The 115,343-nt window shown below is 29.2% G+C and carries 96 protein-coding genes, 1 pseudogene and 1 other annotated feature (1 of these 98 only partly in view); of the genes and pseudogenes, 86 read left to right on the top strand and 11 right to left on the bottom strand.

The window, feature by feature from the left end; all coding sequences use genetic code 11:
* The 10 genes and pseudogenes from KEC93_RS20890 to KEC93_RS20850 form a co-directional block, all read left to right on the top strand.
* Window positions 1–477, top strand: partial view of an amino acid ABC transporter permease gene (locus KEC93_RS20890; RefSeq protein ID WP_012060328.1) — the 3' portion only. It extends 252 nt beyond the left edge of the window; only the last 477 of its 729 coding nucleotides appear in the window; its start codon lies off the left edge, out of view; its stop codon occupies window positions 475–477.
* Window positions 478–479: 2 nt separating this feature from the next.
* On the top strand, window positions 480–1,112 hold the full coding sequence (locus tag KEC93_RS20885; protein ID WP_077869492.1) for an amino acid ABC transporter permease: 633 nt from the start codon (window positions 480–482) through the stop codon (window positions 1,110–1,112).
* Between the two features lie 367 nt (window positions 1,113–1,479).
* Window positions 1,480–2,151, top strand: coding sequence for a response regulator transcription factor (locus KEC93_RS20880; RefSeq protein WP_023973148.1), 672 nt, complete (start codon window positions 1,480–1,482; stop codon window positions 2,149–2,151).
* Window positions 2,148–3,161 (top strand): sensor histidine kinase, encoded by a 1,014-nt coding sequence (locus KEC93_RS20875; protein WP_077869493.1) that lies wholly within the window; start codon window positions 2,148–2,150, stop codon window positions 3,159–3,161. Before KEC93_RS20880 ends, KEC93_RS20875 begins: the two co-directional genes overlap by 4 nt.
* Before the next feature lie 342 nt (window positions 3,162–3,503).
* The gene (locus KEC93_RS20870) at window positions 3,504–4,271 is read left to right on the top strand and encodes an ABC transporter ATP-binding protein (protein ID WP_077869494.1); all 768 of its coding nucleotides are present in this window, start codon (window positions 3,504–3,506) and stop codon (window positions 4,269–4,271) included.
* On the top strand, window positions 4,261–6,288 hold the full coding sequence (locus tag KEC93_RS20865; RefSeq protein ID WP_077869495.1) for an FtsX-like permease family protein: 2,028 nt from the start codon (window positions 4,261–4,263) through the stop codon (window positions 6,286–6,288). The genes KEC93_RS20870 and KEC93_RS20865 overlap by 11 nt, the downstream gene beginning before the upstream one ends.
* A 149-nt stretch (window positions 6,289–6,437) precedes the next feature.
* Window positions 6,438–6,845, top strand: a complete 408-nt coding sequence (locus KEC93_RS26630; RefSeq protein WP_238892973.1) for a PAS domain-containing protein — start codon at window positions 6,438–6,440, stop codon at window positions 6,843–6,845.
* A 4-nt stretch (window positions 6,846–6,849) separates the two neighbouring features.
* Window positions 6,850–8,220, top strand: a complete 1,371-nt coding sequence (locus KEC93_RS20860) for a sensor domain-containing diguanylate cyclase/phosphohydrolase (RefSeq protein WP_238892972.1) — start codon at window positions 6,850–6,852, stop codon at window positions 8,218–8,220.
* Between the two features lie 507 nt (window positions 8,221–8,727).
* On the top strand, window positions 8,728–9,111 hold the full coding sequence (locus tag KEC93_RS20855) for a GerW family sporulation protein (RefSeq protein WP_077869968.1): 384 nt from the start codon (window positions 8,728–8,730) through the stop codon (window positions 9,109–9,111).
* A gap of 86 nt (window positions 9,112–9,197) precedes the next feature.
* Window positions 9,198–9,878: pseudogene (locus KEC93_RS20850) on the top strand (HD-GYP domain-containing protein); the annotation flags it as partial.
* 154 nt (window positions 9,879–10,032) lie between these two features.
* Here the strand turns inward: KEC93_RS20850 and KEC93_RS20845 are convergent.
* Entirely contained in the window at window positions 10,033–10,797 is a 765-nt protein-coding gene (locus KEC93_RS20845) for a MerR family transcriptional regulator (protein WP_077869970.1), read from the bottom strand.
* 216 nt (window positions 10,798–11,013) lie between these two features.
* On the opposite strand from KEC93_RS20845, the gene KEC93_RS20840 reads away from it, so the two are divergent.
* The 27 genes from KEC93_RS20840 (at window position 11,014) to KEC93_RS20710 (ending at window position 42,895) form a co-directional block, all read left to right on the top strand.
* Window positions 11,014–12,726 (top strand): methyl-accepting chemotaxis protein, encoded by a 1,713-nt coding sequence (locus KEC93_RS20840; RefSeq protein WP_077869971.1) that lies wholly within the window; start codon window positions 11,014–11,016, stop codon window positions 12,724–12,726.
* Between the two features lie 213 nt (window positions 12,727–12,939).
* Window positions 12,940–14,874 carry a molecular chaperone HtpG gene (gene htpG / locus KEC93_RS20835; RefSeq protein ID WP_041899293.1) on the top strand — a complete coding sequence of 645 codons (1,935 nt, stop codon included), beginning with the start codon at window positions 12,940–12,942 and terminating at the stop codon, window positions 14,872–14,874.
* Window positions 14,875–15,123: 249 nt separating this feature from the next.
* Window positions 15,124–17,118 carry a winged helix-turn-helix domain-containing protein gene (locus tag KEC93_RS20830; protein WP_173696072.1) on the top strand — a complete coding sequence of 665 codons (1,995 nt, stop codon included), beginning with the start codon at window positions 15,124–15,126 and terminating at the stop codon, window positions 17,116–17,118.
* An 86-nt stretch (window positions 17,119–17,204) separates the two neighbouring features.
* Window positions 17,205–18,599: an IS5 family transposase gene (locus KEC93_RS20825; RefSeq protein WP_111944659.1), complete on the top strand. Its 1,395-nt coding sequence runs from the start codon at window positions 17,205–17,207 to the stop codon at window positions 18,597–18,599.
* A 55-nt stretch (window positions 18,600–18,654) separates the two neighbouring features.
* Window positions 18,655–19,140, top strand: a complete 486-nt coding sequence (locus tag KEC93_RS20820; protein ID WP_238893174.1) for a response regulator transcription factor — start codon at window positions 18,655–18,657, stop codon at window positions 19,138–19,140.
* A gap of 199 nt (window positions 19,141–19,339) precedes the next feature.
* The gene (locus tag KEC93_RS20815) at window positions 19,340–19,603 is read left to right on the top strand and encodes a PTS sugar transporter subunit IIB (RefSeq protein ID WP_012060315.1); all 264 of its coding nucleotides are present in this window, start codon (window positions 19,340–19,342) and stop codon (window positions 19,601–19,603) included.
* Between the two features lie 209 nt (window positions 19,604–19,812).
* Window positions 19,813–19,950 carry a six-cysteine ranthipeptide SCIFF gene (scfA, locus tag KEC93_RS20810; protein ID WP_003371542.1) on the top strand — a complete coding sequence of 46 codons (138 nt, stop codon included), beginning with the start codon at window positions 19,813–19,815 and terminating at the stop codon, window positions 19,948–19,950.
* A 61-nt stretch (window positions 19,951–20,011) separates the two neighbouring features.
* Window positions 20,012–21,373 carry a thioether cross-link-forming SCIFF peptide maturase gene (gene scfB / locus KEC93_RS20805; RefSeq protein ID WP_039768325.1) on the top strand — a complete coding sequence of 454 codons (1,362 nt, stop codon included), beginning with the start codon at window positions 20,012–20,014 and terminating at the stop codon, window positions 21,371–21,373.
* A gap of 380 nt (window positions 21,374–21,753) precedes the next feature.
* Window positions 21,754–22,998: a M16 family metallopeptidase gene (locus tag KEC93_RS20800; RefSeq protein WP_077869554.1), complete on the top strand. Its 1,245-nt coding sequence runs from the start codon at window positions 21,754–21,756 to the stop codon at window positions 22,996–22,998.
* 14 nt (window positions 22,999–23,012) lie between these two features.
* Window positions 23,013–24,032, top strand: a complete 1,020-nt coding sequence (locus KEC93_RS20795) for a threonine aldolase family protein (protein WP_077869555.1) — start codon at window positions 23,013–23,015, stop codon at window positions 24,030–24,032.
* Window positions 24,033–24,232: 200 nt separating this feature from the next.
* Window positions 24,233–25,660 (top strand): aminotransferase class I/II-fold pyridoxal phosphate-dependent enzyme, encoded by a 1,428-nt coding sequence (locus tag KEC93_RS20790; RefSeq protein ID WP_077869556.1) that lies wholly within the window; start codon window positions 24,233–24,235, stop codon window positions 25,658–25,660.
* A 124-nt stretch (window positions 25,661–25,784) separates the two neighbouring features.
* A complete protein-coding gene (locus tag KEC93_RS20785; protein WP_039768318.1) occupies window positions 25,785–26,084 on the top strand; it encodes an ATP-dependent Clp protease adaptor ClpS in 300 nt (99 codons plus the stop codon).
* A 3-nt stretch (window positions 26,085–26,087) separates the two neighbouring features.
* Window positions 26,088–28,364: an ATP-dependent Clp protease ATP-binding subunit ClpA gene (clpA, locus tag KEC93_RS20780; RefSeq protein WP_023973135.1), complete on the top strand. Its 2,277-nt coding sequence runs from the start codon at window positions 26,088–26,090 to the stop codon at window positions 28,362–28,364.
* Window positions 28,365–28,606: 242 nt separating this feature from the next.
* Window positions 28,607–28,762, top strand: coding sequence for a zinc-ribbon domain-containing protein (locus KEC93_RS20775; RefSeq protein ID WP_012060308.1), 156 nt, complete (start codon window positions 28,607–28,609; stop codon window positions 28,760–28,762).
* A 288-nt stretch (window positions 28,763–29,050) separates the two neighbouring features.
* Window positions 29,051–29,316 (top strand) — a binding site (T-box leader).
* 56 nt (window positions 29,317–29,372) lie between these two features.
* On the top strand, window positions 29,373–29,852 hold the full coding sequence (locus KEC93_RS20770; RefSeq protein WP_026888442.1) for an Lrp/AsnC family transcriptional regulator: 480 nt from the start codon (window positions 29,373–29,375) through the stop codon (window positions 29,850–29,852).
* The gene (locus KEC93_RS20765; protein ID WP_077869557.1) at window positions 29,849–31,021 is read left to right on the top strand and encodes an aminotransferase class I/II-fold pyridoxal phosphate-dependent enzyme; all 1,173 of its coding nucleotides are present in this window, start codon (window positions 29,849–29,851) and stop codon (window positions 31,019–31,021) included. Before KEC93_RS20770 ends, KEC93_RS20765 begins: the two co-directional genes overlap by 4 nt.
* 420 nt (window positions 31,022–31,441) lie before the next feature.
* Window positions 31,442–32,458, top strand: coding sequence for a LacI family DNA-binding transcriptional regulator (locus KEC93_RS20760; protein ID WP_077869558.1), 1,017 nt, complete (start codon window positions 31,442–31,444; stop codon window positions 32,456–32,458).
* 251 nt (window positions 32,459–32,709) lie between these two features.
* Window positions 32,710–33,768: a BMP family lipoprotein gene (locus KEC93_RS20755; RefSeq protein ID WP_077869559.1), complete on the top strand. Its 1,059-nt coding sequence runs from the start codon at window positions 32,710–32,712 to the stop codon at window positions 33,766–33,768.
* Between the two features lie 196 nt (window positions 33,769–33,964).
* On the top strand, window positions 33,965–35,515 hold the full coding sequence (locus KEC93_RS20750; RefSeq protein WP_077869560.1) for an ABC transporter ATP-binding protein: 1,551 nt from the start codon (window positions 33,965–33,967) through the stop codon (window positions 35,513–35,515).
* Window positions 35,490–36,617 carry an ABC transporter permease gene (locus KEC93_RS20745; protein WP_077869561.1) on the top strand — a complete coding sequence of 376 codons (1,128 nt, stop codon included), beginning with the start codon at window positions 35,490–35,492 and terminating at the stop codon, window positions 36,615–36,617. Before KEC93_RS20750 ends, KEC93_RS20745 begins: the two co-directional genes overlap by 26 nt.
* The gene (locus KEC93_RS20740) at window positions 36,607–37,491 is read left to right on the top strand and encodes an ABC transporter permease (protein WP_077869562.1); all 885 of its coding nucleotides are present in this window, start codon (window positions 36,607–36,609) and stop codon (window positions 37,489–37,491) included. Before KEC93_RS20745 ends, KEC93_RS20740 begins: the two co-directional genes overlap by 11 nt.
* A gap of 210 nt (window positions 37,492–37,701) precedes the next feature.
* Window positions 37,702–38,352, top strand: a complete 651-nt coding sequence (gene deoC / locus KEC93_RS20735) for a deoxyribose-phosphate aldolase (RefSeq protein WP_077869563.1) — start codon at window positions 37,702–37,704, stop codon at window positions 38,350–38,352.
* A gap of 74 nt (window positions 38,353–38,426) precedes the next feature.
* Complete coding sequence (gene deoD, locus KEC93_RS20730) at window positions 38,427–39,140, top strand: purine-nucleoside phosphorylase (RefSeq protein ID WP_012060299.1); 714 nt, start codon at window positions 38,427–38,429, stop codon at window positions 39,138–39,140.
* A 396-nt stretch (window positions 39,141–39,536) separates the two neighbouring features.
* A complete protein-coding gene (locus KEC93_RS20725) occupies window positions 39,537–39,884 on the top strand; it encodes an arsenate reductase family protein (RefSeq protein ID WP_017209118.1) in 348 nt (115 codons plus the stop codon).
* 117 nt (window positions 39,885–40,001) lie between these two features.
* Window positions 40,002–40,160 carry a hypothetical protein gene (locus KEC93_RS20720; RefSeq protein ID WP_171787104.1) on the top strand — a complete coding sequence of 53 codons (159 nt, stop codon included), beginning with the start codon at window positions 40,002–40,004 and terminating at the stop codon, window positions 40,158–40,160.
* A 339-nt stretch (window positions 40,161–40,499) separates the two neighbouring features.
* Complete coding sequence (locus KEC93_RS20715) at window positions 40,500–41,567, top strand: HD-GYP domain-containing protein (protein ID WP_077869564.1); 1,068 nt, start codon at window positions 40,500–40,502, stop codon at window positions 41,565–41,567.
* Window positions 41,568–41,866: 299 nt separating this feature from the next.
* Window positions 41,867–42,895 (top strand): alpha/beta fold hydrolase, encoded by a 1,029-nt coding sequence (locus KEC93_RS20710; protein WP_077869832.1) that lies wholly within the window; start codon window positions 41,867–41,869, stop codon window positions 42,893–42,895.
* A gap of 70 nt (window positions 42,896–42,965) precedes the next feature.
* On the opposite strand, the gene KEC93_RS20705 is transcribed toward KEC93_RS20710, so the two are convergent.
* Window positions 42,966–43,439, bottom strand: a complete 474-nt coding sequence (locus tag KEC93_RS20705) for a hypothetical protein (protein ID WP_017209115.1) — start codon at window positions 43,437–43,439, stop codon at window positions 42,966–42,968.
* A gap of 259 nt (window positions 43,440–43,698) precedes the next feature.
* On the opposite strand from KEC93_RS20705, the gene KEC93_RS20700 reads away from it, so the two are divergent.
* The 5 genes from KEC93_RS20700 (at window position 43,699) to KEC93_RS20680 (ending at window position 51,443) form a co-directional block, all read left to right on the top strand.
* Window positions 43,699–45,042 (top strand): alpha-amylase family glycosyl hydrolase, encoded by a 1,344-nt coding sequence (locus KEC93_RS20700; RefSeq protein WP_077869831.1) that lies wholly within the window; start codon window positions 43,699–43,701, stop codon window positions 45,040–45,042.
* 99 nt (window positions 45,043–45,141) lie between these two features.
* Entirely contained in the window at window positions 45,142–47,115 is a 1,974-nt protein-coding gene (pulA, locus tag KEC93_RS20695) for a type I pullulanase (RefSeq protein WP_077869830.1), read from the top strand.
* 28 nt (window positions 47,116–47,143) lie between these two features.
* Complete coding sequence (locus KEC93_RS20690) at window positions 47,144–47,914, top strand: DUF4931 domain-containing protein (protein WP_017209112.1); 771 nt, start codon at window positions 47,144–47,146, stop codon at window positions 47,912–47,914.
* A 233-nt stretch (window positions 47,915–48,147) separates the two neighbouring features.
* Entirely contained in the window at window positions 48,148–49,863 is a 1,716-nt protein-coding gene (locus KEC93_RS20685) for a ribonuclease J (protein ID WP_077308963.1), read from the top strand.
* Window positions 49,864–50,267: 404 nt separating this feature from the next.
* Complete coding sequence (locus KEC93_RS20680) at window positions 50,268–51,443, top strand: DegT/DnrJ/EryC1/StrS family aminotransferase (protein WP_031275518.1); 1,176 nt, start codon at window positions 50,268–50,270, stop codon at window positions 51,441–51,443.
* A gap of 94 nt (window positions 51,444–51,537) precedes the next feature.
* Here the strand turns inward: KEC93_RS20680 and KEC93_RS20675 are convergent, their stop codons facing one another.
* Window positions 51,538–52,359, bottom strand: coding sequence for a FlxA-like family protein (locus KEC93_RS20675; protein ID WP_077869829.1), 822 nt, complete (start codon window positions 52,357–52,359; stop codon window positions 51,538–51,540).
* Window positions 52,360–52,548: 189 nt separating this feature from the next.
* Here KEC93_RS20675 and KEC93_RS20670 point away from each other — a divergent pair, with 189 nt between their 5' ends.
* The 14 genes from KEC93_RS20670 (at window position 52,549) to KEC93_RS20610 (ending at window position 70,803) form a co-directional block, all read left to right on the top strand.
* Window positions 52,549–53,709 (top strand): MerR family transcriptional regulator, encoded by a 1,161-nt coding sequence (locus KEC93_RS20670; RefSeq protein WP_172462688.1) that lies wholly within the window; start codon window positions 52,549–52,551, stop codon window positions 53,707–53,709.
* 382 nt (window positions 53,710–54,091) lie between these two features.
* Window positions 54,092–54,328 carry a hypothetical protein gene (locus tag KEC93_RS26625; RefSeq protein WP_238893173.1) on the top strand — a complete coding sequence of 79 codons (237 nt, stop codon included), beginning with the start codon at window positions 54,092–54,094 and terminating at the stop codon, window positions 54,326–54,328.
* Between the two features lie 11 nt (window positions 54,329–54,339).
* Window positions 54,340–55,773, top strand: coding sequence for a methyl-accepting chemotaxis protein (locus KEC93_RS20665; RefSeq protein WP_238893172.1), 1,434 nt, complete (start codon window positions 54,340–54,342; stop codon window positions 55,771–55,773).
* Between the two features lie 97 nt (window positions 55,774–55,870).
* A complete protein-coding gene (locus KEC93_RS20660) occupies window positions 55,871–56,764 on the top strand; it encodes an IS982 family transposase (RefSeq protein ID WP_023977109.1) in 894 nt (297 codons plus the stop codon).
* A gap of 329 nt (window positions 56,765–57,093) precedes the next feature.
* A complete protein-coding gene (locus KEC93_RS20655) occupies window positions 57,094–57,543 on the top strand; it encodes an Hsp20/alpha crystallin family protein (RefSeq protein WP_012060280.1) in 450 nt (149 codons plus the stop codon).
* 342 nt (window positions 57,544–57,885) lie between these two features.
* Window positions 57,886–59,073 (top strand): class I SAM-dependent rRNA methyltransferase, encoded by a 1,188-nt coding sequence (locus KEC93_RS20650; RefSeq protein ID WP_012060279.1) that lies wholly within the window; start codon window positions 57,886–57,888, stop codon window positions 59,071–59,073.
* A 228-nt stretch (window positions 59,074–59,301) separates the two neighbouring features.
* Window positions 59,302–60,483, top strand: coding sequence for an SAM-dependent methyltransferase (locus KEC93_RS20645; RefSeq protein WP_023973110.1), 1,182 nt, complete (start codon window positions 59,302–59,304; stop codon window positions 60,481–60,483).
* A gap of 312 nt (window positions 60,484–60,795) precedes the next feature.
* On the top strand, window positions 60,796–61,386 hold the full coding sequence (locus KEC93_RS20640; RefSeq protein ID WP_012060277.1) for an anthranilate synthase component II: 591 nt from the start codon (window positions 60,796–60,798) through the stop codon (window positions 61,384–61,386).
* Window positions 61,373–62,728 carry an aminodeoxychorismate synthase component I gene (pabB, locus tag KEC93_RS20635; protein WP_039771574.1) on the top strand — a complete coding sequence of 452 codons (1,356 nt, stop codon included), beginning with the start codon at window positions 61,373–61,375 and terminating at the stop codon, window positions 62,726–62,728. Before KEC93_RS20640 ends, pabB begins: the two co-directional genes overlap by 14 nt.
* Window positions 62,728–63,459, top strand: coding sequence for an aminotransferase class IV (locus tag KEC93_RS20630; protein WP_012060275.1), 732 nt, complete (start codon window positions 62,728–62,730; stop codon window positions 63,457–63,459). Before pabB ends, KEC93_RS20630 begins: the two co-directional genes overlap by 1 nt.
* Before the next feature lie 542 nt (window positions 63,460–64,001).
* A complete protein-coding gene (locus KEC93_RS20625; protein ID WP_012060274.1) occupies window positions 64,002–66,515 on the top strand; it encodes a dynamin family protein in 2,514 nt (837 codons plus the stop codon).
* Window positions 66,512–67,213, top strand: a complete 702-nt coding sequence (locus KEC93_RS20620; protein WP_236892061.1) for a PDDEXK family nuclease — start codon at window positions 66,512–66,514, stop codon at window positions 67,211–67,213. The genes KEC93_RS20625 and KEC93_RS20620 overlap by 4 nt, the downstream gene beginning before the upstream one ends.
* A gap of 6 nt (window positions 67,214–67,219) precedes the next feature.
* On the top strand, window positions 67,220–68,992 hold the full coding sequence (locus KEC93_RS20615) for a dynamin family protein (protein WP_012060272.1): 1,773 nt from the start codon (window positions 67,220–67,222) through the stop codon (window positions 68,990–68,992).
* 5 nt (window positions 68,993–68,997) lie between these two features.
* Window positions 68,998–70,803, top strand: coding sequence for a dynamin family protein (locus tag KEC93_RS20610; RefSeq protein ID WP_012060271.1), 1,806 nt, complete (start codon window positions 68,998–69,000; stop codon window positions 70,801–70,803).
* Window positions 70,804–71,243: 440 nt separating this feature from the next.
* Here the strand turns inward: KEC93_RS20610 and alr are convergent, their stop codons facing one another.
* The 4 genes from alr to tnpA form a co-directional block, all read right to left on the bottom strand.
* Window positions 71,244–72,407 carry an alanine racemase gene (alr, locus tag KEC93_RS20605; RefSeq protein ID WP_077869948.1) on the bottom strand — a complete coding sequence of 388 codons (1,164 nt, stop codon included), beginning with the start codon at window positions 72,405–72,407 and terminating at the stop codon, window positions 71,244–71,246.
* A 297-nt stretch (window positions 72,408–72,704) separates the two neighbouring features.
* Window positions 72,705–74,315, bottom strand: a complete 1,611-nt coding sequence (tnpC, locus tag KEC93_RS20600; protein WP_111944661.1) for an IS66 family transposase — start codon at window positions 74,313–74,315, stop codon at window positions 72,705–72,707.
* Window positions 74,316–74,414: 99 nt separating this feature from the next.
* Window positions 74,415–74,765: an IS66 family insertion sequence element accessory protein TnpB gene (gene tnpB, locus KEC93_RS20595; RefSeq protein ID WP_008419068.1), complete on the bottom strand. Its 351-nt coding sequence runs from the start codon at window positions 74,763–74,765 to the stop codon at window positions 74,415–74,417.
* The gene (gene tnpA / locus KEC93_RS20590) at window positions 74,752–75,081 is read right to left on the bottom strand and encodes an IS66 family insertion sequence element accessory protein TnpA (RefSeq protein WP_077870059.1); all 330 of its coding nucleotides are present in this window, start codon (window positions 75,079–75,081) and stop codon (window positions 74,752–74,754) included. The genes tnpB and tnpA overlap by 14 nt, the downstream gene beginning before the upstream one ends.
* Before the next feature lie 320 nt (window positions 75,082–75,401).
* Between tnpA and KEC93_RS20585 the strand changes: the two genes are divergently transcribed.
* The 3 genes from KEC93_RS20585 to KEC93_RS20575 all read left to right on the top strand — a co-directional run bounded on the left by KEC93_RS20585 (window position 75,402) and on the right by KEC93_RS20575 (window position 79,543).
* The gene (locus KEC93_RS20585) at window positions 75,402–75,890 is read left to right on the top strand and encodes an NADH-quinone oxidoreductase subunit NuoE family protein (RefSeq protein WP_023973104.1); all 489 of its coding nucleotides are present in this window, start codon (window positions 75,402–75,404) and stop codon (window positions 75,888–75,890) included.
* Complete coding sequence (nuoF, locus tag KEC93_RS20580) at window positions 75,880–77,760, top strand: NADH-quinone oxidoreductase subunit NuoF (protein ID WP_012060268.1); 1,881 nt, start codon at window positions 75,880–75,882, stop codon at window positions 77,758–77,760. The genes KEC93_RS20585 and nuoF overlap by 11 nt, the downstream gene beginning before the upstream one ends.
* A gap of 79 nt (window positions 77,761–77,839) precedes the next feature.
* On the top strand, window positions 77,840–79,543 hold the full coding sequence (locus tag KEC93_RS20575) for a [FeFe] hydrogenase, group A (protein WP_012060267.1): 1,704 nt from the start codon (window positions 77,840–77,842) through the stop codon (window positions 79,541–79,543).
* Between the two features lie 100 nt (window positions 79,544–79,643).
* Here the strand turns inward: KEC93_RS20575 and KEC93_RS20570 are convergent, their stop codons facing one another.
* Window positions 79,644–79,952 carry a pyridoxamine 5'-phosphate oxidase family protein gene (locus KEC93_RS20570; protein WP_077868915.1) on the bottom strand — a complete coding sequence of 103 codons (309 nt, stop codon included), beginning with the start codon at window positions 79,950–79,952 and terminating at the stop codon, window positions 79,644–79,646.
* Between the two features lie 181 nt (window positions 79,953–80,133).
* On the opposite strand from KEC93_RS20570, the gene KEC93_RS20565 reads away from it, so the two are divergent.
* The 19 genes from KEC93_RS20565 to KEC93_RS20475 all read left to right on the top strand — a co-directional run bounded on the left by KEC93_RS20565 (window position 80,134) and on the right by KEC93_RS20475 (window position 100,648).
* Window positions 80,134–80,430, top strand: coding sequence for a winged helix-turn-helix transcriptional regulator (locus KEC93_RS20565; protein WP_238892700.1), 297 nt, complete (start codon window positions 80,134–80,136; stop codon window positions 80,428–80,430).
* A gap of 345 nt (window positions 80,431–80,775) precedes the next feature.
* Window positions 80,776–81,249: a metal-dependent transcriptional regulator gene (locus KEC93_RS20560; RefSeq protein WP_039771583.1), complete on the top strand. Its 474-nt coding sequence runs from the start codon at window positions 80,776–80,778 to the stop codon at window positions 81,247–81,249.
* A gap of 200 nt (window positions 81,250–81,449) precedes the next feature.
* Window positions 81,450–82,835 carry a L,D-transpeptidase family protein gene (locus KEC93_RS20555; RefSeq protein ID WP_077868916.1) on the top strand — a complete coding sequence of 462 codons (1,386 nt, stop codon included), beginning with the start codon at window positions 81,450–81,452 and terminating at the stop codon, window positions 82,833–82,835.
* A 132-nt stretch (window positions 82,836–82,967) separates the two neighbouring features.
* Complete coding sequence (locus KEC93_RS20550) at window positions 82,968–84,701, top strand: flavin monoamine oxidase family protein (protein ID WP_077868917.1); 1,734 nt, start codon at window positions 82,968–82,970, stop codon at window positions 84,699–84,701.
* Between the two features lie 118 nt (window positions 84,702–84,819).
* A complete protein-coding gene (locus KEC93_RS20545) occupies window positions 84,820–86,211 on the top strand; it encodes a L,D-transpeptidase family protein (protein WP_077868918.1) in 1,392 nt (463 codons plus the stop codon).
* Window positions 86,212–86,358: 147 nt separating this feature from the next.
* The gene (locus KEC93_RS20540; RefSeq protein ID WP_077868919.1) at window positions 86,359–87,045 is read left to right on the top strand and encodes a response regulator transcription factor; all 687 of its coding nucleotides are present in this window, start codon (window positions 86,359–86,361) and stop codon (window positions 87,043–87,045) included.
* The gene (locus KEC93_RS20535; protein ID WP_077868920.1) at window positions 87,032–88,438 is read left to right on the top strand and encodes a sensor histidine kinase; all 1,407 of its coding nucleotides are present in this window, start codon (window positions 87,032–87,034) and stop codon (window positions 88,436–88,438) included. The genes KEC93_RS20540 and KEC93_RS20535 overlap by 14 nt, the downstream gene beginning before the upstream one ends.
* Before the next feature lie 267 nt (window positions 88,439–88,705).
* Entirely contained in the window at window positions 88,706–89,689 is a 984-nt protein-coding gene (locus tag KEC93_RS20530; RefSeq protein ID WP_012060258.1) for an efflux RND transporter periplasmic adaptor subunit, read from the top strand.
* A 19-nt stretch (window positions 89,690–89,708) separates the two neighbouring features.
* Window positions 89,709–90,362: an HlyD family secretion protein gene (locus KEC93_RS20525; RefSeq protein WP_017209079.1), complete on the top strand. Its 654-nt coding sequence runs from the start codon at window positions 89,709–89,711 to the stop codon at window positions 90,360–90,362.
* 12 nt (window positions 90,363–90,374) lie between these two features.
* Window positions 90,375–91,967, top strand: a complete 1,593-nt coding sequence (locus tag KEC93_RS20520; RefSeq protein WP_077868921.1) for a DHA2 family efflux MFS transporter permease subunit — start codon at window positions 90,375–90,377, stop codon at window positions 91,965–91,967.
* Window positions 91,933–92,412 (top strand): MarR family winged helix-turn-helix transcriptional regulator, encoded by a 480-nt coding sequence (locus KEC93_RS20515; RefSeq protein ID WP_023973093.1) that lies wholly within the window; start codon window positions 91,933–91,935, stop codon window positions 92,410–92,412. The genes KEC93_RS20520 and KEC93_RS20515 overlap by 35 nt, the downstream gene beginning before the upstream one ends.
* Before the next feature lie 413 nt (window positions 92,413–92,825).
* On the top strand, window positions 92,826–94,229 hold the full coding sequence (locus KEC93_RS20510) for an APC family permease (protein ID WP_012060254.1): 1,404 nt from the start codon (window positions 92,826–92,828) through the stop codon (window positions 94,227–94,229).
* 555 nt (window positions 94,230–94,784) lie between these two features.
* The gene (locus KEC93_RS20505) at window positions 94,785–95,513 is read left to right on the top strand and encodes a FadR/GntR family transcriptional regulator (RefSeq protein WP_023973091.1); all 729 of its coding nucleotides are present in this window, start codon (window positions 94,785–94,787) and stop codon (window positions 95,511–95,513) included.
* A gap of 230 nt (window positions 95,514–95,743) precedes the next feature.
* Window positions 95,744–97,459 (top strand): dihydroxy-acid dehydratase, encoded by a 1,716-nt coding sequence (gene ilvD, locus KEC93_RS20500; RefSeq protein ID WP_023973090.1) that lies wholly within the window; start codon window positions 95,744–95,746, stop codon window positions 97,457–97,459.
* 406 nt (window positions 97,460–97,865) lie between these two features.
* The gene (locus KEC93_RS20495) at window positions 97,866–98,057 is read left to right on the top strand and encodes a PspC domain-containing protein (RefSeq protein ID WP_017209073.1); all 192 of its coding nucleotides are present in this window, start codon (window positions 97,866–97,868) and stop codon (window positions 98,055–98,057) included.
* 83 nt (window positions 98,058–98,140) lie between these two features.
* Window positions 98,141–98,452 (top strand): hypothetical protein, encoded by a 312-nt coding sequence (locus KEC93_RS20490; protein WP_077868922.1) that lies wholly within the window; start codon window positions 98,141–98,143, stop codon window positions 98,450–98,452.
* A gap of 95 nt (window positions 98,453–98,547) precedes the next feature.
* Window positions 98,548–99,609, top strand: coding sequence for an iron-containing alcohol dehydrogenase family protein (locus KEC93_RS20485; protein WP_077868923.1), 1,062 nt, complete (start codon window positions 98,548–98,550; stop codon window positions 99,607–99,609).
* A 152-nt stretch (window positions 99,610–99,761) separates the two neighbouring features.
* On the top strand, window positions 99,762–99,917 hold the full coding sequence (locus KEC93_RS20480; protein ID WP_167595053.1) for a hypothetical protein: 156 nt from the start codon (window positions 99,762–99,764) through the stop codon (window positions 99,915–99,917).
* Between the two features lie 287 nt (window positions 99,918–100,204).
* Entirely contained in the window at window positions 100,205–100,648 is a 444-nt protein-coding gene (locus KEC93_RS20475) for a GNAT family N-acetyltransferase (protein WP_077868924.1), read from the top strand.
* Between the two features lie 137 nt (window positions 100,649–100,785).
* On the opposite strand, the gene KEC93_RS20470 is transcribed toward KEC93_RS20475, so the two are convergent.
* On the bottom strand, window positions 100,786–101,082 hold the full coding sequence (locus KEC93_RS20470) for an HNH endonuclease (protein ID WP_012060246.1): 297 nt from the start codon (window positions 101,080–101,082) through the stop codon (window positions 100,786–100,788).
* A gap of 570 nt (window positions 101,083–101,652) precedes the next feature.
* Between KEC93_RS20470 and KEC93_RS20465 the strand changes: the two genes are divergently transcribed.
* On the top strand, window positions 101,653–103,515 hold the full coding sequence (locus KEC93_RS20465; RefSeq protein ID WP_077868925.1) for an APC family permease: 1,863 nt from the start codon (window positions 101,653–101,655) through the stop codon (window positions 103,513–103,515).
* Window positions 103,516–103,587: 72 nt separating this feature from the next.
* Here the strand turns inward: KEC93_RS20465 and KEC93_RS20460 are convergent, their stop codons facing one another.
* Together KEC93_RS20460 and KEC93_RS20455 are read right to left on the bottom strand one after the other, a co-directional pair.
* Window positions 103,588–104,763, bottom strand: coding sequence for an extracellular solute-binding protein (locus KEC93_RS20460; protein WP_077868926.1), 1,176 nt, complete (start codon window positions 104,761–104,763; stop codon window positions 103,588–103,590).
* 81 nt (window positions 104,764–104,844) lie between these two features.
* Window positions 104,845–106,524 (bottom strand): methyl-accepting chemotaxis protein, encoded by a 1,680-nt coding sequence (locus tag KEC93_RS20455; RefSeq protein ID WP_077868927.1) that lies wholly within the window; start codon window positions 106,522–106,524, stop codon window positions 104,845–104,847.
* A 240-nt stretch (window positions 106,525–106,764) separates the two neighbouring features.
* Here KEC93_RS20455 and KEC93_RS26780 point away from each other — a divergent pair, with 240 nt between their 5' ends.
* From KEC93_RS26780 to KEC93_RS20425, 7 genes are all read left to right on the top strand, one after another.
* On the top strand, window positions 106,765–106,890 hold the full coding sequence (locus tag KEC93_RS26780; protein ID WP_257792338.1) for a hypothetical protein: 126 nt from the start codon (window positions 106,765–106,767) through the stop codon (window positions 106,888–106,890).
* On the top strand, window positions 106,871–107,542 hold the full coding sequence (locus tag KEC93_RS20450; RefSeq protein WP_012060242.1) for a GntR family transcriptional regulator: 672 nt from the start codon (window positions 106,871–106,873) through the stop codon (window positions 107,540–107,542). The genes KEC93_RS26780 and KEC93_RS20450 overlap by 20 nt, the downstream gene beginning before the upstream one ends.
* A gap of 190 nt (window positions 107,543–107,732) precedes the next feature.
* Entirely contained in the window at window positions 107,733–108,794 is a 1,062-nt protein-coding gene (uxuA, locus tag KEC93_RS20445; RefSeq protein WP_023973084.1) for a mannonate dehydratase, read from the top strand.
* Window positions 108,795–108,907: 113 nt separating this feature from the next.
* Window positions 108,908–110,521 carry a mannitol dehydrogenase family protein gene (locus tag KEC93_RS20440; RefSeq protein WP_039771604.1) on the top strand — a complete coding sequence of 538 codons (1,614 nt, stop codon included), beginning with the start codon at window positions 108,908–108,910 and terminating at the stop codon, window positions 110,519–110,521.
* Window positions 110,522–110,965: 444 nt separating this feature from the next.
* Window positions 110,966–112,378: a glucuronate isomerase gene (gene uxaC, locus KEC93_RS20435; RefSeq protein ID WP_077868928.1), complete on the top strand. Its 1,413-nt coding sequence runs from the start codon at window positions 110,966–110,968 to the stop codon at window positions 112,376–112,378.
* Between the two features lie 38 nt (window positions 112,379–112,416).
* Entirely contained in the window at window positions 112,417–113,922 is a 1,506-nt protein-coding gene (locus KEC93_RS20430) for an MFS transporter (protein WP_017209061.1), read from the top strand.
* A 283-nt stretch (window positions 113,923–114,205) separates the two neighbouring features.
* Window positions 114,206–114,628, top strand: a complete 423-nt coding sequence (locus tag KEC93_RS20425) for an HIT family protein (RefSeq protein ID WP_077868929.1) — start codon at window positions 114,206–114,208, stop codon at window positions 114,626–114,628.
* Window positions 114,629–115,343: the final 715 nt, after the last annotated feature.

Below are 115,343 nucleotides of genomic sequence, written 5' to 3'. Positions count from 1 at the left end.
TATATAAAGGTGGTATTACCGGTGTTTTTAATTGGAATACTTGGAGTAGGTGTATACCATGGAGCATATATATCAGAAGTTGTGAGAACTGGTATAACATCAATACCAAAAGGACAATTTGAGGCTGCAAAATCTCAAGGATTTTCTCATACTCAAACTATGAGGTATATAATATTACCTCAAACTGTAAAGATTATAATACCACCACTTGCGAATCAACTGGTAAATCTAATAAAGAATACTTCAGTATTAGCTATGATTGCAGGTGGAGATCTAATGTATACAGCTGATTCTTGGTCAAGTGCCAATATGTACTATGGCCCAGCATATGTTATAACTGGAGCATTATATTTTATAATGTGTTATCCATTAGCAATGATTTCAAGAAAGCTTGAACTTAGAGAGAAAAAGAAAGCATTAGTTGATATTGAAGATTCTATAACAGAACAATCCGTTGCAACAGAGGGAGGGCTATAATAATGTCAAGTGTATTTAATCAAGCAAATATGATGTTTCTTTTACAAGGAATGAAATTAACCCTAATTATAGCCATTATATCAATTGTATTGAGTATGTTTTTTGGAATAATTCTTGCCATATCAAGAAATTTCTCTAAGGGAATTGTGGGGAGAATTGCAACAATATATATAGAGACATTTAGAAATACACCTAATTTACTATGGATATTATCTATTAGATTTTTGGTTCCAATAAAACCGATGTATTCAGGAATCTTATCTTTTACTTTATTTACTTCGGCGGTTACGGCAGAAATATTTAGAGGAGGAATGAATTCTGTAAGTATAGGTCAATATGAGGCAGCATATTCTCAAGGTTTTACTAAGTTTCAAACATTACGATATATAATACTACCTCAAAGCTTTAGGCGCTGCATTCCAACAGTTCTATCACAATCAATTACTGTAATAAAAGATACATCTTTTCTATGGGCTGTTGGTATAGAAGAATTTACAGGCAAAGGTATGATTCTTATGGGAAGTTTTGTTTCATCATCTCAGATATTTTTATTGTTTGGAGCTATAGCTGCAACATATTTCATAATAAATTTTACAATATCGTGTTGCGTTAGAACAATTAAAACAGAGTACTAGATATAACCTAATTAATAGATTTGCAAATGTCTAACTTTAAATCTAGATTTATGATTTATAGTGAAGATATGAACTTAAAACTTTAGAAAATTTGTAAGTATTTTTTTGATGAGTCAAAACCTTAAAATGAATAGAGATATAATTTTAGAGAATAATTTAAATTAGTCATTTAAATTATTCTCTTCTATTATTTGTATGCAAATAATGAAAACTATGCTAAATAAATTAGTGCTTAGTATACATTTTTGTTATTAGGAATTTTATGCTAGAATTAGAAATAACTAAAATAAGATCTGATAATAAATTAAAGGTATTTTACAGATTATATTTAATTGACGATGAAGCAATAATTTTAAGGAGGATGTATATGCCTAAAATCATGATAATAGAAGATAATGAGAATATAAAAAAAGAGCTTGTAGAGTTTTTAAAAAGATATGGTTATGAAGCTTATGCACCAGCTAATTTTGAAAATATAGTAAAAGTAGCACTAAAGGATGAACCGGATTTAATTCTGTTAGATATAAATCTTCCATATTATGATGGCTATTATATCTGTAAGGAAATAAGGAAAGAAAAGAATATACCTATAATAATAGTAACTAGCAGAGATAGTGAGATGGATGAGATTATGAGTATGAATCTTGGAGCGGATGATTTTATAACAAAGCCATATAATACGCAAATACTTCTTGCAAGAATAACGGCTGTATTAAGAAGAACTCTAGGGAACAATTCGATTTCTGAGATAGTTGAACACAATGGTTTAAAGCTAAATGTTTCTAATGGAAGCGTGATATTTGGAGATGAAAAGATTGATCTTACTAAAAATGAATTTAGGATACTGCTTTGTCTTATGAAAAATAAAGAGTGTATAGTTAGCAGAGAAGATTTAATGGATTATTTATGGAATTCAGACCTTTATATTGACGATAATACTTTGTCAGTGAATGTTACTAGGTTAAGAAAAAAACTTCAGGAAATTGGATTTAAAGATGGAATAGAGACTAAGAGAGGAATTGGTTATATATTACTATGAATATAAAGGAATATTCTATTTCAAAGTTGCCATACATAATAATTAATCTAATAATATACTCTTTATTTGCGGCTATAATGAGCATAGCTAAAGCACCAGTTGTAATACTATTTGTAGTTTTTATTATTTGGTTTTTACCACTATCAATCTATATAATCATTGAGTTTATAATGAAAAAAAAATTCTATGATGATATTGTGGGAGTTAGTGGCAAATTAGATAAAAAGTATTTATTACCTGAGGTAATAAAAAGTCCAAATTATTATGAAGGAAAAGTTATTTATGAAGTGTTAAGCGATAGTAATAGGGATATGCATGAGCATGTTAACTTCTATAAAAATCTTCAAAAGGAGTATAGAGAGTACATAGAAACTTGGGTTCATGAGGTAAAAACACCAATATCATCTGCAAAATTAATTGTAGAAAACAGCAATATTAATGAAAAGAAATCATTGGAATATGAACTTAAGAAAATTGAAGAATATATAAATCAGGCTCTTTATTACTCGAGAAGTACAGATGTTAAGAATGATTATATTGTTAAAGAATTTGAAATAAAGAACATAATTCAGGAGGTTATTAGAAATAACAGGCGTGATTTTATTAGCAAAAAAATTTCAGTAAGTATTGATAATATTTATGGGACAGTGGTTACGGATCCAAAGTGGGTAAAGTTTATTATAAATCAGATTATTATTAATTCAATAAAATATAGTAAAGATAAAAATGGAGAAGTGAAAATTTACACAAGTAAAGGTAAAGAGAATATAATATTAAATATTGAAGATAATGGTATAGGTATTTCGAAAAATGATTTAAATAGAGTCTTTGATAAAGGTTTTACAGGGGAAAATGGAAGAGTATATGGGAAGTCCACAGGAATAGGATTGTATTTATGTAGAAAGCTATGTGAAAAGCTTGGACTTGGGATAACTCTAGATTCAATAGCTGGCAAAGGAACTAAAGTTAACATAATATTCCCTATTGGAGGATTCATGAGTTTTAAGTAAGGCGGATGGAATTATTATTTTTTGATTATGCCTAATATAGGCTTAGCAGAATTTTATGTATTTCTAAATTGTATAAGACAGAAAGTCTAGGAGATTGGTTCCTAGGCTATTTTTTAATATTGGAAATAAAAATGTTTTATAAATGATATTCATTATTTGCAGTTTTTAATTAAATTCAATTAATATTTCAAATTGTTATTTACATCTTACGAAAATGTAAGCTGACTGAAAGATATTTCAATATGAGAAAAATATCAAAAGATTTAAAATGTAGTCATGAGGTTAAATAAATTTGAAATGAATAGCGATTATAAAAGTTGCTATAAAAATAGGAGGAAGATTATGGAGAACATTTTAAACATTCAAAATGTAGAAAAATATTATGGAAATAAAGATAATGTCACAAAGGCACTTGATAATATAAGTTTCAGAGTAGAAAAAGGTGAATTTGTTGGTATAATGGGGCCTTCAGGTAGTGGGAAGACTACGCTTTTGAATTGTATATCTACAATAGATAAAGTGACTACCGGATCAATTATGATTGATGGAGAAGATATTACAAGGCTTAAAAGTAAGAAACTTGAAAGATTCAGAAGAGATAAATTAGGATTTATTTTTCAGGATTTTAATTTACTAGATACATTAACAGCCTATGAAAATATTGCATTAGCATTGACTATTGCAGGAAAGAAAGGTAGGGAAGTCGATGAATTAGTAAGGAATTCAGCTAAAAGCTTGGGAATACTCGAAGTATTAGATAAATATCCTTATCAAATGTCTGGAGGCCAAAAGCAGAGAGTAGCATCAGCAAGGGCAATAGTTAATAATCCAAAACTTATTTTGGCAGATGAACCTACAGGGGCTTTGGATTCTAAGTCAGCTAAATTACTTTTAAATTCTATTGAAACATTAAATAAAGAATTAGAAGCAACAATTTTGATGGTTACACATGATGCGTTTACGGCAAGTTATGCACATAGGATATTATTCATAAAGGATGGAAATATATTTAATGAATTGGTAAGAGGCGAGGATTCAAGAAAAGATTTCTTTAACAAGATAATAGATATTGTTACACTACTTGGAGGTGATTCAAAAGATGTATTCTAGAATTGCTTTTAATAACGTAAAAAAGAGCTTTAAAGATTATACTATTTATTTTTTAACTTTAACTTTTGCAGTATGCATATTCTATAGTTTTAATTCAATCGATTCTCAGTCAGTAATGGCAGATATGAATTCTGGACAAACGGAATATGTTAAGATAATGGCGCAGCTTATTTCTTATATATCCATTGGAGTTTCTGTTATATTAGGTGGTTTAATAATATATGCCACAAAATTTTTGATTAGTAAAAGAAAAAAAGAATTTGGGGTATACATGATTTTAGGAATGGGAAAAAGAAAAATGTCACGGATATTGCTTTTTGAGACTTTATATATAGGCATAATATCTTTGGCAGCAGGACTTTTACTTGGAATGTTGTTTGCACAAGTTCTTTCTATATTTACAGCTAAGCTTTTTGCGGTACAAATGACCCAATATAGTTTTTCAATTTCAATAAGTGCCATACTTAAGACTATATTATATTTTGGGTTAATATACTTATTAGTTATGATATTTAATGTGATTATAGTTTCAAAATATAAATTAATTGATTTGTTACATGGAGATAGAAAAAATGAAAAGATCAATATTAAAAATCCATATATAGCTCTATTTATATTAATAGCTGCACTTACTATTTTAGGTTATGCTTATTATCTTGTTAATTTAGCAGGATTGAATTTTGATGATAGCAGATTTAAATTATCAATAGCATTAGGAATTGTTGGAACAGCATTTTTCTTTTATGGGATCGCATCGGTTACATTCTCTGCACTTAGGAAAAATAAGAATTTATATCTAAATGGTCTAAATGTTTTTAGTGTAAAACAAATTTCGAGCAAATTTAATACTAATTTTATCTCTATGACAATAATTTGTTTAATGTTATTTGTTACTATTGGAACTTTGTCAACTGGACTAGGTGTAAAAAATGCTTCAGAAAGCTCATTAAAAAACCAAACTCCGTTTGATGCATCAGTACATGTATTTGATAAGAATAATGGTAGCAAGATTTCGGTTTTAGATGCATTAGGACAGCTAAATTATAATGTTGATGATAATGCTGACTATGTTGTACTTAGGCAATATAAGCATAATATGAGTTCTAGAGATGTATTGGGTAAATATGCACTATCTAGCGAACAAAAGGAAATGTTAAATTTTAAAGTATTCGATACCACAGATATGATTAAAATTTCAGAATACAATAAATTAAGAAAATTGAAGGGTGAATCTAGTATAGATTTAAAAGATAACGAGATATTAGTGTGTTCTAATTATGAGCCCTTAAAAGGATTACTAGAAAGCTTTATTAAAAATGAGAATTCACTACAGATAGATAATAAGGAATTTAAAATAAAAGATAAAAAAATTGAAACTGGAGCGATATTAACATCACCTTCAAGTGATACTATGTTTACCTTGGTAGTACCAGATGATTTAGTAAATGGAATAGATAAATATGATGAGGTCTTAAATCTAAATTTTATAGGTGATAATAAGGAAAATGCCAAGAAAGAATTAACTGCTATATTTAATAATTTTAAGTTTAATGAAAATGAATATAAAAATTTAAACTTTAGTCTCTATGGTGGGACAAGAGAAATGGCATATGACGATAGTAGAGGATTATCTGCAATAATATTATTTGTAGCAGTATATATGGGCATTGTATTTCTATTGTCAAGTGCAGCGGTACTTGCGCTTCAACAATTATCTCAGTGCAATGACTCTATAGGAAGGTATAGATCTTTAAGAAAGATTGGAGCAACAAAGAGCATGATTAATAAAAGTATATTCAAACAAGTTGCTGTATTTTTTATATTACCTCTAGCTCTTTCAATAGTTCATTCATATGTTGGAATTACTGTAGTAAATAAATACTTGATGGTATTGGGCTCTAGCAATAAAATACAACCGATTTTAATGACAGCATTAATGATGCTTATTGTTTATGGTGGATATCTGTATGCAACATATGTGGCTTATAAAAACATAGTTGGAAATGAATATAGATAGAAATAAATGCAGTAATATGTATTGGTGAAACTAGCAAATAATAAGTGTGATATTAATATTTGAAAATAATTGCTTCGGTAGACAATTATGTTAAGAGATAGTAAAATCAAATTATAATAAACTTAGCATAAAAGGGGAATACCGAAGCGATGGAAGAAAAGTATCTAGGGGAAATATATAAATCATTTTTAAGTAATATACCTTGGCCGGTTTGGATTGAAGGAATTGATACGACAATAATATTCTTTAATAGGTATTATGAAGATATGTATAATATAAAACTGGAAGATGTTAAAGGCAAGACAAATAAAGAGGCTTTTCCTTTAGAGAAAGCAAAAATATATGATGAGCAAATAAATGAGTGCCTAAGGAAAAGGAAGACTTATGTTGTAGAAGGTATAGTAAATGACAACTGTGTTGAGTGTTTTATATTTCCCATACTAGATAATGATGGAGAGCCTAAAGCCGTAGCTGGTATTATAATTGATATAAATGATAGAAAATTAAGAGAAGCAGAAATAGAAAAAACAAAAAAACATATTAAGAACAATAATTGATGCAGTGCCAGAATCTATTTTTTATAAAGATAAGGAAAGCAGATTTCTTGGATTTAATAAGAAGTTTGAAGATTTTTATAAAAAGAGAGGCGTAAAAGAAATAATAGGCAAAACTGATTTGGAGATATACGGTAACTACAATGAAGCGAAAAAATTCATTGATCAGGATAATAAAATCATGGTAACAAAAAAGGCTACTTATTTTGAGCATAGGATACAAAATGAGAATGGTAGAGAAATAATTGAAGAGAATGTTAAAATACCTGTTGTAGATAAAGATGGACAAGTATGGGGATTGGTAGGGTTATCTAGAGATATAACGGAAAGAAAGATCTTAGAGGAAAGATTACGATATTTAAGTGAAATAGATATTCTCACAGGCTTATATAATAGATATAGTTTTGAAGAAAAGATTAAAGAATTAAACCATGAGCAATATTTGCCATTAGGAATAATAATGGGAGATGTAAACGGGCTTAAAATAGTAAATGATACTTTAGGACATCTAGAAGGAGATAATTTACTTAGAAGTATAGCTGGAGTTCTTAAAGAGATATGTCATCCTAATGGATATGTATTTAGATGGGGCGGAGATGAATTCATAATTCTTATACCTAATTGTGATGAATCAAAATGTGAAAAAGTTATTAGAAAAATCACAAAAAAATGCGAACAATCAGATTATAAATTTATGCAATTAAGCATTGCATTAGGTGAGGGAATAAAATATTCATTACAGGAAGATATATACGATTGCATAAACAAGGTAGAAGAAAAAGTATATCGACAAAAATTATTAGAAAAGAAAAGTATTAGAAGCTCAATTATGGATTCGTTGAAAAAAAGTCTAGAAGAGAAAAATATGGAAACAAATGAACATACTGAAAGAGTAACAAAATATGCTTTAGAAATAGGAAAAAAATTGAGGTTAAAAATTTCAGAACTAGATGAGTTAGCATTAGTTGCAAGTTTACATGATATAGGTAAAATAGGTGTTAATGAAGATATATTATTAAAGCCAGGAAAGTTGACAAAAGAAGAATTTGAAATAATGAAAACTCATACAGAAAAAGGATACAGAATTATAAATGCATCGAGCGAGCTTGGAAATGTTGCTAAATGTGTATTAACACATCATGAGAAATGGGATGGAAATGGGTATCCTTTAGGATTAGTTGGAGAAGAAATTCCTTTAATGGCGAGAATAATTAATGTAGCGGATTCTTATGATGTTATGACTAATGACAGAGTGTATAAGAAGGCTATAGGCAAAGAAGAAGCTATAAAAGAGTTAAAAAGGTGCTCTGGGACTCAATTTGATCCACAAATAGTAAAATGTTTTACTGATTATTTAAAAAATAAGATTCCATATTAATTATAATTACCTATGATTGGATAATGTTAATTTTACTGAAAATAATAAATTAGATTTAATTAAGTAAAAAGCTTTTAGAATATAAGAATGAAATATGATTTAGAGGATATTTAGAGAAAATATATCCTCTAAGTCATATTTTTTTATTTTTTGAGAATCAAAACTTTATAAAAATACAAGTGTGATGTAGGTTAGGAATAATGATATTTTAATATTTATTAATAAGAGAAAAGATTTAAATTTTGAGTTATTGGGAAATAATTACTAATATATTTATTTAAGTGTATAATGCTTATCTTTAAGCCGATTATACCAAATATTAAAATGCTGATATATATTACAAAAATAATTCTTCATGATAATTCTAAGAATATTACGAGAATTTTAGACGTAATGGTGAATTATGAAATGTATACTATGAATTGAAATATATATAGTTTTATAGAAGTATTTAAAATAGAGGTATTAAATGTTACTAAGCTTATATTAAATCTAGGAGGGAACAATATGTATAATAGAGCTAAAAAAGAAGATATAGATGACTTATTTATTAAATCAGGAAAACATTTCATAAAAGAAAGAGTTATAGGAAAACCGGTTATTTTAGAAGAAGTAATTCTTATACCTATTATAAGTGTTATGGTTAGTTGCGGAATAGTGGGAGAAAAATGTGATGGTTTCAAAGGAATGAAAGGTGTAGACATTGGCGAATGTATAGGGGTAAGTGTATCTCTAGATGCAATTTTAATAATTAGAGATGGTGAAACTACTATAATGAAACTAAGGGGACTAAATGATCTAGATGATATACTTAGCTGTATTCCTGACAGAGTTGGGAAATTTAATATTAATAAGGAAAATATAAAGGAAGAGATAAATCTTAGTTCATAAATAGGTATCGTATAGAACTAATTGATGAAATGCTATAAAGTATATTACATAAATATTTATTTAACCTAAAGGTTGGGAGGAAATAAAAGGGTTTGGATATATCTATTTCATTCGGTTATGAAACTAAATGTCATGAAGATGAAATGATTCAAGAAATATTCATAAAAGCAGAGGATTATATGTATAAGAGAAAGCTTTTTGAAAGTTCAAATATGAGAGGTAAAACTATTGATACAATAATAAACACTCTTAATGAGAAAAATAAAAGGGAAGAGCAACATTCTGTGAGAGTTGCTAATCTGTGTGAACTTATGGGAAAGAATATTGGAGTACCTAAAAGGAAAATCCAAGAATTAAAAAATGCCGGATTGCTACATGATATAGGTAAAATAGCAATAGAGGAAAATATTCTTGATAAGCCAGAGAGACTTACAGAGGATGAGTATAATGAAATCAAACGTCATCCAGAAATAGGGTATAGGATATTAAGTACAGTAAATGAAATGTCAGAAATTGCAAAGTATGTACTTTCTCATCATGAAATGTGGAATGGAGAAGGATATCCAAAAGGCATTAAGGATATAGATATACCTTTTGAATCTAGAATTATATCTATAGTAGATGCATATGATGCTATGACTAGTGAGCGTCCTTATAGAAAAGCATTAACAGAAGAATTTGCTATAGAGGAATTAAAAAGAAATTCGGGAATTCAATTTGATCCTGAATTAGTAAATTTATTTATTGAACAAATAACAAAAAAATAAGCCCTGTAAGAAATATGTAAACCGAATTCAATAAATTAAGATAATAATAATCAAATTATAATATATAGTATAATCATTTAATAGGCTGTCGATAAAATCGACAGCCTATTAATTTTGGAATAGTATTTTCACTGATATATTTAAATTTATAAAATTATTTTTTTATTCCAGTGTATATAAAAATAGCATCTCTTAAAAAAGCGGCCAGGCCAGATTGATCCTTATCATAATAGGCAGTAAATCGTTCATCATCAACATACATTTTGGCAAGACCTGCATGGGCTTCCTTTGAGTACTCGCTCCAAGAATAAGCTAGCCATTGGCGGTGTAAATCAGCAGCTTTTTGTGCAGGCTCGCTTGAAGGATCATTAGTTTTAAAAGCATCCTTTAGTGTATCCATAAGTTTAATAACTAACTTTTCGAATTCTTCATATTGTTCTTTACTCATACTTTGAAATTTTTTATTTGATTTATTTATAATATCATTACCATATTTGGAACGTATTTCATTACCATATTTATTTTCATTTTCATCTATCATCTTTTGTTTAAAACCTTCAAATTTTTCTTTATCACTCATTATAATTCTCCCTTCTGATGAAGCTAGCGTTTTATCAACATTAGCTATTAATATATCTAGTTGTTTGCGTTTTGTAAGAAGCTTTTCGCGATGCTCTTTGAGTGCACTGGTATTATTGAAATCTGGTGATAACAACATACTTTTTATACTTTCAAGATCTACTCCTAATTCCTTGTAAAATAATATTTGCTGTAACCTGTCTATTTCTTTTTGGCTATAAATCCGATATCCAGATGAATTAATTCTTGCCGGCTTAAGAATCCCTATCTCATCGTAATATCTAAGCGTTCTTGTGCTGATACCAGCCAGTTTGCTTAGTTTTTGCACTGTATATTCCATGTGATTGCCTCCTTACAAGATTAATTTACACCTTTACGTAGCGTTAATGTCAATAGTATTATTTGTAATTGTTTTAATAAAAAATAATATTGTACAAATTAATTTTTGGAATTTAGTGAAAAATACAAAAAATAAGTGCAAAAATGGGTAAATTATGTTAAAATTTTAATAAGAATTATTAGTTGATTACAAATATCAACAAAGGGGGAAAGCGGTGTGAGATGGTTTAATAATTTAAAAATAAAATATAAATTACAGATCAGTTTCTTTATAATATCTATATTTATTGCAGTAGTTGGAGTTATAGGAATACTTAGTGTAAGTAAAATAAATTCTAATTCTAATGCGTTATATGAAAAAGATTTCCAAGTGCTAAAAAATCTACAAGATTTTAACTCAAATACATTACATTCTAGATTAGAAATTTTGAATTTATTAAACAGTAAGGATTTTAGTAAAGTTAGCCAGACAATAAGTAATATAGATGGTTATAGAGATAAAAACAATGAGATCCTTAAAATATATGAACAATCAGATATGAATGAAGACGAAAATAAAATATATAAAGAAATAAAAAGTGATTTAACAGATTATAGGAATTCATCTGATAAAATAATAAGTCTAGCAAGTGATGGAAAGTACGACGAAGCTATGAGTGTTAGCAAAGAAAGCGCAAACATAAGAGAGAAGTTAACTAATAATATTGATAAATTAGTTAAAATTACTGAACAAAAAGCATCAGATAAAAGCTTATCTAATAATAAGGTCAATAATAAATCTTTTTATATAATGGTAACAACAATTATTTTAGGTTTTATTACTGCAGTTTTATTAGGTGTTATAATTGCTACACTCATATCAAATAATTTAAAAAAAGTATTATTATATGCACAGCACTTAGAAGAAGGAGATTTAACTCAGGAAATAGAGATAAGCTCTAAGGATGAAATTGGCAGTATGGCAAGAGCCTTAAATAAAGCTAATGAAAACATAAGAAGATTAATAAGCGTAATAATAGATGGATCCAATGATATAAGTTCATCAGGAGAAGAACTATCGGCTACAACACATGATGTTTCTTCTAAGATGAATGATATAAATGAATCAATTGAACAAATATCTAAAGGAGCCCAAGATCTGAGTGCTATAACAGAAGAAGTAAGTGCATCAGCAGAAGAAATTGGAGCGACAACAAATGAACTCGCTAATAGAGCAAATGATGCGGCTGTTTCAGTAGGGGAAATAAAGAATCGCTCTCTTGAAATAAAGAGAAAAGCTTCAGAAAATATAGAACAAGGAAACAGTATTTATGAGGAAAAGAAAGCAAATATTATAAAAGCCATAGAAGATGGTAAAGTAGTGAATGAGGTAAAATTGATGGCTAATGCTATAGGGGATATAGCATCACAAACTAATTTACTTGCACTTAATGCGGCAATTGAAGCAGCAAGAGCTGGTGAAAACGGAAAAGGATTTGCTGTGGTTGCAGACGAGGTAAGAAAACTTGCAGAACAATCATCAGAGGCAGTTTCAAGTATACAAGGTATGGTTTTACAGGTGCAGGCTGCATTCGAAAATTTATCTCAAAGTGGAGAAGATATACTTAACTATATAGCTCAAAATGTAAAGCCAAGCTATGAATTACTTATGAATACTGGCATTCAATATGAAAAAGACGCTGAATTTGTTAATGAAATGACTGAAGAATTTGCATCTTCATCTAATCAGATAAATGAAGTTATAGAACAAATAAATCAAGCTATGCAAACTGTATCTGCGACAGCAGAAGAGTCGGGTGCAGGTTCAGAAGAAGTACTGAATAGTATTAATGAAATAACATTAGCTGTTAGTGATATTGCCAAATCTTCGCAAAGTCAAGCCGAACTATCTCAAAAGCTTAATGATATTGTTTTAAAATTTAAGATATAATAAGATTTTGATTCTAATATATAATTTAGAATATATGTTGTACTATATCAAAATGATAGTTTTAGGCTATTATGTGAGAAAGACATTTTACAACATATATTCTTTCTTTATTAAATTAATGTATAAGTTTAAAATAAAGTTATAAGAAGAATTTGACAATAAATATTCTTTGCATTAAAATATTTTCTAGAAAAAATAACAGGAGGTAATATCATGATAAAAGAAAATGGTAACATATCAATTGACACAGAAAACATATTTCCTATTATTAAAAAATGGCTATACTCTGATAAGGATATATTTATCAGAGAAGTTATAAGTAATGCATGCGATGCAATTAGTAAATTTCAAAGATTAGTTTCCCTAGGAGAAGCAACAACAAACGGAGACGAGCAATACAAAGTTGTTGTATCAATAAATAAGGAAAAGAAGACTCTTAAATTCATAGACAATGGTATTGGTATGACAGAGGAAGAGGTTAAAAAATATATAAATCAGGTTGCGTTTTCTGGAGCAACGGATTTTATGGAAAAATATAAAGATAAAATGGATGAAGGTAAGGATATAATTGGTCACTTCGGGCTTGGATTTTATTCAACTTTCATGGTATCTACTAAGGTAGAAATAGATACACTATCATTTAGAGAAGGCGCTGAAGCCGTTAAGTGGGAATGTACAGGTGGAACAGAATATGAAATTGGATCTTCTAGCGAAAGAACAACAAGGGGTACAACAGTAACACTATATATAGATGATGAAAGCTCAGAATTCTTGGAAGAATATAAGGTAAGAGAAATAATCAAGAAATACTGTTCTTTCTTACCTACAGAAATATATTTAGAAGATGAAAATAAGCCAAAAGAAGAACCTAAATATGAAACGAAGAAGAAAGAAGATGGAACTGAATATCAAGAATTAGTGGAACCAGAAGCACCAAAGCCATTAAACGATACAAATCCATTATGGGTTAAAGCGCCTAAGGATTGTACAGATGAGGAATATAAGGATTTCTATAGAAAAGTATTTATGGATTTCAATGAGCCATTGTTCTGGATTCATTTAAATGTAGATTATCCGTTTAATTTAAAAGGAATATTATATTTCCCTAAATTAACTCATGAATTTGAAGCAACAGAAGGTCAAGTTAAGTTATATAATAACCAAGTCTTCGTTGCAGATAACATTAAAGAAGTAATACCTGAATTCTTATTACTTTTAAAAGGTACTATTGATTGCCCAGACCTACCTTTAAATGTATCAAGAAGTTTCCTTCAAAATGATAAGGAAGTTTCAAAAATATCTAATCATATAGTTAAAAAGGTAGCAGATAAATTAGTTGACCTGTTTAAAAATAGCAGAGAAGAATTTAATAAATTCTGGCCAGATATACAAATATTCATTAAATACGGCTGCCTAAGAGATCAAAAATTCTATGATAAGATAAAGGAAATAATAATCTTTAAGAATTTAAAGGGTGAATTCGTAACATTAAAGGATTATCTTGAAGCCAATAAAGAAAAGCATGAAAACAAAGTATTTTATGCTAATGATGAAAAACAACAATCTCAATATATAAAGATGTTTAAAGAGAATGATTTAGATGCTGTTATATTAGATTGCTCACTAGATGATCACTTTATTTCGTTCTTGGAAATGCATGAATCAGGAATTAAATTCAAGAGAATTGATTCTGATATTTCAGATACATTAGGAAGTAAAGAAGATGAAAATGATGAGACTATAAAAGCTTTAAATAAGGAAATAGAGGATCTATTTAAGACTGCACTAGGAGACAAAATCAAGAATTTATCTATTGAAGGATTGAAGAATGAAGAAATTCCGGCACTTATTTTAGTTTCAGAAGAGTCAAGAAGAATGGCTCAAATGAGTAAGATGTATGCAAAATCAGGAATGAGCTTCCCAGGTATGTTCGATGAAGAAAAAACTTTAGTTATAAACAATAAGAGTGCAATAATTAAGAAGCTTCTAGAAGTTTCTAAGAATGAAAGCAAAAAGGAAGATGTTAAATTTATCTGTGAGCATATTTTAGATTTAGCTAAAATTGCAAATAAGGAATTAGATGCAGCTGAAATGGATGAATTTATAAAGAGAAATAATATGCTTTTAAATAAAGTAGTTGCTCTTTAAGATATCGTTAATAAAGTTTCAAGTTTAAGTGCTTGGAACTTTATTTTTCTTTGGGAAATTATTAATTAAGTTAAATCTGCTGATAACTTTTGAAAGTATTGGAAATACACAGTCTACGAAACAGATTTTTATGTGAAGTTTAGTATAATTTTAACAGTAAAGGTTAAATTTGAAATGAAATTTTAAGTATGATAAAATATTCTAATGTAGTTTTCACATACATTTGCTTAAATGAAGGGATATTTATATATGAAAAATGAAATTTTTAGACCTAAACTATTATATAGAAAGCGCATTAATAAGCTATTGCAAGAAATTTTTCGAATACCTATATATTTTATATCAGCATCTATGGGCTACGGAAAATCCATTGCAGTTAGAAATTTTATAGAGAAGAATAAACGAGTGCAAACAATTTGGCTTGATATAACAAACGATGAAATTGATGATATGTGGATATGGAAAAAATTTTGTGATTTAATTAAAAATATCAATTTTAAGTTAGGTGAAATGTTATATGCCTACGGGGTTCCTAATAATAATAAAGATGTTTATAAGATAATAGATATAATTAGAAATGAGATAAGGCAAGAAACCATCATTATTATTGATGACTGGGATGATGAAAAAATAGTTTATATTAATCATTTAATAAAAGCTATAATATTGGAAGATATAAGTAATTTACACATAGTTATAATAAGTAGAAAAAAGCCGGCAAATGAGTATATAGAACTTGAGCTAAAGCAAAAATGTATGATAATGCGTCAGGAGGATATTGCATTCACCTTTGATGAAACGATAAATTTCTTTAAGATTAATGGAATAATATTGACAGAAGTAGAAGAAAAAGAACTATACGAATATACTGGTGGATGGACTTCAGCTATGTATCTTGCGTTAATTCAATATTACAGTCAAAATACATTTGATAATATACCAAAAGCAACAGAGTTAATTAAAATAGCTGTATATGATAAATTTGATGAAGTTACCAAGCAGATTTTATTAAAACTCGCATTGGTTGAGAATTTCACGATCGAACAAGCCATGTATATTACTGAAGATGAAAGATCCAAGGAGGTAATTAGAAGAGTATGTTCCAATAATTGCTTTATAAGATACGATAAGAAGGAAAAAATATATAGACTACATTCAATCCTTAAAAATGCATTAGAAGAAGAATTAGCATTATCAAATGTAGATTTAATGAAAGTAAATAACATTTGTGGTGATTGGTATGCTAAAAATTTTAATGACATATATGCAATGGAATACTATTATAAGGCTAAGAATTACGAACGTATACTAGATTTAATAGAGAGAAATTATACAATAGATCTTACTAATTTATATAAAGAAATTATAAAACCAGTTTTTAATGAGCTTACTATCAGTGAGAAGATAAAAAGGCCTATAGCTTATTTAACTTATTTATTTTTTTATATTCTTTACGGAAATAGAATAGCTGGTGCTAAGTTATTGTATGAGGCTAAAGCTATCTATATAGAAGATAAAAATCTTAAAGATAAAAATCAAATACTAGGTGAAATCGCATTTTTGGAGAGCATATTAGTCTTTTATAATGTTAGGAGAATGATAGAGTACCATAAAAAGGCCTACGAGCTCTTTAAAGGAGGGGGGTCGAGAATAGCAAATAATAAAATGCCGGCAACTTTTGGATCACCTCATTTTTTATACTTATTTCACAGAAAAGTAGGAAATTTGAAAGAGTTAGTGGAATTTTTTCAACAAGGAATAAATTATTTTATTCATATATCAAATGGTGGAGCAGCAGGTGCAAATTACCTTATGATGGCTGAATATTTTTATGAAACAGGAGATTCTAAAAATGGAGAATTGTTTGCATATAAGGCATTTCATAAAGCTAAAACAAAAAAACAGACAAGCATAATAATTTGTTCATTATTTCTGTTAACAAGGATTTGTGTGAATAAAAATTATAAAAATGAGGTTAAAAATAATTTTTATAATCTGATTAAAGAGTATGAAAATCTTAATATTCCAATCTTTCTTAACGGTTCACAGATAGCTATAGGATATATTGATGGAATCACTGGTAATTTAGAAAATTTAAATAAGTGGATTAAAAATATAGAAAGTCATGAATCAAAAAATATTATGCCTGTTATAGGAATGAACCATGTTATCACAGGTTTAGCGATGATACTTAAGGGGAGTTACATAGGGGCTGCTCCAAATTGGCTTAAGTGTTTGGAATAGTATTATGTATGATATTTTATGGAATACTAAGTGCATAGATATTTTAAATATAGGGTAAAAACCCTTGCACTTAGGAGTGAATTTATATGTATTCAATTGATAACCAATTAAAAATAGAAGATTTTATATTTCCATACGGAGAATTAGATAAAAATAATAGGTGGGTTAAATTAGCGTCAATAATACCATGGCATGAATTTGAAGAAACATATGCTAAACAATTCATTAATAATGGTCGTCCATCAAAACCATTTCGAATTGTATTAGGAAGCTTAATAATAAAGCAAAAACTTAATTGTTCCGATCGTGAAACGGTATCTGCTATCGCCGAAAATCCTTACCTTCAATATTTTATTGGTTTGAAAGAATTCCAAAATTCCGCACCATTTGGAGCGTCTTCAATGGTTGAATTTCGAAAAAGAATTGATGATGATATGATTATTGAAATGAATAATACTATTCTTAAAGATACTACTAAAAATAATGATGATAAAGATAAGCATGACGATAATGATGATGGAAATGATTCAGATCAATCTAATCAAGGCACTATCATTATTGATGCAACATGTACTCCAGCCGATATAACTTATCCACAAGATTTAAATCTTTTAAATTCTGCAAGAGAAAAACTTGAAGGATATATTGATCAATTGCATAATCCTTCTGAATCTAAAAAGCCTAGAACTTATAGGAAAATTGCGCGTAAGGATTTTCTAAATGTTTCAAAGGCCAGAAAGAAAAATTCTAAAAAGATGCGCAAAGCTATAAGGAAACAATTAAATTATATTGCTAGAGATATTGGATATGTAGTAAATTTTATTGCGAATGGAAAAAAGCTTAATAGTCGACAATCAGAAGAATATGAAGTGATTTTACAGTTATATCATCAACAAAAATATATGTTTGATAATAGAAAACATACAGTAGAAAATAGGATTGTTAGTATCAGTCAACCACATGTTAGACCAATTGTTAGAGGAAAAACTAAAGCTCCTACGGAATTCGGGGCAAAAGTTGAAATAAGTGTTGCTAATGGTTATGTTAGAATGGAAAAGTTGAGTTGGGATGCTTACAACGAATGCGAAAGCTTAATACCTATAACAGAGAGTTATAAAGCAAGAAATGGCTTTTATCCTGAAAGAATATTGGCTGATAAAATTTATAGAAATAGAAAAAACTTAAACTATTGCAAAGAAAATGGAATTAGCATTACCGGCCCTGCTTTAGGCAGACCTAAAAAGAATAAAACTAAAGCTGAAAAAAATCAAGAGTATGTTGATACATGCGAAAGAAATGAAGTTGAGGGAAAGTTTGGTACTGGTAAAACTAGATATGGTTTAGCCAGAATATTTGCAGATTTAAAAGAAACTGCTGAGTGCGTTATTAATATGGCATTTTTTGTAATGAACCTTGATAAAAAATTGAGGGTCATTCTACGCCATTTTACAAATTACTATATTTTGGAATACTACATATAAATATAGGGGGTTTTAAAGCACCCCCTACATAGAGTTAGAAATCCAAGTAGAAATTATGTTGGAAGTTTATACGGGTAAAAAAAGTATATTTGGAATAATATATGCATACATATTTGATTCAATCGCAAAGTCCAAGCTATATGGAAGAGAAATTGCAAAAAAGTCCCTGCTAAAAGCCATTGAACTAGCAGAAAAAGACCACATTGTAATGTGTTTTGTTGAATTAGCCCCACATATATTACCATTACTCGAATCTATTAAAAATGAAAGTGCGTATGTAAAATGTTTAATCCCAAAGTGCAAAGAATATAATCAGATATATCTAAAAAGATATTGTAATTTAGAAAAAATAGAGTTGACTCCAAGGGAGATTGAGATAATGAAATTGGTATATCATGGATATAAGCAATCTGAGATTTCAGATAAACTAAATATTGCTTTAGTTACTGTGAAAAAACATATTGCATCTGTTTATTGCAAGTTAAATGTGAGAAACAAAACAATAGCAATTAATCAATTGAAAGAAAAAGGTATAATATAAAATGATACAAATTAAATCAAAATTATACTTTAGTATAATACACAAATCATTTATATGTATGTATAATCATCTCATGAGATATTAATAATACTTTAAAACTGAATAGAGTTATAAAAGCCAGCAATTTTTAATATTTTATTTATTGAGTGTTGGCTATTTTTATTATAGATTGCTAATTGAAGGATGGGGGAAAAGAGAGATGATCACAGATTTTGGTAAGATAGCAAGGGAACTTTTTAATTTGGTTGGATCAGAAGAAAATATTTTGTGTGTAGAAAATTGCATGACTAGATTAAGATTGAGATTAAAGGACACTAAAAAAGTGGATGTTGGAATTTTAAAAAAGATAGAAAGTGTACGTGGCATTGTAGAGACAAGGGAACAATTTCAAATTATTATTGATGGTACTGCTGCAAGAATATTAATTAGTGAGTTTATTAATATATATAAGACAAGAAAGTAATATTGTGGTAGCAGTTTGAAGATATAGTGATTTAAATAAAAAAATATGGAACAACCTCTAGCTAAGAACCTTTGACAGTTTATTTAGTATTTCTATTTATAATTTCATATAAACAGAAATATAAATAAAAAGAGGGCCAGCAAATCTTTTATACTTTAGTATATTATGATATAATAGCTAAGGATATATTTAAAATGGAGGATTTTGTAATGAAACATATAAAAACTATAAACAAAACAAACATTAAAAATAGTTTATGTAAGCCAGGATGCAAAGAATGTGCAAACTCATGTCAATCAGCTTGTAAGACATCTTGCACAGTTGCAAACTTAGAATGTGAAAACTAATAATCTTCAAGCAGTAACTATATAGTTACTGCTTACTTTATATGTTTAGGAGGAAAAAGAATTGTCTTTAATACATAAATTTAAACAAGGCGAAAATTATTTTGTTTTAGATGTGAATACAGGAGCTGTTCATGTTGTAGATGAACTAGTTTATGATATATTAGATGATAGCCAATTAAGAAATAAGAAAGAAATATTACAGGAACTTAAGGGAAAATATAATGAAGAAGAGATTTCAGAGGCTTATGATGAAATTCAAGAGTTAGCTGAAGAAGGAATTTTATATTCAGAAGATCAATATGAAGAAATAGCTCATAGCTCTATGGATGATAGAGATTACATAAAGGCTATTTGTTTAAATGTAATTCATGGATGTAACCTTAGATGTAAGTACTGTTTTGCTGACGAGGGTGAATATCATGGACATGGCGGAGTCATGAGTGCAGACACAGCAAAAAAAGCAATTGATTATGTGATTAAGAGAAGTGGACCAAGAAAAAATATAGAAATAGATTTATTTGGTGGAGAGCCAACTTTAATTATGGACACAATAAAAGAAATAATTAAGTATGCTAGGGATAACGAAGAAAAATGGGGAAAGAGAGTAAGATTTACAATGACCACTAATGCTACTCTATTAACTCCAGATATGATGGATTATATGGATAAAGAAATGGGAAATATAATTCTTTCTTTAGATGGCAGAAAAGAAGTTAATGATAATGTTAGAATTAAGCCAGATAAAAGCGGTTCTTTTGATGATATAGTTCCAAATATAAAAGAAATGATTAAGAGAAGAACTAAAGGAAAAACTTATTATGTAAGAGGAACGTTCACAAGAGAAAATACAGATTTTTATGAAGATGTAATGGCAATGGTTAATGAAGGGTTTAGGGAGTTATCTATAGAACCAGTTGTTTTAGAAAATGGACATCCACTTTCATTAAGAGAAGAAGATATAGATACAATCTTTGAAAACTATGACAAGCTATATGAAGAAATGGCAAGAAGAAAACGAGAAGGAAATGATGAATTTAAATTCTATCATTTTAATATAGACCTTCAAGGTGGACCATGTGTTTACAAGAGAATTTCTGGATGCGGTGCAGGATTTGAATATGTAGCTATAACTCCTCAAGGAGAAGTGTATCCATGCCATCAATTTGTTGGAAAAGAAGAATTTAAGTTAGGAAGTATACACGAAGATACTTATAATGGAGAATTAGCTCAAAAATTTAAGAAAGCACATATATATAATAAGCCTAAATGTAGGGAGTGCTGGGCAAAATTCTACTGTAGTGGTGGATGCCAAGCTAACAATTTTAATTTTAATGGGGACATGAACATTCCTTATGAAATTGGATGCAAGATGCAAAAGAAGAGAATTGAATGTGCAATTGCGCTAAAAGCTGAAGAAAATTAATGTTTATATAATAATATACTAAAAAGAAGGGGAACTCCATTGCCTTTGCTACTGAGAGAATCTTATTTGGGACATATTGATAAAAGCTTTAACAATCTATACTTGTTTCTTAAATTAATTAAAATAAGTATAGATGAAATAGCTTCCACTTAGTAATTTCCATAGATGATTTTTTTATCGAGCACTTCGCAAGAGGAGGTCTCTTTTTATATAATAAAATTGATATAATAACATTTTAAATGCACATTTTGGAATTAAATATAGTATATATTGCAATTGAAGCTCACAGCGTTTCGGTTCTAACTGAGAAATTTTTATAAATAAGATTTTTAATGTAAATCTACTATTGCAATGTATAAGAATGTAAGGAGAATAGATACTTGGAAGAATACATTTTGGAAAATGATTTGAGATTAATTTATAAACATACAGATTCAGAACTATCATCAATTTGTATTTCTTTAAATGCAGGAGCTGGAGTTGAGAATGAAAAGTTTGGAGTAGCTCATGCAACTGAGCATATGGTTTATAAAGGAACAAAAAATAGAACTGAGAGAGAAATAAATGAAGAGCTAAGTAACATTTTTGGATTTAATAATGCTATGACAAACTATCCATATGTAATCTATTATGGGACTCTGCTCGGAGAAGATTTACAAAAAGGTGTGGAAATTTTAAGTGATATAATAATTAACCCGGAATTTGGAGAAAATGGATTCAAAGAAGAAATGGATGTCATAAAAGAAGAATTGAAAGAATGGGACGAGGATGTAGACCAGTATTGCGAGGATAATTTGTTTTTTAACTGCTTCAATAATAGAAGAATAAAGTATCCTATAATAGGAACATTTGATGATCTTGAGAATATAACTTTAGATAATATTAAAGAATTTTATGATAAATATTATTTTCCGGGAAATACTTCAATTGTTATAATTTCATCAGTAAAGTTTGATATAGTTAAGGAAATTATATATAAGTATTTTTTAGTATGGAAGAAAAAGAATATTATTCAAGAAGGTATTAGTGGACCTGGTAATAAAAAATTAATAGAATATGAAAATCCTCAAAAGGGAACTTATAGCAATGTAAGAGATGGAATAAGGGCCTGTAAAGTTGAAATGATATTTCCAATTGATGATTTGAGTGAAAAAGAAATTAAGGCACTTAGAATTTTCAATCAATATTTTGGAGATGGGGTTAATTCAATTCTCTATGATGTTTTAAGAACTCAAAATGGTTTAGTATATGATGTACTTACTAAAATTTCAAATGAGAATTATATAAAACTATATAAAATCACATTTAGTACATCAGAAGAAAATGTAAATAAAGCTATATCTTTAATAGAAGGATGCATAGCAAAGTTAGATTTATTGCAAAAGAAACTTGATAATGATCAGATAGAACGTTTAATTAAGAGTTTTAAATTAAAAAGATTATTTAGAGAAGAGCAGAGTATAATACTGGCCAAAGAGCTTGCTACATATGACTGCATGTTTGGAGATTATAAAATCTATATTAATGAGATTAAAGGAATGGAGTTACTAACAAAAGAAATGATTTTTCAAGTAGGTAGGAAAGTACTGAAGAATTTTACAACACAGATAATTGAGAGAGCATAAAAGGAGGCAGAATTATGTACAGTTTTAAAAATGATTATAGTGAAGGCGCACACTCAAGAATATTAAATGCATTAGTTGAAACAAATTTGGAACAAACCGATGGTTACGGTACTGATCAGTACACAGAAAGATCAGTTAATCTGCTGAAGAAGAAAATTGATAGAGAAGAGGTAGATATACATTTACTAGTTGGTGGCACACAGGTTAACCTTACAGCTATATCAGCTTTTTTAAGACCGCATCAGGCAGCAATAGGAGCAGATACAAGTCATATAAATTGTCATGAAACCGGGGCAATTGAAGCAACTGGTCATAAAGTAATTACAATGAGAACTAAAGATGGAAAACTTACTCCAAATTTAATTCAAAATGTTGTTGATTCTCATAGCGATGAGCATATGGTTCAACCTAAATTAGTATATATATCAAATTCTACAGAACTTGGAACTCTATATACGAAAGCAGAGTTAATTGATTTACATGATTGCTGTAAGAGGAATAAACTGCTATTATATTTGGATGGTGCTAGACTTGGAGCTGCACTTGTAGCGGAAGAAAATGATTTGACTTTAGCTGATATAGCAAAATTAGTTGATGCATTTTACATTGGAGGAACTAAAAATGGAGCGCTTTTTGGAGAAGCACTTGTAATATGCAATGATGAATTAAAAGAAGATTTTAGATATTTTATTAAGCAAAAAGGTGGATTATTAGCAAAAGGAAGGTTGCTTGGAATTCAATTTGAAGAATTATTCAAAGATGATCTGTATTTTGAACTTGCAAAACATGCAAATAAAATGGCACTTATGTTAAAAGGCGCAATAGTAAATGAAGGATATAAGTTTTTGACTGAATCTTTTACAAATCAACAGTTCCCTATATTCCCTAATAATTTAATTGAAAAGTTAAGTGAGAAATATTCTTTTAATATTGAAAGAGTAATTGATTCTAATTATACTGCAATTAGATTAGTGACATCATGGGCAACTAAAGAAGAAATTGTATTAGAATTTATCGAAGATCTACATCTATAAAAAAGGCATGAAGTATTAACTAGAATCTTTTAAGAACAATTAAGTATTTTTTAAAAGATTAAGAAAAAAGGCACAAGTGTAGTATATAGTATTTAATTTATGAAATAGAAAGTATGTTTTAAGCTTCATATCGTTTGATAGTCGATATGAAGCTTTTATCCATGGTTAGCTATATTTGAAATTAGATTGGAGCGGTATTTTTGAAGTTACCATTATTAGAAGGATTACTTAAATACAATGATGAAGAAAATCTACTTCTTTCCATGCCAGGAAACAAGGGGGGGATTGGATTTACTAGAGATGAAATTGGGCTGGAGTTTGTTAATAGAATGGGATTTTTAGATATAACAGAGGTCGACCCATTAGATAATTTACATTATCCAGAAGGGATAATAAAGGAAGCCCAGGAGCTATTAGCTAAAACGTATAAGGCTAAGAAAGCCTATTTTTTAGTAAATGGAAGCTCATCAGGAAACTTAGCAGCCATGTTTTCAGCATTTGATGAGGGCGATGAAGTTTTAGTTGAAAGAAACTGCCATAAGTCAATTTATAATGGATTGATTATGAGAAAGTTAAAAGTTAAATATATAGAACCTATTATTGATGATGAATTAGGACTATTTTTACCACCTAATAAAGAGAATATATATAAAGCGTTAGAGAATTGCTCAAAACCAAAGGGGATTATAATAACATATCCAAATTATTTCGGAATTACATATGATATAGAAGAGATTATATGTAATTTGAAGGGAATAGGATTAAAAGTTATAATCGACTGTGCTCATGGAGCTCATTTTGGAATAAATAAAAGATTGCCAAAGTCTCTTGCGAGTTTAGGAGATTATGTGGTTTTAAGTGCACATAAAACTTTACCAGCTCTAACTCAAGGAGCATATCTCTTAGTAAATGAAGAGAATGACATAATAGATTTTTACATAAAGTCATTTACTACAACTTCCCCATCTTATCTGATAATGGCATCTTTAGATTATGCAAGATATTATTTAGATACATACGGGAAAGATGATTATGATAAATTAATAAATGAATCTGAAAAGTGGAAGAAAAAAATTAATAAACTAGGAAAAGTTTATATATTAAGTGAAAGTGACTTAGATAAGCATAATGATAGAATAGAAGGATACAAAATTGATCCTAGTAGATATATAGTTATTCTTCCTAAAGGATATAATGGGCATAAATTTCTAGATTATCTAAGAGATAATAAGATACAGGCTGAGATGAGTTTTTCAAGAGGAGTTGTTTTAATCCTGTCACCATTTAATACAGAAGAAGATTTTAAAATTATATACGAAACTATTTTAAATTTAGATATGAGAAATATGTCTAGAGAAATAGAGATAAAATATTCTAGAAATATACCTATTAAAAAATTTGAGCCTTATGAAACTTTTAAATTAAAAAGCAGATGGTGTGAAATAGAAAAGTGTGAAGGTTTAGTAGCTAAAGAATCAATAATACCATATCCTCCAGGAATACCTTTGGTTTGCCCAGGAGAAATAATATCAAAAGATGTTATAGCAATAGTAAGGGACTATATTATAAATAAAAAAAGTATAATTGGAGTAAATAATAACAAAATTCTGATTTTAGATATAAATTAATATAAATGATGAATCTATAATTTACTATAATCCTATTGGTATAAGCTTAAATATTGTGTTAAAATATATCTATTTAGAATAATATATATGATGATAATATGCGGGGAGGGATAGACAATTATATATGGAAACAAATATTGTAACCAAACCAAAGAATAAAGTTAATGTGAAAAAGCCTAAGAATTATAAAGTTGTTATGTATAATGATGATTATACAACAATGGAATTCGTTATTAATATACTGGTAGTTGTATTTAATAAAAAGTTAATAGATGCTGAGAAGATAATGTTAGATGTGCATGAAAGGGGTAAGGGAATAGCAGGAATATATAGTTATGATATAGCAGCTACTAAAGTTTCAACTGCAATGTCAATGGCTAAAGAAAAAGGCTTTCCGTTTAAGCTTACTGTAGAGGAGGCGTAAAATATGAAAATTACGAATGAAGTTAATTTGATATTACTTAAAGCATACCAAGAAGCAAAAGAGAAAAGCAGCGAATATATTACACCAGAGCATTTACTGTATGCTGCAACTTTTGATAAGAATGTAGAGTATGCTATTAAAGAATGTGGTGGAAGTTTAGAAAATTTAAGATATAATTTGGCAACTTACGTGAAAACATATATAAATAAAATTGGTCAAGGAGAACCACAAGAGAGCATAGAGTTTCAAAGAGTCATTTTAACAGCAAATGAACAAATTAAGTATAGCGGGAAAGATGCAATTGACGTAGATCATATACTCTCTGCAATTTTTAATCTAGAAGATAGTTATGCACGATATTATCTAGAGCAAGAAGGCGTTACAAGAAGAGATTTGCTATATTCTTTGTGTCATAGTATAGATGAAGATACTCGAAATTCTTATGATGATGAAATGCAAGAAAATTTTAAAGAAGATGAGAATGAATTTACTGAGAATGAAAGTAAAGAAAAAGTGGAGAAGAAAAAAGAAGATGCATTTCTTAATAAGTTTACAATAGACCTTATTAAGAAAGCTACAGAAGAAGAAAATGATCCATTGATAGGACGAAAAGATATTTTAGAAAGAAGTATACAGATACTCTGTAGAAGGATAAAAAATAATCCTATACATGTAGGTGAGTCTGGAGTTGGTAAAACTGCTATAACTTTAGGACTTGCAAAGTTAATAAGTGAAGACAAGGTGCCAGAAAAATTAAAAGGAAGTTCTATGTTTTCTTTAGATATTGGATCTGTTATAGCAGGAACTAAGTATAGAGGAGATTTTGAAGAAAGAATAAAAAGAGTCTTAGATTTGATTAGCAAACAAGATAAGCCAATTGTATATATAGATGAAATTCATAATATTGTAGGTGCTGGAGCGTTAAATGGTGGCGCATTAGATGCGTCCAATTTGTTAAAGCCTTATCTTACAGAAGGAAAAATTAGATTTATTGGAGCTACTACTTTTGATGAATATAAAAAGTTTTTTGAAAAAGATAAAGCATTAAGTAGAAGATTCCAAAGAATAGATGTTAAAGAACCATCTATAAAAGAAGCTATACAAATATTAGATGGACTTAAAAAGAATTATGAAGAATATCATAATGTAAGTTATACAGATGAAGCAATTGGAGATGCAGTAACTCTAAGCGATAAGTATATTAATGACAGATATCTGCCAGATAAGGCTGTAGATATTATAGATGAAGCTGGAGCTTATGTTCGTATGCATAATGAAGATATGAATGAGCAGATTATAGTTGACAGAAAAACTATTGAGGAAATAATATCAAAGATTTGTAATATTCCAAAGCAAACTGTGGAAAGTAGCGAGATAAGTTCTTTAAAGCACTTAGAAAAGGACTTAAAGGAAAATATATTTTCACAGGATAAAGCCATTGAAGAAGTTGTAAGATGTATAAAGATGTCTAGATCTGGATTAAACGATGAAGATAAGCCAGTAGCATCGATGCTTTTTGTTGGGCCTACTGGAGTTGGAAAAACAGAGATTGCTAGATGCTTATCTAAAACTCTAGGAATAGATTTGATTAGATTTGACATGAGTGAATATACTGAAAAACATTCAGCTGCAAAACTCATAGGATCACCTCCAGGATATGTAGGTTATGAAGAAGGCGGACTTTTAACTGATTCAATAAGAAAAACGCCACATTGCGTATTATTACTGGATGAAATAGAAAAGGCACACCCGGATATTTTGGGTGTATTGCTTCAGGTTATGGATTATGCCACACTTACTGATAATAAAGGCAGGAAAGCTGATTTTAGAAACTCAATAATAATAATGACCTCTAATGCTGGAGCGAGAAATATAGGTAAAAAGCTTATTGGTTTCGGAGATAGAGAAGTCAAAGGTGAAGCTATAATGGAAGAAGTTAAAAAGTTCTTCACACCTGAATTTAGAAATAGACTGGATAAAATAATAGTATTTAATGGAATGACTGATATTATGGCAGCAAATGTTGCTAAAAAGCAATTAAATAACTTTAAAGATAAATTGAATTCTAAAAATGTTGAAATAGAATTTAGTGAAGAATGTGTAAATCACATTGCTAAAATAGGAACATCAGAGGAATTTGGGGCAAGAGAAATAGCAAGAGTTATAGCTTCGAATATAAAACCATTACTTGTTGATGAAATTTTATTTGGAAAGCTAAGCGAAGGTGGAAAGTGTGTAATTGATTTTGTAAATGAAAAATTTGAGTTGAAGATCAATTAAATCTACTTAAAGTAATGTGATTCATTATTATATATGAAAAAATAAATGTAAAAGAGTCCTAGTCCTATGTAATATCATCTGGAGAGATTACATGATAATTAAATATAAACTATATAATAACATGTTTTTGAATAAAAATTATGAAGACAGACATAATATTAAATGACAAAAAGAAATTTTTAAGCAAAAAGAGGAGGTGAACTATTGCAAAGTTATTTTAACTTGAGCAATGGAACATTAGAATGGAAGATAAGACATTAATATGCAAAGATTGTGGAAGAGAGTTCGTTTTTACTGTAGGAGAACAAGAATTTTATAAGGAAAAAGGTTTTGAAAATGAACCAGTAAGATGTCCTGACTGCAGGAGAGCTAGAAAGCAACAAAACAATAGAAGATAGAAAGTAATAAAGTTTCTATTGATTGAGTAAGAAGCATAAGAATGATTAAATCTTATGCTCCTTTTTATTTTTATATGATATAAATATATTTTTTAGGGTCAATTTTGATTAATTCAATAGAATAATCTGTATTTAAATAAAAAAATATAAAAAATATATTGAATTTTTTGTACTTTTGCTAGTATAATATAAAGAAAGATTTAGATAAAGAACAGTGGAAAATTTATTCATATGATTTTTTTATTTAAAATTTTATATTAGAATTGAGACTAAATTAAAAATAATATTTTAAAGATAGTGATAAGGAATAGTATATAGATGGTAAACTTTTAAGAGAGCTAGAGTTTGGTGGAATCTGGTAAGTATAATTTATAGAAGCAGCCTTTGAATTTTATAACTGAGAAATAAAAATTCTGAGAAGATAAGAATTTTTAATTAGGTTATAACGTGTTCCTCACGTTATAGAGGTGGAGTATTTATGTACTCTAACTGAGTGAACAATTTTTTAGTTGTTTATTAGGGTGGTACCGCGAAGTAGTTCTTTCGTCCCTTGTGTGGGATGGAAGACTTTTTTTATTTAAATATATTAAAAACAAGGGGGTTATTTTCAATGGAGGAAATACTTGAAATATTAGAAAAGAATAGTAGATACAGTGATGAACAAATAGCAATTATGACAGGAAAAACTGTTGAGGAAGTTAGAGAAGCGATTAGAGACTATGAGGAGAAAAGTATTATAGCAGGTTATACAACACTTATAAATTGGGAAAATACAGGTAGTGAAACAGTGACAGCATTAATAGAAGTTAAAATAACACCTCAAAGAGGCGTTGGTTTTGATAAAGTTGCAGAAAGAATATATAAATTTTTAGAAGTAAAAGCATGCTACTTAATGTCTGGAGGCTTTGATTTAACGGTTATTGTTGAAGGAAAAACCATGAAGGAAGTTGCTCTTTTTGTATCAGAAAAACTAGCAGTTCAAGAATATGTATTAAGCACAGGTACTCATTTTGTATTAAAGAAATATAAGGACCATGGAAAGATCTTTAAAGAAAAGAAATTAGAAGATAGGGAGGCAATATTTATATGAAATTAGAAGACATGATTTTAGACAACGTAAAAAATATGCCTCCGTCAGGAATAAGAAAATATTTCGATATAATAAATGAAATGGAGGATGTTATTTCTCTAGGTGTAGGAGAACCGGATTTTGTAACTCCATGGAATGTGAGAGAAGCCGGGATATATTCTTTGGAGCAAGGTCATACTCATTATTCATCTAATGCAGGATTTATTGAACTTCGTAGTGAGATATCAAAGTACCTTCATAGAAGATTTAACCTTAACTATAATCCAGAGGATGAAATAATAGTTACTGTTGGAGGAAGTGAAGGAATTGATATAGCACTTAGGGCGTTAGTTGGGCCTGGGGACGAGGTTATAGTTCCGGAGCCAAGCTTTGTTGCATACAAAGGATGTACTGCATTTACTGGAGCAATAGCTAAGGTTTTGAATCTTAAAGCAGAAGATGAATTTAAACTTACGCCTGAGGCTTTGGAAAAAGCAATTACACCTAGAACAAAGGTAGTTATAATACCGTTCCCTAACAACCCAACAGGTGCAATAATGACTAGAGATGAACTAGCAGGAATAGTAGAAGTTCTTAAAGATAAAAATATTATTGCAATTTCAGATGAAATATACTCAGAACTCTGCTATGGAGAGAAGCATGTTTCAATAGCATCTTTTCCAGAAATGAGAGATAAGACTTTAGTTATAAATGGATTTTCTAAATCATATGCTATGACAGGATGGAGACTTGGATATATCTGTGGACATCCGATTCTAATAGAAGCAATGAAGAAAATTCATCAATATGCTCTTATGTGTTCACCAACAACTGCTCAGTATGCAGCGATTGAAGCTTTAAAAAGTGGTGATAAAAGTGTAGAAGAAATGTGTAAGGAATATAATAGAAGAAGAAGAGTTCTATTGGATGGATTTAGAAAGATGGGGTTAGAGTGTTTTGAGCCTCTTGGAGCATTTTATTTATTTCCAAGTATTAAATCTACAGGTATAACATCAGATGAATTCTGTGAACAACTGCTTATAAATAAAAAAGTATTAGTTATTCCAGGAAATGCTTTTGGTGATTGTGGAGAGGGATTTATAAGAGTTTGTTATGCGTCATCAATGGAGGATATTATGGAAGCACTGAAGAGAACAAAGAGATTTCTTGATAAATTAAAAGAGAAATAATAAAAAAAGGAGTGGTTTAAGTATGAAAATACGTTAGATTACTCCTTTAATATAGACTTAGAAAAGAGTGAAATAAAATTATATTAATAAAAAAAGTTTGTAAATATATATAGCATAATTTATACTAGTATGGGCATAGAATGGCTTAAACTGAAGATAAATGGCATGTAGTATTGATAAATATTATAGTGAAATCAATAAACCTATGAATATTGACATCATATTCCTAATATATTATTATAAGTGTGGAAGCGATACCATAAATAGTTCGACTTAAAAATAACTTGGCTTAAAGCCTTAGAAATTAAGAATTCAAGTTATAAATTAATCTAGGATATAATAATAGTATTTCACGATTTAGTTTTAATAATGTAATAAATTTGGATGAATTATGAAAAAAATTTGACGAGGTGGGGTGTTATGTCAGTTACTATAAATGATATTGCGAAAAGGGCTAAAGTATCCTCGGCAACAGTTTCAAGAGTTCTCAATAATTCAGGTTATGTAAAAGAAGAAACTAGGCAAAGAATAGTAGTCGCAATAAAAGAAATGAATTATACACCGAGTGCAATTGCAAGAAGTTTGTCGAAATGCGAGACTAATACTATAGGAGTTATCGTTCCAGATATAACTAATGCATATTTTGGAGAAATTATAAAAGGAGTAAGTGAGAGGGCAGAAAGAAATAATCTGAATATAATTTTATTTAATACAGATAATTATTTAGAGAAGGAAGTGCGTGCTCTTAAATTGCTTAAAGAACAAAGAATTAAAGGAATTATAATGACCCCAGGATTTGGTGAAGAAAAATTCAATGAAAATTATATTAAAACAATAAATACTTTAAATATTCCTATAATATTAGTTTCGGCTGATGTTAAATTTACAAAGTTAAATGGAGTTTTTGTAGATAATATAAAAGGTGGATTTGAGGCAACAAACCTGCTAATTAAAGAAGGTCATACTAAGATTGGAATAATGACAGGATTATTGAGTTCAGAACCAGTAATGGATAGATTAGAGGGCTATAAAAAAGCATTAAAAGAAAATGATATTGATTTTTGCAATAAGTATGTTTTATATGGAGATTTTAAGATAGATAAAGCATATGAGTTGACTAAGAAATTATTTGAAGAAAAAGACCGTCCTACAGCATTGGTTGTTTGCAGTAACATGATGACAATGGGTGTTATAAAAGCGTTAAAAGAAGATAATAAGGATATTCCTAGAGACTTGGCTATAGTGGGCTTTGATAAGATTGACTTTTTAGACATCGTAGGATTAAATATTACATATATGGAAGATTGTCCGATTGAGTTGGGCAGAGCGTCTATGGATATGCTGGTTGATATTATCAGTAGTACTGAGGATGATTGTGTGAGAAGAATGATTATTGCACCACAAATTGTAGTTAAAGGTTCAGAGAAAAAGATATAAATTTATATATACGCTGCAAAAATAATTCTTCATCATAATTTTAAAAAAGATTGCAAGAATTTTAGTGGTAATTGTGAATTACAACATATATACATAGGCACAAGTTGAATACATATTCGTAATATTAAAGTCAACATATTATAAATATAATTAATTAGAAGAATATTTATAATAATTGTTTTATTAAATTTAAATCGTGGATATTATCCATGAGTTTAAATATTAATTCTTATATTTTAGGAGGAAGGTTAATGAAAAAGAGATTATTATCATTATTAGCAGTTTCAGCAATAACAGTAACGTTATTTGCTGGATGCGGATCAAGTGGAAGCGGTACTAGTACTGCCGACAAAGGAAGCAGCAATGCAAAAGAATATCAAGTTGCTATGGTAACTGATACAGGTGGGGTAAATGACCAATCATTTAATCAATCTTCATGGGAAGGTCTACAAAATTTCGAAAAAAACAATAAAGGTGCAAAAGTTAGTTACTTAGAATCTAAGCAAGAATCTGATTACGCTACTAATCTAGATAAAGTTGTTGATAGTGGCAATAAATTAGTTTGGGGTATTGGATTTGCAATGTCAGATGCAATATTAAAAGCAGCAAAATCAAATCCAGATGTCAATTATGCTATAGTTGATAATTCATATGGGGATGATACTCCAGCCAATGTAACAGGAGTTATGTTTAATGCACAAGAACCTTCATTTATAGTTGGATATGTAGCAGCTAAAACAACAAAAACAGGTAAAGTTGGATTTGTTGGAGGTATAAAAAGTGGAATTATAGATCAATTCCAATTTGGATATCAAGCAGGTGTACAATATGCAGCAAAAGAATTAGGTAAAGATATTACTGTAGATGTTCAATATGCTGAAAGTTTCTCTGATGCATCAAAAGGAAAAGCAATTGCAAATAAGATGTTCTCTTCTGGATGCGATATCGTATTCCATGCAGCAGGTGGAGTTGGTGTAGGTGTAATTGAAGCAGCTAAAGAAGCAAACAAGTTTGCAATAGGTGTTGACCGTGACCAAGCATATTTAGCTCCTGATAATGTATTAACATCAGCATTAAAACTTGCAAATGTTGCAGTTGAAAATCTTTCAAAAGAAGCTATGAATGGAACTAAAATTGGTGGTAAAACTTATACTTATGGATTAAAAGAAAATGCAGTAGGAATTCCGACTGAAAACAAGAATATGGATCCAGCAGTATATAAAGCAGCTATGGCAGTTCAAGACAAAATTAAAGATGGTTCAATAGTTCCACCTTATAATGAAGAAACATTTAAGAGCTTTGGTAAATAAGAATAATTAAATAATGTATATGTGTGGCAATGATGAATTTACATTTAAGGTTCTAGAAAGCTATGTGCAATGGCTTAAGTCTAAAATGTAGAAAATAAATTGTAATATATATATGGCAAATATGAAATTGGGATGGCTTTGCTAGCTAGTGATTCACTGTTAGCAAAGCATATTATTAATTAAGGGAGGACTTGGTATGGAAATTAGCAAACAATATGCAGTGCAAATGCGTGGAATTACAAAAATGTTTGGTTCATTCTGTGCCTTAGATGATATCAATATTGATATTAAAAGAGGTACAATTCATGCACTATTAGGAGAAAATGGAGCAGGTAAGAGTACACTGATGAATATACTTTACGGATTATATCAAGCTGACCGAGGAGAAATATATCTTAATGGTGAAAAGATAAATATTAAAAACCCTAATATAGCCATCGAAAATGGAATAGGAATGGTTCACCAACATTTTATGTTAGTTGAAAATTTTACAGTAACACAAAACATAGTATTAGGTAGTGAAATCACAAGTAAATTTGGAATATTGGACATGAAAAAAGCTCGCGAAGAAATATTAAACATTGTTAAAAAGTATGGATTAGAAGTAGATCCAGATGCAAAAATTGAAGATATTTCAGTAGGTATGCAGCAGCGTATTGAAATATTAAAAGCTTTATATCGTGGAGCTGATTTGTTAATATTAGATGAGCCGACAGCGGTGCTTACGCCTCAAGAAATTCAAGATTTAATAAAGATTATGAATAATCTTGTAGCAGATGGAAAAACAATAATTATAATTACGCATAAATTAAAAGAAATAAAAGAATCTTCTGATGTCTGCACAATAATACGTAGAGGAAAATATATAGATACGGTTAATGTTAAAGAGATAACAGGATCAGAACTTGCTACTATGATGGTAGGTCATGCAGTTAAGTTAGTTGTTGATAAAGAGCCTGCAAAACCAGATGAAGTTGTCTTTGAAATAGAGAATTTAACTGTAAAAGATGAAAGAAAGCTAGATGCAGTTAAAGATTTATCACTTAAAGTACATAAAGGTGAAATTGTTGGTATTGCTGGAATTGATGGCAATGGACAAAAAGAATTAATTGAAGCAATTACATGCCTAACAAAATGTGAAAGCGGTACCATTAAAATAAATGGAGTAGAGATACAAAATACTACAACAGAAAATGTTATTAAGAATAAGGTCTCAACAATACATGAAGATAGACAAAGACGAGGACTTGTATTAGATTTTAGTGTTGCTGATAATGTAGTTATAGAAAAATATAAAAGCGAACCATATTGTAAAAATGGCTTTTTAAATAAAAATGAAATCATATCTCATACTAAAGATATGATAAAACAATATGATATAAGACCTGATAATTGTGAATTACTTCCCGTTAGAGGATTATCAGGAGGGAATCAGCAAAAAGTTATAATTGCAAGAGAAGTGGCTAATGATCCAGATTTATTAATTGCAGTGCAGCCAACTCGTGGACTTGATGTAGGAGCAATTGAATATGTTCATAAAACATTAATAAGGGAAAGAGATAAAGGCAAAGCTGTTCTGTTGGTTTCATTTGAACTTGATGAAGTTATGAATGTTTCTGATACTATAGCTGTAATTTATGCAGGGACTATTGTAGATACATTTAAGCAGGGAGAAGTTGATGAAAATACAATAGGTTTATTAATGGCAGGAGGTAAAAGAAATGAAAACAGTGGCAAAGATTCTTAAAAAACCAGTTACTTCAACATTCATTGCAATATTTTTTGGTTTTGTAGTTTCTGCAATAGTTCTTGGTATTGCAGGGTATAACTCAATAGATGCTTTTAGCGCACTTTTTAATGGTATTTTTTCAAAACCTAAATATATATCTAATACAATTATCAAGGCCACTCCTATTATTTTAACTGGTTTAAGTGTTGCATTTGCCTTTAAAACAGGTTTGTTCAATATTGGAGCAGAAGGCCAATATATAATAGGTACAATTGCATCAACTATAGTTGGAATTAAATTAAATTTGCCAGCAATATTAGAAATTCCTTTAGTAATTTTAGCTGGTGTAGCTGCTGGAGCAGTATTTGGTGGAATTGTGGGAATTCTTAAGGCGAAATTCGGAATACATGAAGTTATAACCAGTATAATGCTGAATTGGATTGCATTATATTTATCTAATTTCGTTGTATCAACAGATGTATTTCACCAACCGGATTCAACAAGCACTTATATGATTAATGAATCTGGATTTACTACTATACTTGGTAATTGGAAGACATCTGATGCTGGAATAGAATTTCTTTCTCACAACAAATGGTTATCAGAAGTCTTGTTAAAAACAGATGTTAATATTGGAATTATTGTTGCTATTATAATGGCTGTAGTTATATCAGTTTTATTATATAAATCAGCAAAGGGATACGAATTACGTGCAGTGGGATTAAATAAAGATGCAGCAGAATTTGCCGGAATAAATGTTAATCGTAATATAATTCAATCAATGGTAATTGCAGGTGCATTATCAGGTCTTGCTGGAGCACTAGCTATTACAGGCACAGCACCTCATAAGTTATCTACTATGGCTGCTTTTGAAAATAATGGATTTAACGGATTATCAGTTGCATTAATTGCAGGAAGTTCACCTATTGGTTGTATCTTTGGAGGATTGTTATATGGTGGATTACTATATGGAGGCCAATCTGTACAATCTGCAATAGGTGCACCATCGGAAATAATAAATATAATGATAGGTACTATTGTATTTTTCGTAGCATTAACTAAGATTGTACCTGCTTTAGCTGACAGACTTTTAAAGAGAGGTGAAAAGAATGTTAAATAGTATTGCACTATTAATAGGTATTACACTAATGTACTCAGCACCGTTAATATTTGGAGCATTAGGAGGAGTTGTTTCTGAACGTTCTGGAGTTGTAAATATCGGAATTGAAGGTATGATGACTATAGGTGCATTTACTGGTGCGGCAGTAGGATATTATTCTGGAAATGCATGGCTTGGATTTTTAGCTGCAGGAATTGCAGGTGGAATAATGGCTTTATTACATGCAGTTGCATCTATAACATTCAATGCGGATCAGACAATATCAGGTATTGCTATAAATTTATTGGGTGCAGGTTTCTCTTTATTTACATGCAGGTTATTATTTGAAGGAGCTACTATGACTAAACCAGTAGTTACTAAATTACCTAAAGTATTTGGAGTAGATATTACAGTTTTTATAGCACTTTTAATTACAGTAGTTATTTGGTTCATTTTATATAAAACTAAATGGGGACTACGTATTCGTGCTGTAGGAGAGCATCCAGCAGCTGCAGATACTCTTGGAATAAGTGTAACTGCAACTCGTTATGTGTGTGTTATGATTTCTGGAATACTTGCAGGATTTGGCGGAGCATCTATGACTCTTGCAATAATAGCGCAATTCACCCCAACAGCAATTAGTGGTCAAGGCTTTATTGCATTAGCAGCAGTTATTTTTGGTAAATGGACTCCACATGGCGCATACGGAGCTTGCTTATTATTTGGATTTGCTCAAGCATTAACAGTTGTATTAGGTGGTGGAAACTTTGCTATTCCTTCGCAAATACTTGCAATGTTACCATATATTCTAACAATTGTAGTATTGATTCTTTTTGTTGGAAAATCAGTTGCACCAAAAGCTGATGGAGTTCCATACGAAAAAGGTACTCGTTAATAGAAAGAAAAAACATTGTTATTTCACAGGACTGCGAAAATTTCGATGAAAGTGCTGAGTGTTAATTCGAATTATAGTTATATATATGTCGCAGAATAATTCTACATCATAATTCTAGAAACATTGAAAGAATTTTAGCCGTAATTGTGAAATGTGCATTGTGAATTGTAACATATATAGTTATAAAATAAATTTAAGGAGTAATGAAATATGAATATAGCTAAATATATAGATCATACAATATTAAAACCAGAAGCAACAGTAGAGGATGTAAAAAAATTATGTAAGGAAGCTAAAGAATACAATTTTGCTTCAGTTTGCGTAAATGGATGTTATGCAAAATTAGTAAGTAGTGAACTTATGGGAACTGATGTGAAGACATGTGTAGTTGTTGGATTTCCATTAGGTGCAATGACAAAGGAAGCTAAAGCTTTTGAAACAAATCAAGCCATTGAAAATGGAGCTACTGAAATAGATATGGTTATAAATGTTGGGGCATTAAAAGATAAAAATTATAGTTTACTTAAAGAAGATATAGAAGCAGTTGTAAATGCAGCCAAGGGAAAAGCATTAGTTAAAGTTATTATTGAAACATGTTTATTAACTGATGAGGAGAAAGTTAAAGCTTGCGAAATAGCTAAAGAAGTTAAAGCTGATTTTGTTAAAACATCAACAGGATTTTCTACTGGTGGAGCAACTAAGGAAGATATTGCTTTAATGAGAAAAACTGTTGGACCAGATTTAGGCGTAAAGGCATCAGGTGGAGTTAGAGACTTCAAAGCTGCTATGGATATGATAAATGCAGGAGCAAGTAGAATTGGTGCTAGTGCTAGTATATCTATAGTTAGTGAAAGCAAATAAATTATTATTATAAAATAGTTTAAATATATTGATCATTAATTGAGATGATGTGGTTAAAATTATGGAGGTAAAAAATGAGTGTTCATATTAATGCACCTGAAGGTGCTATTGCAGAAAGCGTATTATTACCAGGAGACCCTTTAAGAGCAAAGTTTATAGCAGAAAACTTTTTGGAAGATGTAGTTTGCTATAATGAAGTTAGAGGTATGTATGGGTTTACAGGAACATATAAAGGTAAGAAAATTTCAGTTCAGGGAACAGGAATGGGAATACCTTCAATTTCAATATATGCAAATGAATTGATACAAAGTTATGGGGTTAAAAATCTTATAAGAGTTGGAACATGCGGTGGATATAGCGAAAAAGTTAAGGTTAGAGATCTTATAATAGCTATGTCTGCATCAACAGATTCAAATCTTAATTTAGTAAGATTTCAAGGTAGAACATTTGCACCAACAGCAAGTTTTGAATTATTGAAACCAGCATACGATATAGCGGTTGAAAAAGGCTTTGATCCTAAAGTTGGTAGCATATATAGCTCTGATGTATTTTATGGCGATGATGATGAAGATTGGAAGAAGTGGGCTAAGTTTGGTTGCTTAGGAGTAGAGATGGAAGCAGCAGCGTTATATACAATTGCAGCTAAATTTGGAGTTAATGCATTAGCTTTACTTACAGTAAGCGATCACTTTGTAACTGGAGAAGTTACAAGCGCAGAAGAAAGACAATTGACATTTACAAATATGATGGAAGTTGCTTTAGATACTATAGCAAAAATAGAGAATTAGTATAAAAGAGTTAAAATAGCAATTTGAAAGAGAAGATTCTTACTTGAGGTTAGAGATAATCATATGCTAGTAATTAGTATATAATTAAAAGTAAGGATTTTCTTTTGTTATAATGCAAATTTTAAATTGTTAATACACAATATAAGGTCAAAATATATTTGTTTTTTGTCCATAATCAAACTATGATTTAGCCATCAATATATTGTAAAAATAATGCTTCATAATAATTCTAAAGATAGTGCATGAATTTTAACCATTATTGTGAATTATGAAATGTGCATTGTGAATTGCAACACATATATTTAAATATATATATAATTTAAAATAATACATAGATTGGAATATTGTGTGAGGAGACCTAAAGAAAATTAAAATGAAAGTAAGTGAAATGAATTTATGAATATACAAATATTTGGAACTAAGAAATGCTTTGATACTAAAAAGGCAGAAAGATTTTTTAAAGAAAGAAATATAAAATTTCAGTTTATCGATTTAAATGAAAAGCCTATGAGCAAAGGCGAATTTAATAACATAATTAAAGCGGTGAGTATTAATGAATTAATAAATACGAAGGCAAAGGAATATGTAAAATTAAACTTTAATAATATACGAAGTGCAGAAATTAAAGCAGAATTATTATTAAAAAATCAAAAAGTTATAAATACGCCTATAGTAAGAAATGGTAAAGAAGCAACAGTTGGATATAAAGCAGAAGAATGGAATAGATGGATAGAAAACAACTAAAATAATTTTTGAAGATGATGCTACTATACCAACAGTTTCTATTTAATCTCATGTATACTATAGAATTTTTTTAGAATACTAAAATTGAGATTATTTTAGAAAGGATATGAAGTAGTTATGGCAAAAGCAGGAATGAGAAGACCAGACCCAAGTGAACCACATGGAACAGAAAGTAATCATAAAACACATTATAAAAAAAATGATGTAAAAGATGTTCCAATGGAGATACAAGGAAAAGCTAAGACTGGAAATAAGAAAGCGTCTCCCATAGAATAATGTGTGTATAAATAGAGTCATAGTAGAAGTGATGTAGTGTAAGGATGGAAGTTAAATTTCATCCTTATATTATATACATATATTTTCTCAATATTATGGAAGAACTACAATTCAAAATAAATTAAAACTTATTTTGACAAAATATAAAAGATATAGAATAATATAAATAATAAATAAATTTTTACTCGAATATTGTTTTATAAGTTTAATATAATCTTATTTATTATTGTTCTTATATATTTAATTAGGGGATTTTTTAATTTTTAGGTCATAGAGATAGATATATATTCTGTCTATACTTAGAGACATAAAATTTGTTATATGATGGGTGTGAGTATTATGGAGAAGAGTACAAAAGTAATAAGCTTTAACCAGTTAAAAGAAGGAATGGTAATAGCTAAAAATGTAGAGCAAAATGGGAGTGTATTACTTAAAAAGGATATTTCGGTAACTGAACAAATTATAGAAAAAATAAAAAAGTTATATGTTATCGGAAATGTAGAGATATATTGTGAAAATACAGCTGCAAAAAGTAGTGAAGTGGAATTAAAGAAAGAGACACAATGTAAAAAGATTGAAGATGAATTCAATGAAATTTCTTTAGCATTAAGAAAAACTTTTAGACAACTTGTCAATAACAATGAAGAAGCTCTAAACGAAGTGAGGGAATTTTCTAGAAAAATTCAAAATGAGATACAGCCAGGTAGCTTGGTTATAAAGAATATAGTTCTTTATGGAAGTGGAACAGATTCAATATATAGACATGGAGTAAATGTAGCAGCACTAAGTGCACTCATAGGAAAATGGACAGGATTAGAAAAGGCGAAGTTAAATTTATTAGTATATTCAGCAATTCTTCATGATTTTGGAAAGACAAAAATAGCAAGAGAATTATTAATGAAAGAAGTAGGATTAACACAAAATGAATTTAATACAATAAAAACCCATGCTCAGAAAGGATATATGGTAATAAAAGAACTTTCATTTTTGGACAAGGCTGTGAGCTATGGGGTACTGATGCACCATGAAAGATTAGATGGGTCTGGTTACCCGCTTGGGCTAAAGGGGGAAGCTATACATCCTTTTGCAAAAATCATCGCTATAGCTGATGTATTTGATGCAATTAATTCTAATAGAGGATATAAGAAAAAAAGGCTTCCATTTGAAGCATTGCAAATAGTTAAAAACGAAAGTTTAGGAAAACTAGATTACGAATATGTAAAGATATTTTTAGAGCATGTTATAGATTATTATACAGGTGAAGAGGTATTATTAAATACTAATGAAAAATGCAAGATAATACAGATGAATGTAAATAATTTAGAAAAGCCTCTGATTTTGAAGGGCGAAGAGTTTATAGATTTGGAAAAAGAAAAGAAATTATATATTAAAGAGATATTATTATAAAATAGAAAGTTTATGTAGTTTATAACTATTACGAAAATATAATTAGAGATTAATATAATTTAACTAGAAATAAATAAATTTAAAATAAAAATGTGATAAATAGTATATAATAAGGTAGTTGTTTTAAAAAATTTCTAATAAGTAAATTTTATTTAAAATATTTACCTTATTTTTGTATGTAAATTTATAAATCAATCTATATTTTAACTTGAAATTATAATGGATTTAAAATAAGTAATTTATATTAATAGTTAAGATAAATTTTGATTCCAAAATTTATAGGTAGGGAGGGGAAGATTATGAATGAAGATAACTTAGCATTAACGGCATCTTCATACTCAAATTTTAAGGATAAGTATCTTGAAATATATATTTCACAAGATAATTATAAGGAAAAAATGATAAATATAGTTGAACCTTATCTAAAGAAGAATCTAGAAAGTGGCTATATTCTAGGAGCAAATGACTTAAAACTTTATTACGAAAAATTCATTGTAAAGAAGCCAAAAGCTAATATAGTCATTTGTCATGGATTTGGAGAATTTACTGAAAAATACAATGAACTAATTTATTATTTTATAAAGGAAAACTACTCTGTTTTTATTCTTGAACATAGAGGGCATGGTAGATCACAAAGACTTGGGATGGATAATTATCAGATTAATGTTGAAAACTTTGATTACTATGTAGAAGATTTCAAAAAGTTTATAGATGAAATTGTTATTCCAGATAGTAGGAATAAGAAGTTGTTATTATTTGCACATTCTATGGGAGGATGTATAGGTACTGTTTTTTTAGAGAAATATAATAGTTATTTTAATGCTGCAGTGTTAAGTTCACCAATGCATGAAATTAATACTGGGAAAGCACCTAAGATTTTAGCAAATATTATTTCTAAAGCAATGAGGGTTTGCGGAAAAGGAAATTCATATCTTCCAGGCCAGAAGCCATATGCTGAAAAGAAGGATTTTTACAGTAGATCGACTAGTTGTAAGGAGCGATATCAATATCTTTTGGAAAAGATTAAAAAGAATGATAATTATCATAGTGGTGGATCATCGGCTTTATGGTATATCGAAAGTTTAAAAGCAACTAAAGAACTAATTAGAAGAAAGAATATATCAAAAATAATGGTACCAATACTATTATTTCAAGCTGAATATGATACACATGTTATCCCAAAAGCACAGAATAGGTTTGCGCATCATGCTAAAGATTGTAAGGTGGTTTATATGAAAGGCTCTAAACATGAATCGTATTTTGAAAGAGATGAAATAGCTTTTTCTTTCTTTAATAGGGTGTTGTCATTCTACGAAAATAGCATTTAATAATAATATAACGTTAAAAGAACAAATCCTATCGATTAGAGTTTGTTCTTTTATAAGCATGAGATACAATTTATCTTAGAAATTGACTAAGTATATCTTTCGTTGAAAGTTTGTTACCATTAATAATATCCGTATAATCCTTTAATCGTTCATTTTCTTCATCTGTTAAATTCTCATTAGAACGTTTTTTTTCAACTAAACTTTTAAAATCTACATAGTCCTTATCTCCGAGTTTTCCTTTGATGATGGAATCTATAAGTGAATGTAGAGTTTTCTGTTGCTCTTCTGAAAGATCCTGACCTTTATTTTTACATTTTTTTAATTCAAGCAATTCCTTTTTTTGTTCGGCAGAAAGATATTTATAATTTTCCTCTCCAAACACATTAAAACCATTAGATTTATCTTTATGAGCATAGTAAGTTGAAATCTTTAAGCCGCCAAGTGAGTAAGAAGCTGCACTTGCAACTGTTGGTTTAGGAAGAAATGTTAGGCAATTTATTGCCAATAAGAAAGTTGTTATGTATTTTATAGCTTTTGTATTCATTTTTATACCTCCGTAGATATTTAATTTCAATATCTAGTATGTGACAAAAATGATAATAATATTTATATAAATTTTCTTATTATAGAAATAAAATATATAAACTTCCAATATGTATTTCTAATTATGGAGAGTTTTTATATAATTAGGAAGGTGATAAATATAAGGGCGTCTAAAAATCAGGTTTATTATTTATAAACTAGTGGTGTAAAAAAATGGCGTCAAAGTGGTATAATGTATATAAACCAAAGGGGATGAGATTATGAATTTATGGATTAGGGAAAGTATATTTTATCAATTCTATACACTTGGATTTTGTGGTGTTTTAGAACCAGGTAAAGTATATGATAAAAAAAATAGGTTAAACAAAATTGAAAAATGGATACCTCATTTAAAAGAAATGAGAATTAATGCTGTTTATTTTTCACCAATTTTTCAGTCGAGTTATCATGGTTATGATACCAAGGATTACTACAAAGTTGATGAAAGACTTGGAACTAATGCGGATTTTAAAGAAGTATGTGAGCAGTTACACAAGAATGATATAAGAATAATCTTAGATGGGGTATTTAATCATGTAGGAAGAGAATTTTGGGCATTTAAAGATGTTCAGATAAACGGAGTAAATTCTAAGTATTGTAGCTGGTTTGCAGATTTAAATTTCAATAGCAAAAGTCCAATGGGGGATGAATTTAATTATCAAAGCTGGAATGGCTGTTATGATTTAGTCAAACTTAATTTGAAAAATGAAGAAGTTATAAATCATTTGCTACAGGCTGTAAGTACATGGATAGATGAATTTAATATAGATGGGTTAAGATTAGATGCAGCTGATAGCATTGATTTTGAGTTTTTTAAAGTTTTAAAGAGATTTGTAGAAGGAAAGAAGAAGGATTTTTGGTTAATGGGCGAAGTTATTCATGGAGATTATAACAGATGGGCAAATACTGAAAGTCTAGATTCTGTGACAAATTATGAATGCTATAAGGGAATTTATTCAAGTCATAATGATAAGAACTACTTTGAAATTGCATATTCATTAAATAGATTATTTGGCACAGGTGGAATTTATAAAAATTTATGTCTATATAACTTCGTTGATAATCATGATGTTAACAGACTAGCAAGTACACTAAAAAAACCAGAATATATATATAATTCATATATATTGCTTTATACAATGCCTGGTGTGCCAAGTGTATATTATGGGAGTGAATATGGTCTTAAGGGAGTTAAAGGAAATGGTACAGACTTACCTTTAAGACCAGAATTAGAATTTGGAAAAATAGATGAACAAGATGATAAGTTATTTGAATTAATTAAAAAGTTAGGTAATATTAGAATTAATAGTGAAGCTTTAAAATATGGGGATTATGAACAAGTGGTTGTTAAGAATGAACAATTCATATTTTCTAGAAATACTGATAATGATAGAGTTTTTGTAATATTAAATTTATCTGATAAAGAAAGTGTTTTAGAATTTAAATTACCCTTCGAAAAAGGTATTGATTTATTAGATGAAAATGAAATAGTGATTAATGCTAATGAAACAAGCATAGTGGTCCCAGCATTTTCGGGTAAAATAATAACAGAATTAAGAAAGTAACATGGAGATAATCTGCTAGAATTTAAGAATATATGGATAGGGTAAATATTATTTACATGAAAAACATTTAATAAAACTAGTAAAAGGGGTAATAATATAATGAATTTATTAGATAATGAGTACAATAACTATGATGGGAATCTTGGTGCAGAATATTGTAAAGATGGTACAAAATTTATAGTTTGGGCACCAAATGCAAATAATGTTCGACTGGCGCTGTTTGGAAAGGATGAAAAGAATTATACAAATGCACCAGAAGAAATATTAGACATGAATCGAGGAGTACAAGGAACTTGGAACATAGAGGTGAAAAGAGATCTTGAAGGTGAATTTTATAATTACTTAATAATTAATAGTGGAAATGAAAGAGAAGTTGTAGATCCATATGCAAAAGCCCTTGGGGTTAATGGAAACAGAGGAATGGTAATAGATCTTAAAAAAACAGATCCAATAAATTTTGAGGAAGATAGAAAACCAGAGCTAAGCTCCGCAACGGCAGCTGTAATATACGAGGTTCATGTAAGAGATTTTTCAATAAATGAGAATTCAGGAATAAGCTCAAATAAAAAAGGAAAGTATACCGGGTTTTGTGAGCATGGGACTACAATTCCAGGAAAATATACAAAGACAGGAATAGATTATTTAATGGAATTGGGAATAACTCATGTTCATTTACTTCCGGCATTTGATTATGAAACTGTTGACGAAAGTAAACCAGATATGCCACAATATAATTGGGGATATGATCCAAAGAATTATTTTGCGCCAGAGGGATCGTATTCAACAAATCCTTTTAATGGAGAAAAGAGAATTAGAGAATTTAAGGAAATGGTTAAAAGTATACATGAAGCTGGACTTAGAGTTGTTATGGATATGGTTTATAATCACACCTATAAAAGTCATGAATCTAATCTTAATCTGGCAGTACCAGGATATTATTATAGACAGGATCAAAATGGAAATTTTTCAAATGGATCTGGTTGTGGCAATGAATTAGCTTCAGAACGATATATGGTAAGAAAACTTATTGTTGATTCAGTAATTTATTGGGCTAAGGAATATCATATAGATGGATTTAGATTTGATTTAATGGGTTTACATGATATTGAGACTATGAAGCAAATTAGAGCTGAGTTAGATAAGATTGATACATCTATACTTATGTATGGTGAAGGTTGGACTGGAGGCTGGACTCCATTAAGTGGTGAAGAGTCATCAGTAAAGCAAAATATAGTGAAATTTGATAAAATGCAAATTGCAGCATTTAGTGATGATACTAGAGATTCAGTTAAAGGACATGTGTTTAATATAAATGAAAAAGGATATGTAAATGGTAGAACAGGGCTTGAAGAAAGTATTAAATTCTGCATTGTAGGAGCTACTGGTAAACAAGGCATTAACTATGATAAAGTCATATACTCACGCTTTGCATGGGCAAATGAGCCTTATCAATGTATAAATTACATTTCGGCTCATGATAATTATACATTATGGGATAAACTATATTTAACTAACAATGAGTCTTCTCAAGAAAAACGTAAGAATATGAACAAGTTAGCAGCGGCTATAGTTTTAACATCTCAAGGGATACCTTTCTTTCAAGCGGGAGAAGAATTTTTAAGGACTAAGAAAAATGATGATGGAAGCTTTAGTCATGATAGTTATAATGCTCCTGATAGCGTAAATAATTTAGAGTGGGATAGAGTTTTTGAATATAAAGAAATTGTAAATTACTATAAAGGTCTAATTAAATTAAGAAAGAAATATAAAGCGTTCAGAATGAATTCAAGCGAAGAAATTAGAAAGAATTTAACATTTTTAGAGTATGGAGAGGATTTTTACAAAGAAAATGTTGTAGCATATAAGATAGAAGATAACAGTGAGAAAAACTTGTGTAATACTATAGTTGTAATATTTAACCCAAATGATGAGGAAGCATTTATAGATTTAAAAGAATGTGGATGGAGTGTCCTTGTTAATAAGGAAAGAGCTGGAGTAGATGAAATTTACGCGATAGAAGGTAATAGTATAACTGTTCCTTCAAAGTGTGCACATGTATTAATTAAAAAATGATTTTGATGGAAGGTTTTTGGTGATATAAATGGGAAACGATAAGTATTTAGTATTTTTAAATGAAATTAATAAGGATAAGCCAAATGAATTTAAAAAAATAAATATAAAGGAATGTCCGTTTTGCAATAGAGAGACACTTACAGATGTTATTGATGAAGACGGGCCATTTGTATTACTAAAAAATAAGTATCCAACTATAAAAGATACTTATCAATTAGTTATTATAGAAACGTATAATTGTAATACTGATATGGGACAGTATTCTGCAGAGTATATGGAGGATTTAATAAGATTTAGTGTTAAACATTGGCTAAGAATAGAGGCAAGCGGAGAATATAAATCAGTAATATTTTATAAAAATCATGGTCCAAATTCTGGCGGAAGCTTAAAACATCCTCATATGCAGATAGTAGGTCTTGATGATATTGATTATAAATTAAATATAAAAGATGATTATTTTGAAGGAATAGAAATTCATAAAAGTGATAATTGTTTAGTTAATCTATCACATAAACCATTTAATGGATTTACTGAATTTAATATAATTATAAATGATGATTTATATGCATTAAATGAGTTGGCATATAATCTTAGAAAGGTAGTTCATTACCTTTTAAATAATTATTTTGTGAAGTGTGATAGCTTTAATATATTTTTTTATCATATAAAAAATAAAATTTTATGTAAGGTCATGCCAAGATTCAGTAGTTCACCATTGCTTCTTGGATATGGAATTAGACAAATATCAAGTTGTGAAAATGAAATAGCTGATAAATTAAAAGCAATGTATTTTCAGTAAAAATATTAAGATATTATTCCATGCATATTCTATATATTAATATAATTTATGGGATTAATATCGAAATGATCTAATGATATTTAAAGACGAATATAACTATAGAAAGTAGCATTATAATTTTGAAATTATAATGCTACTTTTTAGGTTAAAATAAATTTTAAAGTGTACTTATATATTTAAAGTTAATTGCAAATAATTAAAGTATAGAATAAAAACTTTTGAGGTGTGATGATATGGAGAATAATGAAATTGGAATTAGTGAAAATAAAATCAATAAAAAAACAAAATCTAAACAAATTCCACTTAAGATAATTCCATTAGGTGGACTTGGTGAAATAGGAAAAAATATGACTGCTTTTGAATACGATAATGAGATAATAGTTATAGATTGTGGATTAGCATTCCCAGATGAAGACCTATATGGAATTGATATAGTAATTCCAGATGTAACATATCTGATTAAAAATAAGAATAAAGTTAAGGGGATCTTTATCACCCATGGACATGAAGATCACATTGGAGGACTACCATATGTATTAAAGCAAATTAATGTTCCTATATATGGAACTAGATTAACACTTGGATTAATAGAAGGTAAATTAAAAGAGCATACTATGCTTAGTGACTGTACATTAAATGTTGTTGAACCGGGAGAACTAATAAAATTAGAGCAAATAAAAATTGAATATATAAGAAATAACCACAGTATACCTGATAGCTGTTCTATTGCATTGCATACCCCAATAGGAGTTATTGTTCATAGCGGTGATTTTAAAGTGGATTTCACACCAATAGATGGGAAGGTTATGGATCTGCAAAGATATGCTCAGTTGGGGAAGAAAGGTGTACTTCTCTTAATGGCAGATAGCACTAATGCTCTTCATAAAGGCTACACAATGTCAGAAAAAACAGTTGGAGAAACACTAGAGAATCTTTTCAGTAGGGCTACTGGTAGGATTATAGTATCTACATTTGCATCAAATGTTCATAGATTACAACAAATTAGTGATTGTTCAATAAAATATAACAGAAAAATAGCTTTTAGCGGTAGAAGCATGGAAAATATATCTGAAGTTGCTATGGAACTCGGATATTTACTTATTCCAGAAGATATGATAATAAGTCTAGATGAAATAAAGAATTATCCAGATGATAAGTTAACTATTGTTACAACTGGAAGTCAGGGAGAATCTATGGCAGGATTATCAAGAATAGCTGCATCAACACATAGGCATATACAAATAATAGAAGGAGATATGGTTATTATCTCGGCAAGTCCTATACCTGGCAATGAGAAGGCAGTATCTAACTTAATAAATGATTTAATAAAGAAAGGCGCCAATGTAATCTATAAATCAATAGAGGATATACATGTTTCTGGGCATGCCTGTGAACAAGAATTAAGGCTAATTCAAGCTTTATTAAAACCAAAATTTTTTATACCAGTTCATGGTGAGTATAAGCATTTAATTACTCATGCTAAAATAGCAGAAAGTATGGGAGTAGATAAATCTAAGACATTTATTTTAGAAAATGGTGATGTTTTTGAATTAACTAGAGCTACTGGAAAAGTATCAGGAAAAGTGCCATTTGGAAGAGTTCTTGTAGATGGTATGGGGGTTGGAGATATAGGAAGTATGGTTCTTAGGGATAGAAAGAATCTAGCAGAGAATGGTATAATCACAGTGGTTATAGCTATAGACATAAGAAATAAAATTATAATATCCGGTCCAGACATAGTGTCAAGAGGTTTCGTATATGTAAGAAACTCTGAAGAATTAATAGACGAAGTTAGAAATATAGTTACTAACGTTGTAGAAAAATGCTTAGATAGAAACATAACTCAATGGGCGGAAATAAAGAATGGAATAAGAAGAGAAGTTGACAATTATGTTTATACAAAAATGAAGAGAAAGCCAATGATATTACCAGTAATTGTTGAATTATAATTAGGTAGTTCCATGAAAAACAGAGATAATAAATAGTTAAAAGTTATTATTGCATGTAGAAATGGCTTTTTAATTAAACAACCACCTATTTTTAGAAAAAACTAGTTTATAAATAGACTAGCTGAAAATGGTGGTTTATTTATTATTCTAAGATAAATATTTTTAACTTGACTCTTACCTAAGGGTGGAGTTTATAATAATATAAAAGAGAGTCTAATATAAAAGTTATTTCCTATAAATTACTTTTATAGATTCTATTATATATATGTTACAAAAATAATTATTCCTCATAATTCTAAAAATACTGAAAGAATTTTAGCCGTAATTGTGAATTGTGAAATGTGCATTATGGATTGCAACATATATATTAAAATTTTGTGCTTAAATTAGAGAGGATGAATTGTATGAAAAAGATACCATTTTCACCACCAGATATAACAGAAGAAGAAATAGAAGCAGTAGGTAATGTATTAAGATCAGGTTGGATTACTTCTGGACCCAAACTTGCAGAGTTTGAGGAAGGAATACAAAATTATCTAAATGTTAATAAAGCATTAGCATTAAATAGTGCGACTGCTGCAATGGAACTAGTGCTTAAAGTATTTGATATAAAAGAGGGGGATGAAATTATTTCTACTCCATATACATATACTGCTACTTCAAGCGTTGGTATTCATAGAGGGATTAAACCTATATATGTTGATGTTAAAAAAGATACTTTCGAAATGGATATAGATAAAATTGCTGATAAGATTACAGATAAAACAAAGGTAATTATGCCAGTGGATATTGCAGGAGTACCGTTTGATTATGATGCTTTAAAGAAAGTTTTGAAGGATAAAAATAGAGAAGATATTATAATACTTTGCGATTCAGCGCACTCTTTTGGTGCTAAATATAAGGGAGAACCAGTTGGATCTCAATGTGATTTTCACTCATTTTCGTTTCATGCAGTTAAAAATCTAACTACAGGAGAAGGTGGAGCCGTTACATTTAATGACAACCACTTTGGTGATCATGAGGATTTACTTAAATATATGAGATTTACTGCTATGCATGGACAATCAAAGGATGCTCTAAGTAAGTTAAAAGCAGGTGCATGGGAATATGACATTATAAATGATGGACTTAAGTGTAATTTGACAGATATAGGGGCAGCCATAGGTTTAGTTCAATTAAAAAGATATGAGAAAATGTTGGAAAAGAGAAGACAAATATTTAAGATATATAGTGATATTTTATCAAAAGAAGAATTTTCAATAATTCCATTTACAAAAGATGAGAATGGAACTGAGACATCATATCATTTATACCTTTATAGAGTTAAAGGATTTGATGAGAAAAAGAGAAACGAAGCTATTCAAAAGTTAGCAGATAGAGGAATAGCAACAAACGTTCATTACAAACCGCTTCCTATGCTAACTCTATATAAAAACCTTGGATATGATATTAAAGATTATCCTAATGCCTATGCACAATATGAAAATGAGATCACACTTCCAGTATATACTACATTATCTTTAGAAGATGCTGAATATATAGCAAAAGAAGTTATAAAAGTAGTTAAAGAATTATTATAATTATTCTTACAAATATAAAACAGCCCATACAATGAGGCGGGCTGTCTTATATTTTTTTGAATCTGATAGAATATTTTAATATGTTTTTTAGAAGCTAAACTATAGTTTCGGTAGTTTTATTATATGAATTATTATTAGGTTCCGTATCTAATTTACTATTGGCTTTATCTTTTGAACTTTTATCTAATTTATTAGTATTATTATCTATGTCCTTTGTTTCTTCATTTAACTTATTGTCATCTTTATCTTTGATTTGTTTAAGCGCTAATTCTGTTTTAGCTTGAATGCGTTCAGCACTTTTATTTATGTCTCCAATCTTTTTATAAATGGTCATGTTTATATTGGCTATGCTTGCGCCTATTTGCGATAAACGATTATTATCGTAGCTGTTTTCGATATTATTTGGTTTGATATATTCAGCTTCTACTTTTTGCCTGTTTTTACTATCCTTTAGTAAATGTATAGTTTTTTGTGAGCCGCTAATCTTAATAAGTTCACCTAAGCTAGCAGAAATTATTACATCGTCTTTTGTTTTATTATCGTCTTTGTTAGGTGTTTCCTCTTTAGCTTTTTTCTTTGAAATTTCATCTTGTTTCTTTTGAAGTTCTTCTTGTTTTTCTTGAATCTTTAGCTGTTGAATCTGAGAATCAACATCCTTTATTTTTTGATTTAGTTCATCCATTTTAGCTTTTTTCTCTTTTGCGTCCATTTCTTTAGCTATCAATGCTTGTTTTTCTTCTTTAAGTTCTTGTTTTTGCTTTAGAAGATTTTGCATTAAACCGCTTTCTTTTTTATCTTGTTTATTAGTAATACTAGAATTACCATTAACAACATTTTTGTTTTTGTCATCAGTTGAATTGATATTAATATTTTTGAATAAATTGATTCGATTTGAATTTATAGTTATACTACTCATTGTTAATTATTCCTCCTTCAATTATTTTATCGGAATTATATGGGAAAAAATAAGAGTATAACGTATAAAATGGTTAATAATATTAATTAAAATTTATTGGAAAGGTCATGAAAGATAGTGTCTCTTTAAAATTAGAGTTGACTATACCCTAAGGTAATGGATTAGAATAATGTTATGGAGGGAAATGAATTGAAAATTGGTGAATTTGCTAAAAAATCAGGAGTGACAGTGAAAACATTACTTCATTATGACAAAATTGGATTACTTAAGCCTAGTGAAAAAACTGATTCTGGATATAGAATTTACTGTGAAGAAGACCTATTAAAGCTTCAGCAGATTACAACCTTAAAATTCATTGGGTTGTCGCTAAATGAAATAAGTCATATATTACATGAAAGTGGAGAAAACCTAGAGAATATGATAAGTATTCAAAAGAAAGCCTTGGAAGAAAAGAAGAAACATATTGAGGCTGTAATTGATGTTTTTAATAAAGCACAAAATACAGCAAAGAAAAATGGTTTTCTAGATGCAAGTAATTTGATTGATATCATAAAAGTAACTAATATGGAAAGTAGGGTTAGGGAACAATATAAAACAGATAAGAACTTAAATATTAGAAGTAATCTTCATAGCTATAATGTAAATAAAATAGATTTTGATAAATGGTGTTTTAATCAGATGAATTTTTCATTAAACGCAAATGTACTGGAACTTGGATGTGGAACAGGAAAGCTTTGGTTTAAGAATAAAGATTATATAGAGAATACTTTAAATATTACAATATCTGATTTTTCTAGAAGTATGATTAGAATCGCAAGAAATAGATTGAAAGATGTATATCATGATTTTCATTATGAAGAAATTAATGCTGAAGAAATACCTTATAATGATGAAACTTTTGATATAATCATCGCTCAACATATGATTTATTTTGTTCCAGATATAGAAAAGGCTTTAGCTGAGATACAAAGAGTACTAAAGCCTAATGGTGTATTTTATGTGACAGCTAATTCTTGTAATTCTATGAAAGAATTAAATAGACTTTCAGAAAATTTTGCACCTAATTCTGGGTTAGATAACAATGGGTATTCAGAAAGATTTGACCTAGAGCACGGAAGAGGAATGCTTGAAAAATATTTTCATAAAGTAGATGTTGAAATTTTAGATGGTAAAATAATAGTAGATAAGGCTGAACCAGTAGTTTCATATAAAGCTTCAACTATTCAAGGAAGTTCAATACTTATTGGTGAAAAGAAAAAAGAATTTACGAAATATTTAGAAGAATATATTAAGAAAAATGGAGACATATCAATAACAACTAAAACATGTATGTTTAAAGCAATGAAATAAGAATATTTAGATTTCAAAGTAGAGAATATATTAGAAAAGAATTAATGGATAATATATTAATTTTATTCAATTATACGATTGACAGAAAGAGTAGCACAACATATAACCTCGCTATAGATATTAAATTTATAGCGAGGTTTTTTGTGTTATAAAAAATTATAGAATTACTTATATTTCATATTTTTTCATATATGTCTTGAATTTGGTACATAAATTGATATAATAGTAAATGAAATTCATTATCAATTAAATGGCGAAAAGAAAAATTAATGCAATTAAAACTCATACCATCATTAATTTCGGTGATTAATTAGCAAGAAAGATAAATTAATCATGATTATAAAAAGGAAAAATGTATTTTATTATTCGGGGGGAAACAGTTATGTACCAAAGATTACATGAACTTATATCAGGAGATCCAATAAATAAGAAAATAAAAAAATCATTCTTAATAATCAATATGTTTACAATAATAAGCATGATTATAATAGTAAGTATTTTATATATGTTTTCTTATAAAACCAATTTGTCATATAGGAAATCATATGCACTTTCAGATAATATATCAAATATGAGAATTAGTTTACAAAAAATAGAGAAAAATCTTATAAAGCAATAGCTGAGGAAGATATGGAGAAAGAACAAAAATATTTAGAATTAGTAAATGAAGAAGTAAAAGAATTCGATAGTAATTCTAAAATTTTAAAAGAAACACTACCTGATTATGAGCTAATTGATGAGATTAATTCATCTGTAGAATTAGCCGCAAAAAGTAGAAGTGATATAGTGGAATTGATAAATAAGAAAGAGAAGATATCAGCCTTATCAGTAATGGAAAATACATATTCTTATCAAATAGATGGAATAGCAGATAAAGTTATAGAAGTATATAAACAGTCTCAAAAACAAACATCTAATTTTTTACATAAGGTAGATATAATTAACAATATAATATTAGGATTTATAATAATCATAATGATCAGTACACTAATAATAACGTCAACAATAAGCGGCGTGTTGACAGATATATTTATTAAAGGAATTAATAATATAAAAGAAATATCTGAAGAATTATTATATGGAAATCTCAAAGTTGAAAGTAGCTATGAATCTACAGATGAAATGGGTGAGATGGCAAGTAATTTGATTAGCGCTATTGAGATGATAGACTCATATGTAGATGATATTACAACAATTTTAGAAAAAATATCAGTTGGAAATTTGGATATAGAGTTAGAGAAAAATGTGCAATATAAATGCGATTTTATTCCTATACAAGAGTCGCTTGAGAGTATTATAAACACATTGAATAGTGATTTCTATGGTATATCAAGGACAGTAGAGTTAACATCAAATAGATCAGAACAAATATCACTAATTACAAAAGAACTATCAGATGGAGCAACAAATCAAGCAAGTATAATAGAAAAACTTTTAGACAATTTTAATAAAATATTAACTAAAGTTACTATAAACGCCCAAAATGCAGAGGAAGCTAATAAAGTATCGGAAAGTACCAAGGATATTGTATCTGAAGGAAATCACAAAATGGAAGAGTTAATGAAATCTATAGAGGAGATTGCTCAATCTTCCAATCAGATTTCAAAGATTACAAGCTCTATAGAAAATATAGCATCACAAACAAACCTTTTGGCGCTTAATGCTGCTATTGAGGCTGCGAGAGCTGGAGAAACTGGAAAAGGATTTGCGGTGGTAGCTAATGAAGTTAAGAGCTTAGCCGAACAATGCTCAAATGCAGTTAAAAATACTAATATGTTAATAGGAAATTCTTTATTTGCAGTTAAAAAAGGTGAAAGTTTAGCAAAAGAGGCTTCGAATTCATTACAAAATATAGTGGTTAATGTAGATAATAGTGCTAAATTGGTCAATGAAATATCACTAGCATCGCAAGATCAAACGAATGAGATAATGAAAATGACAACGAGAGTTAACGAAATCTCTGAAGTTATACAGATTAACACAGCTAAGGCACAAGAAACTGCGGCATCAACTGAAGAATTATCACTTCAAGCCCAAAATATAGCCGAAAAGATGTCTAAATAACGTGAGTTCGATGGAAAAATTTAAGGGATAAAAAATCCCATCAAAATGTTTTATTATATAAGTGCGACCAAATAAATAAAACAAAGGATGGGATTTTATGCAAAACTTATTAGTAGAAATATTTTATGATGTAGACAATTTTTGTATTGGATTTGAAAATTACTGTAAAAGTCATTTCCTAACGGAAAATAGCGACCGCAAATTTGCAATGATTAAAAGTAAAACTTTATCATTAAGCGAAGTTATGACAATAACTATCTACTTTCATTTGTCAAATTACAGAACTTTTAAATCATACTATATTGAGCATGTGTCTACTGTTCTCAAACCGTATTTTCCTAAGCTTGTGAGCTACAATAGGTTTGTTGAATTAATGCAACAATCATTAGTTGCATTACTATTATACATGATGAAATTTAGAACTGGCAAGTGCACAGGAATTTCTTTTATCGATTCTACAACTTTGAATGTATGCCATAATAGAAGAATACACTCTCATAAGGTTTTTAAAGGAATTGCAGAACGTGGTAAAAGTTCAACAGGCTGGTTTTATGGTTTTAAGCTTCATCTTGTTGTTAACGATAAAGGGGATATTCTCTCTTTTTATCTAACTCCGGGAAATGTAGATGATAGAGAAATTAAGACTATAGAAATATTAGCAAAAGATTTATTTGGAAAACTTTTTGGTGACAAAGGTTATTTATCTAAAAAGATCTCCGATATTTTGTATTCCAAAGGTATTCAACTTATAACAAAGATAAAGAAAAACATGAAAAATAAATTAATGTTAATGGAGGATAAAATTCTTCTTAGGAAAAGAGCTATCATTGAAACAATAAATGACCAACTAAAAAATATATGTCAGATAGAGCATAATCGACATAGAAGTTTTACTAATTTTGCGGTTAATATAGTTTCAGGATTGATTTCGTATAGTTTTCTTCCTAAGAAACCTTCTCTTAAGTTGGACAAATATCTAACTATGGAATAATTGGAATATCGAGCCACAAGATTACAAGGATACTTTTTTGCTTTTTTTCATAACCATATTTACCCATAAAATATTCTAGCTTTTCGAACTCACGTTAAATATGATTTGAAATCAAAGTGAAAGAATAGAGATCATGAAAAATATATAAGCAATAAAAAATTAGAGAAAATAAAAGCAAATACTATGTAAGTAAAAGATAATTTAATATTATAGAAATATATAGTAAGAGAAAAAAAATAAAGGACAAAAACTGATTTTGACCTTCTTTGACCTTTTAGCTATAATTTACTTGTAAAAACAAATAATAAATATCTTAAGGAGGTCTTAGTATGTTTGGATTGATACCTTTTAGAACTAACGGATTAGACAAGAAGGGAGGCTCAATTGAAGATTTTTTCAATGGATTTTTCAATGATGATTTCTTTTCACCAATGAGTTTGGGTTTTGGAAATAACCAAAAATTTAATGCTGATATAAGAGAAACTCAAAATGAATATTTAGTTAGTGCAGAATTACCAGGTGTTAAGAAAGAAGATATAAACCTTGAATACAGAGACAATACTTTAATTATTTCTGCTCTTAGAAATGAAGAAATAAATGAAGAAAAAGATAATTATATTAGAAGAGAAAGAGCTTATGGAAAAATATCAAGGACTTTTCATGTTGAGAACGTTGATAAATCAAGAATTTCTGCAAAATTCCAAAATGGAGAATTGCAAATTATATTACCTAAATTAAACGAAACTATAAGAGACTATAGTAGAATTTTAATTCAATAGTTTATAGATTAAACAAGTATATTATATGTAATTTGATGTATAAAATATTAGACAAAAATGAAATGAATAGAGAAGTTATTTAAGAGATAGTTGGATCGTACAATTATTGCGGGTTCACGACTATCTCTTTAATTATTTCTATTGTATATAGCATTTAATCTATAGCATATTTAAAATTATATATGGTATAAATTAATCAGTATCTAATCTGGAGCAAAGAAACAATAATATATAGTGTACACGATAAAATATGCAATTTTAAATTAGTAATTAACTAGTTTAGATTTATGGTATAATTATTTAGAATTTAATACAATAGTTTTCGGGAAGGTAAATACATATATGAAAGAAGCAATACTTACAGTAAAAAAAGAATTTGTTAAGAAATATAAAAATGGATATCCTTTAATTCTTGAAGAAGCTTTTGATAATATAAAAGATTTAAAAGAGGAAGGACAAATCATAACCCTTATAGATGAAAAAAAGACTTTCTTAGGAAAGGGGTATTATGGGAAACAAAATAAAGGCTGTGGATGGATTTTAAGTAACAGTAAAAATAGCAATTTGGATTATAAATTTTTCTATGATAAGATTAGGAATGCATTTTCCAAAAGAATGAAATTTTATCATTCAAAAGACACGTCTGCATTTAGAGTATTTAATGGTGAAGGCGATGGAATAGGTGGGCTTACGATTGACTATTTCGATGAATATTATCTCATCACTTGGTATAGCAGAGGTATATATACATTTAAAGACAATATAATTAAAGCTATAAAAAGTTTAGTTTCTTTTGATGGTATATATGAAAAAAAGAGATTTGAAGAAAATGGTATGGTTGTAGATGAAGATAGCTATGTTTGTGGAAGAAAAGCACCTGAACCTCTTATAGTTAAAGAAAATAAAGTTAATTTCTCAATTTATTTAAATGATGGGGCTATGGTTGGAGTATTTTTAGACCAAAAGGAAGTAAGAAAGTCTATCAAAGATAAATACTCCAATAATAAAAAAGTTTTAAATACTTTTTCATATACAGGAGCATTTTCAATGGCAGCTGCAAAAGGTGGTGCTATTACTACAAGTGTTGATTTAGCAAGCCGAAGTCTAGAAAAAACAACTGAGAACTTTACTATAAATAATATTGATTTCACAAAACATGAAATAATTGTTGAAGACATTTTCCTATATTTTAAACGTGCAAAAAAGGAAGAATTAAAATTTGATGTGGTTATTCTTGATCCGCCAAGCTTTGCAACATCAAAAGATAATAGATTCAGTGCAGCAAAAGACTATAAAGGATTGGTTAAATCAGCTATAGATATAACAGAGGATGAAGGAGTAATTGTAGCTTCAACAAACTGTGCTACTTTTAATATGGGCAAATTTAAGAAATTTATAGATGAAGCTTTTAAAGAATCACATAGAAATTATGAAATTCTAGAAGAACATACTCTTTCAGAAGATTTTGCAGTTACAGATAAATTTCCTGAGGGAAATTATTTAAAAGTTGTGATTGTAAAAATGCACTAAAGAAAGTAACAAAAAAATTAGCAAATAAAATGAGGAAAAAGATAATTATACAAAATGAAATGACTTGAGAAGTTAGTTAAGAGATAGTTAGAGAAGCGTAAAATTATTGTGCGTTCTCGACTGTCTCTTTAATTATTTATATTGAATATAGAATTTAATGTATAGCATATTTGAAATTATATAATAGTATAAATTAATCAGTATTTAAATTATAGAAAGGAATTCTATATGAATCTAATAAATAGTCTTTATGTTAAATATTTGTCAAAATTTGATGATATACCATATAGGATTAAGTTTCAAAATAATAAAGAATTTATTATAGGGAAGGGTACGCCTCAATTCGAAATAAATATTAAGGGAGAAATAAGTAAAACAGACTTAATTAGAAGTACGTTCCTTGCTATTGGTGAAGCTTACATGAAAGGGAATATAGAGATAAAAGGAGATTTATTTGAAGTTATAAATATATTTATTAGTCAGATTGATAAAATCTCATCAGGTAGTAAGCCAGTAAAAAATACGATTTTTCAATCCAATTCTTCAAAAAAACAAAAAGGTGAGATTCAAGAGCACTATGATATAGGGAATAATTTCTATAGTTTATGGCTCGATGATACTATGACATATTCATGTGGATATTTTAAATCAAATAATGATAGTTTGCATGACGCACAAATTAATAAAATTAATCATATACTAGCAAAGTTAGACATAAAAGAAGGCATGAGCGTCTTGGATGTAGGATGTGGGTGGGGATTTTTACTTATTGAAGCAGCAGAAAAATATAGTATTCATGGTATTGGAATTACATTAAGCAAAGAGCAATATAAAAAATTTAATGAAAGAATAAAAGAAAGAAAGCTTGAAAAATTACTAGAAGTTAGACTTATGGATTACCGAAATTTAGCTGAAAGTGGATTATCATTTGATAGAATTGTAAGTGTTGGCATGGTTGAGCATATAGGAAGAGAGAATTATGAACTATTTATAAAAAATATTGATTCTGTCTTAAAACCAAAAGGGTTATGTTTATTGGATTATATCAATTCATTAAAAGAATATTCTGTAGATCCATGGATTAAAAAGTATATTCTTAAAGAAGCGGTTATTCCAAGTTTTAGAGAAATTATAGACATTTGTAGTAATTATAATTTCCATACTATCGATGTTGAAAATCTTAGAAGGCATTATGTTAAGACTTTACTATATTGGAGAGAGAATTTTAATAACAATCTAAGTGAAGTTTCTAAAATGTTTGATGAAGAATTTATAAGAATGTGGGAACTTTATCTTTGTTCATGTGCGGCAATATTTAATAATGGAGTGATAGATATTCATCAATTACTAATTTCTAAAGGAATAAATGATGATATTCCTATGACAAGAGAATATATGTACAATAAATAAAATTTATATATTATTTATTATACATATAAGTAATTCTTATGTAGCAATACAAGATACTTAATGTAATTTATTGTGAAGAGTAAGACTGACTAGATATTATTTTAAATTACGAACGAGAAAATACAACCAATGGAACAGAGTTTTATTTAATGCTAAAATAAATATGTGACTAATAGTATATATGTTGAGATAATAAATTTATATTTAAAATTATAGTAGCTCAAGAACAAGAGTTCAATTAAGATAGAAATGCAGAAACTTAATAATAACATATACAGTTATAATAATTAAAGTTAAAAAGGAATGATTAAAGTGTTACTAATGATAGATAATTATGATTCGTTTGTATATAATCTGGTCAGATATTTTGAAGAGATTGGAGAAATTGTGGATGTAGTTAGAAATGATAAAATTAATATTGAGAGCATCAGAAACAATAAATATTATGGTATAGTTATTTCACCAGGACCTAAAAATCCCAAGCAAGCAGGCTTGTGCCTAGATATTATTGATAAATTTAAAAATGAAACTCCTATATTGGGCATATGTCTTGGACATCAGTGTATAGGACATTATTTTGGCGGAGAAATAATTAAAGGCGACAGGCCTATGCATGGTAAAATAAGTGAAGTAACACATAATAATAGCGGAATATTCCATAATGTTAAAAATCCATTAAAGGTAACAAGATATCATTCTCTAATTATTGATAAGAAGAAACTCCCAAAAGAATTATTGGTTACGGCAGAAACGTCAGATGGGGTAATCATGGGAATTAGACATAATGAATTACCTATATATGGAGTTCAATTCCATCCAGAAGCAGAACTTACGGAAGAAGGGCATAAAATCTTAGAAAATTTTATTTTAGAGTGCAAGAGGTTTAGAAATGGTAGATTTTAAGATTAAAGAGTTAAATACATATTATAATCCTTTTTATACATATGATCTTTTTAAAGATAGTGAAGATTCTATATTTTTAGATAGTTCGAAAGAAGACAAATTGTTATCCAAGTATTCTTTTATTGGATTGAATCCATATAAAAAATTTATCTCTAAGGGGAGAAAAGTAACTATTGATAATGAAGAATATAATGATGTAGATCCATTTGAAAAATTGGATAAAATTATTGAGAATTATAAAATTAGTATTAATAGCAAACTTCCTTTTGTTAGTGGTGCTATTGGTTACTTTTCTTATGATATAGGAAGAGTGTTAGAGGATCTTCCAGATGAATCAAAGGAAGATTTTAGTATACCAGATAGCATTTTTATTTTCTTTGACAATCTAATAATATTTGATTTACAAAATAAAAAAACTTATATAACTTCAGTTGGACAACTTGAAGAAGCTAAAAATAGTATACTTAATATAGAAAAGTGTCTAGAGAATTATATTGAGGGGCTTCCAGTAAATTTAGAAAAAACAAATAATGAATTCTTTTCAAATTTCGATAAGGAAGAGTATAAAAAAGCTATAGCATCTCTTAAAGAATATATAAGAAGTGGAGATGTATATATAGCTAATATGACTAGAAGGATATGGTGTAATAATAATGAAAAGCCATATGAAATATATAGAAAATTGAGAAATACAAATAAAGCACCATTTTCAGCATATATGAATTTTAAGGATTTTCAAATAATAAGTTCTTCACCTGAAAGATTTTTATCAATTTTAGATGGTAAGGTTCAAACAAGGCCGATTAAAGGAACTAGACCTAGAGGAAAAGATTATGAGGAAGATGAGAGAAATAGAAATGAGTTAATGGCTTCGGAAAAAGATAAATCCGAGCTTTTAATGATTGTTGATTTAGAAAGAAATGATCTGAGTAAAGTTTGTAAACCTAAATCAGTAAAAGTTACAGAACTTTTTAAGTTAGAGGAGTATGAGACTGTATTTCATCTTGTGGCAACAATAGAAGGAAGATTAAGAGAAAATGTGTCTTCAGTAAAGTGCATAAGGGAGTGTTTTCCGGGTGGATCAATTACAGGAGCGCCTAAAATACGCGCAATGGAAATAATAGAGGAGCTTGAGAAGCTAAAAAGAAATATATATACAGGGTCTATAGGATACTTCGATTTAAGAGGAAATAGTGATTTTAATATAGTTATTAGAACTATTATAAGAAAAGGTAATAAAGCGTATTTAGGAGTTGGTGGAGGAATAACATGGGAATCTATTGAAGAAGAGGAGTGGTTAGAGACAATAGACAAAGCTAAAGCGTTGATGGAGGTATTATAGTGAGAAGGATAGTTCATAATTATGATAAAGTAATGCTTGACGATGGATTATTTTTTGGAAGAGGAATATTTGAAACAATTCTTTGTAAGGAAAAACCAATATATTTAGAAGAGCATTTACAGAGATTAAAAAAAGATATGATGGAATTAAATTTACAGCCATTAGTGGAAGAAAAATTTTTAAGAGATCATTTAAATAAGTTGGAGATAAAAGACAAAGTATTAAAAATAACTGTTACACCTTTAAACATTATAATAACCGAAAGAGAAATTGCATATAAAAATGACGATTATAAAAAAGGAATGTCGTTAACAATTTCAAAGGTAAGACGTAACAGTACTTCAAGATTGGCCTCTATCAAATCTACATGCTATATAGAAAACATAATTGAAAAAGAGAATGCTAAGAAATTAGGCTACGATGATGTGATATTTTTAAATGAAAAAGGTAATGTTACAGAAACGAGCTGTGCAAATATATTTATGATAAAAAATAATGAAATTTTTACTCCAAATAGTGAAGATGGATTATTAAAAGGTATAATAAGAGATAAGATTATGAAAAAATTTAAGGTGACTGAAAAAAGCATTACTATAGATGATTTAACACATTCAGAAGAGGTAATTATAACAAATAGTATAATGGGGGCAATGTCTATAAAACAGATTAATGAAATTAAATATAATAGTGAAAAGTTTAGACATATATTTAATGAAAATTTGAGAAATTAGAATAATACTTATAATTAAAACAAAGAACAAATTTCTGGTTTATGAAGATTTTGATATATATATTGAAATTCACAATCGCGACTAAAATCCTTACAATATTTTTAGAATTATTATGAAAAATTATTTTTGCAATATATACATTTATAAAAAACTTGAAAGAATACTTAGATATTTCTTTCAAGTTTTTATATTTGGCAAATTAATATAAGTGATTCTTAATTAATAATAAATCTGACAAGTTAAAATATATAATAGGGGTTTTTTAGCAACAACACATATTATTGTGTAGAATTTGGAAATAAAATTGTGAAATTTTTATTATTCAGTAAGTATTTGCTTAGATAAGTATGCTTAATTATGATAAGATATATTTAGGCATAATTAAAAAAACAATAAGTTCATCTGTCGAGTCCATTTTTTGCCTAATGAAAAATAATCATGGCATTTTGAATTTGTTATTTTATTTCATATGCCTTATCAGAACTATGAAAATATATAAGGAAGATATAGTATGAATTAGTATAGTTGTTATGGAGAGTTTTATGAGAAAAGATAATTACATATTGAATATAATTGATGAGATAAGAGGAGTTTTAAGTAAAAATAATTATAGAGAGAATAGATACAATAAGGATATAGCATGGTTTGAAGAACGAAAAAGTATTTATGATGATAATATAATACGAATTGCTATTATGGGGATAACTAGTAGTGGAAAATCTACTTTAGTAAATGCACTTCTTGGTGAAAAGATTTTACCAATGGCTATAAGGCCTAGTTCAAGTATTATAATTACGGCATCAAAAGGACTAAAGAGACAAGCCGTTATTTATTTTAAGGATAGTGGACCTAAAATATTAGAGACGGAAAATCTAAATGAAGATGCTATAGCAGAATATGCGGATGAGAGCAGGAATCCTGGAAATACGCTTAATGTTACTCAGATTGATATAAAAACACCTTATTTTATGTTAGATGAGAAAATACATATAATCGATAGTCCAGGATTAGATGCATGGAACTTAGAAAATCATGAAAAATTGACATTGGAGATATTACTTCCAACTATAGATATATGCATATTTGTGACTACGGTTAAGGCTAATAGTGATGCAACGAATGCTGAAAAAATTAAGATAGTAAGTGAGAAAGACAAGCAGATAATCCTAGTACAAAACATGATAGATTCAATTGAAGAAAAGATTGGCAGGAATGGAATAGTTGAAGAAGATAAAGTTACTATATTAAAAAAGTATAAAAAGAGAGCAGAGAGGCTCTTAATGGAAATTACAGATGATAAAGAAATATCGGAAGTTATTCAAATATCAGCACTTAATGGACTTTTGGGAATTGTAGATAAAGATAAGGAAAGATATGATAATTCTAATTTTGAAATCTTTATTAATGCTATAGAAAATTGTGCGGAAAATACTATTCCAAAGCTTAATGGACGGAGAGCTGAAAGTCTAATAGAAAAAATTAATAGCATAATTTCAACTGATCAAGAAATTATAAAGGGAAATAATTTAGGTGAAATAGAAGATTTAATAAAAGTAAGTAATAAAGAGCTTGATAATCTTGCAAATAAATTTGAGACTGCTCAGAATGAAATAGCTGAAAAGATTAAAGAAATTGAAAACATTACTTCAAATATAATAAAGGAAATATCATCTGTATCATCTGAAAATATTGAAGATTATTTAGACATAGTAGATAGAATTAACAATAAAAATTTATATATTGAAAGTGATATTTTAAGCACTGTTAAGAGGTGTGAAAAAGATAAAAGAAGAATATATGATAGTCTTAATTTAGATATAAGATCCTCTTATGTTTTGCCGAGTATCGAAAGTAAAAATATTGAGATTAAGCATAAATATGAAGAAAGAACTGTGTTATTTAAGAAAGAAGGGGTTCTAAATAAGGGGAAAAGATTATTGTCTAATATATTTGACAAGGACTGGGGATATAAAGAAGTAGGATATGACGAGAGAATAATTGATAAAGATGAGACTATTAAGAGGGCCCAAAAAATATGTAGTGAAAATAAGAATAAATATATAAGTATATTAAAAGAATGGAGTAATCAATATACAAAAGCAATAGATACTTTCTATGAGGAAGTATCAAGAAGAACAGAAGAATTTGAAGAAAAAAAAGAGCAAAATATAGAGCTTTATGATATAGGAGAAGTAACTAAGGATCTAATAGGTATTAAAGACAAGCTTTCTAATTTAAGAGTTGATGTGAAAAATGAGGTAGCAATAATAAGTGATAATTATGAAAAAAATATTTCATACAGTATTTCAAGGTTACATTATAACTTTTATATGCTGAGTAATAAAATTTTAGAAAAGAACTACCTATTAGTTGGAAAATATATAAATAAAAAGTGTGAAGAAAAGTCTAACAGTATGGGCCTAAAGCTTTTTTGGACATGGGATATAGATTCTTGCAGAGATTTCATTTCTAGAATGTATGGAATTGATCTAGATCTTGAAGAATGTGAATTAATAAAGAGAGAAGGTTTATATAGTTTTGAAGATATAGCTATTATCTATGAATCTGGAAAAGGTACGCTTAAATTTTATGAAAAACTTAAACAGATAAAAGATATGACTTATAGTATGTTTATTATTTTTAATGGAATACAAATTGGAAATTCTAAGAAGCAGATTTTAGAAAGCAGAAATTTAAACTATTTCTTTAAGGAAAATAGTAATTTATCAGTGAATTTAGTAATAGATTCATGCAGAGAATTTATAAATGCAAATAATATAGAGGAGCTTCTGATAGAAGTTAAAAACCTAAAAGATAAAGTTATTAGCAGGTTTAGTAGTATAAGGCCTGAATATATATTAATTAATTCCAAAAATCCAATATATAATATGGCATTAATAGAATCACAGGAAATTCATGAATTTTTGATAAGTGATTATAAAGTTATAAAAGAAAAACTGATTGAAAATCCTTTGTCAAGAGGAGTAGAAGAACAAGAAACTATTGAAAAGATTTTAAGCTATTTTTTGAATACCTCTAAAGAGGAAGGAGTATGAATGAATATATGGAAGAAAGATCAATTTTAATTCAAAGCGATGAAGTTACAAAAAATATAATGGGCGAAATACAGGATGATATGTTAAGTTTACTTACAAGAGCATCTAGAAATATGACAGAAGAGCTAACTGAAAAATTAAAGCCAGTTGAGAGAAAAATAAATGACTTGCGAGAAAATTTTCAAGAGTTTCATGAAGAAGAATTCGAAGAAAAACTTGAAGATTTAAATAAAAGCATATTAAAGATAAGAGAAATGACAGAAACGAAATTGGAAGCAGTAATACAAAAGAGTGTGGAAGAGCAAAGTAAGGTATTATTTGAATCTATAGAAGAAAGATTGGCAATATTAGGATTAAAAGTAGTAAAAGATGCGGCAAGTAATAAAGAAGCGATTTTAGATAAATTAGATAATATTAACTTAGATAAGATAGAAGAAAAAGTAGACTTGGTTGAAAAATCTATTGAAAATAAAGTTGAATCTTTAGACAAATCTATAGAATATAATCTAATTAATAATAAAAATTCAATTTTAGGAAAAATTAAGGATATTGACAGTAAAATTGAAGATAAAGATAGTATAATAGAATTAATAAGTAAATTAGAAGATGAGCTTAATAATAAGATTGATTATATACAAGAAGAGGTAGAGTGGGGAAATAAATCATTCTTTTCTAAGCTTTTTGGAAGAAGGAGATAATAGGAAATGACATATATAAATTTAATAGAAGATGAAAGGTTTTCTAACTTATTAGAAAAATATCTTAATAATGATAAGCAAGGTATAGATTATAACAGATACTTTGAACATTTTATTGAGAATTTGAATAAGAAAGAAATAATGGTTCCTGTTTTAGGGATTCAAGGTGCAGGAAAGAGTAGTTTTTTAAATGCCATACTAATGGAGGAAAATGTATTACCCACAGATGTTGATGAAACAACTTGCGTACCAGTTGAGGTTAGATATGGAGAAAATACTGATGAAGCTGTAGTATATTATCTAAACGGAAGAAAAGAGCATATACGCATAAAAGAATTGGAAAAATATGTACATAATGATTATAATGAAGCCAATAATCTTAAAGTATCGAAAATAGTATTATATAACAAGAGCGATGTTTTAAAAGATGATATAGTACTTGTAGATTTGCCTGGTGTTGGAAGTTTGACCCCACAAAATCAGAAGACTACTTTAGAATATGTAGACAAGCTAACAGCAGGAATATTTTTAATTAGGACAAATCCACCAATTACAAGATCGGAGAAAAGCTTTATAAATGCTTTGTGGCCTAAATTAGCTAATACTATTTTTGTTCAAAATAAATGGAATGATGAAAGTGTTGAAGATGCAAATGAGGCAAGAGAACATAACTCTGGCGTATTAAGTAGTATAAGTTATTCTCATAATGAAGAAAGAGATATAAAAGTTGATATAGTAAATGTTTATGAGGCTGTAAAAGGGAAATTCACTGGAGATGAAGCAGCTTATAATAATTCAGGAATAGTTAATGTAATAGAAGAAATTAAAAATATTTCAAAGGAATATAATAAAGATTTAATGAAGGTCTTAAGCCAAAGAGTTAATGAAGTTTTAGAAAACATTAATGATAGGATAAATACTTATAAAACTTTAGCATTAAATAAGGACAATCAAAATACTTTAGAAAAGGAAGAAAGAATCAAAGAGATAAAAACAATGTTATCGGAGAATAAAAGAAAATTAAGAGATTTTCGAACTTATGCAGAAGATGAAATGAATAATATTATAGATAATTCATCTAAAGTAATAAAAGAGAACATTGAAAATTTACGAGTAGAATTAAGAAGAATTATAAATAAAGGAATAGTTGATGGCAATAGACTTAGCTTAATATATAAAGAGACGTCCGATAAAGCGATAAATGATATAATGGATGAGATTTTGAACAGTATTGGTGAATTTATAAAAAATATAAATAGCAGATTTGAAAATATAAGAATAAAAGGTTTTAATGGAACCTATGAGAATATATCATTCTTTAATAAAAAGAGTTCAATAAAATATGAAAAGTCAATTCCAGCATTACTTGGGGTATCAACCGGAGTAATTGGGACAGTTGGAGCAGTAGGAATGCTTGGTGGTCCTGTAGGAATTTTGGTTGGGATGGGAATAAGTTTAGCCTTTTCTTTGATTGGAGATCATATGAGGAAAAAAATAGTTGAAAGTAGAGCTAATTATACTTTAAAAGATTTGGAGCCAATGATAGAAGATTTAGAAATATATTTAAAAGAAGAAATAACTGGAGATTTAATGGCAAAACAAAAGGAAATAGACGAATCTATAAAGGCAATGAAATCTAATTTAGAAAATGTCTTTAAACAAGATGTGGAAGACTTGGAAAAACAGTATGAAACTACTTATAACGAAGAAAGTATTTTAGAATTTGAAAAAGATTTAAAAATATTAAGGGAATTAATCGAGGAATATAAGGAGAAATAAATATTATGAATATTTTTAAAAACTGCGTTGATAGACAAAACAGGATTGATAAGGTAGTTAATATTCTTGATAATGATGAAATTACATCGAAGAATTTATTAATAAAGGATAGAATAATTAATCCAGCTCACTATATTGTCATGCTAGGGGAAACTAGCTCAGGAAAAAGTGCGTTAATAAACAGTATTTTTCAAAGGAAAATACTAGTGGAGAGTGTTAAACCAACAACTGGAATTGTCACAGAAGTTATAATAGACGAGAGTTCTGAAGAAACCTTATTTGCTATAAATAATGATTTAAGCATAGATGTTTTGGATGATGATAGTTTTTCGAATTTTACAGTAAAACCCGATGGTAATATAAATAGATTAAGATATATTGGACCATGTAAAGATTCGAGATATTCTGGAATGAGGATTTTCGATACTCCTGGATATGGATCACTTGTTGAAAGGCACGAAGAAGTTTTAAAGAATTTTATACCAGAAAGTGATTTTATAATATATGTTGTGTCGTATAAAACTGGAGTTGGAGAAGACGATTTTCAGTTTTTAAAGTATGTTAGCGAAATTATAAACAATAATGTGGAAGTTGTACTCGCAGTAAATATGTGCCCACAAAATATAGATATGGATAATAAAAGAATCAATGAAATTAGAAACAGCGTTTGTGAATGTATCCATAAAGATATAGAAACATTTCTTATTGAAAGTAGTATTGAAAAGAATCCTGACACAGATAAGCTCTGGAACTATATATACAAAAAAGTTAATGACCCAGATAAAGAAGGAGAGCTTTCAGAAACTCTAAAGAATTATCAGGATTACTTATTGCGTGAATGCGATATAAAAATCAGTTCTAGAATTGCGGAAATAGAATGTAAAAAAGAAGAGGTAGTAGAAAAAGCTAATGTAATTAAGGAATTCTTAGATAAAAAAGATGAGATACTAGATGTTATAGAAAACGGATTTGTAAAAATAAAATTAAAAGCAGTAAGGCTTATAGGAAAATCCGATATGAAAATCAAAGAGAATATTACGAACTATATATACGATGAAAGCAAATGGTCAATGAAGGAAGAAACCTTCACCTTAATGCAGCACTACTATGTTCCAAAGTTAACAAGCGAGGAAACTGAAAACTTAAATACCTATATTGAAGATGAAGTTATTAATTTAGATAGAGAAGTTGAGAACATTCTAAACGCAGAAATTATTAAGCTAAAGGAGAATGTTAAAAGAAGTACACCTTCATATAACAAGGTTGTAGAAGATATCATAGAAAAGCATAGAGGGGATTCTATTGAAAGAGCTACAGGAGAAATGTTTAGGACAGTATATAAAGGTAAATTCAATAATTCAGAAAAGGATTATGCTATTAGTAAAAATTTAAAGAAGCTTTCTAATACATTTGAAAAATCATCTGTTGGAGAAGTTAATAATAATTTAAATCATTTATTAAAAACAATAAGGGCTACATCTTTAAAGGGAATTACTGAATCTTTAAATGTTTTTACGGATTCAATATTCTTTTTATATGATTCGTTGACATGGCAGAAAAAGATAAATGAAATATCTGTAACCGCTATAGATAATTGGGCTAATAATATTGAAGGGTCTTTAAGAAAATACTTAGATGAACTGAAAGAAATAAGTAAAGAAGAAGTATTAGTTTTATTTGATGAATTAAGTGAGGAATTCACTAATACAAAGGATGAATTGAAAAATATAAGTTCCGAAGAATTAGTTAGATTAAAGAAGGAAATAGAATTTTTATTATATAAATGCCTGCTTATAAATATGACAAAGTAATGGCAGATTCAAGCAAATAAGAATATTTAATGTATTTAAAGTGGATAGAATATAGGGTTCTGAAATGAGAGTTGAACTTATATGGATATCAGCCGAAATTGAATACATATTTGTTCCATATGAATATAAAATTTCGCTGCTTGATATATTTCAAATTTTCAATAAGGAACCCTTTATAAACCTTGATCTATAGGAAGGTAGTCAATTAAAGTTATATTTTGAGGCGATATTCTCTGAAATTAGTATGCCAGAATGTTTATAGGATAAACATTGAAACTAGCAATATAAGATTTTATTAATAAATATAAATAGCGATGTATATGCATATTTACATATACATCGTTATTTGCGCTTACATAGAAGTAGCTTATTTATAACTTATTAACTAATTAGAAATAACTAAATATCAAGTTTATTTTTATAAGTAAAGTTGATTGAATCTATAGATAATTTCTTACATTAAATATTTTTCCGTTTTTAACATAAACCCTCGGGATTCTATATTTAAGCATGCAAAGTATTTCGTAATTTATTGTTCCCATTATTTCTGCGAAATTATCTGCATTAAATCTGAGTCCATTTTGTTCACCAAGGATTATAACTTCATCACCAACTTTTATATCACCATTAATATCTGTAATATCTATCATACATTGATCCATGCATATTCTTCCGACAATAGGAGCAAATTGTCCATTTATAATGACTTTAGCATTTTTAGCTAGTAATCTAGAATAACCATCTGCATATCCTATTGGTATAGTAGCTATTAAACTTTTTCGCTCAGTCTTAAAAGTTCTTCCATAACTTATAGACATACCTGCATCCATTTCTTGAACACGTGTTATAGTTGCTTTTAATGTCAATGCTGGCTTTAAAGAAAGATTTTCTTTTTTTACTTCAGGTGATGGATAATATCCGTAAAGTATGATTCCAGCACGGACAGCATCTAGGTAAGTTTCTGGCATGTCCATGATTGCACCGCTATTAGAGACGTGTTTTATAGGAATTTCTATATTAAGATTTGAAAGTTTCTTTAGCAAATCCGTAAATTTTTCAAATTGTTCATTAGTATATTCTTTATCCTTCTCATCAGAAGTAGAAAAATGAGTAAATATTCCGATTACTTCTAGTCCTTCTAAAGAACAGATTTTACAAATAGCATCTATTGCTTTTTCAGTTGGTAGAAATCCTATTCTTCCCATTCCAGTATCAATCGCTATGTGAATTTTAGCTTTTTTATTAAGGCTTAATGCTGTTTTTGATAATTCTTTCGCATAATCTAAGTCGTATACAGTTTGTTCAAGATCATATTTTATTAATTCTTCATTTAGATACGAAGGGGTATATCCGAGTATCATAATAGGGGCTTTTATATTATCATTTCTGAGTTCAATTCCTTCTGTTAGTACTGCTACGGCAAGTCTTGATGCACCATTTTCAAGTAAAGTTGGAACCACATCTAAAGCTCCATGACCATAACAATCCGCTTTAACGACTGCGATTATCTCTTTATCTTTCACTAACTTCTTTATATTTTTTATATTATAAGCTATTGCATCTAAATCTATTTCTGCATATACAGGCCTAAGTATCTTTTGCATTTGCCTACACCTCACAATTATTATTTATATTAAAAACTATGTTTAGTATCTTTAATCGCTATTGATTATAAACTAATTTAAGTATTCTTACAAAATATATTTTAGTTAATAGATAGAAATAAAAAAAGAACCACTAATGTTAGAATTTATATATACAGTGGTTTTTATACTATTTTCTACCTGTTTAATTGTAAGCGTCAAAGAATCGACGCGTAGCGATAGCGCAATTTAAGTGATAAAATATACCCAACAGAAAGGTTTAAATTCTCTGTTAGGTATATTTTTATATGTAAATAATTATTTGGTAGTCTTGACACGCAGTTGATCTGGAATGTTTTCCGACCATGGCATACATTTTTCTAGTATGTCCCTTTCTTTAATTTCCGAACTTGCTAACACTTCAAATAAATATACTAAATACTTTTCAGTTGCTAAGCCATTGGCTTTAGCCGTTTCAATAATACTATAAAGAAGTGCGCTTGACGATGCGCCTTTTGAAGTCTTGGAAAACATCCAATTTTTTCTGCCAATTACAAATGGCTTTATAGCTCTTTCGGCTGCATTATTATCAATTTCAAGACATCCGTTCGTTAAGAAAGTTCTCATATATGGCAATAACTTTTGCGCATATGCAAGAGCTTTACCTAAAGGACTTTTAGGAAGAGCATCAACAATTTCACTATCTACATATTCTTGAAATTTTTTAAGGATAGGGTCAGATTTCTTGAGCCTTATTATATGTCTATCAGCATAATAATCATCACTCCCCATGTATTGTTCCCTTAGCTCTTTTTCAATTTCATAAAGTTGCTCACAATAATTAAACCCTTCTAATGCATGTGATTGCTTTAAAGCTTCAGGGCTTAATGATGATATTATTTCAAAGAATTTTCTTCGAATATGAGCCATGCAATATAATCTTTTTATATTTTTAACCTTATTATAGCCATCATATCCATCTGTTTGAAGATAGCCTGAGAATCCTTCAAGAAATTCTTCCGCACAAGATCCAGATCTTGTTTTTTGATAATCATATAGAATTACTGGATTTTCAATGCCTCCGGAGCGATATAACCACATGAATCTTTTTGAGTTAGAATCTTTTCCGTTTTCTTCAATAACCTTCAGATATGTTTCATCGGCATGTATATAATTTCTTTTTAAGAGCTCCTCTTTCATATAGTTAAAAACAGGCTTAAGCTCAGTTGCACAACTTATTATCCAATTAGATAATGTCTGTCTTGAAAGATTAACATCCATCATCTTAAAATATGATTCCATTCTATATAACGGCATTGCATATTGATATTTCATGCTCACAACATGAGCTAATAATTCATTTGAAGCCATACTTTTATATAAGAATGTATTTGGTATTTTTGCTGAAATTATATTGACTTTATCTGCATCCGCTTCGCAATTTTTGCATGCATATGTATATGAAATATGTTCCTCTATGTAAAGTTCTGCTGGCTTATACTTTAAAATCTCTTTTGATTTTTTGCCTATTACAACTAAATTATTTCCGCATTTATCGCAAACTGCTTCGGAATCATTAATTTTATGCTCAATTATGACTCTATCTAGGTCGGATAAGTTATCTTTTTTCCCTGAATGAGAAGATGATTTCTTTCTTTTATATGTAATTTCTTCAATGGTAGGTTCCTCTATTTTTAGATCACTGTTTTTTTCAGCATCATTAAAAAGAGATATCTGTCTTGAATCAACTTGCTCACTAGATTGTCCAAAAATTTTTCTGTTTTTATTAAGAAGTTGTCCTTTAAGAAAAGCTAATTCCTTTTTTAAATTATCAATTTCTTTATCTTTTGATTGAATTTGTTCTTCCATTTTAGAAATCAATAATTTTGTTTTTTCATCGAGCTGATTCTCTAAATCTAAAATATCCATTTTTATACCTCACAACAAATATAGGCATATATTACCACAAAGCCCTTAATTCCGAAACTTGTAAAAGTTCAAAATTAAGGGCTTATAGCAATATTTGCTTTAAAAGCTGTTTCTTACTTCAATTGGCTTAAATTTAGACTTAGTTCTAACTTCATATCCCATAAGCAGCCATTTCAATTCTTCTTTGTTAATCTTAAGAGCTTCGTCTGGAGTCATCGGCCATTTCAATTTACTATTTTCAAGTCGAAAATAATATAGCCAGAATCCTTCATCAAAGTGGAGGATTTTAATTCTATTCATTTGCCTATTACAAAAAACAAACAAGGCTTTTTCAAACGGATCCAGCTTTAGCTGCGTTTGCACGATAACTACTAGTCCATCAATGCTTTTTCGCAAATCTGTTATACCACATGCAAGATAAACTGTATTAACTTTATTAAGATTGAACATTTGTAATCAGATCCTTAAGTAAATTACTTAAAATAGCTATTTCATTAGCCGGTACATGTACTTTAGCTACTCCTATTTCTATTATTATATTAGATCTATCAGCTTGAACTACAGTAATCTCAGTTCTTACTCTTTTTTCTTTCATAGAAATTGCATGAAACTGTAAATTATTATTTTCATTATTAAGCTTCTTTTTATAGTAATAGAATTGACTTTTAGTAATGTGATTTGAATTGCAGAAATTTCCTAACGTTCCTTCGTAAGAAGAAAAGCCAGCAACTATTTCTCTCCAATTTATATTTTCATTATTATTCATATAGATAAACCTCCATTGTTAAAATCTATGCTAATTTTAACAATGGAGGATTGCATTTTCTATCCGTTAATTTTTTTACGCTTACGTTTAATTAGGAGTTTTTAATATTTTATATGTTCTTTTTGCAAAAAAATATATGGATAAATAATTGTGAAGTAACATACATTATTTTACATAGTGAGTTATTTATGTAATCAATGTTAAAACAAAGGAGAAAATGATTACATGTAGAATAATAGATACTAATAAGAGAAATCTTGACTCATAGTGGTCTTGATATAAAAGGTACCTAATTATATATAATAGGAGGGTGGATGATCATGGTAAATCAAAAGGAAATAAAAAAACTAGATGATATTTTAATTTCTAACAATTATGACAAGACACAAATTATTACTATTATGCAGGAAATTCAGAAGGAATACCGGTACCTGCCAGAAGAGGCGTTATGCTATATAGCAAAAGAACTTAAGATTAGTGAAGCTAAAGTATATGGAGTAGCAACATTTTATGAAAATTTCTCTTTAGAACCGAAAGGAAAATACGTGATTAGAATTTGTGATGGAACTGCCTGTCACGTAAGGAAATCAGATCCTATTCTTAGTGAGTTTAAGAGTGAATTAGGACTTTCAGAGAAAAAACTTACAACCGATGATATGCATTTTACAGTAGAAACAGTATCGTGTCTAGGAGCATGTGGACTAGCTCCAGTCTGCACTGTAAACGATGTAGTATATCCGTCAATGACACCAGAGAAAGCAAGAAAGCTAGTGAAGCAGTTAAAGGAGGAGTTGTCAAATGAGAATTAATACAAGAGAAGAGCTGAATGATATAAGTTCAAAATATAAGGCTGCTTTAGTTAGACAACGTAAGCAAATATTAGTATGTGCAGGTACTGGATGTGTAGCAGGTGGATCACTAAACATTTATAGAAGATTTAAGGAGATAATAAAAGAAAAGGGATTAGAGGTTACATTAGAATTAAAGGAAGAACCACATGACAACACTATAGGTTTGAAAAAGAGTGGATGTCATGGATTTTGTGAAATGGGACCTTTAATACGAATTGAACCAGAGGGATGGCTATATATAAAGGTAAGTATAGATGATTGCGAAGAAATTATTGAAAAAAGTATTATTGGGAATGAAGTAGTTACTGGTTTAAGTTATAAGGATGGAGATAAGCTTTATAGTAAGCAAGAAGATATTCCGTTTTATAAAAAGCAAACTCGTGTAGCCTTAAATAATTGTGGTCATATTAATGCGGAGTCTATTGAAGAATATTTAGCAGAAGGCGGCTATAGTGCTACTACGAAGGCTCTTTTTGACATGACTTCTGAAGAAATTATTAATGAAATGTCTGAGGCGCATTTAAGAGGGCGCGGAGGCGGAGGATTTCCCACAGGAAAGAAATGGGATCAGGTATTAAAGCAGACAGAATCAGAAAAATACATTGTATGTAATGGTGATGAAGGTGATCCTGGAGCATTTATGGATAGAAGCATGATGGAAGGAAATCCACACGGTGTTATTGAGGGGATGATTATTGCAGGAATTGCAACAAAAGCACACAATGGATATATATATGTTCGTGCAGAATATCCTCTTGCAGTAAAAAGATTGCGCATAGCTATTGAACAAGCTATGGAAAAAGGACTTTTGGGTGATAATATATTAAATTCAGGTTTTGATTTTCATATTCAGATTAATCAGGGAGCAGGAGCATTTGTATGTGGGGAAGGTAGTGCACTGACAGCTTCGATTGAGGGAAATCGAGGTATGCCTAGAGTTAAGCCTCCAAGAACTGTAGAACAAGGCTTGTTTGGTAAACCAACAGTACTGAATAATGTAGAAACATTTTGTAATGTATCCCCAATAATTAACAAAGGGGTACATTGGTATAAAACTATGGGAACTGAAAATAATTATGGAACTAAAGCATTTGCTCTTACGGGAAATGTTAATAATACAGGATTAATAGAAGTTCCTATGGGGACAACATTGAGAAAGATCATATTTGATATTGGAGGAGGAGTAAAAGGTGGAGAATTTAAGGCAGTCCAAATTGGTGGACCGTCTGGAGGTTGTCTATGCCTTCGTGAAAATCATCTTGATTTAACTTTGGATTTTGATTCGTTAAAGAAAGTAGGTGCAATGATTGGGAGTGGAGGCCTAGTCGTTATGAATGATAAAAATTGTATGGTTGAAATGGCACGTTTCTTTATGAATTTTACTCAAAATGAATCCTGCGGTAAATGTATACCATGTAGAGAAGGTACTAGAAGAATGTTAGAAATACTTAATGATATAGTAGAGGGTAAAGGGACCTTGGATGATATTGATACATTAGAAGAATTAGCAGAGACTATTTCTGATACGGCGCTTTGTGGGCTTGGAAAGAGCGCAGCATTTCCAGTTAGAAGCACATTAAGGTATTTTAGAGATGAATATATAGAACATGTTGTAGATAAGAAGTGTTCAGGGGGTGTATGCAAGTCACTAATTTCATATGAGATTGATAAGGAGAAATGCAGAGGCTGTTCAAAGTGTGCTAAGGGATGTCCTGTAGAAGCTATTACAGGAGAAATAAAGAAACCATATGTCATTGATAAGTCAAAATGCATTAAATGTGGTAATTGCATTGAAGGCTGCGTATTTAAGGCGATTAGAGTAATTTAAATATTTCTTCTATAATATTATCTCTTCTCATTATATATCATATGAAATTTATAAATTACAGAAAGGATGGTAAGAAACTATGTCAAAATATATGGTGATTGATGGCAATAGGATAGAATTTGATAAAGAAAAGAATATCTTAGATTTAGTTAGAAAAGCAGGAATTGATTTACCTACTCTTTGTTACTATACAGATTTATCAGTTTATGGGGCATGCAGAATGTGTGTGGTCGAGGATGAAAGAGGTAGCATTTTAACATCTTGTTCTACGCCACCAAAAGATATGATGTCAATTAGAACTAATACACCAAAGCTTCAAAAGTATCGTAAGGTAATTTTAGAATTGCTACTTGCAACACATTGTAGAGACTGCACTATATGTGAAAAGAATGGAAAATGTAAGCTCCAAAAATTAGCATCACGTTTTGGTTTAACAAATATTAGATTTAAAAGCATTGAGGGAAAAAAAGATTTAGATACATCATCTAAATCAATCATTAGAGATCCTAATAAATGCATTTTATGTGGAGATTGTGTTAGGATGTGTAATGAAATACAGAGTGTAGGAGCAATTGATTTTGCTAATAGAGGTTCTAATATGGTAGTAAGCCCGGCATTTGGAAAAAGTCTTGCAGAGACAGATTGTGTGAATTGTGGACAATGTGCAACTGTATGTCCTACAGGAGCAATAGTTGTCAAAAGTGATATTAAAAATGTTTGGAAAGCAATATATAACCATAAGCAGAGAGTTATAGCACAAGTTGCTCCTGCAGTGCGAGTTGCTTTAGGTGAAGAATTCGGTATAAAACCTGGTGAAAATGTTATGGGGAAAATTGTTGCGGCTATGAGAAAATTGGGTTTTGAAAATATTTATGATACTTCTTTAAGTGCTGATTTAACGGTAATTGAAGAATCAAAAGAATTCTTAAAGAAGTTAGAGTCTGATGATAATAAATTTCCATTATTTACTTCTTGTTGTCCAGCATGGGTAAGATATGTAGAAAATAAATACACTGAATTATTGCCGTATGTATCTAGTTGTAAATCACCAATGGAGATGTTTGGCTCTGTTGTTAAGGCGTATTTCAAAGAAAAAGATTCTTTAGAGAATAGAGAAACAATATCTGTAGCAGTTATGCCATGCACAGCTAAAAAAGCAGAGGCGGCTAGAGAAGAATTTATAAGGGATAATATTCCGGATGTTGATTATGTAATTACTACAGCGGAACTATGTGCAATGATAAAAGAAATTGGAATACAGTTTGATGAAATTGAGGCAGAAGCATCAGATATACCACTATCTCTTTACTCAGGCGCAGGAGTAATATTTGGTGTTACGGGAGGAGTAACGGAAGCTGTTATCCGTGAAGTTGTTAAAGATAAATCTTCAAGAGTATTAAAGGACATAGAATTTATAGGTGTTCGAGGTATGAAAGGAGTAAAAACATGTGAACTTCAAGTTAAAGATGAATCCATTAGAATCGGTATTGTTAGTGGACTTAGAAATGCAGAAGATTTAATTGAAAAAATTAAGAGTGGGGAAGAACATTTTGACTTTATAGAAGTTATGGCATGTCCTGGAGGATGTATAGCTGGTGCGGGGCAACCTTTTGGATTAATGGAAGAGAAAAATGAAAGGGCAAAGGGACTATATAAGATAGATAAGGTTACGCAAATTAAAAGAAGCGAAGAAAATCTGGTGGTTAAATCTTTATATGAAGGATTGCTAAAGAATAGGACGAAAGAATTACTACATGTTCATTATGATAAAAGTGAACATTAAAATATGAATTCGCAGAAGGATTAATAGAAATATCAACGTATACTTGTGAAATATAATTAGGGTATATTGAGATTAGTTAGGTATTTTGGCAATCATAAAATTAAAAGCTATACATTTTTTTCAAGGATGGAACTGATTCTAACATAGCTGATTTTACTTCTGTACTGGAATCAAAAACTGCTTTTCCAGTTAAACGAATCCATTCACATTCAGGAGAAGTCGTGGATATTTCAACCTTAGGATTTGCAACTAACTGTTCAAAAACAGATTTAGTGTTATTTGTTGCAAAATATAATTTGTCATTATATTTCATTACTGCACCAAAAGGTCGTACTCTTGGTTGATCACCATCCATAGTTGCAATATAGAAGGTAGGGTTGTTAAGTAAAAATTCTAATACTTCATTCATCTTAATTGCTCCTTAAATTTTAATATGTTATAATCTCTTTGAACATAATATAGGTTATTACCGTGATTTTTTCAAGTAGGATTATTTTAAATACATAGTATCATAAATATACTAAAGGGAGTACATGATGGAGGAATAATATAATTTATTTGGCAAATGTCCGTTTGTAACAGCACAAAAAATTATTGCAGGTAAATGGGCAATAGTAATTTTACATAATTTAAGTACAAAAACACTTCGTTTTGGAGAATTGCAAAGATTATTGCCTGAACTAAAGCAAGCTACATTAACAAAACAGCTTCGTAGTTTAGAGGAGTATGGGTTGGTAAATCGTAAGATTTTTCCCCAGGTACCGCCCAAAGTTGAGTATTCATTAACTGAGATAGGAAAAGAATTTAAATTGGTGTTGGATAGCATATCTATTTGGGGAGAAAAATATATCGATCATATAAAATCGGCTGAAGTTTCAGAAAGTTAAATATAATTATATATTAGGAATGTTATGATTTAATATTTTAAATTATAACATTCCTAATTTTTTTGAGTTTAGCTATATACCCTGAAATATGCGTCTTAAATATTTAGATCATATTAAAGGTTGTAATTTTATTAACATTAATGTCAACCTAAAACACAATAACTATAAACCTAATTAAACAAGTAAAAAAATTAATATTCATATTAATTTGACTTTTTGTATATTATTAGTAAGTTTAAGTTTAGAGAAAACTTTTTTCTAGGCTAACATATGTATAATAATTTAGACATAACTGTTGGCAAGATAAAAATACCCCAAATATAGTAAAATTGGATGGTGAGAAATATGGAAAAGAATTTTCATACTGCAAGAGGATATGAAAATATAAATTTGACAAGAAAATTGCTTACTCCTTCAATGGAAGATTATTTAGAAATGATCTATAGATGCAGCATGGAAGAAAAAGTAGTTAGGCTAAACAAAATAGCACAAATGCTGAATGTTCGCGATTCATCAGCATCTAGAATGATGAAAAAGTTTGGAGAATTATCTCTTATAAAATATGAAAGGTACGGAGTAATAATTCTTACTGAGGAAGGAATAAATATAGGTAAGTATTTGCTTGAAAGGCATAATATAGTAAAGAAGTTTTTGGAATATTTAGAGTGTAAACGGGATATTTTAGAAGAAACAGAATTGATTGAGCATATTATTAGCAGCGAAACTATTAATAATATAGATATGCTAAATATGTTCTTTGCTGAGAACATAGACGTGTTAGAAAGGTATAGAAATTTTAAAAAGAGAAATAAAGAATAGTAAATATAATTTTTTGAGGTCTTATAAAGTATGAGATAATTTGTAAATAAATTTATGTATATTGAGTATTAGGCATTACCTAGTAAGATAATATAGGATGTTTTGTAAAAGAATGAACTTGTTTAAAAATAAATGGGTAAATAAAGCATACATTATTTATTCTATACATTTGTATAATGATAACGGGGTGAGACGTTATTATGGAAATGCAGAAAAATAAACACAAAAAACTTTTAATAGGCATTATAGTTTCATGTTTTACTTTACTTGCCATATATTTGGGGCTGGCAATCTATTTTATGAACCACTTTTATTTCGGTTCTACGGTTAATTGTATTAATGTTTCGGGTAAGACTGTACACGAAGTAGATGAAGAAATGCCAAACGAAATAACAAATTATACTTTGAAATTAAAGGAAAGAGGAAATAATGAAGAACAAGTTAAAGGAAATGAGATAAATCTTAAGTATAATCCAGATGGAAAAGTTCAGGAACTAAAAGATAAGCAAAATCCATTTAATTGGCTTATGTCATTATTGGGAACCAATGATTCTACGATAACAAATGTAGTTACTTATGATGATGAGTTACTAAAAAAAAGCATTGATAATCTTTCATGTTTTAATAGTAATAACGTAAATGAACCACAAAACCCTAGTTTTGAATATACAGATGATGGATATAAAATTACTGATGAGGTATATGGTAATAAAATTGATAAGATGGCGCTACATGATAGTATTGTGAATGCAATTCTTAATGGGAAAACAACATTAGATTTGGATTCGAAGGATTGTTATGAAAAGCCTCAATATACTTCAAAATCTCAGGAGGTTATTAATACTAAAGATACCCTTAATAAATATGTATCCTCTAAAATAACATATAATTTTGGTGATAAGACCGAAGTAATAGATGGATCTATAATAAACAAATGGATTAACGTAAATAATAGTTTAGAAATTACACTTGATGAACCAAAAATCAAAGAATATCTAAACAGCATATTGAATAATTACAATACAGTTGGTAAGACAAGAAATTTTGTTACATCGCTAGGTGCCACTGTGCAAGTTAGCGGAGGAGATTACGGTTGGTTAATTAATAATAATGATGAGGAAAAAGAATTAATTTCAAGTATAAAAGAGGGACAATCTGTAAGAAAAGAGCCTAAATATACACAATCAGCAATGTCTCCTGGGAGTAATGACATTGGTAATACTTATGTAGAAGTAAATATGAGCAAGCAGCACGTATGGTTTTATAAGAATGGTTCTTTAATAGTAGAGGGAGATGTGGTTACAGGAAATGTAGGCAATAATACGTCAACACCTACTGGGGTATATTCATTAAAATACAAGCAAAGAGATGCTACTTTAAAAGGTCAGGGATATAGCAGCCCAGTTAATTTTTGGATGCCCTTTAATGGAGGAATAGGCATTCATGATGCAAGTTGGAGATCAGTATTTGGAGGAAGAATTTATTTGACAAATGGTTCTCATGGATGCGTAAATTCTCCATATTATCTAGCTAATACTATATTTAATAATATTAATGAGGGAACGCCTGTGGTTTGTTATTATTAAATTTCTATAAAATCATCAATTTAGAACTTAATAGACTAAGATTAAAAATGAGACTAGCTTTTAGCTGGTCTTTTGCAGCTGCTAGAATAATATATTTAACTATAGTGATTTTGTTTAAAGGAGTGGCTTTATTTGCCTAGAGAAATAAATTTTATTCAACCAGATAATCCAACTGATGAAGAAAGGCATGAAATGTTAAGGATAACTTTAGAGCAAGCGAATCGTATTGAAGATTTTAATAATATAGTTGAATTATTAAGTCCACCGCAAGATATTACAACAATTTTACCGCCTGGAAGTTGCTCAGGCATTAAGGTTGGGATAATAGGAGGAGGTATTGCAGGTTTAGCCTCAGCCTTTGAACTTAGAAAACTAGGTTTTGATATTACTATTTTTGAAACAGAAGAGAAGCGAATTGGAGGTCGGGTCTATACCTATTATTTTGATGAGGAGAAAAGACTTTATGGTGAATTTGGTGCTATGCGTACACCAGTAGGTCATGAAACAACATGGCATTATATTAATACTTTTGGTATAAAAACAAGGCCATTTATTCAAAATAATAAAAATGCATTATTTTATATAAGACATAAACGTGCGAGGAATGATCCTCAAGGTAAAAGTGTAATGGAAAATATATACCCGGAATTTAACTTGACTGAGAGGGAACGAAATACTCCATGGCAGAAAATAATTGGAGATGCATTGTCAAGTAATTTATTAAAAATACCTCCCTCCATAAGAAAGGAATTATTAGAGGTAAAAGAAAATTATTCAGATATAATTAAATATGTTGGTAGTCTTGGAATAAGGGAAGTACTTGAAAAGATGGGTGTAAGTGAAGGAGCAATAGAGCTGATTTCTGGAGTTGCACCTTTTCTAGGTTCATTTTATTATAATAGTTATTCTGAAAATTTAATTGAGGAATATACTGTAGATTATGCATATAGGTACGAAATTGTTGGTGGAGCAGTAAATCTACCACTAGCTTTTTATGATTCGTTAATGTCTAAAAAACCAAAAGAATATAATAATATTAGAGATGAAGAATTGGGAAAAGTATCTTGGGAAAGTGGAAAGACAGTAAAAAGCATATATAAAATTAATGATATAGAGGATAAAGTAGTGTTAGAATATGCGGATGAGAAGTTATCTAAGCTTTATAGTCAAACTTTCGATTTCGTTGTTTGTGCAATACCTTTTTCAAGCCTTAGAGATGTGAATGTATTTCCTATGTTTAGCAATGAAAAAATGCAGTCAATAAGAGAAGTTTTTTATACATCATCTCAAAAAACTCTTTTTATGTGTAATGAACGTTTTTGGGAAAAAGGAAATGATAATGAGAAGATAGTTGGCGGAGGATCTAATACTGATTTGCCAATTCAAACCATATGGTATCCTAGTCATAGTATTAGTACTAGTTATGGTGGAGTAACAAAAAATAAGATGAATGTTTCTGTTGGAAGAAAAAGAAGTGCTAAGGATAATCAAGGAGTTCTGATAGCGTCATATAATTTAGGGTTAGACGGAATACGCGTAGGAAGCTTAGATGATAATGCACGATTTGAATTGATTAAAAGGCAAGTTGAGGATGTCCAGGGTCTTCCACGAGGATATCTTGATTATATAGTTGAAGATCATAAAACTGTTGACTGGGATAGGGAAAAAGGATTTTATGGAGCATTTTGCTACTTTATGCCTCAGCAGCAAAAACTTTTTTCTAATGCGATGGTAAAACCAGAATATAATAATAGAGTATATTTTGCAGGAGAACATGTTTCTTTGACGCATGGATGGATAGAAGGTTCTGTAAGTACTGCAATGAAAGCTGCAAATAAATTAGCAGAGTACTGTAAAAGTATGTGAGAGTGAGCTACCTTTAAATAGAAATGCATTTTCTATTTATGGTGGCTTTTTTTGGTGAAAAATTATATATTAATAATTTAGATTTTTTAGTATAATAGTAGCGAAGGGAGTAGATATAATGAGAAAAAGAAGAAATAAAAGTAGTAACAAGGTTATGCCAGGGGTTATAATTTCTCTCTGTACTTTGGGTGCTATATATTTAGGTATGTCATTATATTCTATTAATCATTTTCACTTTGGAACCGTAATTGATGGGGTTAATGTTGGCGGGCAGACCGTTGAGGGAGCAGAAGAAAAGCTAGCTGCCCAAATGCAATCATATGCATTGGAATTAGACGAAAGAGGAGATGTAAAAGAACAAATTAAAGCTAGTGATATTGGATTAAAATATAATTCTGATAAAATCAAAGAATTAAAGAAGAATCAAAGTTCATTTGCTTGGCCTAGTACATTTTTTAAGAAAAATAATTCTGAAGCATCCCAGATAATTATGTATGATGAAGAACAACTAAACCAAACACTAAATAAGCTTTCTTGTGTTAGTAACAAGAAGATAACCCAACCACAAAATGCTAGCTTAAATTATAAAGATGGAGAATACGAGATAGTAGATGAAGTTTTAGGAAATAAGATAAATAAAGATGCTTTACATGATAATGTAGCTAATGCGATCCTTGATGGGAAAACATCAATAGATTTAGATTCAAGCAATTGTTATGAAAATCCTAAATACACTTCAAAGTCAGATGAAGTAACTGCAGCAAGAGATACACTTAATAAATACATAGGATTAAAAATTACGTATGATTCAAATGGCAAAAAAGAAGTTTTGGATGGATCTACTATACATAACTGGCTTGGAGTAGATGACAATATGCAAGTTACAATCAATGAAGATAAAGTTCGGAATTATGTATATAAAATATCTAGCATTTATAATACTTTTGGTAGCACAAGAGATTTTGTTACAACAACAAAAAAAACAGTACAAGTGAGTGGCGGTAATTATGGATGGATTGTTGATAACTCTAAAGAGGTAAAAGATTTAATAGAAATTATAAAAAATGGACAAGATGTAACAAAAGAACCAAAATATGCACAAAATGCATTTGTAAAAGGAACTAATGATATAGGAAATACTTATGTGGAAGTTAATCTTACTAAGCAGCATGTATGGTTTTACAAAAATGGAGCTCTAGTTGTTGATGATGATGTTGTTACAGGAAATGTAAGCAATAATACAGGTACACCAGCAGGGACATATGTTCTAAATTATAAAGAGAAAAATGCAACATTAAAGGGCGAAGATTATAGTTCACCAGTTGATTATTGGATGCCTTTTAATGGAAATATCGGTATTCATGATGCTAGTTGGAGAAATGGTGTGTTTGGTAAACAGATATATTTAACAAGCGGTTCACATGGATGCGTAAATTCACCTTATAATTTAGCGAAAACAATATTTGAAAACATTGAACCAGGAACTCCAATTGTAGTATATACTGAATAATGTATTATTTAATTTATATTTGTTAATAAAATTGTAATACTATTGAAATAGTATAAATAAGTAAAGTTATGCTAATATAAAAGCAGGTTTATAGATTAAAAAATCTTGAACCTGCTTTTAATTTTTATATTAGAGAAGGTGTATATTATGGATATAAAAATTCTTATAGCTGAAGATGACAATATATTTCGCAATTTAGTATGCGATATAGTGAGAAAAGAAGGGTACATGCCAATAGAAGCATGTGATGGGGAAGAAGCTATTAATATGTTTTTTAATAATAATGACATTGATTTGGTCATATTAGATGTAATGATGCCTGTGTATGACGGGTGGGAGGTTCTTAAAGAAATAAGAGAAAAATCTGAAGTGCCAATAATTATGTTGACAGCACTAGGAGATGAAAAACACGAAGTGCTAGGGCTTAAAAAAGGTGCGGATGATTACATTGGAAAACCGTTTAGTTATGAGATATTCGTTGCACGCTTAAACAACATTGTAAAGAAAGTTAAGAAGAAATTCTCAGACGAAATAGCTGTAGGAAACTTAAGGATATATCAAAGAAATCATAAAGTAGTGATCGATGATGAAGAAATTAAATTAAATCCTAAAGAATATAATCTTTTACTATATTTAATTGGAAATGCTAATACAGTTTTAAGCAGAGAGCAGATATTGGATAAGGTATGGGGATATAATTTTGATGGTGATATAAGAACTATAGATACGCATATAAAAACCTTAAGGGCTAAACTTTTAGAACAAGGAGATTGCATAAAAACTATAAGAGGAAGTGGATACATGTTTGAGGTAGAAAAATATGAAAACAATTAAGACAAAATTATTCTGTATATTTATGATTCTCATGATTTCACTAATTTTAGGTGGGATAATTTTGAATTCAGTTTTCCTAGAATCATATTATATTTATAAAAATAAAGGAGTCTTAGTGTCAGTAAGTCAGAAGATTAAGGATGAATATATGGAAGCAGAAAAAGATAATTATCAATATGCAGACACAATACAAAGTATTGATAACATTAATACAATAATTGTTGATAAAAATTATGATATAAAATACAATTCTATTCATCCAAAATCAAATGATGAAGAAAAACGTCTATCCAAGGAGATTAAACAAACTATTATGGAAAATGAAAAAAGACTTTCTAAAAAGTATGTTTACTATATTGATGAGAAAAATAATGATCAAAGGACAAAATTAGTATTTGTTTCACAAATTGAGAATGGAGATTTTATTATTCTAAAGAAGTCTTTTAAGAGTATTCATGAGAGCGTAGTAATTGCAAATCAATTTTATATATTGGCAGGATTTATAGTAATGCTTATTGGTGCTATATTTATTATTATTTTCTCTAATAAAATAACAAAGCCAATTATAGAAATGAGTAAAATTGCTGAAAATATATCTAATCTTAAATTTGACAAGGTTGTTAATATAGATTCGAAAGATGAAATAGGAAGACTAGGAAATAGTATAAATAAGATTTCTGACAAGCTTAACAAAAGTATAGATGAGCTTAAACAAGATGTGGAACGTAAGAAAGAACTTGTAAGGAATATGTCTCACGAATTAAAGACACCAATTGGTATAATTAAAGGGTATGCGGAAGGGCTCAAATTTGGAGTGGCCAATGATAGGGAAACAATGGATAAATATTGTTCTATATTAGTCGAAGAATGCGATAGAATGGATAGCTTGGTTAAAGAACTTTTACATTATTCTATGATGGAAGGTGGAATGATTAAATTAAATATTGTATCATTTAATGTTAATGAATTTCTAGGCAAAATTGTAGAACGATTTAAACCAGCAATTGATGAAAAAAATATTACGTTTACCTTGGAGTGTGTGAATGATTGTGAGATACATGCTGATAGAGACTTGCTTGAGAAGGCTATAAATAATTTCATTACGAATGCCATCGACCATGTGAAGGGCAGAAGAATTATTAATATAATAGGCAAGAAAGAAGAAAATAAAATAAAGATAGGTGTTTTCAATACTGGTGATACTATATGTGAGGAAGAAATGGATAAACTTTGGGATGTATGCTATAAAGTGGACAGATCGAGAACGAGAAAGTATGGAGGTCATGGGATAGGCTTGTCATTAGTGAGATTGATTGCACAACTTCATGGGGGAATTACTAAAGTGAAAAATGTGGAAGAAGGGGTGACTTTCTATTTGGAAATACCTGAATAGATTATTGAATATAAATTTATCTAAAATATAAGAGAATATTAAAGTCATGCAAAATATATATGCATGACTTTTTTGATATAAAATATATTTATATTTAAAATACATGAAAAAGAGCAAGGAATTTTTGCAAAAGGTGTATACGATTTCGAAAAAAATGTATAAATTCATGGAATAATATTCTTGATAACAAGGACAATCTGCTGTATAATACATACTGTTAGTATGCGAACAATATGCATAAAAATAATTCGTACATGGAGGGTTAATATGAAAAAGACTATGTTAGTTTGTTTAGTTGTAGCACTAATGTTAAGTGGTTGCGGTTCGACTAATAACGGAAATACAAGCAATAATTCAAAAACTGCTGAAACTACTGCAGAGCAAGCTAAAAATAAATACATAATGGCTGGAAAAATAGAAGCAAATGATCAAGCAAATATAGCCTCAAAAATTTCAGCAAGAGTTTCAGAAGTACTAGTTGATGTTGGGTCAAAAGTAAATGCAGGGGATACTATAGTTAAGTTAGATACTCAAGACTTGCAAGCACAAGTGAATCAAGCACAGGCAGCGGTTGATACTGCAAATGCGACGTTAACTAACGCTATGAATTCTACACGTCCAGAACAAATATCTCAAGCTCAAGCAACTTTAGATAGTGCAAATGAAGCTTATGATGTTGCTAAGAAAAACTATGATCGTACTAAAGCTTTAGTTGATGCGGGAGCAAATACTCAGCAGCAACTTGAAGCTGCACATCAACAGCTTACAACTGCAGAGTCACAACAGAAATCTGCACAAGAGCAATTGAATATGCTTAATAATGGAGCAACACAAACAAGTATAGATGTTTATAAAGCTCAAGTGGCACAAGCAGAAGCTGCTTTAAAAACTGCACAAACAACATTAAATAATGGAACTCTTACAGCGCCGATTTCGGGTGTAGTAAATGCTAAAAGTATTAATGTAGGTGAGATGGCATCTCCAGGTGCAACTCTTGTTTCAATATCTAATCCGGATGCTTTAGTGGTAAATGCATATGCACCTTTAGATATTGCAGGTCAGCTTCAAGAAGGACAAGATGTGGTAGTTAAAGTATCAGAAGTAGATAATGTTGAATTTGACGGAAAGATAACTGTAATAAATTCAAAACTAAATTCGCAAAGTAGAAATATTTTGGTTAAAGTTAGTTTAGCAGACCCAAATTCACAATTAAAGCCTGGCATGTTTGCTGAAATTGGATTAAAGGAATAAGGGAAGAGGTGACTTGAATATGAAAGGAAAGCGTAAAATATTAATTATTGGAATATTGTTGGTAATTGTGGTAGCATTAGGTAGTATAGGATTCTACTATTGGTATGAAAATGCATACTATGTTTCAACTGAAGATGCAAGAGTTAATGCAGATTTTGTTAGTGTAACTCCACAAATTTCTGGTAAACTACTAGAGCTTAATGTTGATGAAGGAGATAAAGTAACAAAAAATGAAATACTAGCGCGTCAAGAAATGAATAATCTTCCAGACACAAGTGTAGAACAATCTTTAGTAAGAGCACCTATTGATGGAATCATAGTAAAGAAGCAGGGAACTGTTGGAGAACTTTTATCAACAGGTCAAACTTTAATTACGTTAGTAGATCCAACTAAGCTTTATATTTCTGCTAACATAGAAGAAACAAAACTTGAAAAAGTAAAAGTTGGACAACCAGTTGATATTACTATTGATGAATATGATTCACAAAAATTTAGTGGAAAAGTAAAAACAATAGGTGAAATATCTAATTCTGCTATATCACTATTACCATCATCAACAAGCGGAACCTTTACTAAAGTAGTTCAAAGAGTACCAATAAAAATTGAACTTGATAATTTTGATGATAAGATTCTTCCAGGAACTAATGCAGTTATTAAGATTCATATTAAATGATGAGGTGATATAATGGGAGAGAATAATAACGAATCATTAGCAAGTAGTTGGTTAGCGTTAGCTGTAGTTATTATAGGTACTTTCATGTCTATACTTGATAGTAGTATAGTAAATATTGCTCTTCCTAAAATGATGGCTGTTTTTGGAGTATCTTTAGATGATATAAAGTGGGTGTTAACAGCTTATACATTGGCGCTTGGTGCCATTATACCACTTACTGGATATTTACAAGAAATTTTAGGAGCTAAAAGAATATATGTATTTGCTTTAGCGATGTTTACAGTTGGATCTATGTTATGTGGTCTTTCTTGGAGCAATACAAGTATGATAGCATTTCGTGTCCTCCAAGCCATTGGAGGAGGAATGATAATGCCTGTAGGAATGTCAATAATATATCAAATATTTCCTAGAGAAAAGATTGGATTAGCACTTGGATTTTGGGGGATAGCTGCGATGGCAGCACCTGCAATAGGACCTACTTTGGGTGGATATATTATTGAGAAGATGGACTGGAGACTTATTTTCAATGTTAATGTTCCAGTAGGGATAGTAGGAGTAATATTGGCCTTGATTTTATTAAAGGGGACAGAAAGGAAACCTTTTAAATCCTTTGATATAATTGGATTCTTATCTTCTACTGTAGGACTAGTAAGTATACTATATGTTCTAGGTGAAGGCTCATCAATTGATTGGTCAAAACTTGAGAATCCAATTTTGATGACCCTTGGATGTTTAAGTCTTGTATTATTTATAGTAAATGAATTAACTCATCCGGATCCATTATTAGATTTAAGAGTTTTTAAATTATTTGATTTTACAATTAGCCAAATTATAACTAGTGTATTAACTCTAGCTATGATGGGCGGTGTCTACGTATTACCATTATTTTTACAGAATATAAGAGGATATACACCTATGGAAGCCGGATTAATAATGTTGCCGGGAGCTCTGGTAATGGGATTTATGATGCCTCTTAGCGGTAATTTATTAAATAAAGTTGGCGTAAAAGCACTGGTTATACCTGGACTTTTAATACTTGCAGGCGCTTCATATGAACTTGCAACAGCTATAAATATGAATTCGAGTAAAGACTATATCATACTTGTTAATTGTATAAGGTCCATTGGAATAGGATTAAGTATGATGCCGATTAGTACTACCGGGATGAACGTTGTTCCAACACATTTAATTAGTAGAGCATCAGCACTTTCAAATACCTTAAGACAGGTAGCAGGTTCAGTTAGTGTTACTTTAATGTCTACTCTTATACAAGGAAGAAATGATTATAATTATGCAAAGTTATCAGAACAAATTAATGTATATAATCCAACTTCTAATAGCACAATAAGTACATTAACTAAAGCATTTATGGGAATGGGAATGGATACAAATACTGCTAGAGCTTCTGCAGTATCTTATATAGTGAAAATAATTCAAGGTCAAGCGTATGTAGATGCTATGTCATATTCAGTTGTAATAACTGTTGTTATAGTATTCGTCACTATATTCTTAGCTTTATTTATGGGTGGAAAGAAAGAGCCTAAAAAAGAAAATAAAGAAGGTGAAAAAAATGAATCTACAGGAGGGGCCCTCATCGCCGAATAATGAATTATATCAAAAACAAGCGGATGAGATTATTGGTGTATTTAGGAATATTAGAAGAGAATTAAGCTGTAAGTTTGAAAAAATTGCAAAAGATTGCGGATTTACAGCACCTCAATTAAATGTTATATTTCATTTATACATGATGCCGTCGATAACTCTAAATGAATTAAGTGATCAGATAGGATTAACTAAAAGTACAGTTTCAGGAATAGTAGATCGTCTTGCAAAACAGGGAGTTGTTACAAGAGAAATACCAAAGGAAAATCGTAGAATTGTAAGATTGTCAATTTCAGCGGAATTTAGGAAAAACAATGATATTTGCAAAATGAAAAAAGAGTTTATATCAAATCTTATACTAAATTCTATAAAAAATACAGACCCGGAAGAAGTAGAAAAAATAATTTATGGATTAAAACAATTCAGTATATTACTGAATAATAATTAGAAAATTGTAAAGCACTTTATTCATATAGAACTATTTTAGGATAGTTTTTATGAGTGAAGTGTTTTTTTTAAAAGAAATTCATAAAAGGCCAAAGTAAGACTGATTTTCTAATTCTTTTATTTGGATTGGAATCTTTTTAAGTTTAATGTCCAGATGAACTGTAATGGGGCAGGTGAGAAATGGGAAATATGACGTTCAATGTAGTAGCCGAAATCTTGTTATTTTTATTAAAAAAAAGAAGCAATATATGTGTTAATTTAATAAAGTTAAAGTGAAATTATTTGTATATTTTAATTGAGTTAGTAATATAATTAAATGAAGGCTAATTTTGTCGAAGATGTATACAAAGGTAAAAGTATATTATATTATTTTAATATAAAAATTAAAATAATATAAGTGGGAGAGAAAAGTTTATGTCTGAAAAAAACAACAAAAAAATTGTTTGGTATACCTTAGCATTTATGGCTTTTTCAACAGTTTGGGGTTTTGGTAACGTTATCAATGGTTTCTCTGAATATAATGGACTTAAGTCAGTAGTATCTTGGATCCTGATTTTTGCTATTTATTTTGTACCATACGCACTAATGGTAGGAGAGTTAGGATCAGCGTTTAAAGAATTTGGTGGTGGTGTCAGTTCATGGATAAATGAAACAATAAGTCCTAGAGTTGCCTATTATGCAGGATGGACATATTGGATTGTTCATATGCCTTATATTTCACAAAAACCATCAAACTTTATGATAGCAACAAGTTGGGCTATATTTCAAGATAAAAGAATTAGCAGTATGGATACAAAGTTACTACAAATAACATGTTTAGTAATTTTTTTGGTTGGACTTTATATAGCTTCCAAAGGATTAAATCCGTTAAAAAAATTAGCTACACTTGCAGGAACATCGATGTTTGTAATGTCAATTTTGTTTATTGTTTTAATGGTAGCTGCACCTGCTATTACTAATGCGCATTTAAATTCTATAGATTGGTCTATAAAAACGTTTATGCCCGCATTTGATATGAAGTTTTTTACAGGTCTATCTATATTAATTTTTGCGGTTGGCGGTTGTGAAAAGATTTCGCCATATGTAAACGAAATGGATGATCCTGAAAAGGGATTCTCAAAGGGTATGATTGCATTAGCTGTTATGGTAGCTGTATGTGCAATTTTAGGAACAATTTCTCTTGGAATGATGTTTGATTCAAATAATGTTCCTAAAGACTTAATGACAAATGGAGCATACTATGCCTTCCAGAAGCTAGGGGAATACTATCATCTAGGTAATTTATTTGTTGTCGTTTATGCTATTACTAACATGATTGGACAGTTTGCGGTATTAATTATATCTATTGATGCACCTTTACGTATGTTACTTGATAGTGCGGATAAGAATTTTATTCCTGAAAAAATGTTTGTAAAAAATAAATATGGCACATATAAAAATGGTCATAAATTAATTTTAATAATTGTTTCAATTTTAATAATAGTTCCAGCCTTTGGTATTGGGAACGTAGACGAGCTAGTGAAATGGCTAGTAAAATTAAATGCTGTGTGTATGCCACTTCGTTATTTATGGGTATTTGCTGCTTATATTGCATTGAAAAAAGCAGGAGAAAAATTCAAGCCAGAATATCAATTTGTAAAAAACAGAACTGTTGGTATTATAATTGGAGCATGGTGTTTTGCATTTACTGCTTTTGCATGTATTAGTGGTATGTATACAGCTGATAAATTTCAATTAGTTCTTAATATTATAACTCCTTTTGTATTACTTGGGCTAGGATTTATAATGCCGTATTTTGCACGAAAGAACAATAATTAATTATACAATAAAATATTTGGCTCTAAGTGTTATAACTTAGGGCTGTTTTTTATTGTACAAAAAACTATGAATTTATTAAATGCTAAATGGCTTATTATATAAGGATTTAGTGATATAATTGCGTATACATCGGGGATTATGAGATTATAAAAATAAACGGAAGTGGAGGGCGGCGTAGCTAGCTTTTATAAATGAATAATAATTAATCAGAATCTTTGAAAAGTTTTAATACTAAAGCAGTGTAGATTATAGTAGATAGAGAATTTAAATACTTTATAAATAATTATGGAAAGCGTATAGGATTTTAAAGAGGAAAATTGGTGCATTAAAAATATATTTAAAAGGTCTTTTAAATTGTTGTATTTTTAAGTATTATAATAAGTGAATGCTAACATTTTAATTGTCCTCCATATTATTTATCATGCTTAACAGCGGGTGTATAACTTGGGGGATAAAACTTATTTTTTAAAATAATAAAGCGAGTTAAGTTGGCAGGGTTAGAAAATACTTTTGAAAGAACTTTTAAGCTGCAAGATAGTAGCAGTTGGAGGAAATATGTCAGATATTAGAGAATTGAGTTTCAATGATACAAATAGTTCAACAAAATCACTAGGGGAGCAAACTTCAGAAAGAATTGTTCGATTGATTATAGATAGTGATTGGAAATCTGGAGATAAGCTACCTAATGAATATGATCTTGCAAGTAGCCTTAATGTAGGAAGAAGCACTATAAGAGAAGCTATAAAGGCTTTGGTTTCACGGAATGTTTTAGAAATTAGACGTGGAGCTGGAACTTTTATTTCTGATAAATGTGGAATTGCTGATGATCCCCTAGGATTAACGTTTGTAAAAGATAAATATAAATTAGCGCTTGATTTATTGGAAGTAAGATTTATGATAGAACCATCAATAGCATCTATAGCTGCTACAAAAGCTACTGATGAAGAAATCGAACAAATGTCTAACTTGTGTGACGAAATAGAGAGTCTTATCTTAAAAGATGAACCATATTTAGAGAAAGATATAGAGTTTCATACTGCAATAGCTAAGAGCAGTAAGAATTTGGTTGTGGTTAATTTGATTCCAATAATTAATAGATCTATTACTATATTTATCGATATTACAAATAGAAAATTACGTAATGAAACAATAGAGACACACAGGGAAATTTTAAATTCGATTAAGGAACATAATGCTAATGGAGCGCATGATGCGATGCTCTTACACTTAGTATATAATCGAAGGAATATCGCAAGTATTATAGGCAAGGAAAGAAATTATTAATTGTTTTGACTTTATGAAATACGTCTGCTCTTATTTTGGAGAGCGATGTATTTTTTTGTTATTATTTTAAATACATCAGATGAATATGCACGTTTTTTATTGATTTTTATGAAATGATAATAATTAAAACAATGAATTCAAAAAAAATTGACAAATACATCAGATGTGATATCATAAATACATCAGATGTATTTAAACGGTGTCAAATAAAGATTAAGGAGAGAAATAGTATGATTAGTCAAGAAGTAAGAAAAATTGCTCCAGAGATGGATCCACTTCGAAGAGGAATGGGATGGACAACAGAAGATTTGTCAAAGCCACAAATTATAGTAGAAAGTACATTTGGAGATAGTCATCCAGGAAGTGCTCATCTATTGAAATTTGCTAACAGAGCAGTTGAGGGAATTACACAATCAGGTGGGAAAGGTGCTAGATACTTTGCAACAGATATTTGTGATGGAATGTCACAAGGGCATGATGGAATAAATTACTCCTTAGCGTCTAGAGATACATTAACGTCTTTAATAGAAATCCATGCTAATGCAACACCATTCGATGGAGGCGTATTTATTTCAAGTTGTGATAAAGCAGTTCCATCACATCTTATGTCAATCGGAAGGCTAAACATACCAGCTATTATGGTTACTGGAGGAGTAATGGAAGCAGGTCCTGATTTATTGACACTAGAACAAATAGGTGCCTATAGTGCAATGTGCCAAAGAGGGGAAATTTCAGAAGAAAAATTAACTTTTTATAAAGAAAACGCATGCCCATCTTGTGGAGCTTGTTCATTCATGGGAACAGCAGCTACAATGCAAGTTATGGCAGAAGCACTTGGATTAATGCTTCCAGGTAGCTCATTGATGCCAGCAACATGTGAAGATTTAGAAGAAGTAGCGTTAAAAGCAGGAAGACAAGCTGTTGAACTAGCTAAAATGAATCTTCGTCCAAAAGATATTGTTACAATTAAATCCTTTGAAAATGCTATATTAGTTCATGCAGCTATATCGGGGTCTACTAACTCACTGTTGCATTTACCTGCTATAGCTCATGAATTTGGATTGTATATCGATGAAGAGACTTTTGATAGAATACACAAAGATGCACATTATTTACTAAACATACGTCCTGCTGGAAAATGGCCTGCGCAATATTTCTATTATGCAGGTGGTGTACCAGCAATAATGGAAGAGCTAAAGCACTTGCTTCATTTGGATGTTATGACTGTAACTGGGAAGACTTTAGGTGAAAACTTAGAAGAATTAAAAACTAACGGATATTATGAGAAGTGTAATGAGTATCTTGAAAAAGTAGGACTAAAAAAAGAAGATGTTATTCGTCCATTCAATAATGCTATTGGTACTAATGGTTCTGTATCGATATTAAAGGGAAATATAGCGCCAGAAGGTGCTGTAGTAAAACATTCTGCAGTTCCTAAAGAAATGCATGAGGCTATACTAAAAGCAAAACCTTTTGATAGTGAAGAGGAAGCTATTGATGCAGTCTTAAGAAAAATAATTCGTCCAGGGGATGCGGTTATTATAAGATATGAAGGACCAAAAGGTAGCGGAATGCCAGAAATGTTCTATACAACAGAAGCAATTGCTTCGGATGAAGAATTATCTGCTAGTATAGCGTTAATAACAGATGGTAGATTCTCAGGAGCTTCTAAAGGACCGGCAATTGGACACGTATCACCAGAGGCCGCAGTAGGAGGACCGATTGCATTAATTGAAGAAGATGATTTGATTGAAATTAGTATTCCTAATAGAGTATTACAGATCGTTGGTATAAAGGGAAAAAAATGCAGTAAAGAAGAAGTAGAGAAAGTTTTTGAAGAACGTAGAAAGAATTGGAAACCACGAAAATCAAAATACGAATCTGGAATTCTAAAGATTTTTTCAGAACATGCAGTATCACCAATGAAAGGTGGATATATGAAATAGATTAAAAACAATGGAAAGATAAACTGTTTATTATGTAGTATACAGATTAAAATATTTCCATAATAAGTGATAATTTTATGATTTCTATTATAAATTATTAAAAGGGAAAGAATGGTTCATGTGTTAGTGAATTGTTCTTTCCCTTTATTACGCTAGATTTAAAAGAGATATTATGTAACACAAGGATGTAATGCCTTTTGGAGTAGAAAGCTGAAAAAATAATCAGATTCCTATATAGAATTTTTAAATATACAAATATAATGTTTTAGTAATGATGTGTATGAACGTATATTAGCACTAAAAAATATATACCTCAATAATAGTAAATAGAATTCTAAAGTGATATAATTTTGAAAAAGAACTATGTTCAAATGATATGTTATAGCAATTTAGGAGGAAATCTATTATGGAGAAAAGACTCTATCTATCAGCAACAGATAAAAAGTTAGCAGGGGTATGCGGTGGGATAGCTGAATACTTTGGACTTGATTCAACATTAGTCAGAATTGGGTGGGCAATTTTGATTGTTTGTGCGGGATCGGGATTACTCTTATATATAATTTGTGCATTAATTATACCAAAGCAACCGCTATTATAAGCATAAGAAAAATTAAAATTTAAGGAAGTATACTAGTGAGCAAGTTTAATATAATATTAACTATCTAACTTGGGAGGAAACAAATGGATAAAGTAAATAGCTTGATAAAAAATACGCCAATACATTTAACAACAAATACTATAGTTTTAATAATAGTTGCTATTATTGCTCTTTATATATTAATTAAAGCAATAGCAGGTATCATAAGAATAGCAGCTCTTATAGGTGTGTGCTGGTTTATATTGATGTCTATTCAAAGTACAAACCTTATTAATATACCAATTATAAGAGAAGCGTATACAACGGTAGAAAAAATAATTCCTTCAAAGGAATTATGGACAGAAGCTTTGGATAAGACAGATAAGATAAACAAAGTAGTTAATGATTTAAAATAATAAATGTTTTTTATTTTCCACCTAGGGAAAGCTAATTTCAAGATATAAAAATTGATATTTTAAAAAATTGAAAATACTTTTGAGGAGTGAAATGAATGAAGACGTCAACTCATAGAATAGCTATTCCTTCTATTTTAGAGGTAGGAAAAGGAAATATAAATAATGTAGGCAACTTGATTAAGAAAGCCATGTTTAAAAGTGTTTTAATATGCTTTGGCGAGGGTCTAGAAGAATTGTTTGGAGATTCTATATGCAACTCTTTAAAAGAAGCTAATATAGATATTTCAAGAATAGAAACAATATCAGATGTAAATTTCGAAAAGATTAGTGTAAAAGCTTTTGAAATATCAAACGACGTAGAAGCTTTAATTGGAGTAGGTGGAGGAAAGGCTATAGATGCTGTTAAGTACATGAGCTTTTTGAGAAAATTACCGTTTATTAGTATTCCAACTTCAACTTCTAATGATGGTTTTTCAAGTGCAGGTGCATCTCTTTTAGTTAATGGCAAGAGGATGTCTCTGCCAGCTAAAACTCCTTATGGAATAATTGTAGATATTGATGTTATTAAGAGTGCACCAGAAAAATTTATATATTCGGGGATAGGAGATTTAGTATCAAATATCACTGCGTTGTATGATTGGAAATTTGAAGAAGAAAATGGAAGGATAATTATTGATGATTTTGCTACTATGATTTCTAAGAAAGCAGTCAATAGTTTTATAAGAACTGAGTTTAAAAATATTAAAGATGATTTGTTTCTGAAGGAATTAGTGGATTCATTAATATTGAATGGTATTTCTATGGAAATAGCAGGTGATAGCTCGCCGGCCTCTGGTTCAGAGCATCTAATATCTCATGCATTAGATAAATTTTTAGAAATGCCTCAGCTTCATGGAATACAGGTTGGAATTGCAACATATATTATGGCGAAAGTACAATATCATAGATTTGAAAGAATATCGAAGATATTAAAAGAAACAAACTTTTTCGAGCATGCAAAAACTTTAAAAATGAAAAAGAAAGATTATAAAAAAGCTATTGATATTGCTCCATCAATAAAACCTAATAGATATACGTATATTCATGTAGATGAAAATAGAATTCTTGCTAAAAAAATTATAGATGAGGATGAAATTCTGAACTACATATTAATATAATTTTTTCAGAAGAAGATGGAAATAAAGAAATAAAATAAAGATTGGATGCATGAAAAAAGTGATGAAGAAGCTATCATAAAAGCTGAATAAAAAAGTGTTCACAGGTAATACTAGATTTAGAGTTAGTATGAGTCGAAAGAGGAGGAACTTTAATGGAAAAATTAAGAAAAGGTGAACATGAAAAAGCCATGGAAAAAGCAAAAGAGATGCTTGATAAAGGTTGCGGAATGGGAGATATAGTGGAGGAAACAAAATTAAGCGAAGAAAACGTAATGAAGGCAAAGAGAAAATGGGAAGATAGATCGTAATATTTGTTTTTACATAAAATTAATAGAAAAGTATAGTTTATTTTATAACTACTAATTAGGTTGCTAGATAAGTGCTTAGTTGGTAGTTTTATATTTTTATAATTTAATATAATAAAATTTGTTCAAGATAAAAAATATATTTATTAGTATTTCTAAAGCAACATAGACCGAGAGCTATAGTTATTAAATAAAAGATACAATAATAAATAAAATTGTGAATAAATATTCGATTATTATGAATATAGTGTATAATATTATTATAATAATATAGAAGTTGGGGAAGAAATATGAATAATATTACATATGAATTTATAAATTATAAAAGTAAAGAGTTTAAAGAAGTATCTGAATTAAGGTTTAAAATACTTTTTAAACCATATAATAAAATTCATAAATACGACTATGATGAATTAGATTATAGCAGTATACATTTGGTAGGATTAGATAAGGGGGCTGTTGTTGCATATTCAAGAATGACCAATTATAATATGAATAGTAAAATGACAAATATAGTTGTTAGTGAAAAATATGTGGGTAAAGGCATTGGCATTGAAATGTTAAAAAGACATAAAATTAAGGCTAAAGAGTTTGGAGTTATATGTTTATATTTGAATGCAAGATTAGATACAATTAATTTTTATAAAAAGGCAGGATTCCAGTGCAAAGGAAATATATTTATATCAGAAAAAAGTGGATTAGCATTACAGCCTATGTATTTTAAAATAAACTAATATATAATAAAATTATTATAATGGGATCAAAACTTATTATCATACAAATTCAGAGTTGATAAATTATATAATTTTAGGCAATAATCTTAGTAAGATTATTGCCATTATTTTTGCACATAAAATATTTAAATATCATCCTAACAACTTTTTCGTACATGTCTTGATTTTTTTATGTCTAAATAAGAATCACCGGGAATATTCTGAATGAATTTAAGAAATTTAACTATCTTTATATCTTTCTTTAATGATTCAAGACTTCGATAGTGTGTTGCTAATTCACGATTCGTGAAAAGAGCATGAATTTGTCTATGACAGGTTGAACATAAAGAGAGTGTTTTAAATTTTTCTCCGCCTTTTTCTAAGGGAATTAAGTGATGTTTAGTAATGCTAGAAACATTTCTATTGCATAATTCACATATATGGTTTTGTGCCATAAAATCCTCCTCTTATATATTAGCTTTACAATTTGATTATATCAAAATAATGAGTAAAAGCAAAAAAGATTAAAGTAATATCATTATTATTTTAGTAACAATTATTCCGTAAAATTACAAAAATATAGAAGTCCATTTTAGTAAGATTAACTTGTATATTTAAATTTATTAGTTTTCATGAAGTAGAATTGAGATATTTATAGAATTACTGTTTCAAAATACAAATCAAAGATTTGAAATTTGTAATAATTTTGAGTTAAATTAGGAAAACTTTAATCATACTAAATCAGAATTTCTTAATATATATTAAAATCATAAAGCTATATTTATAATTATTATAAGTCAAGTGATTAATTAAGGCTAATATGTGGAAATTAAATTGAAATACAGGTGTAATAACAAAGTTAAAAATAATTCATTAAAAGAAGAAATCAGTGATAATTATATATGTATTCGTATTCATGAGGCAAATTCTACATTTTTCTTCAATATATGCAATAATTAGAATATTGCTTTTGATTTCATTATTACATACAATATTTTTCGTATGATAATATAGGGGGAAAATAAATGCTTACAAAGTTTTTAGATGTTTTATTAGGAGAACCTTTATCAAATGAACAAGGATGTAATGAAAAGTATAATATTCCTTTTGGATTAGCAATTATGGCAAGTGATGCAATATCATCTGTTGCCTATGCTGCTCAGGAGATTCTTTTTGTTTTAATAGTTCTAGGTGTAGCAGCATATCAGTGGTTAACATGGACCTCTTTTATGATTATAGGATTATTAATAATATTAACAATTTCTTATATTCAGATTATTAGGGCTTATCCTCAAGGTGGGGGAGCTTACAAAGTAGCCAATGAAAATATAGGAAAAAAATCTGGCTTAGCAGCTGGTGCAGGTTTAATAATTAGTTATATACTTACTGTCGCAGTTAGCGCCAGTGCAGGTGCAGATGCTATTATTTCTGCATTTAGCAATTTGACAGAATATAAAGTTATGTTTGTTTTAATAATAATTATAGTTTTGACTGTTTTAAATTTAAGAGGTATAAGTGAATCTTCAAAAATTTTTGCTATACCTACGTATATTTTTATTTTTAGCATGGCTTTTATGATACTTTATGGTTTGTTTAAGTACTTTATATTAAATATTCATCCAGAACCAATGTATTCTATCCCAGCAAATACTACAGAAAATGTATCGATATTTCTTATTTTAAGAGCTTTTTCATCAGGATGTTCTGCCTTAACTGGAGTAGAGGCAGTAAGTAATTCCGTTCCGAATTTTCAGGAACCGAGCCAAAAAAGTGCAAAGACTGTTATGATATTATTAGCAGCTTTAATATTTTTCATATTTGGAGGAACTTCGGTACTTGCTATATTCTATACAGCTGTACCAATAGCAAATGGTCCTACAGTTGTTTCACAAATAGCATTTGCTATTTTTGGGAATGGCATAATGTACTATATAATTCAATTTAGCACTGCTGTAATTTTACTTATGGCATGCAATACAGCATATACAGGATTTCCAATGCTAATGTATATAGTTGGGAAGGATGGTTTTGCACCACGACAATTCACTATTAGAGGTAAACGACTTAGTTTTTCTTTTGGAATCGTTGCATTATCATGTATAGCTTGTATCTTAGTTATTATATTTAAGGCAGACACTCATAGGTTGATTCCACTATATGCTATAGGCGTATTTATATCTTTTACTCTAGGGCAATTTGGAATGGTGAATCATTGGAGAAAAGAAAAAGGTAATGGTTGGGTGAAACGTGCAATAATCAACGGTATTGGTTCTGTTGTTACTTTATTAACAACGATAATAATTTTAATTGAAAAATTTAGTGAAGGTGCATTTATAGTTGCAATTTTAATTCCAATCATAATTGTAATTCAGCTAAGAATAAAAAAACACTATGATAAAGTGGCTTGTGGTTTAAGTATTAGTCAATTAAATCTGAAAAAGGTGAATTTAAGAAAGAAATATACTCATATTGTGATAGTTCCAATTGCTAGCTTAAATAAAGCAACAATAGGTGCGTTGCAATATGCTCAAAGTGTAAGCGATAATGTTATTGCTCTTAATATTTCACCAGACAAGGAAGCTATGGAAAAATTAAAATCTAGATGGAGTGAGTTAGATACAGATATATTACTTGTCGCAAAATATTCTCCATATAGAGCTGTGGTTACTCCTTTATTAAAGAATATAGAATTGATTGCAAATTCAACAGCTAAAGATGAGAAGATAACAGTAATAGTGCCTCAATTTGTTACTAATGAAAGATTTGGTGAGGTTTTACATAATCATACAAGTTTCTTTATTAGAGAAACCTTATTGAAGAATGATAACATAATTGTATCTACTTATCCTTATCATCTGTTAGATGAGGATGTAAAGCAAAGTAAGTAATTATAGATTTAGGATATAAAAACGTGCTATATTGTTTGATTCAGCAATATAGCATGTTTCTTAATTCCATTATTATCTTCTTACTTTAGTTCCAAATAATTGATCCCACATATTTAAAGCGTCCATGAATTTAGTTGTGTCTAATTGCGTCGAATTTGGAAGTGTATTAATAGAATCTTCATAAGATTGTCTTATAGCTGGTTTTATTTTATCTTGACTTTCTTTTGGAGCCATATCAAGTGAAACATTTTTTACAGAAGGTCCAGGATAAAAATAACCGCTATCGTATGTTATTGCCTGCATCTTTGGCGTCATAAGCCATGCCATTAGTTTTAAAACTACATTTTTTTGTTCATCGCTAAGTCCTTTTGGAATTGCCATATACTGAGCATCTGCAACCAATGTAGTATTGTTTAATACAAATCCTTGATAAGTTTGTGGAATACCACCTATGATTCTCTGATTCATATCCCATCCTAACTGACTTGCTATAATAGATCTTTTTCCGGCTTTTAATTCTGTGAATGTAGTACCAGTTTTAGCAGGATAATAATCTATGTATTGATTCAATTCTTTAAGATAAGCCCAAGTCTTGTCCCAAGTTTTAGGATCTTTGGGATCCTTATCTCCAAGAATATATGGTAACCCTTGAAGAAAAATTCTGCCTGGTCCTGAACCCGCGGGTCTTGCATATGTGAACTTTTCAGGATTAGCTTTAGCGAAAGCCAAAAGCTCATCAGGCGTTTTAGGTATATTTTGTACGGTATCTGGGTTATAAGTAAAGAATGGGCCGCTAGGTGAATACACATAAGTTATCGCATAACCCTTTACTAAATCATAAGTGGCTTTAGCACCAGAACTATAATTACTTTCTAAATCAGGAAATCTGCTGCCATATGTAGGCATAATATTTTCTATAACATCTCTATCAATACATGTGGAAAGACCATCAATTCCAGTAAAAATCAAATTTGTTTTCATATCTTCAGATAAAATTTGAGCTTTTAATAAAGATGGAACCTCTAATGCAGTAGATTTTTTTACTACGACATCTCCTATTAAATCAGGGTTTGCAGCTTTAAATTGATCTATGGAATCTCCGACTAATTGCATGCTTCCTGAAACATCTATTATATTTAAAGTAATAGGCTGAGTTGATTTGGAAACATTCTTTGAACCGCAGCCTGTTAATATAGTCGTCATCAAAACTATTACAAGCGTAACATTTAGAAATTTAAAATTTTTCATAATTATCCTCCATTTTAATTTAGATATAATTCTCTCTAGTTTAAAATTGCAAAATATATCTTAAGTTATATATAACAACAATTATAATTTAAATTTACTTACTTCGTTCATCATAGAGGTTGTTAAATTTGATAAAGTTTGAGCTGAAGTTGCTACATCATTAAAAGATGAATTTATTTGTTGTACTGAGGCTGCTATTTCTTCAGATGAAGCTGCATTTTCTTCTGATACTCCAGAAATATCTAACGTTTTTGAGATTATGAGATCTTTTTCAATATTTATATTTTCAATAGATTTATTTATATTATCAACTCTAGGCAATATAGTATTTATAGCCTTAAATATTAAAGCAAAAGATTTTATAGAATCTTCAATAAGGACTGATTGATTATTTAAGCTATCTTTACCTAAATCAGTAGTCTTAACCGCTATTTGGGCTTCGTTATTAATATTAGTAATCAAGCCACTTATATTACTGGCAGATACTTTAGATTGTTCCGCGAGTTTTCTGATTTCCTCTGCAACTACAGAGAATCCACGCCCCACTTCCCCTGCGCGAGCAGACTCAATTGCAGCATTTAATGCTAATAAATCAGTTTGATCAGCAATTGAATTTATAATAGTAGTTATGTTATTTACTTGTTCAACATGATTATCTAATTGAACAACTTTATTTCTTACAGTATCAAAAGATTCGTTTACATCTTTAATAGAATTAAATAAAAATTCTAACTTAGAGTTACTATCTTCGGCCATTGAACTAATATTATGTATATTTGAGTTTACATCATTAATTGATGAGGTTATTTGATCTAGTGAATCAGCAAAACTATCCAATGAAGTTTTTACATTCATTAGGTCACTAGATTGTTCAGTGGCAGCATTAGCTACTTCTTGAACAGCAGCATTAATTTCCTGTGCAGAAGAAGACATTTCGTCTGAAGCTCCTAATAAATTAGTTGCTTGTATATTTACAACATTTGCTGAATTTTGCACTTCTTCGAGCATTGAGGAGATGTTTGAAATTGTTACTTTGAGTGATTTTTTCATTCTGCCAAATTCGTTTTTTAAATTAGTGTTTATTTCGAAACTAAAGTCACCCGCAGCAACATTATCCAAATCGGACATTATTTCTTTTATAGACTTTCTTATAACCAAGATTATAGAAGAGGAAACAAGTATCTGAAGAATAAAACCAATGAAGAAAGTGATAAAAAAGATTTTAGTGCTTCTAATGTATAAACTCATATTGTCATTATGTAGAGCATTAGCAGTATTTGAACTATAAGTCACTAAATTATCAAGAAAAAGTTGCATTTCAACTCCCAATTGATTAAATTTTTCTAAATCTATACCATATAATTTATTGCCTTTTTCAAGATTCTTAATTTGTTCATAATAAGCTGAGGAATCCTTCTTAAATTCAGATAAATTGTTTGTTTCTATAGTGCTAAGCGATAGTTTTTCGTAATCTTCCACCATTTTGTTTATGGCAGAGTAGTCATTATCTATAGCTGCTACATCATCATCATTAAATTCAGATATAGAAATTCTATTGACATTTAACCGAATATTTAAGAATGTTTGTCTAATTTCCTCAGTTTTAATAATTCTTGTTAATGCAATTGTGTACATTGATGATGAATTTGAGTTAATCGTTTTCATGTTGTTATAACCAATTATTGCGATAGATAACGATACAACCGTTGATAAGATAACCATCAAAATAACGCTATTGATAATTTTAATATTTTTCAGCATAATATTCCCCTTTCAAACATAATAAATTTCCATATTGATAATATATCTAACCAATATTATACTCAAGGTCTAAAAAATCGGCGTATATATGAAATACGCGCAATTATATTGCATTTTTCTACTGTTTTCTCATTATTGCTAACTATATTGTAAGTTGATGCATTTCAAAAAATAATTAAATATTTATCTTGACATTGTAAACGGTTATGATTATTATTAAAATATAACTACCATACAAGTATGGCAGTATCGATTAGTAATAGATTTTTTAAAATACTTATGATAAAATATAAGTATAACTACCATACAAGTATGGTAGGACTTGAAAGTAAGGGAGAATATAAAAATGGCTTTAGAGGTAAATAAGAATACAACAAGTAAAACTATATATTATAAACTTAGAGATGAAATTATTAATTTATATCTTGAGCCTGGTACTAGCATTTCTGAAAAGGAACTTTCGGAAAAGTATAGTGTGAGTAGAACTCCAGTAAGAGAAGCACTTGTTAGATTAGCTCAAGAGGGGCTAGTTAATATTTATCCTCAAAAAGGCACAGTTGTTTCTTTAATTGATTTATCTGCAGTTGAAGAAGGAAGATTTTTACGTGAACATTTAGAAAGAGCAGTTGTAAAGGAAGCTTGTAAAGAATTTTCACAAGAAAATGTACTAGCTTTAGAAATGAATTTGAAACTTCAAAAAATGTATATAGAAAATAATGATTATAAAAAGTTATTTGAGGCAGATGAAGAATTTCATAAGATAATTTTCGAGGGAAGTAATAAAAAAAGAGTATGGAATAGTATTAATGATGGCAGTACTGAGTTTCAAAGAATTCGTATGCTTAGATTAGTAACTAATTCTAGCTGGGACAATATTTATCTTCAGCATAAAGAAATTTTTAATGCTATAAAAAACAAGAGCCCAGAGATAGCAGAAGACTTTATGAAGGAACATTTAAATATGGTTACTTTTGATAAAAATAAAATAAAAGAGAAGTATCCTAATTATTTTAAATAAAGATTGATTTAAGTTTTAATATGATCAAAGCTGTTAAATAATCATGTAATACTAAGATTATTATTTTAAATTAAAGGAGGTGAGGCTTATATATAAGCAGCATTAAATTTAAGTGTATTAATTTTATATATGTTTTGAGATATTATATATTGAAATTATAATTAAATGAAGTGACAGGAGGGACATTACTATGAAAATGGGTTTTAGATGGTACGGAGAAGGCAATGATACCGTTACACTTGAACAAATAAAACAAATTCCTGGAGTTGGAGGAATTGTTTGGGCTCTTCATGATATGGCAGCAGGTGAAGAATGGCCAATGGAAAAGATCCTTGAAGTAAAAAAATCAGCTGACAAGTATGGATTTAATATGGATGTTGTTGAAAGCGTTAATGTTCATGAAGACATTAAATTAGGTTTACCAACAAGAGATAAATATATAGAAAATTATAAAAAGACAATAGAAAAGTTAGCTAAGGTTGGTGTTAAAGTAATCTGCTATAATTTCATGCCTGTATTTGACTGGCTTAGAACAGATTTATTCAAGAAGGCAGAAGATGGATCAACAGCTCTTTTTTATGAAAAAGCAAAGATTAAAGATATTGATCCAATGGAGTTAGTTAACAAAATTGCGTCTAATCCAGATCTTACAATGCCAGGCTGGGAACCAGAAAGACTAAAGAATTTATCACAACTTTTTGAAGCATATAAGAATGTAACAGAAGAAGACTTATGGAATAACTTAAAATACTTCTTAGAACAAATTATTCCTGTAGCTGAAATAAATGATATTAAAATGGCAGTACATCCGGATGATCCACCTTGGCCAATATTTGGGTTACCAAGAATAGTTAAGAACAGAGATGATTTAGCAAGATTATTAAAGCTTGTTGATAATCCATATAATTGCTTAACTCTTTGCAGTGGTGCTATAGGTTCAGATCCAAATAATAATGTACCAGCTATGATAAGAGAATTCGGTAATAGGATTGCTTTTGCTCATATTAGAAATGTTAAGATTTATGAGAATGGTGATTTTATTGAAACATCTCATAGAACTTGTGATGGTTCATTAGATATATGTGATATAGTTAAAGCTTATCACGAAGTTGGATTTACTGGATATGTAAGACCAGACCATGGAAGACATATTTGGAATGAACAATGCAGACCAGGTTATGGACTTTATGATAGAGCACTTGGAATTATGTATTTATGGGGAATATGGGATTCTCTTGAAAGAAATAAATAAAAGAGATAAACTAAAATTTTGATTAAAAAAATTTTGGCTCATAGAATCTTAAGATACAAAAGATAATTAATAGTATTGACTTTATTAGCAATAGTTTTAAAGAGGTGAAAAAAATGAATAACGCCAAAATAGTATTAAGTAAAGAAAGTATCAAAAATAGTGATTTATGGGAAAAAGCTGGGATTGAAATTCCAAAGTTTGATTATGATAAGATGTCAGCATCAACTAAAGAAAATCCTACATGGGTTCATTTTGGAGCAGGAAATATATTCAGAGGATTTATAGCAATACTACAACAGGAACTTTTAAATACTGGGAAAGCGAAATCTGGTATTGTTGCTGTAGAAGGATATGACTATGAAATTATAGATGAAATTTATTCTCCTTATGATAATTTAAGCTTACTAGTAATTATGAAACCAGATGGTAGCCTAGATAAAAAGGTAGTAGGAAGTATAGGCGAAAGCTTAGCTGGTGATTACTCAAGAGAAGAAGATTGGAATAGGTTAAAAGAGATATTTTCAAATCCATCTTTACAAATAGCAAGCTTTACAATAACAGAAAAAGGTTATAGTGTTAAGAATTTATCACAACAAGATACAACAGATGGTCTAGAGCATCCTGTAAGTATTATAGCTAAAGTTGCGTCCCTAGCATATGTAAGATATCAAAACGGACAACTTCCAATAGCTTTTGTAAGTATGGATAATTGTTCAAAGAATGGTGAGAAGCTTCACAATGCAATGGAAACAATGATAAAGAACTGGGTTGAGAATGGATTAGTTGATAAAGGGTTCCTTGAATATATCAATGATACTAAAAAGGTATCTTTCCCTTGGAGTATGATAGATAAAATTACACCTAGACCATCTCAAAGTGTTAAGAATACATTAGAAGCAGTTGGTTTTGATAGCACTAAGATTGTAACAACTAGCAAAAATACTTATATTGCACCTTTTGTAAATGCAGAAGGGCCTCAATATCTTGTAATAGAAGATAACTTCCCAAATGGACGTATGCCTTTAGAAGAAGCAGGTGTATTTTTAACAAATAGAGAAACTGTGGAAAGAGTTGAAACAATGAAGGTAACTACGTGTTTAAATCCACTACATACGTCTCTAGCAGTTTTTGGATGCTTACTTGGATTTGATTTAATTGCAGATGAAATGAAAGATCCAGCTTTAAAGAAGTTAGTTGAAAAAATTGGATATGAAGAAGGAATGCCTGTTGTTGTAAATCCAGGAATATTAAATCCAGAAGATTTCATTAAAGAGGTAGTTGAAGTTAGACTTCCAAATCCATATATACCTGATACACCACAAAGAATTGCTTCAGATACATCTCAAAAAGTTGGTATAAGATTTGGAGAAACAATTAAAGCTTATAGTAAGAGAGAAGATTTAGATGCTAAAGAACTTAAATACATTCCTCTAGTTATAGCAGGCTGGTGCAGATATCTAATGGGATTAGATGATAATGGTAATGTTATGGAGTTAAGTCCAGATCCTTTATTAGATGAATTAAGAAAATATGTAGCAGATATAAAATTAGGTTCTAAAGAATCAGTAGAAAGTAGCTTAAAATCAATACTTATAAATGAAGAAATTTTTGGAGTAAATCTTTACACTATAGGTTTAGGCGAGAAAATTGAAGGTTATTTCAATGAATTGATTTCAGGTGCTGGTGCAGTTAGAGCAACTTTAGAAAAATATTTAGATTGTAAATAATCAGAGATAATGCTCGAAGATGCAAAAAAATAAACATTTTTATCATTCTTCATTTATTATATTCTGCCAAATAATATAAGTGAAGAACGATAAAGAATGTTTAAGAAAATTAATATGAAGTACATTATAACATAAGCAATGCTAATTAACAACTTTGCACTTATACTAAAAGGATGATATAAAACTTTTAGTATTATAAGGTAAGGAAGTTAAATTAGCGAATATAAGAATATAAGAATATAAGAATATAAGAATATAAGAATATAAGAATCCAAAACATAACAATAAGGTTAATATATAAAATTTAAGAAAACGTTGTGGTAAAGTATTGAGTAAATGCAAATTACAATAATGTACGTGAATTTATATACTGCGTGTTATTAACCCAAATATTCAATGCTTTACAAATATAAAATATTTATTTGAGAGAGTAGGATGAAGAATATGAAAAATTTCATGGATGAGAATTTTTTACTATCTAATCAAACAGCTATAGATTTATATCATAATTATGCTAAGAACTTGCCTATTATTGATTATCACTGTCATATTGATCCAAAAGAAATATATGAAAACAAAAAATTCAGTAATATAACTGAAGCGTGGCTTTATGGTGATCATTATAAGTGGAGAGCTATGAGAAGTAATGGTATAGATGAAAAATGCATTACAGGAGATGGAAGTGATTATGACAAATTCTTAGCTTGGTCGCAAACGATACCTATGGCTATAGGAAATCCTCTTTATCATTGGACTCATTTAGAACTTCAAAGATTCTTTGGAATATATGAACCGCTTGATGAAGATACTGCTCCTGAAATTTGGAAGAGAGCTAATGAATTATTAAATGGAGAAGGTTTTAATGTTAGAGATTTAATTATAAAATCAAACGTTGAAACTATATGTACAACAGATGATCCTATAGATACATTAGAATATCATATAAAAATTAAAGAAGATGCTAGCTTTAATGTAAATGTTTTACCCACTCTTAGACCAGATAAAGGAATTGAAATCAATTTAGATGGTTTTGTTTCTTGGGTAAAAGATTTAGAAAAAGTATCTGAAGTATCTATAAATAATTATGATGAATTTTTAAAAGCTCTTGATTCAAGAATAAGATTTTTCCATTCAGTTGGATGCAGAATAGCAGATCATGGTATAGATGGTGTAGTAGTTTATGCAGATTCATCAAAAGAAGAAGCAGAAGCAATATTTGCTAAAGCTTTAGAAGGTAAATCTATAAGCATTGATGAAGAAAAGAAGTATAAAACTTATACATTAAGACATGTATTCAAGCTTTATCATGAATTAGGTTGGACTATGCAGCTCCATATTGCAGCTCTTAGAAGTAATAATACAAAAATGCTTGAAAAAATAGGAGTAAATACAGGTTTTGATTCAATTAATGATGAAAGCATAGCTTATCCACTTTCTAGACTTCTAGATTCTGTGGACAGAGAAAATTCTCTTCCAAAAACAATTTTATATACATTAAATCCAAAGGATAACTATGTTCTTGGAACTATGATAGGAAACTTTCAAGGAGATGGTATTCCAGGAAAAATGCAATTTGGTGCAGCGTGGTGGTTCAATGATAATAAGGATGGAATGATTGAACAAATGAAGGCATTAGGAAACCTTGGATTGCTAGGACGCTTTATTGGAATGTTAACGGATTCAAGAAGCTTCTTATCATATACTAGGCATGAATACTTTAGAAGAATTGCTTGTAATTTAATTGGAGAATGGGTAGAAAACGGAGAAGTACCTAAAAACGATAAATTACTTAAAAGAATTGTTGAAGGTATATGCTATAGCAATGCAAAAGAATATTTTGGATTTGATAAAAAATAATTCAGGAATATTTAATTGATGAAAGAGAGGAAAAATTTATGTCAAATAAAAATAGAAAAATTACGATAGCTAGAGGCGTTGGTTATGGACTAGTTGATTTAATGGGTGGTGGAGCATTCACTATTATTGGAGCCTTCTTACTATTTTTCTATACAACATTTGCAGGATTAACACCGATAGAAGGTGCTTCTATCATAGCTATAGCTCGTATAGTGGATGCAGTTGCCAGTTTATTTATCGGTAGTATATCTGATAATTTCTATAAAACTAAGCTTGGAAAACTTTTTGGTAGACGTCGTTTCTTCTTATTAATCGGAGCTCCGTTAATGGCAGATTACGTGCTACTATGGGTAACAGGAAGAAGTTATGCGTTCTATTTAGTTACTTATTTGTTATTTGAAATAATTGCAGCCATGGTATTAATTCCATGGGAAACATTACCTGCTGAAATGACAAAAGATTTTACTGACAGAACTAAATTATCAGCATCAAGAATGTTTATTTCGGCAACAGGTACATTTTTAGCTACTTTTGTTCCAGGAAGATTAATAGCTTTCTTTGGTGACAAGAGCCCACAAGCATATTTCATTAATGGATTGGTTTTTGCTATTATATATGCAATATGTATACTTATATCACATAAAGTAACATGGGAAAGGGACCTTACACCTGAAATGGAACAAGAACTATTAAATGGTTCTACAAGCAAGAGCTTTGGAGAACAATTAATGACTATTGTAAAGGTTGCTGGTGACTATGTTTCTACATTTAAGATCAGAGCGTTTAGACAACATTTAGCAATTTATATATGTTCATTCACTGCTAAAGATTTATTTAATTCAGTATTTATATATTTCTGTGTATTTAATTTAGGTGTTTCATCTACTACTGCTGCTAATGTACTTTCACTTAGCATCATTGGTATTCCTGTAACAATCTTAGGTGGATTCTTAATGATTAAAGTTGGACCAGGTAACTTATATAAGATGGCTTATTCTATTATGATTGTATGTTTACTAGCATTTTATGGACTTTATGTAGGAAATTTAGGATCGAATATTGTTTTATTATTTGTAATTGGTACAATTTATCAAGTAGGAAGAAGTTTATTAGAGTTTACTCCATGGAATGTATTCCCATTCATTCCTGATGTTGATGAAATGGTTACAAGACAAAGAAGAGAAGGGCTTTTTGCAGCAGTTATGACATTTACTAGAAAAAGCAGTGTGGCAATAGCTACATTTGTTATAGGTGTTGTATTGCAAGAAAGCGGATTTGTTAAAGGACAGGCAACTCAATCACCACAAGTTGTATCAACTATAGCTACTCTTTTAGCTGTTGGATGTATATCTTTACTTGTAATCGCATTAATTTGTGCGGCAACTTTCAAACTTAATAAAAGAACACATGGTATATTAGTGGATGAAGTTGAACGTCTAAAGAATAATGGTTCAAAAGAAGAAGTAACTCCAGAAACAAAAACAATTGTTGAAAATCTTACTGGATATAAATATGAAAATGTTTGGAAAGAAACAGTAGTATAAATTAATTCTTTTGACTAATAGAATATTAAAATATTAGAATAGCTCAAAATCATCATAATCTCTAGATACGTTTCAATTTAGTTATTATAGCTGTCTTAAGATAGAAAGTAAATTGCTATTTTAAGGCAGCTAATTTTAATTTCAACTGTATTAAAATATTATTTTGATAGCTTCTATATTGTCTGTAAGAATATAAAGGTATGTCTTAAATAATTAATTGTACTATTAAATAAAAAATGTTATTAATATATGTCTATAAAAAATTAGGTTAGGAGACCGAAATATGAGTAATAAAAATAATTGTCTTTATTGTGATAAGGATGAAAAACTTGATAATTTAATGATTGAAATATGTAAGCTTGAAGTGTCAACTCTTTATTTGTTCAAAGAACAAAGTCATAAAGGAAGATGCATTGTTGCTTATGATAAACATGTGAAAGAATTATTTGAATTGGATGATAAGGAATTAGAATTATATATGAAAGATGTCACTAGAGCGGCGGCTATGATTAAAAAAACTTTTTCACCTGATAAAATAAATTATGGAGCATATTCAGATACTCTTCCACATCTTCACTTTCATTTGGTTCCTAAGTATAAAGATGGATATTCATGGGGTGGTGTATTTGAAATGAATCCTCAGAAAAAATATTTAAGTGATGAAGAATATATGAAGAGAATTAATCTCATAAAAGAAAAGTTATAATTATATATTTTGTGTTAGCTATTTCAAAACAGAGGATAGATATCTGTTTTGAAGTAGCTATTTTACAATGCAGATTTATGCCTTTATTTTGTATTGTGTGCATTAATAACTATATATCCATATTAGGTCTTGAATATAACTTTCTATTTATACTAATCAAGAAGAATTTATAAGTACAAGGGGATAATTCTACAGCATATGGAAAAGAAAATAGATTTATTTGAAACTTGGATTAAAATAAAAATTTTAGTAAAGTTTCTTCAATGACAAGTTTAGGAGGCATAGATATCGAATTATCCCCTATAGATATTTATGATGCATGTTCCTTTTTAAGAAGATATAAAGCAAAAAGTTAAACATATATTATAATCTAAGAAATATACTAAGATTACATTTGGGGTTGAAATTATATTGTAAATAATAATTAATATATTTGTTTTGTAAAGAATAAGCATGATTATTCATAATTTTTAAATTATTAGAGCTTAATAAAATTAAAATAATAAATTTTCACCTAATTAGTTTATGTAAAACATTGAATTTATTTCCTTATTATGTTATAATTTAGAAGTTAAAAAAATTTCGGCCCCAAAATAGTTTTTGACTTTTACATTGTGTTAGAGACTCATCATCTAAACATTGTTAGCTATGTAAAATTTTCTAACAGATTATGTACTTTTAAAACTGTGCATGTCTATACAGAAGTGTTGTAATT

This window comes from Clostridium beijerinckii, assembly GCF_018223745.1.
Classification (GTDB): Bacteria; Bacillota; Clostridia; order Clostridiales; family Clostridiaceae; genus Clostridium; species Clostridium beijerinckii.
This window is presented reverse-complemented; position numbering and strand designations above follow the sequence as displayed.

Coding starts and splice junctions, on each gene's coding strand:
- KEC93_RS20785 (WP_039768318.1), top strand. CDS start 25,785: ATGGAAACAAATATTGTAACCAAACCAAAGAATAAAGTTAATGTGAAA.
- KEC93_RS20830 (WP_173696072.1), top strand. CDS start 15,124: ATGAAAAATGAAATTTTTAGACCTAAACTATTATATAGAAAGCGCATT.
- KEC93_RS20855 (WP_077869968.1), top strand. CDS start 8,728: ATGTATAATAGAGCTAAAAAAGAAGATATAGATGACTTATTTATTAAA.
- KEC93_RS20570 (WP_077868915.1), bottom strand. CDS start 79,952: ATGAATGAAGTATTAGAATTTTTACTTAACAACCCTACCTTCTATATT.
- KEC93_RS20560 (WP_039771583.1), top strand. CDS start 80,776: ATGGAAAAGAATTTTCATACTGCAAGAGGATATGAAAATATAAATTTG.
- KEC93_RS20645 (WP_023973110.1), top strand. CDS start 59,302: ATGAATCTAATAAATAGTCTTTATGTTAAATATTTGTCAAAATTTGAT.
- KEC93_RS20740 (WP_077869562.1), top strand. CDS start 36,607: ATGTTAAATAGTATTGCACTATTAATAGGTATTACACTAATGTACTCA.
- KEC93_RS20440 (WP_039771604.1), top strand. CDS start 108,908: ATGAATAACGCCAAAATAGTATTAAGTAAAGAAAGTATCAAAAATAGT.
- KEC93_RS20690 (WP_017209112.1), top strand. CDS start 47,144: ATGGGAAACGATAAGTATTTAGTATTTTTAAATGAAATTAATAAGGAT.
- KEC93_RS20520 (WP_077868921.1), top strand. CDS start 90,375: ATGGGAGAGAATAATAACGAATCATTAGCAAGTAGTTGGTTAGCGTTA.
- KEC93_RS20880 (WP_023973148.1), top strand. CDS start 1,480: ATGCCTAAAATCATGATAATAGAAGATAATGAGAATATAAAAAAAGAG.
- KEC93_RS20875 (WP_077869493.1), top strand. CDS start 2,148: ATGAATATAAAGGAATATTCTATTTCAAAGTTGCCATACATAATAATT.
- KEC93_RS20705 (WP_017209115.1), bottom strand. CDS start 43,439: ATGAATACAAAAGCTATAAAATACATAACAACTTTCTTATTGGCAATA.
- KEC93_RS20610 (WP_012060271.1), top strand. CDS start 68,998: ATGAATATTTTTAAAAACTGCGTTGATAGACAAAACAGGATTGATAAG.
- KEC93_RS20615 (WP_012060272.1), top strand. CDS start 67,220: ATGACATATATAAATTTAATAGAAGATGAAAGGTTTTCTAACTTATTA.
- KEC93_RS20480 (WP_167595053.1), top strand. CDS start 99,762: ATGGAAAAATTAAGAAAAGGTGAACATGAAAAAGCCATGGAAAAAGCA.
- KEC93_RS20585 (WP_023973104.1), top strand. CDS start 75,402: ATGGTAAATCAAAAGGAAATAAAAAAACTAGATGATATTTTAATTTCT.
- KEC93_RS26630 (WP_238892973.1), top strand. CDS start 6,438: ATGGAAGAAAAGTATCTAGGGGAAATATATAAATCATTTTTAAGTAAT.
- KEC93_RS20675 (WP_077869829.1), bottom strand. CDS start 52,359: ATGAGTAGTATAACTATAAATTCAAATCGAATCAATTTATTCAAAAAT.
- tnpA (WP_077870059.1), bottom strand. CDS start 75,081: ATGAATAATAATGAAAATATAAATTGGAGAGAAATAGTTGCTGGCTTT.
- clpA (WP_023973135.1), top strand. CDS start 26,088: ATGAAAATTACGAATGAAGTTAATTTGATATTACTTAAAGCATACCAA.
- KEC93_RS20515 (WP_023973093.1), top strand. CDS start 91,933: ATGAATCTACAGGAGGGGCCCTCATCGCCGAATAATGAATTATATCAA.
- KEC93_RS20760 (WP_077869558.1), top strand. CDS start 31,442: ATGTCAGTTACTATAAATGATATTGCGAAAAGGGCTAAAGTATCCTCG.
- htpG (WP_041899293.1), top strand. CDS start 12,940: ATGATAAAAGAAAATGGTAACATATCAATTGACACAGAAAACATATTT.
- KEC93_RS20710 (WP_077869832.1), top strand. CDS start 41,867: ATGAATGAAGATAACTTAGCATTAACGGCATCTTCATACTCAAATTTT.
- KEC93_RS20575 (WP_012060267.1), top strand. CDS start 77,840: ATGTCAAAATATATGGTGATTGATGGCAATAGGATAGAATTTGATAAA.
- KEC93_RS20485 (WP_077868923.1), top strand. CDS start 98,548: ATGAAGACGTCAACTCATAGAATAGCTATTCCTTCTATTTTAGAGGTA.
- KEC93_RS20825 (WP_111944659.1), top strand. CDS start 17,205: ATGTATTCAATTGATAACCAATTAAAAATAGAAGATTTTATATTTCCA.
- KEC93_RS20885 (WP_077869492.1), top strand. CDS start 480: ATGTCAAGTGTATTTAATCAAGCAAATATGATGTTTCTTTTACAAGGA.
- KEC93_RS20460 (WP_077868926.1), bottom strand. CDS start 104,763: ATGAAAAATTTTAAATTTCTAAATGTTACGCTTGTAATAGTTTTGATG.
- KEC93_RS20820 (WP_238893174.1), top strand. CDS start 18,655: ATGTTGGAAGTTTATACGGGTAAAAAAAGTATATTTGGAATAATATAT.
- KEC93_RS20765 (WP_077869557.1), top strand. CDS start 29,849: ATGAAATTAGAAGACATGATTTTAGACAACGTAAAAAATATGCCTCCG.
- KEC93_RS20470 (WP_012060246.1), bottom strand. CDS start 101,082: ATGGCACAAAACCATATATGTGAATTATGCAATAGAAATGTTTCTAGC.
- scfA (WP_003371542.1), top strand. CDS start 19,813: ATGAAACATATAAAAACTATAAACAAAACAAACATTAAAAATAGTTTA.
- KEC93_RS20660 (WP_023977109.1), top strand. CDS start 55,871: ATGCAAAACTTATTAGTAGAAATATTTTATGATGTAGACAATTTTTGT.
- KEC93_RS20655 (WP_012060280.1), top strand. CDS start 57,094: ATGTTTGGATTGATACCTTTTAGAACTAACGGATTAGACAAGAAGGGA.
- KEC93_RS20665 (WP_238893172.1), top strand. CDS start 54,340: ATGGAGAAAGAACAAAAATATTTAGAATTAGTAAATGAAGAAGTAAAA.
- tnpB (WP_008419068.1), bottom strand. CDS start 74,765: ATGTTCAATCTTAATAAAGTTAATACAGTTTATCTTGCATGTGGTATA.
- KEC93_RS20495 (WP_017209073.1), top strand. CDS start 97,866: ATGGAGAAAAGACTCTATCTATCAGCAACAGATAAAAAGTTAGCAGGG.
- ilvD (WP_023973090.1), top strand. CDS start 95,744: ATGATTAGTCAAGAAGTAAGAAAAATTGCTCCAGAGATGGATCCACTT.
- KEC93_RS20510 (WP_012060254.1), top strand. CDS start 92,826: ATGTCTGAAAAAAACAACAAAAAAATTGTTTGGTATACCTTAGCATTT.
- KEC93_RS20685 (WP_077308963.1), top strand. CDS start 48,148: ATGGAGAATAATGAAATTGGAATTAGTGAAAATAAAATCAATAAAAAA.
- KEC93_RS20455 (WP_077868927.1), bottom strand. CDS start 106,524: ATGCTGAAAAATATTAAAATTATCAATAGCGTTATTTTGATGGTTATC.
- KEC93_RS20870 (WP_077869494.1), top strand. CDS start 3,504: ATGGAGAACATTTTAAACATTCAAAATGTAGAAAAATATTATGGAAAT.
- KEC93_RS20475 (WP_077868924.1), top strand. CDS start 100,205: ATGAATAATATTACATATGAATTTATAAATTATAAAAGTAAAGAGTTT.
- deoC (WP_077869563.1), top strand. CDS start 37,702: ATGAATATAGCTAAATATATAGATCATACAATATTAAAACCAGAAGCA.
- KEC93_RS20720 (WP_171787104.1), top strand. CDS start 40,002: ATGGCAAAAGCAGGAATGAGAAGACCAGACCCAAGTGAACCACATGGA.
- KEC93_RS20620 (WP_236892061.1), top strand. CDS start 66,512: ATGAATGAATATATGGAAGAAAGATCAATTTTAATTCAAAGCGATGAA.
- KEC93_RS20680 (WP_031275518.1), top strand. CDS start 50,268: ATGAAAAAGATACCATTTTCACCACCAGATATAACAGAAGAAGAAATA.
- KEC93_RS20775 (WP_012060308.1), top strand. CDS start 28,607: ATGGAAGATAAGACATTAATATGCAAAGATTGTGGAAGAGAGTTCGTT.
- KEC93_RS20770 (WP_026888442.1), top strand. CDS start 29,373: ATGGAGGAAATACTTGAAATATTAGAAAAGAATAGTAGATACAGTGAT.
- KEC93_RS20525 (WP_017209079.1), top strand. CDS start 89,709: ATGAAAGGAAAGCGTAAAATATTAATTATTGGAATATTGTTGGTAATT.
- KEC93_RS20650 (WP_012060279.1), top strand. CDS start 57,886: ATGAAAGAAGCAATACTTACAGTAAAAAAAGAATTTGTTAAGAAATAT.
- deoD (WP_012060299.1), top strand. CDS start 38,427: ATGAGTGTTCATATTAATGCACCTGAAGGTGCTATTGCAGAAAGCGTA.
- KEC93_RS20505 (WP_023973091.1), top strand. CDS start 94,785: ATGTCAGATATTAGAGAATTGAGTTTCAATGATACAAATAGTTCAACA.
- KEC93_RS20865 (WP_077869495.1), top strand. CDS start 4,261: ATGTATTCTAGAATTGCTTTTAATAACGTAAAAAAGAGCTTTAAAGAT.
- KEC93_RS20815 (WP_012060315.1), top strand. CDS start 19,340: ATGATCACAGATTTTGGTAAGATAGCAAGGGAACTTTTTAATTTGGTT.
- nuoF (WP_012060268.1), top strand. CDS start 75,880: ATGAGAATTAATACAAGAGAAGAGCTGAATGATATAAGTTCAAAATAT.
- KEC93_RS20555 (WP_077868916.1), top strand. CDS start 81,450: ATGGAAATGCAGAAAAATAAACACAAAAAACTTTTAATAGGCATTATA.
- KEC93_RS20750 (WP_077869560.1), top strand. CDS start 33,965: ATGGAAATTAGCAAACAATATGCAGTGCAAATGCGTGGAATTACAAAA.
- KEC93_RS26780 (WP_257792338.1), top strand. CDS start 106,765: ATGGCAGTATCGATTAGTAATAGATTTTTTAAAATACTTATGATAAAA.
- uxaC (WP_077868928.1), top strand. CDS start 110,966: ATGAAAAATTTCATGGATGAGAATTTTTTACTATCTAATCAAACAGCT.
- pulA (WP_077869830.1), top strand. CDS start 45,142: ATGAATTTATTAGATAATGAGTACAATAACTATGATGGGAATCTTGGT.
- KEC93_RS20535 (WP_077868920.1), top strand. CDS start 87,032: ATGAAAACAATTAAGACAAAATTATTCTGTATATTTATGATTCTCATG.
- KEC93_RS20715 (WP_077869564.1), top strand. CDS start 40,500: ATGGAGAAGAGTACAAAAGTAATAAGCTTTAACCAGTTAAAAGAAGGA.
- KEC93_RS26625 (WP_238893173.1), top strand. CDS start 54,092: ATGTACCAAAGATTACATGAACTTATATCAGGAGATCCAATAAATAAG.
- KEC93_RS20745 (WP_077869561.1), top strand. CDS start 35,490: ATGAAAACAGTGGCAAAGATTCTTAAAAAACCAGTTACTTCAACATTC.
- KEC93_RS20490 (WP_077868922.1), top strand. CDS start 98,141: ATGGATAAAGTAAATAGCTTGATAAAAAATACGCCAATACATTTAACA.
- KEC93_RS20430 (WP_017209061.1), top strand. CDS start 112,417: ATGTCAAATAAAAATAGAAAAATTACGATAGCTAGAGGCGTTGGTTAT.
- KEC93_RS20700 (WP_077869831.1), top strand. CDS start 43,699: ATGAATTTATGGATTAGGGAAAGTATATTTTATCAATTCTATACACTT.
- KEC93_RS20545 (WP_077868918.1), top strand. CDS start 84,820: ATGAGAAAAAGAAGAAATAAAAGTAGTAACAAGGTTATGCCAGGGGTT.
- KEC93_RS20425 (WP_077868929.1), top strand. CDS start 114,206: ATGAGTAATAAAAATAATTGTCTTTATTGTGATAAGGATGAAAAACTT.
- KEC93_RS20845 (WP_077869970.1), bottom strand. CDS start 10,797: ATGGAATATACAGTGCAAAAACTAAGCAAACTGGCTGGTATCAGCACA.
- pabB (WP_039771574.1), top strand. CDS start 61,373: ATGGTAGATTTTAAGATTAAAGAGTTAAATACATATTATAATCCTTTT.
- KEC93_RS20755 (WP_077869559.1), top strand. CDS start 32,710: ATGAAAAAGAGATTATTATCATTATTAGCAGTTTCAGCAATAACAGTA.
- uxuA (WP_023973084.1), top strand. CDS start 107,733: ATGAAAATGGGTTTTAGATGGTACGGAGAAGGCAATGATACCGTTACA.
- alr (WP_077869948.1), bottom strand. CDS start 72,407: ATGCAAAAGATACTTAGGCCTGTATATGCAGAAATAGATTTAGATGCA.
- tnpC (WP_111944661.1), bottom strand. CDS start 74,315: ATGGATATTTTAGATTTAGAGAATCAGCTCGATGAAAAAACAAAATTA.
- KEC93_RS20540 (WP_077868919.1), top strand. CDS start 86,359: ATGGATATAAAAATTCTTATAGCTGAAGATGACAATATATTTCGCAAT.
- KEC93_RS20450 (WP_012060242.1), top strand. CDS start 106,871: ATGGCTTTAGAGGTAAATAAGAATACAACAAGTAAAACTATATATTAT.
- KEC93_RS20530 (WP_012060258.1), top strand. CDS start 88,706: ATGAAAAAGACTATGTTAGTTTGTTTAGTTGTAGCACTAATGTTAAGT.
- KEC93_RS20465 (WP_077868925.1), top strand. CDS start 101,653: ATGCTTACAAAGTTTTTAGATGTTTTATTAGGAGAACCTTTATCAAAT.
- KEC93_RS20625 (WP_012060274.1), top strand. CDS start 64,002: ATGAGAAAAGATAATTACATATTGAATATAATTGATGAGATAAGAGGA.
- KEC93_RS20725 (WP_017209118.1), top strand. CDS start 39,537: ATGAATATACAAATATTTGGAACTAAGAAATGCTTTGATACTAAAAAG.
- KEC93_RS20795 (WP_077869555.1), top strand. CDS start 23,013: ATGTACAGTTTTAAAAATGATTATAGTGAAGGCGCACACTCAAGAATA.